Annotated in this window: 81 protein-coding genes and 1 pseudogene; 35 read left to right on the plus strand and 47 right to left on the minus strand. The window is 73.0% G+C overall.

Annotation, left to right across the window (positions count from 1 at the left end; all coding sequences use genetic code 11):
- The first annotated feature begins 430 nt into the window (after positions 1-430).
- Complete coding sequence (locus ACIRQ7_RS34375; RefSeq protein WP_404266463.1) at positions 431-880, plus strand: PTS glucose transporter subunit IIA; 450 nt, start codon at positions 431-433, stop codon at positions 878-880.
- 81 nt (positions 881-961) lie between these two features.
- Positions 962-2,632 carry a phosphoenolpyruvate--protein phosphotransferase gene (gene ptsP, locus ACIRQ7_RS34380; RefSeq protein ID WP_403676146.1) on the plus strand — a complete coding sequence of 557 codons (1,671 nt, stop codon included), beginning with the start codon at positions 962-964 and terminating at the stop codon, positions 2,630-2,632.
- A gap of 108 nt (positions 2,633-2,740) precedes the next feature.
- Here ptsP and ACIRQ7_RS34385 read toward each other — a convergent pair whose 3' ends face one another.
- Together ACIRQ7_RS34385 and ACIRQ7_RS34390 are read right to left on the minus strand one after the other, a co-directional pair.
- Positions 2,741-3,643: a hypothetical protein gene (locus ACIRQ7_RS34385; RefSeq protein WP_404266464.1), complete on the minus strand. Its 903-nt coding sequence runs from the start codon at positions 3,641-3,643 to the stop codon at positions 2,741-2,743.
- Positions 3,644-3,757: 114 nt separating this feature from the next.
- A complete protein-coding gene (locus tag ACIRQ7_RS34390) occupies positions 3,758-5,776 on the minus strand; it encodes an acetoacetate--CoA ligase (RefSeq protein ID WP_404266465.1) in 2,019 nt (672 codons plus the stop codon).
- Positions 5,777-6,077: 301 nt separating this feature from the next.
- Between ACIRQ7_RS34390 and ACIRQ7_RS34395 the strand changes: the two genes are divergently transcribed.
- Both ACIRQ7_RS34395 and ACIRQ7_RS34400 read left to right on the plus strand, forming a co-directional pair.
- A complete protein-coding gene (locus ACIRQ7_RS34395) occupies positions 6,078-8,486 on the plus strand; it encodes a TIM-barrel domain-containing protein (protein ID WP_404266466.1) in 2,409 nt (802 codons plus the stop codon).
- 151 nt (positions 8,487-8,637) lie between these two features.
- Complete coding sequence (locus ACIRQ7_RS34400) at positions 8,638-9,477, plus strand: M15 family metallopeptidase (protein ID WP_404266467.1); 840 nt, start codon at positions 8,638-8,640, stop codon at positions 9,475-9,477.
- On the opposite strand, the gene ACIRQ7_RS34405 is transcribed toward ACIRQ7_RS34400, so the two are convergent.
- The 4 genes from ACIRQ7_RS34405 to ACIRQ7_RS34420 form a co-directional block, all read right to left on the minus strand.
- Positions 9,407-10,741, minus strand: a complete 1,335-nt coding sequence (locus tag ACIRQ7_RS34405; protein WP_404266468.1) for an adenylosuccinate synthetase — start codon at positions 10,739-10,741, stop codon at positions 9,407-9,409. The genes ACIRQ7_RS34400 and ACIRQ7_RS34405 overlap by 71 nt on opposite strands.
- Positions 10,742-10,777: 36 nt before the next feature.
- Positions 10,778-11,776 (minus strand): hypothetical protein, encoded by a 999-nt coding sequence (locus ACIRQ7_RS34410; RefSeq protein WP_404266469.1) that lies wholly within the window; start codon positions 11,774-11,776, stop codon positions 10,778-10,780.
- A 67-nt stretch (positions 11,777-11,843) separates the two neighbouring features.
- The gene (locus ACIRQ7_RS34415; RefSeq protein ID WP_404266470.1) at positions 11,844-12,947 is read right to left on the minus strand and encodes a molecular chaperone DnaJ; all 1,104 of its coding nucleotides are present in this window, start codon (positions 12,945-12,947) and stop codon (positions 11,844-11,846) included.
- Complete coding sequence (locus tag ACIRQ7_RS34420) at positions 12,944-13,885, minus strand: NUDIX hydrolase (protein WP_404266471.1); 942 nt, start codon at positions 13,883-13,885, stop codon at positions 12,944-12,946. The genes ACIRQ7_RS34415 and ACIRQ7_RS34420 overlap by 4 nt, the downstream gene beginning before the upstream one ends.
- 125 nt (positions 13,886-14,010) lie before the next feature.
- Between ACIRQ7_RS34420 and ACIRQ7_RS34425 the strand changes: the two genes are divergently transcribed.
- From ACIRQ7_RS34425 to glpK, 6 genes are all read left to right on the plus strand, one after another.
- Entirely contained in the window at positions 14,011-14,445 is a 435-nt protein-coding gene (locus ACIRQ7_RS34425; protein ID WP_404266472.1) for an Mpo1-like protein, read from the plus strand.
- A 216-nt stretch (positions 14,446-14,661) separates the two neighbouring features.
- A complete protein-coding gene (locus tag ACIRQ7_RS34430) occupies positions 14,662-15,162 on the plus strand; it encodes a Zn-ribbon domain-containing OB-fold protein (RefSeq protein WP_404266473.1) in 501 nt (166 codons plus the stop codon).
- Complete coding sequence (locus ACIRQ7_RS34435; protein WP_404266474.1) at positions 15,159-16,349, plus strand: lipid-transfer protein; 1,191 nt, start codon at positions 15,159-15,161, stop codon at positions 16,347-16,349. Before ACIRQ7_RS34430 ends, ACIRQ7_RS34435 begins: the two co-directional genes overlap by 4 nt.
- A 159-nt stretch (positions 16,350-16,508) precedes the next feature.
- Entirely contained in the window at positions 16,509-18,233 is a 1,725-nt protein-coding gene (locus ACIRQ7_RS34440; RefSeq protein ID WP_404266475.1) for a GGDEF domain-containing protein, read from the plus strand.
- A gap of 321 nt (positions 18,234-18,554) precedes the next feature.
- Positions 18,555-19,322, plus strand: a complete 768-nt coding sequence (locus ACIRQ7_RS34445) for an MIP/aquaporin family protein (RefSeq protein WP_401479193.1) — start codon at positions 18,555-18,557, stop codon at positions 19,320-19,322.
- A gap of 67 nt (positions 19,323-19,389) precedes the next feature.
- Complete coding sequence (gene glpK, locus ACIRQ7_RS34450) at positions 19,390-20,928, plus strand: glycerol kinase GlpK (protein ID WP_404266476.1); 1,539 nt, start codon at positions 19,390-19,392, stop codon at positions 20,926-20,928.
- A gap of 129 nt (positions 20,929-21,057) precedes the next feature.
- Here glpK and ACIRQ7_RS34455 read toward each other — a convergent pair whose 3' ends face one another.
- The 6 genes from ACIRQ7_RS34455 to ACIRQ7_RS34480 all read right to left on the minus strand — a co-directional run bounded on the left by ACIRQ7_RS34455 (position 21,058) and on the right by ACIRQ7_RS34480 (position 27,527).
- Positions 21,058-21,669 (minus strand): GTP-binding protein, encoded by a 612-nt coding sequence (locus tag ACIRQ7_RS34455; RefSeq protein ID WP_404266477.1) that lies wholly within the window; start codon positions 21,667-21,669, stop codon positions 21,058-21,060.
- Between the two features lie 220 nt (positions 21,670-21,889).
- Positions 21,890-22,495, minus strand: coding sequence for a TetR/AcrR family transcriptional regulator (locus ACIRQ7_RS34460; RefSeq protein ID WP_404266478.1), 606 nt, complete (start codon positions 22,493-22,495; stop codon positions 21,890-21,892).
- A gap of 73 nt (positions 22,496-22,568) precedes the next feature.
- Positions 22,569-23,438, minus strand: coding sequence for an alpha/beta fold hydrolase (locus ACIRQ7_RS34465; RefSeq protein WP_401479401.1), 870 nt, complete (start codon positions 23,436-23,438; stop codon positions 22,569-22,571).
- A gap of 222 nt (positions 23,439-23,660) precedes the next feature.
- The gene (locus ACIRQ7_RS34470) at positions 23,661-24,074 is read right to left on the minus strand and encodes a DUF742 domain-containing protein (protein WP_401479205.1); all 414 of its coding nucleotides are present in this window, start codon (positions 24,072-24,074) and stop codon (positions 23,661-23,663) included.
- 19 nt (positions 24,075-24,093) lie between these two features.
- Positions 24,094-24,534, minus strand: coding sequence for a roadblock/LC7 domain-containing protein (locus ACIRQ7_RS34475; protein ID WP_401479208.1), 441 nt, complete (start codon positions 24,532-24,534; stop codon positions 24,094-24,096).
- Positions 24,531-27,527 (minus strand): nitrate- and nitrite sensing domain-containing protein, encoded by a 2,997-nt coding sequence (locus ACIRQ7_RS34480; RefSeq protein ID WP_404266479.1) that lies wholly within the window; start codon positions 27,525-27,527, stop codon positions 24,531-24,533. The genes ACIRQ7_RS34475 and ACIRQ7_RS34480 overlap by 4 nt, the downstream gene beginning before the upstream one ends.
- Positions 27,528-27,807: 280 nt before the next feature.
- Between ACIRQ7_RS34480 and ACIRQ7_RS34485 the strand changes: the two genes are divergently transcribed.
- Positions 27,808-28,281 carry a hypothetical protein gene (locus ACIRQ7_RS34485; protein ID WP_401479214.1) on the plus strand — a complete coding sequence of 158 codons (474 nt, stop codon included), beginning with the start codon at positions 27,808-27,810 and terminating at the stop codon, positions 28,279-28,281.
- Here the strand turns inward: ACIRQ7_RS34485 and ACIRQ7_RS34490 are convergent.
- Together ACIRQ7_RS34490 and ACIRQ7_RS34495 are read right to left on the minus strand one after the other, a co-directional pair.
- Positions 28,187-29,458, minus strand: a complete 1,272-nt coding sequence (locus tag ACIRQ7_RS34490) for an NAD(P)/FAD-dependent oxidoreductase (protein WP_404266480.1) — start codon at positions 29,456-29,458, stop codon at positions 28,187-28,189. The two genes, ACIRQ7_RS34485 and ACIRQ7_RS34490, sit on opposite strands and share 95 nt — an antisense overlap.
- A complete protein-coding gene (locus ACIRQ7_RS34495; protein ID WP_401479219.1) occupies positions 29,455-29,787 on the minus strand; it encodes a bifunctional 3-phenylpropionate/cinnamic acid dioxygenase ferredoxin subunit in 333 nt (110 codons plus the stop codon). The genes ACIRQ7_RS34490 and ACIRQ7_RS34495 overlap by 4 nt, the downstream gene beginning before the upstream one ends.
- Positions 29,788-29,948: 161 nt before the next feature.
- Here ACIRQ7_RS34495 and ACIRQ7_RS34500 point away from each other — a divergent pair, with 161 nt between their 5' ends.
- From ACIRQ7_RS34500 to ACIRQ7_RS34515, 4 genes are all read left to right on the plus strand, one after another.
- Positions 29,949-30,755 (plus strand): IclR family transcriptional regulator, encoded by an 807-nt coding sequence (locus ACIRQ7_RS34500; protein ID WP_404266481.1) that lies wholly within the window; start codon positions 29,949-29,951, stop codon positions 30,753-30,755.
- Positions 30,756-31,014: 259 nt separating this feature from the next.
- Complete coding sequence (locus ACIRQ7_RS34505; RefSeq protein WP_404266482.1) at positions 31,015-32,100, plus strand: S-(hydroxymethyl)mycothiol dehydrogenase; 1,086 nt, start codon at positions 31,015-31,017, stop codon at positions 32,098-32,100.
- On the plus strand, positions 32,097-34,550 hold the full coding sequence (locus tag ACIRQ7_RS34510; protein WP_404266483.1) for an FAD-dependent oxidoreductase: 2,454 nt from the start codon (positions 32,097-32,099) through the stop codon (positions 34,548-34,550). Before ACIRQ7_RS34505 ends, ACIRQ7_RS34510 begins: the two co-directional genes overlap by 4 nt.
- Positions 34,551-34,676: 126 nt before the next feature.
- Positions 34,677-35,882, plus strand: coding sequence for an aromatic ring-hydroxylating dioxygenase subunit alpha (locus ACIRQ7_RS34515; protein ID WP_404266484.1), 1,206 nt, complete (start codon positions 34,677-34,679; stop codon positions 35,880-35,882).
- Here ACIRQ7_RS34515 and ACIRQ7_RS34520 read toward each other — a convergent pair.
- The 7 genes from ACIRQ7_RS34520 to ACIRQ7_RS34550 all read right to left on the minus strand — a co-directional run bounded on the left by ACIRQ7_RS34520 (position 35,776) and on the right by ACIRQ7_RS34550 (position 46,739).
- Complete coding sequence (locus ACIRQ7_RS34520; RefSeq protein WP_404266485.1) at positions 35,776-40,518, minus strand: hypothetical protein; 4,743 nt, start codon at positions 40,516-40,518, stop codon at positions 35,776-35,778. The genes ACIRQ7_RS34515 and ACIRQ7_RS34520 overlap by 107 nt on opposite strands.
- A gap of 79 nt (positions 40,519-40,597) precedes the next feature.
- Complete coding sequence (locus ACIRQ7_RS34525; RefSeq protein WP_404266530.1) at positions 40,598-41,491, minus strand: hypothetical protein; 894 nt, start codon at positions 41,489-41,491, stop codon at positions 40,598-40,600.
- Between the two features lie 184 nt (positions 41,492-41,675).
- A complete protein-coding gene (locus tag ACIRQ7_RS34530; RefSeq protein WP_401479239.1) occupies positions 41,676-43,199 on the minus strand; it encodes a hypothetical protein in 1,524 nt (507 codons plus the stop codon).
- A 194-nt stretch (positions 43,200-43,393) separates the two neighbouring features.
- Positions 43,394-44,038 carry a pyroglutamyl-peptidase I gene (gene pcp, locus ACIRQ7_RS34535; protein WP_404266486.1) on the minus strand — a complete coding sequence of 215 codons (645 nt, stop codon included), beginning with the start codon at positions 44,036-44,038 and terminating at the stop codon, positions 43,394-43,396.
- Positions 44,039-44,175: 137 nt separating this feature from the next.
- Positions 44,176-45,144 (minus strand): DUF979 domain-containing protein, encoded by a 969-nt coding sequence (locus tag ACIRQ7_RS34540; RefSeq protein WP_404266487.1) that lies wholly within the window; start codon positions 45,142-45,144, stop codon positions 44,176-44,178.
- Positions 45,141-45,848: a DUF969 domain-containing protein gene (locus ACIRQ7_RS34545; RefSeq protein ID WP_404266488.1), complete on the minus strand. Its 708-nt coding sequence runs from the start codon at positions 45,846-45,848 to the stop codon at positions 45,141-45,143. The genes ACIRQ7_RS34540 and ACIRQ7_RS34545 overlap by 4 nt, the downstream gene beginning before the upstream one ends.
- A gap of 147 nt (positions 45,849-45,995) precedes the next feature.
- On the minus strand, positions 45,996-46,739 hold the full coding sequence (locus ACIRQ7_RS34550) for a GntR family transcriptional regulator (RefSeq protein WP_404266489.1): 744 nt from the start codon (positions 46,737-46,739) through the stop codon (positions 45,996-45,998).
- Positions 46,740-47,058: 319 nt separating this feature from the next.
- Between ACIRQ7_RS34550 and ACIRQ7_RS34555 the strand changes: the two genes are divergently transcribed.
- Genes ACIRQ7_RS34555 through ACIRQ7_RS34565 form a run of 3 tightly spaced genes read left to right on the plus strand, consistent with a single transcriptional unit; the run spans position 47,059 to position 49,387 of the window.
- Positions 47,059-47,835, plus strand: coding sequence for a LamB/YcsF family protein (locus tag ACIRQ7_RS34555; protein WP_404266490.1), 777 nt, complete (start codon positions 47,059-47,061; stop codon positions 47,833-47,835).
- Positions 47,832-48,515, plus strand: coding sequence for a 5-oxoprolinase subunit PxpB (gene pxpB, locus ACIRQ7_RS34560; protein WP_404266491.1), 684 nt, complete (start codon positions 47,832-47,834; stop codon positions 48,513-48,515). The genes ACIRQ7_RS34555 and pxpB overlap by 4 nt, the downstream gene beginning before the upstream one ends.
- Entirely contained in the window at positions 48,512-49,387 is an 876-nt protein-coding gene (locus tag ACIRQ7_RS34565; protein ID WP_404266492.1) for a biotin-dependent carboxyltransferase family protein, read from the plus strand. Before pxpB ends, ACIRQ7_RS34565 begins: the two co-directional genes overlap by 4 nt.
- A gap of 16 nt (positions 49,388-49,403) precedes the next feature.
- Here ACIRQ7_RS34565 and ACIRQ7_RS34570 read toward each other — a convergent pair whose 3' ends face one another.
- Positions 49,404-53,051, minus strand: a complete 3,648-nt coding sequence (locus ACIRQ7_RS34570) for a hydantoinase B/oxoprolinase family protein (protein ID WP_404266493.1) — start codon at positions 53,049-53,051, stop codon at positions 49,404-49,406.
- 573 nt (positions 53,052-53,624) lie between these two features.
- Positions 53,625-55,049 (minus strand): HEAT repeat domain-containing protein, encoded by a 1,425-nt coding sequence (locus ACIRQ7_RS34575; RefSeq protein WP_404266494.1) that lies wholly within the window; start codon positions 55,047-55,049, stop codon positions 53,625-53,627.
- A 325-nt stretch (positions 55,050-55,374) separates the two neighbouring features.
- Here ACIRQ7_RS34575 and ACIRQ7_RS34580 point away from each other — a divergent pair, with 325 nt between their 5' ends.
- Complete coding sequence (locus ACIRQ7_RS34580; protein ID WP_401479269.1) at positions 55,375-56,850, plus strand: PP2C family protein-serine/threonine phosphatase; 1,476 nt, start codon at positions 55,375-55,377, stop codon at positions 56,848-56,850.
- A gap of 170 nt (positions 56,851-57,020) precedes the next feature.
- On the opposite strand, the gene ACIRQ7_RS34585 is transcribed toward ACIRQ7_RS34580, so the two are convergent.
- Positions 57,021-58,550: a hypothetical protein gene (locus tag ACIRQ7_RS34585; RefSeq protein ID WP_404266495.1), complete on the minus strand. Its 1,530-nt coding sequence runs from the start codon at positions 58,548-58,550 to the stop codon at positions 57,021-57,023.
- A 287-nt stretch (positions 58,551-58,837) separates the two neighbouring features.
- On the opposite strand from ACIRQ7_RS34585, the gene ACIRQ7_RS34590 reads away from it, so the two are divergent.
- Together ACIRQ7_RS34590 and ACIRQ7_RS34595 are read left to right on the plus strand one after the other, a co-directional pair.
- Entirely contained in the window at positions 58,838-59,971 is a 1,134-nt protein-coding gene (locus ACIRQ7_RS34590; RefSeq protein ID WP_404266496.1) for an aminoglycoside phosphotransferase family protein, read from the plus strand.
- Positions 59,972-60,388: 417 nt separating this feature from the next.
- On the plus strand, positions 60,389-62,404 hold the full coding sequence (locus ACIRQ7_RS34595) for an N-acetylmuramoyl-L-alanine amidase (protein ID WP_404266497.1): 2,016 nt from the start codon (positions 60,389-60,391) through the stop codon (positions 62,402-62,404).
- A gap of 89 nt (positions 62,405-62,493) precedes the next feature.
- Here the strand turns inward: ACIRQ7_RS34595 and ACIRQ7_RS34600 are convergent, their stop codons facing one another.
- On the minus strand, positions 62,494-62,994 hold the full coding sequence (locus ACIRQ7_RS34600) for a hypothetical protein (protein WP_404266498.1): 501 nt from the start codon (positions 62,992-62,994) through the stop codon (positions 62,494-62,496).
- A 113-nt stretch (positions 62,995-63,107) separates the two neighbouring features.
- Positions 63,108-63,503 (minus strand): ACT domain-containing protein, encoded by a 396-nt coding sequence (locus ACIRQ7_RS34605; protein ID WP_404266499.1) that lies wholly within the window; start codon positions 63,501-63,503, stop codon positions 63,108-63,110.
- 237 nt (positions 63,504-63,740) lie between these two features.
- On the opposite strand from ACIRQ7_RS34605, the pseudogene ACIRQ7_RS34610 reads away from it, so the two are divergent.
- Positions 63,741-64,160 (plus strand): annotated as a pseudogene (locus ACIRQ7_RS34610) (leucine-rich repeat domain-containing protein); the annotation flags it as partial.
- 322 nt (positions 64,161-64,482) lie between these two features.
- Here the strand turns inward: ACIRQ7_RS34610 and ACIRQ7_RS34615 are convergent.
- The 4 genes from ACIRQ7_RS34615 to ACIRQ7_RS34630 form a co-directional block, all read right to left on the minus strand.
- On the minus strand, positions 64,483-65,664 hold the full coding sequence (locus tag ACIRQ7_RS34615; RefSeq protein WP_404266500.1) for a thiolase domain-containing protein: 1,182 nt from the start codon (positions 65,662-65,664) through the stop codon (positions 64,483-64,485).
- Positions 65,661-66,761, minus strand: coding sequence for a thiolase domain-containing protein (locus ACIRQ7_RS34620; protein ID WP_404266501.1), 1,101 nt, complete (start codon positions 66,759-66,761; stop codon positions 65,661-65,663). The genes ACIRQ7_RS34615 and ACIRQ7_RS34620 overlap by 4 nt, the downstream gene beginning before the upstream one ends.
- The gene (locus ACIRQ7_RS34625; RefSeq protein ID WP_404266502.1) at positions 66,761-67,708 is read right to left on the minus strand and encodes a Zn-ribbon domain-containing OB-fold protein; all 948 of its coding nucleotides are present in this window, start codon (positions 67,706-67,708) and stop codon (positions 66,761-66,763) included. The genes ACIRQ7_RS34620 and ACIRQ7_RS34625 overlap by 1 nt, the downstream gene beginning before the upstream one ends.
- A gap of 134 nt (positions 67,709-67,842) precedes the next feature.
- On the minus strand, positions 67,843-68,766 hold the full coding sequence (locus ACIRQ7_RS34630) for a crotonase/enoyl-CoA hydratase family protein (RefSeq protein ID WP_404266531.1): 924 nt from the start codon (positions 68,764-68,766) through the stop codon (positions 67,843-67,845).
- Between the two features lie 121 nt (positions 68,767-68,887).
- On the opposite strand from ACIRQ7_RS34630, the gene ACIRQ7_RS34635 reads away from it, so the two are divergent.
- Positions 68,888-70,507, plus strand: coding sequence for an acyl-CoA synthetase (locus ACIRQ7_RS34635; protein WP_404266503.1), 1,620 nt, complete (start codon positions 68,888-68,890; stop codon positions 70,505-70,507).
- Between the two features lie 164 nt (positions 70,508-70,671).
- On the opposite strand, the gene ACIRQ7_RS34640 is transcribed toward ACIRQ7_RS34635, so the two are convergent.
- Both ACIRQ7_RS34640 and ACIRQ7_RS34645 read right to left on the minus strand, forming a co-directional pair.
- Positions 70,672-71,310 (minus strand): chorismate mutase, encoded by a 639-nt coding sequence (locus tag ACIRQ7_RS34640; protein ID WP_404266504.1) that lies wholly within the window; start codon positions 71,308-71,310, stop codon positions 70,672-70,674.
- 134 nt (positions 71,311-71,444) lie between these two features.
- Positions 71,445-72,143, minus strand: a complete 699-nt coding sequence (locus tag ACIRQ7_RS34645) for an alpha/beta fold hydrolase (protein WP_404266505.1) — start codon at positions 72,141-72,143, stop codon at positions 71,445-71,447.
- A gap of 122 nt (positions 72,144-72,265) precedes the next feature.
- Between ACIRQ7_RS34645 and paaK the strand changes: the two genes are divergently transcribed.
- Positions 72,266-73,606, plus strand: a complete 1,341-nt coding sequence (gene paaK / locus ACIRQ7_RS34650; protein WP_404266506.1) for a phenylacetate--CoA ligase PaaK — start codon at positions 72,266-72,268, stop codon at positions 73,604-73,606.
- Positions 73,607-73,789: 183 nt separating this feature from the next.
- Here paaK and ACIRQ7_RS34655 read toward each other — a convergent pair whose 3' ends face one another.
- Together ACIRQ7_RS34655 and ACIRQ7_RS34660 are read right to left on the minus strand one after the other, a co-directional pair.
- A complete protein-coding gene (locus ACIRQ7_RS34655) occupies positions 73,790-74,590 on the minus strand; it encodes a VOC family protein (RefSeq protein WP_404266507.1) in 801 nt (266 codons plus the stop codon).
- Positions 74,591-74,829: 239 nt separating this feature from the next.
- Entirely contained in the window at positions 74,830-76,383 is a 1,554-nt protein-coding gene (locus tag ACIRQ7_RS34660) for an acyl-CoA synthetase (RefSeq protein WP_404266508.1), read from the minus strand.
- A 163-nt stretch (positions 76,384-76,546) separates the two neighbouring features.
- Here ACIRQ7_RS34660 and ACIRQ7_RS34665 point away from each other — a divergent pair, with 163 nt between their 5' ends.
- A complete protein-coding gene (locus ACIRQ7_RS34665; protein ID WP_404266509.1) occupies positions 76,547-78,961 on the plus strand; it encodes a penicillin acylase family protein in 2,415 nt (804 codons plus the stop codon).
- Positions 78,962-79,014: 53 nt separating this feature from the next.
- On the opposite strand, the gene ACIRQ7_RS34670 is transcribed toward ACIRQ7_RS34665, so the two are convergent.
- From ACIRQ7_RS34670 to ACIRQ7_RS34680, 3 genes are all read right to left on the minus strand, one after another.
- A complete protein-coding gene (locus tag ACIRQ7_RS34670) occupies positions 79,015-80,574 on the minus strand; it encodes an acyl-CoA synthetase (protein WP_404266510.1) in 1,560 nt (519 codons plus the stop codon).
- Between the two features lie 41 nt (positions 80,575-80,615).
- Positions 80,616-81,719 (minus strand): NAD(P)H-dependent flavin oxidoreductase, encoded by a 1,104-nt coding sequence (locus tag ACIRQ7_RS34675; protein ID WP_404266511.1) that lies wholly within the window; start codon positions 81,717-81,719, stop codon positions 80,616-80,618.
- 125 nt (positions 81,720-81,844) lie between these two features.
- Positions 81,845-83,422 (minus strand): phytoene desaturase family protein, encoded by a 1,578-nt coding sequence (locus ACIRQ7_RS34680; protein WP_404266512.1) that lies wholly within the window; start codon positions 83,420-83,422, stop codon positions 81,845-81,847.
- Between the two features lie 190 nt (positions 83,423-83,612).
- On the opposite strand from ACIRQ7_RS34680, the gene ACIRQ7_RS34685 reads away from it, so the two are divergent.
- Entirely contained in the window at positions 83,613-84,920 is a 1,308-nt protein-coding gene (locus ACIRQ7_RS34685; protein WP_404266513.1) for a glycoside hydrolase family 27 protein, read from the plus strand.
- Positions 84,921-84,924: 4 nt separating this feature from the next.
- Here ACIRQ7_RS34685 and ACIRQ7_RS34690 read toward each other — a convergent pair whose 3' ends face one another.
- The 7 genes from ACIRQ7_RS34690 to ACIRQ7_RS34720 all read right to left on the minus strand — a co-directional run bounded on the left by ACIRQ7_RS34690 (position 84,925) and on the right by ACIRQ7_RS34720 (position 93,074).
- On the minus strand, positions 84,925-87,015 hold the full coding sequence (locus tag ACIRQ7_RS34690; protein WP_404266514.1) for a tetratricopeptide repeat protein: 2,091 nt from the start codon (positions 87,013-87,015) through the stop codon (positions 84,925-84,927).
- Positions 87,016-87,042: 27 nt separating this feature from the next.
- Positions 87,043-87,957 carry an oxygenase MpaB family protein gene (locus tag ACIRQ7_RS34695; RefSeq protein ID WP_404266515.1) on the minus strand — a complete coding sequence of 305 codons (915 nt, stop codon included), beginning with the start codon at positions 87,955-87,957 and terminating at the stop codon, positions 87,043-87,045.
- Positions 87,958-87,977: 20 nt separating this feature from the next.
- On the minus strand, positions 87,978-89,210 hold the full coding sequence (locus tag ACIRQ7_RS34700) for an acyl-CoA dehydrogenase family protein (RefSeq protein ID WP_404266516.1): 1,233 nt from the start codon (positions 89,208-89,210) through the stop codon (positions 87,978-87,980).
- Between the two features lie 165 nt (positions 89,211-89,375).
- The gene (locus ACIRQ7_RS34705) at positions 89,376-90,170 is read right to left on the minus strand and encodes an SDR family NAD(P)-dependent oxidoreductase (RefSeq protein WP_404266517.1); all 795 of its coding nucleotides are present in this window, start codon (positions 90,168-90,170) and stop codon (positions 89,376-89,378) included.
- A 144-nt stretch (positions 90,171-90,314) separates the two neighbouring features.
- Positions 90,315-90,728, minus strand: a complete 414-nt coding sequence (locus tag ACIRQ7_RS34710; RefSeq protein WP_401479341.1) for an SH3 domain-containing protein — start codon at positions 90,726-90,728, stop codon at positions 90,315-90,317.
- A gap of 242 nt (positions 90,729-90,970) precedes the next feature.
- The gene (locus ACIRQ7_RS34715) at positions 90,971-91,732 is read right to left on the minus strand and encodes a VOC family protein (RefSeq protein WP_404266518.1); all 762 of its coding nucleotides are present in this window, start codon (positions 91,730-91,732) and stop codon (positions 90,971-90,973) included.
- 169 nt (positions 91,733-91,901) lie between these two features.
- A complete protein-coding gene (locus tag ACIRQ7_RS34720; protein WP_404266519.1) occupies positions 91,902-93,074 on the minus strand; it encodes an FAD-dependent oxidoreductase in 1,173 nt (390 codons plus the stop codon).
- 235 nt (positions 93,075-93,309) lie between these two features.
- On the opposite strand from ACIRQ7_RS34720, the gene ACIRQ7_RS34725 reads away from it, so the two are divergent.
- Positions 93,310-93,741, plus strand: coding sequence for an aldolase/citrate lyase family protein (locus ACIRQ7_RS34725; protein WP_404266520.1), 432 nt, complete (start codon positions 93,310-93,312; stop codon positions 93,739-93,741).
- Here the strand turns inward: ACIRQ7_RS34725 and ACIRQ7_RS34730 are convergent.
- The gene (locus tag ACIRQ7_RS34730) at positions 93,729-94,274 is read right to left on the minus strand and encodes an HPP family protein (RefSeq protein ID WP_404266521.1); all 546 of its coding nucleotides are present in this window, start codon (positions 94,272-94,274) and stop codon (positions 93,729-93,731) included. The genes ACIRQ7_RS34725 and ACIRQ7_RS34730 overlap by 13 nt on opposite strands.
- A 552-nt stretch (positions 94,275-94,826) precedes the next feature.
- Here ACIRQ7_RS34730 and ACIRQ7_RS34735 point away from each other — a divergent pair.
- The 4 genes from ACIRQ7_RS34735 to ACIRQ7_RS34750 all read left to right on the plus strand — a co-directional run bounded on the left by ACIRQ7_RS34735 (position 94,827) and on the right by ACIRQ7_RS34750 (position 98,837).
- Positions 94,827-94,997: a hypothetical protein gene (locus tag ACIRQ7_RS34735; protein WP_401479361.1), complete on the plus strand. Its 171-nt coding sequence runs from the start codon at positions 94,827-94,829 to the stop codon at positions 94,995-94,997.
- A gap of 86 nt (positions 94,998-95,083) precedes the next feature.
- On the plus strand, positions 95,084-95,338 hold the full coding sequence (locus ACIRQ7_RS34740) for a DUF5133 domain-containing protein (RefSeq protein WP_404266522.1): 255 nt from the start codon (positions 95,084-95,086) through the stop codon (positions 95,336-95,338).
- 90 nt (positions 95,339-95,428) lie between these two features.
- Complete coding sequence (locus ACIRQ7_RS34745; RefSeq protein ID WP_404266523.1) at positions 95,429-96,394, plus strand: LLM class F420-dependent oxidoreductase; 966 nt, start codon at positions 95,429-95,431, stop codon at positions 96,392-96,394.
- 55 nt (positions 96,395-96,449) lie between these two features.
- Positions 96,450-98,837, plus strand: a complete 2,388-nt coding sequence (locus ACIRQ7_RS34750) for a phosphoketolase (RefSeq protein WP_404266524.1) — start codon at positions 96,450-96,452, stop codon at positions 98,835-98,837.
- A gap of 14 nt (positions 98,838-98,851) precedes the next feature.
- On the opposite strand, the gene ACIRQ7_RS34755 is transcribed toward ACIRQ7_RS34750, so the two are convergent.
- Positions 98,852-99,472 carry an endonuclease gene (locus tag ACIRQ7_RS34755; RefSeq protein ID WP_404266532.1) on the minus strand — a complete coding sequence of 207 codons (621 nt, stop codon included), beginning with the start codon at positions 99,470-99,472 and terminating at the stop codon, positions 98,852-98,854.
- 319 nt (positions 99,473-99,791) lie between these two features.
- Here ACIRQ7_RS34755 and ACIRQ7_RS34760 point away from each other — a divergent pair, with 319 nt between their 5' ends.
- Positions 99,792-100,898, plus strand: a complete 1,107-nt coding sequence (locus tag ACIRQ7_RS34760) for a cation diffusion facilitator family transporter (RefSeq protein WP_404266525.1) — start codon at positions 99,792-99,794, stop codon at positions 100,896-100,898.
- A gap of 15 nt (positions 100,899-100,913) precedes the next feature.
- On the opposite strand, the gene ligD is transcribed toward ACIRQ7_RS34760, so the two are convergent.
- The gene (ligD, locus tag ACIRQ7_RS34765) at positions 100,914-101,900 is read right to left on the minus strand and encodes a non-homologous end-joining DNA ligase (RefSeq protein WP_404266526.1); all 987 of its coding nucleotides are present in this window, start codon (positions 101,898-101,900) and stop codon (positions 100,914-100,916) included.
- Between the two features lie 1,381 nt (positions 101,901-103,281).
- On the opposite strand from ligD, the gene ACIRQ7_RS34770 reads away from it, so the two are divergent.
- From ACIRQ7_RS34770 to ACIRQ7_RS34780, 3 genes are all read left to right on the plus strand, one after another.
- A complete protein-coding gene (locus tag ACIRQ7_RS34770; RefSeq protein WP_404266527.1) occupies positions 103,282-104,349 on the plus strand; it encodes a Ku protein in 1,068 nt (355 codons plus the stop codon).
- 201 nt (positions 104,350-104,550) lie between these two features.
- Positions 104,551-104,919 (plus strand): DUF2795 domain-containing protein, encoded by a 369-nt coding sequence (locus ACIRQ7_RS34775; RefSeq protein WP_404266528.1) that lies wholly within the window; start codon positions 104,551-104,553, stop codon positions 104,917-104,919.
- 164 nt (positions 104,920-105,083) lie between these two features.
- Complete coding sequence (locus ACIRQ7_RS34780) at positions 105,084-105,569, plus strand: DUF5709 domain-containing protein (protein WP_404266529.1); 486 nt, start codon at positions 105,084-105,086, stop codon at positions 105,567-105,569.
- Positions 105,570-105,898 lie beyond the last annotated feature (329 nt).

The following is a 105,898-nucleotide window of genomic DNA, read 5'->3' on the forward strand; positions in this document are numbered from 1 at the left end:
ACATTTGGCGTTGACTTTTGGCACGCTGTTGAGTTCTCAAGGAACGGACGCTTCCTTTGTGCCTGTTTCACCAGGCTCTCCGGGCGCTTCCCTTCTGTGTTTCACACTCTATCAGGCCGTTTCGGGCTTTCGAACCACTGCTTTTCTGCAGACATGCAGAAGCGCACAATTCGAGAATTTCGATCAAGACTCTGAGGGAGTGCCGCCCACTCTCCTGGCCGCAGTGATTGCGTCCTGGTCTCCGGGGCAGGTCTCAGACAGTACAGCCCTGCTCTGAGCGAGGCAAATCGATTCGGCGCCGATCAACCGCTTCGCACGGTGTTGCTCATGCGGAACCGTCAGTTCTTATGACTTACGCTTCTGAACGGTGCGCCGTCCAGGACAGGTAGTGACGGCGGCCTGATGAATCTCCACCCCTGGGAGGCTTCCCATGACCACCGTGACGTCCCCGCTTGCAGGACGCGCCATCGGACTCGCGGCTGTGCCCGATCCGGTGTTTTCCGGAGCGATGGTGGGTCCCGGTACCGCCATCGACCCGTCCCGTGAACCGTCCGTGGCGGTATCGCCCGTGGACGGCGTAGTGGTTTCGCTGCATCCGCACGCGTTCGTCGTCGTCGACTCCAGCGGGCACGGCGTGCTCACTCATCTCGGCATCGACACCGTGCAGCTCAATGGCGAGGGCTTCGAGCTGCTCGTCAACAAGGGCGACACCGTGGCGCGCGGCCAGGACATCGTGCGCTGGAACCCGGGTGCGGTCGAGAAGGCCGGCAAGTCGCCGGTGTGCCCGGTCGTCGCCCTGGAGGCTTCGGCCGACTCGCTCGGCGAGGTCCGCGAGGACGGCGACATCGCCTCGGGCGACGCGCTCTTCTCCTGGCAGTAGGCAGCCGGGCGCCGTCCTCGACGGCAGGTACGACATTCACCGCGGTGGCACGGGCCGCCGCATCAACCGGAGACGGGTGAAATGGAGACAACGCTGCGAGGCGTCGGCGTAAGCCACGGTGTCGCCATCGGCGAGGTGCGGCACATGGGTACGGCGGTTCTTGAGCCGCCGGCCAAGCAGATTCCCGCGGACGAGGCGGAGCGCGAGCAGGGGCGCGCCCGGCAGGCCGTGGAAGCTGTCGCCGCCGACTTGATCGCGCGGGGCAATCTGGCGGGCGGCGAGGCACAGCACGTGCTGGAGGCGCAGGCCATGATGGCTCAGGACCCCGAGCTGATGGCCGATGTCGATCGGCGGATCGCCGTCGGCAGCACCGCTGAGCGGGGTGTGTACGACGCGTTCGCCGCCTACCGGGCGCTGCTGGCGGGGGCCGGTGAGTACCTCGCCGGCCGGGTCGCCGACCTGGATGACGTGCGGAACCGTATCGTCGCTCGGCTGCTGGGTGTGCCGATGCCGGGGGTGCCGGACAGCGACGAGCCGTATGTGCTGATCGCCCGGGACCTGGCACCGGCCGACACCGCGCTGCTGGACCCGGCGCTGGTGCTCGGGTTCGTCACCGAGGAGGGCGGGCCGACCAGCCACAGCGCGATCCTGGCGCGGGCGCTGGGAGTGCCGGCCGTGGTGGCCATGCCGGGTGCGGGTGAACTCGTCGAGGGCACCGTGATCGCTGTGGACGGCAGCACCGGTGAGATCTTCGTCGAACCGAGCGCCGAGAAGCGGGCGACGCTGGAGCAGGCCGCGGCGGCGCGGAAGGCGGCGCTCGCTGCGTCGTCGGGTCCGGGTGCCACGTCCGACGGGCACAAGGTGCCGCTGCTGGCGAATGTCGGCGGGCCGGCGGATGTGCCGGCCGCGGTCGAGGCCGGGGCGGAGGGCGTCGGTCTCTTCCGGACGGAGTTCCTCTTCCTGGACGACAGCTCCAAGGCGCCGTCCGAGGAGAAGCAGGTCGAGGCGTACCGCAAGGTGCTGGAGGCCTTCCCCGAGGGCCGGGTCGTGGTGCGGGTGCTGGATGCCGGTGCCGACAAGCCGCTGGACTTCCTGACGCCGGGCGACGAGCCGAACCCGGCGCTGGGTGTGCGCGGGCTGCGGACGCTGCTGGACCACCCCGATGTGCTGCGTACGCAGCTGACGGCGCTGGCCAAGGCGGCCGAGGGGCTGCCGGTCTATCTCGAGGTCATGGCACCGATGGTGGCGGACCGGATCGACGCGAAGGCGTTTGCCGACGCGTGCCGGGAGGCGGGGCTGCAGGCGAAGTTCGGCGCGATGGTGGAGATTCCGTCCGCCGCGCTGCGGGCGCGATCGATCCTGCAGGAGGTGGAGTTCCTGTCGCTGGGGACGAACGACCTGGCGCAGTACACCTTCGCCGCCGACCGTCAGGTGGGTGCGGTGTCGAGGCTGCAGGATCCCTGGCAGCCGGCGCTGCTGGATCTGGTGGCGGCTTCGGCCGAGGCCGCGAAGGCCGAGGGCAAGAGCTGTGGTGTGTGTGGCGAGGCGGCCTCCGACCCGCTGTTGGCGTGTGTGCTGACGGGGCTCGGGGTCACCAGCCTTTCGATGGGTGCGGCGTCGATTCCTTATGTGCGTTCGACGCTGTCGAAGCACACGCTGGCGCAGTGTGAGCGTGCGGCGGCCGCGGCGCGTGCCGCGGACACGGCCGATGACGCGCGGGCCGCCGCGCAGGCGGTGCTCTCCGGGGAGTGATCCCGCGCGACGGTGCGTCGCAGGAGTGTTGATGGCCGTCCCGCCCTTGTGGCGGGGCGGCCATCTGCGGTGGTGGCGGCCGGAGTTGGCGGCCTGGGCGCCGGTGCGTCAGTGGTGGTGGGGCTCGGGCGGGGGTGTGAGGGGGAGCCCGGGGGCGTATTCGACGCCGGGCTCGGGTGGGATGGGCTCGCCGGTCTCGGCGTCGGTGCAGTAGGCGGTGAAGACCTCGGCCGCGGTGAGCGGGCGGGGCCAGGTGTCGCGCAGGGACCAGCCGCGGACGGTGTCGTGGGGGCCGGCGGGTGTGGTGGTGCGAGTGACGATGCCACCAGGGGTGCGCAGGGCGAGGCCCGCGGCGAGGACCGTGCAGAAGGCGAGGGTCTGGGTTTCGTCGAGCCGGAGCCGGCCGCCGTCGCGGGAGTGGGCGTGCAGGACGGCCAGGAGGGGCATCTCGCCTGCCGGGATGCTGCAGACGAGGTGGTGGGTGCCGTCGCCGAGGGTTTCGAGGAGGCGTTTGACGGCGTGGGTGGCGCGGGCGAAGGCGGCCTGTGCGAGGTTCTCGCCGCAGTCTTCGCAGCTGCCGGCGCGGGCGAGGAGGTCCGCGGCGTGGTCCCAGGTGGCCTGGCGGTCGGCTTCTTCGAGGAGTAACGGCAACAGCTGGGTGAGGGGCTGGCCGGCGTAGGGCAAGGTGGCGCCGGTGCAGGCCACTTCGGCGGTGTAACGGGCGCGGCTGTCGGGGTGGTCGGGGTCGAGGCCGGCGTCCGCGCAGTATTCCTCGTAGGCCTCGGGGTCGAAGAGGCTGAGGGTGGTGAGTACGCCTTCGGAGGCGAGGGCGCGCAGCAGGGTCTCGAGCTGCTGGAGGTAGCTGTGGTGGTCGTCGAACGGGAAGGTGCGATAGCGGCGCATGGCCGCGAAGTCCCGCTCGTCGGCCAGGACGGCGGCGGTGCTGGGGACTTCGCGGCGCAGTGTGCGGTGGGCGCCGGTCGGGTCGGTGGGCCGGGATGCGGATGTCATGACTCCCCCTCAGTGAGGTGCGTTGCTCGAACATCACTTGTCACTGAGAGTAATCGCGGGGTCTGACAATGGCGGTCCGGCGCTGGTCAGGGCGCGGCCCGGCAGGCCGCGGGCCTACTGTGCGCGGTCGGCGGCGATGCGCTCGTAGAAGCGGAGGAGTTCGAGGTTGTCGACGGAGCCGGGGTTGACGGCCTTTTCGAGGGGGGTGCCCTGGAGGAGGCGTTTGACGGGGACCTCGATGCGCTTGCCGGTGAGGGTGTGCGGGACTCCGGGGGCCTCGATGATGTCGTCGGGGACGTGGCGGGGGGAGAGCTCGGTGCGGATGGTCCGCTTGATGCGGTCGCGGAGGCCGTCGTCGAGGGTGGCGCCGGGGGCGAGGTGGACGAAGAGCGGCATCCAGTAGCCGCCGTCGGGGAGTTCGAGGCCGATGACGAGGGATTCGCGGATCTCGGGGAGGCGTTCGACGGCTTCGTAGATGTCGGCGGAGCCCATCCGGACGCCCTGGCGGTTGAGGGTGGAGTCGGAGCGGCCGTGGATGATGACGCTGCCGCGATCGGTGACGGTGATCCAGTCGCCGTGCCGCCAGACGCCGGGGTACATGTCGAAGTAGCTGTCGTGGTAGCGGGTGCCGTCGGGGTCGTTCCAGAAGCGGGTGGGCATGGACGGCATGGGGTTGGTGACGACGAGTTCGCCGACCTCGCCGATGACGGGCCTGCCCTGGGGGTCCCAGGCCTGGAGGTCGGTGCCGAGGCAGGGTGCCTGGAGTTCGCCGATGTGGACGGGGAGGGTGGGTACGGCGCCGGCGAAGCAGCTGCAGACGTCGGTGCCGCCGCTGACGGAGGCGGTCCAGAGGTCGGCGCCGCCTTCGGCGAAGCAGTCGTGCAGCCAGCGGAAGCCGTCGGGCGGGAGCGGGGAGCCGGTGGTGGCGACGCAGGTGATGGCGGAGAGGTCGAGGTCGCGTGCGGGGTGGATGCCGGCTTTGCGGCAGGCCATGACGTAGGCGGCGGAGGTGCCGAAGACGGTGGCGCGGGTGGTTTCGGCGACGCGCCACTGGGCGGAGATGTCGGGGTGGCCGGGGCTGCCGTCGTAGAGCACGATCGTGGAGCCGACGAGCAGGCCGCCGACGAGGAAGTTCCACATCATCCAGCCGGTGGAGGTGTACCAGAAGAAGCGGTCGTCGGGGCCGAGGTCGCAGTGCAGGCCGGTCTGCTTGAGGTGTTCGAGCAGGATGCCGCCCTGGGACTGGACGATGGCTTTGGGCAGGCCGGTGGTGCCGGAGGAGTAGAGGACCCACAGCGGGTGGTCGAAGGGGACCTGTTCGAAGACCGGTTCGGTGTCGAGGCTGGTCAGGTCCGACCAGTTCAGGGCGCCTTCGGGGGCGTCGGTGCCGAGCAGGGGGATGTGGACGACGGCCCGGAGGGTGGGGAGCTCGGCGCGGAGTTCGGCGACGGTGTCGCGGCGGTCGTGTTCCTTGCCGCCGTAGCGGTAGCCGTCGACGGTGAACAGGACGACCGGTTCGATCTGCTGGAAGCGGTCCAGCACGCTGCGGGCACCGAAGTCGGGGGCGCAGGAGGTCCACACGCCGCCGACGGCCGCGGTGGCGAGGAGGGCGACGACGGCCTGGGGGATGTTGGGGACGTAGCCGCTGACCCGGTCGCCGGGGCGGACGCCGAGGCGGCGGAGCTCGGCTGCCAGGGAGCCGACCTGGGCGCGCAGGGCCGTCCAGGTGACGGGGGTGGGCTCGTGGGTCTCGTCGACGTGGAGCAGGGCCGGGGTGTCGGCGCGGGCCGGGTCGTCGGCCGTCCGCAGGGCGTGTTCGGCGTAGTTGAGGGTGGCGCCGGGGAACCAGCGGGCGCCGGGCATCGCGCGGTCGGCGAGGACGGTGTCGTAGGGGGTGCCGAAGCGGACGTCGAACCATTCGGCGGTGGCCTGCCAGAAGGTGGCGAGTGCGTCGACGGACCAGCGGTGCAGGGCGGCGTAGTTCGCTGCCGGGTCGCCGGGGGTGGGGGCCGGTGCGCCGTGGTGTGCGGCGGCCCAGGCGTGGAAGCGGGTGACCTGTGCGCCGGCGATCCGGTCCGGTCCTGGCTGCCAGAGGGGTTCCGGCTGGTGGGCGGACTGCGGTGCGGTGGTCATGATGCGGCTCCCGGGCGGTACGCGTCGTGTGCGTCAGGCGCGCACGGCGGGGGTGTGCGCGTGACACGGCTTGCCAGGACGATGCCATGTGATCGACATGTGCACCAGGGTGGGCCGCCCATATTCGGGGGGTTGCGGATGTGGTGCGGGCACGGGGTGGCGGTGGGTGCCCGGATCCCGGGCGGTTTCGGCCATCGGGCGGCGGTCCGCAGGCCAGTGGGTGGCCGGGGGTGACGCTTCGCAGGTGAACGGCAGTTGAACGGCGCCCCGACGCGGGGCCGGCAATGACAGGCTGACCGGCATGAACGGGCGTGATCTGGTGCGGTCGATACGGGTGGTCAGGGCGGTCGGTCCGGTGCAGGGGCTGCGGTCGGTGCGTACGGCGTGGCGGCGCCGGCGGGCGGATGCGTCGGCGTTCCCGCGGCGGGTGGCCGAGCGGGCGCGGGTGCCGGGGGCGGTGCGCGGCGCCGAGCCGCAGCCCGGTGGCGGGGTGATCCATTTCGCGCGGTCGTCGCTGCGGGTGCGGGTGGCGGCGGGGGGCGCGGTGTTCTGCGGCTGGGACGAGGCGGCGCCGGAGCCGTCGTACGCGCTGGAGGGGGCGTGTCCCGAGGTGGATGCGCGGGCGGTGCTGGAGCCTGACCGGGAGGGCGGCTGGCGGGTCGTCTCGGAGCGGGTGTGGGTGGCGGTGTCCCGGCACGGTGCGGTCGAGGTGCGGACGCCGGGGGGTGTGATGCTGCGGCGGGAGCTGCCGCCGCGCTGGTGGGACCGGGTCGGTCAGGGGGAGGACGGCGCGGGCGAGGAGGACGGCGCGCGGCGTGAGGGGGCGGGCGGGTCGCGGTGGGTGCTGCGCTCGGAGGTGGCGGCCGATGCGCGCTTCTTCGGGCTGGGCGGCCGGGCGGGCGGGCCCCGGTTGCGGGGCGGCACGTACCGGCTGTGGAACACCGACCCGGGCGGTGCGTTCGGTCCGGGGGATGACCCGCTGTCGTTGACGATGCCGGTGCAGCTGGTGGTGGCGGACGCCGGTACGCATCTGGTCTTCCACGACAACTCGTGGGACGGGCGGTTGGTGCTGCGGGAGGGCGAGGAGGGCGCGGGTTCCGGGCACGACCGGCCGGGCACGTGTGAGCTGCGGATGGACGGCGGGCCGTTGCGCTATTGGGTGCTGGTCGGCACCCCGGCGCGGGTGCTGCTGGGCTGGACGGCGCTGACCGGGGCGCCGGCGCTGCCGCCCCGTTGGGCGCTGGGTCATCAGCACGCCCGTTGGGGGTTCGGCGGGGAGGGTGAGGTGCGCCGGGTGGTGGCGGGCTACCGGGAGCGCGGGCTGCCGTTGTCGGCGCTCCATCTGGACATCGATCACTACGACGGGCACCGGGTCTTCACCGTCGACCGGGCGCGGTATCCGGATCTGCCGGGTCTGGCGCGGGAGTTGCGCGCGGACGGGGTGCGGCTGGTGTCGATCGTGGATCCGGCGGTGAAGGCGGCTCCGGGGGACGCGGTGTACGAGGGCGGGGCGGCGGCCGATGCCTTCGTGCGGGACGCGCGGGGGCGGGAGGTGCGGGGTGTGGTGTGGCCGGGCGAGTCGGTGTTCCCGGATTTCACGGATGCGCGGGTGCGCAAGTGGTGGGGTGCGCTGTATGCGGAGCGGGTGGCTCAGGGGTTCGCGGGTGTCTGGCACGACATGAACGAGCCGGTGTCGTTCGCGGCGTTCGGTGAGCCGACGCTGCCGCGTTCGGCCCGGCACGCACTGGAGGGGCGGGGTGGCGACCACCGGGAGGCGCACAACGTCTACGGGCTGGCGATGGCGCGGGCGGGTTACGAGGGGCTGTGCGAACTGCGCCCTGACGAGCGTCCCTTCCTGTTCTCCCGGTCGGGCTGGGCGGGTCTCCAGCGGTACGGCGGGACCTGGTCGGGGGATGTGGCGACCGGGTGGCCCGGGTTGCGGGCGTCGTTGTCGCTGGTCATGGGGCTCGGGTTGTGCGGGGTGCCGTACAGCGGTCCGGACGTCGGCGGGTTCTCGGCGGTGCCGTCCCCGGAGCTGTATCTGCGGTGGTTCCAACTGGCGGCCTACCTGCCGCTGTTCCGGACGCATTCGGCGATCTGGGCGGGGCGGCGGGAGCCGTGGGAGTTCGGTCCCCAGGTGCTGGCGCATGCCCGTACGGCTCTGTGCGAGCGGGAGCGGCTGCTGCCGTATTTCGACACGCTGGGGCAGTTGGCGCGGCTGACGGGGGCGCCGTATGTGCGGCCGGTGTGGTGGAACGCGCCGCGGGACCGGGCGCTGCGGGACTGTGAGGACGCGTTTTTGCTGGGTGACGCGCTGTTGGTGGCTCCGGTGCTGGAGGCGGGGGTGACGCGGCGGGCGGTGCGGCTGCCGCGCGGGCGGTGGTACGACACCGTGACCGGGCGGGCGTACGAGGGCCCGGGGCAGGTGGTGGTGGAGGCTCCGCTGTCGCGGATTCCGGTGCTGGCGCGGGCGGGTGCGGTGCTGCCGGTGGCGGGGGCGGACGGCGGGACGGAGCTGGAGGTGTGGGAGCCGGCGGCGGGGCGCAGGGGCGGCGGGCTGGTGGTGGCGGATGCCGGGGACGGCTGGGGGCGGCCGACGGTGGAGCGTTACGTGTCGCGGCGGGAGGACGGCCGGGTGGTCGTGGAGCGGCAGGACGGGAGCGCGGCGGGGTATCCGGTGCGGGTACGGGGGCCGGGTGAGGCTCCGTAGGCGCGGCGTGGGTGCGGCGTTGCCTCATAGGACGTGGTGCGGGCTGCGTGGGTGCGGCGTTGCCTCGTGGGCGCTGCGCTTTCGCCGTACAGGGCGTTGCCGGTCTCGCGGCGGTCTTCCCTTGGGCGGGCGCTGCTGGTAGACGGGGGCCATGCCGAGACTTGCTGCCGCGCTGCGCGGCCTCGCCGTTGCCGCCGCCGCGCTGATGACCGTCACCGCCCTCCCGTCGAGTGCGACGGCGGACGGCGCGACCGGGCCGCCTCGCTCCCGTGTGGCCGACGGCCCGAAGGCGCCGAAGGAGTTCGTGGCGCTGCGGGAGGTGGATCCGACGATCATTCAGGAGATGCGCTACGTCACGCCGCACGACTTCATGGGGGTGCGGGTGACGGGCTATCGCGCGCCGATGTGCGTGGTGACGCGGGCCACCGCGCGGGCGTTGCACCGGGCGCAGCGGGCGTTCCTGCGGCGCGGTTATTCGCTCAAGGTCTACGACTGCTACCGGCCGCAGCGGGCCGTGGATCACTTCGTGGCGTGGGCGAAGGACCTGGACGATCAGCGGATGAAGGGGGAGTTCTATCCGCGGGTCGACAAGTCGGTGCTGTTCCGGGACGGCTATATCGCGGAGAAGTCGGGGCACAGCAGGGGCAGCACGGTGGATCTGACGCTGGTGCGGCTGCCGGCGCGGCCGACGCGGCCGTATGTCCCGGGGGAGCCGCTGTCCTCCTGCTACGGGCCGAAGGCGGACCGCTTCCCGGACAACTCACTCGACATGGGCACCGGTTTCGACTGCTTCGACACGCTGGCGCACACTCTCGACCCGCGGATCAAGGGCGAGCAGCGGGCGAACCGCCTGTTCCTCAAGGACGGCCTGGAGCGGGCCGGGTTCGTGAACTACGACAAGGAGTGGTGGCACTACACCTTCACGCCGGAGACGTTTCCCGACACCTACTTCGACTTCCCCGTCTCCCCGCGGTCGCTGGTCCGGCACTGAGCGGGCCTGCCTTGTCGGCGGCGGTGGGTCCGTAGGACTCCAGGGCGACGGGGGCGGACAGGGCTGCGGAGATCGCGTCGGTCCAGTGGTGCGGATCGCGGCCCGGTGACTGCCAGTCGTCGGGCCGGGCGGCCAACAGCCGTTGCGTCAGCCGTTGTTGGCGGTCCAGGTCGCCGGGGCGGGCGGCCGGGAGGTGGGGCAGCGGCCCGTCGGGGGTGCGGTAGGCGCGGGCGATGCGCAGGGCGCCGTACCGGGCGGGCGCGTCGAGGTGCGTGACGGCGAGGGCGTCCACTCCCCCGCAGGCCGCGAGGGCGTAGCGGTGCGCGACGGCGTCGAAGTGGCCGGCGCGGAAGGCGCCCTGCCAGCGGCCGTGGCTGTTGTGCGCCTCGGGCAGCGCGGCCGCCAGGCGCGGGTCCTCGGTGACGAGGGGGCCGGGTCCGTGCCGGGTGGTGTAGGTGCGGACGACGCCGAGGCGCTGCGCGGCACACGGCAGGCCCGCTTCGCCGAGCAGGGTTTCCGCGCCGTCGAAGGTGGTGGTCGACCAAGTGGTGTGCGGGTGGAAGCCGTGCCACTCGTCCAGGAGGACGCCCTGCGCGCCTTCGAAGACGGCGGGTCCGCGGCGCAGCACACGGGGCAGGTGGGTCTCGTCGACGAGGGTGACGTGGTCGGCGAAGGCGGTGAAGGCGTCCAGGCAGGCGTCGACGGGCGGTGCGTCGAGCGGGCCGTGGGCCGCGGTGAGGCGGTCGTGGAGCAGGGTGAGGGTGCGGCGCAGCGCCGTGCGGGAGGTGCAGTCGCCCGCGGTGGGCGCGTCGGCGGGGTGGGCGAGGGCGTAGGCCGCGGTTTCCCCGATGCCCATGCCGCAGGAGCCGTGCCGGTCCGTGCCGCGGGCCTGTTCGCGGGCCCGGTTGGCGGCGGCGTGGTACGGGGTGGTGAGCGCGGCGCGCCGGTCGACGGTGAGCAGCGACAGCGGGGCGGGGACGCCGAGTGCCGCGAGGTGGCGGGCTTCGGAGGCCAGCGCGAGGGGGTCCACCAGCATCAGGCGGGAAAGGTGGGTGGGGATGCCGCTGAAGGTGCCGGAGCCGAACTGGGCGAAGGTGTGGTGGCGGCCGTCGGTGGTGACGACGTTGTGGGCGGCCTGGGCACCACCGTTGAAGCGGATCACCGCGGTGACCGGCGCGGCGCCCGTTCCCGGGGCGCAGAGCCGGTCGACGACGGTGCCCTTGCCGGCGTCGCCGTGGCCGAGGTCGACGACGATGGTGTGCACGGGCGGGTCCCTTTCAGAGGCGGGTGGGGCTCGGCTTCAGAGGCGGGTGGTGGCGCTCGGCCCGGCGTCGGGGGCGGTGTCGATCAGCGGTGCGGTGGAGTGGGCGAGGCCGCCGCGTGCCCGGTCGAGCGTGGCAAGTGCCTTGCCGACGCTGTCACCTGCGGCGGAGCCGATGTCGGCGAGGTCGTCGAGTCCGGCGGCCAGGTCGATGGCTTCCTCGCCGAGGCCGATGGTGAGCGCGATGGTCTCGCAGACGGCAGCGAGGTCGTCGAGTTCGATGACGTTCTGGCCGAGCAGCTTGCGCCAGGCGCCCAGGACGGCGGAGTTGCCGACGTGTGCGGCGCCGGCCGGGACGATGAAGTAGACGTCGAACTTCTGCCGGACCTCGGCGAGGATCGTGGGGAGGGGGATGTCCTCGGTGGCCTCGTCGCCGAAGACCGCGCGGATCTCGCGGGCCTTGACCTTGCCGTAGGGCATCTCGTCGCCGATGAGGAAGAGGTAGCCGCGGCGGCCGCGCTTCTCGTGGCAGTCGAGGCTGGTGTGGCGGGCCATGGCGTACAGCGCGAGTTCGTAGGACTCGGTCATCTGCCCTCCTCCCCCGCCCTCCAGGAGGATGTTGCCGAGGTCGTCGTCCATGCGGTTGTCGGACTCGAACTGGCCGAGCTGGAGCGGCACCCGGTCGCAGGTGGCGTCGCCGACGGCCCCGAAGAGGATCTGCGGGTCGGTGACGTAGCCCTTGCGCAGCAGCAGGCCGAAGAGTTCGGGGAGTTTGGCCTGGAGGGTGCGGGGCACCGCCCGCATGGATCCGGTGACGTCGAACATGACGGAGACCGCCAGCGAGGCGGGGTGTTCGTCGGAGTCGCGGCTCTCGCGGGTGGACAGGCCGTTGGGGTCGAGTCCGGCGTGTGCCGTCCAGGTGTGGCGCGGGGCCGAGGACGTGACACGGTCGCTGTAGTCGAAGGCGCTGGTGCCGGAGGCGGCGCGGTAACTGGCCGCCGCTCCGTAGACGTGGGTGGACCAGGTTCCGCTGCCCATGGTGAGTCCCCCTGAGTGGTGTGATGAGTGCGTGCGGGTGCGTGGGTGCTGCGGGACGGACGTGCCGCTACGAGGCCCGCGGGGGCCGCGGCAGGGTGAACGGCCGGAAGGTGCGCGGCCCGTAGAGGTGGTCGAGGAGGGTGTCGAGTTCGGCGAGCAGCCGCCAGGCGTCGTGCGGGCGGCGGGCCTCGGCGGGGAGGGTGCAGCCGCGCAGGAACGCCCGCATCGGCCGGGGAGCGCGCTCCCCCATGAGGGCGCCGAGGGTGTGGGAGGCGAGGTGGATGTCGGTGGCCTCGGTCGCCGGGCGCCGGGCCGTGACCTCGGGTGGGTAGGCGTCGCGGTGGTGCTCGACGAGTGCGGGGACGCGGTCGCCGAGGGGGGTGCTGTAGCACCAGTCGACGAGGACGAGACCGTGGTGGGCGGGGTGGATGAGGACGTGACCGGGAAGGACGGCGCCGTGCACCCGCCCCGCGCGGTGCGCCCAGCCGAGGGCGACCAGGAGCCTGCGCCACATCCAGGCGGCGTCGCGCGGGTCGAGTCCGTCCGGGTACGCGGCCCGGACCTCGGTCAGGGTGTGGAAGCCGTCGAGCGGGGCGAGGGCGTTGACGCGGCGTTCGGCGCCGGTGTCCGGTGCGCGGTGGCGGAAGGTTTCCAGCAGGCGGGGGGCGTACGCGCGGTGGCGTGGCTCGCCGTGTCGCGCCAGGCGGGTCAGCGCGGCGGCCTCGCGCTCCATGAGGTCGCTGTCCCCGGCGGCGCGCGGGATCTTCAGCAGGCAGCGCTGCCTGCTGCCCCGCCCGTCCTGACCGCCGGGCGCGTCCCGCCTGTCCCGTCCGTCCGGCTCGTTCTGCTCGTACGTCGCCTCGCGGAGCACCGCGAGGCCGCCGGTGGCCCGGGTCCTGCCCAGTGTGTAGGTGTGCCGGCGGGTGGTGAGGGTCGGCGGACCGGCGGCTTCGCCGTGGCACCGCCAGAGGGCGGTGAGGCGGGTGAACTCCTCCTGGGCGCGCGGGCGTTCGGAGGGTGGGACGGTGTCGGGGTGCAGCAGCCGGGCGAGCCGGCGGAAGGTGTGCGCGGCTTCGGTGCCGCCGGTGGGGAAGAGGTCGGCGGGCCCGCGGGCGGCGGCCAGCGCGGTGCGCGCCGCGGCGCGGTCGCGGAGGGCGTGCGCGGAAGTCATCGGACGTCGTCCTCCCGGTCGGGGCGGAGCAGCGCCGGGTGCAGCAGGCGGGCGTCGCCGGCGCGGTAAAGGCGGGCGCGCGGGCCGCCGCGGGCGCCGCCGCGGGCGGCGGTGGCGCCGGTGGACTTGACGAAGCCGGGGACGGAGAGCACCTTGCGGTGGAAGTTCCCGGCGTGCAGCGGGCTGCCCCAGATGGATTCGTAGACGCCGCGGAGTTCGACGATGGTGAATTCGGCGCCGAGGAAGGCCGTCGCCAGCGGGGTGTACTCGATCTTGGCGCGGGCGCGGTCGAGGCCGTCGGTGACGATCCGGGCGTGGTCGAAGGCCAGCGGGAGCGGTGTGGGCGGCGCTTCGGCCGCTGCGGGCCGGGGCACGGAACCACCCCCGTCGGTCCCGTGCCCCGGGCCCTGCTCTGGGGGACGCATGCGGGCCGCGTCCGGTTCAGTCGCCTGCGGTTGAACCGCGTCCGCTTGGGTGGTACGCCGGGCGCCGACATCGAGTGCGCTCACCGGGACCCAGGCGGCGGCCGAGGCGTCGCCGCCGCCGCGCGCCTCGGGGAGGTCGGGCGCGAAGGCGAGGTAGGCGACGGTGACGACGGGCATCCGCGGGTCACGGCCGGGCTCGCCGTACGAGCCGAGCTGTTCGAGATGGACGCGGTCGAGGTCCGCGGCGTCCAGGCCGGTCTCCTCCGCCAGTTCGCGGGCCGCGGCCGCGTCGAGCGATTCCCGGCCGGCGCGCACGAACCCGCCGGGCAGCGCCCAGGCACCCTGGAAGGGGCGACCGCCGCGCTCCACGAGCAGGAGGTGCAGGACCCCTTCGCGCAGGGTCAGCACGACGATGTCGACGGTCACGGCGATCGCGGGAAAGTCACGCGGGTCGTAGTCCGCGAGGAACTCGCCGTCGTCCGCGTCCTGGCCGGCGCCGCCTCCGCCTCGCATGCGCTCCGCATCCACGACCGCCACCGCCCTCTCACCCAGTCATTCTCACTTCGAGTCTTTCTCGGAACGAGAACAACATAACACCGGGTACTGACAGCGTCCAGGGGCGGCACTACCGTGCGGGCATGACTGACGGACGGGCAGATCACACGACGGGCCGGCACACCCAGGACGGCACACACGAAACGGCGGGCGCACCCGCCGACGCGGCGGCGCGCCGGGACTTCGCCTCGTACGAGGAGTTCTGGCCCTACTACGTCGCCATGCACTCCAAGGCGGCCACCCGCTGGGTGCATCTGACCGGCACCCTGACCGGCCTGGCGGTGACCGCGTACGGCGTCCTGCGGCGGCGGCCCGAGCTGCTGCTCGCACTGCCGGTCATCGGGTACGGCACGGCCTGGCCGGCGCACTTCCTCATCGAACGGAACAACCCGGCGACGTTCGGGCACCCGGCGTGGTCGCTGCGCGGGGACGCGCAGATGATCCGCATGATGCTCGCGGGGCGGGACGCGGAGCTGTCCGACATCGCGGGCAAATGGCTCGCGGAGAACGGGAGTTGACGTCGGCGGCGGAGACGGCGCGGGCGATTGGCCGCCCGCGGGGGCGACCGGCGGCCACCGGGCCGTGAACGGCTCGATCGCGGCGGCGGCCGTACCGGGGCTCCGCCGTGCGGTGCGCCCTGCGCCGCCGAACCGGGGTTCCGCCGTGTGCGGCAGCGTGCCACACTCCTGGGACGTTAACTGACGCCACGTCAGTTCCCGGCTCAGGGAGGGCTCGTGTCACGAACGCGCACACCGGTGGTGCCCGGGTGGTTCGACCAGGACGCCACCGATTTCCGGCTGCTCGGGACGCGCTGCCGGGACTGCGGATCGGTCTTCTTCCCGCGCGAGGACACGTTCTGCCGCAATCCCGGCTGCGGCGGCGGCGACCTGGCCGAGCTGCCGCTGTCCCGGCGCGGCACGGTCTGGTCGTACACCGACGGGCGCTACCGCCCGCCGGCCCCCTACCCCTCCGACCCTGACGCCGAGTGGCAGCCCTACACCCTGGTCGCGGTGGAACTGGCGGCGGAGCGCATGGTGGTCCTCGGGCAGGCGGCGCCGGGCGTCACCGTCGCGGATCTGACGGTCGGCGCCGAGGTCGAGCTGGTGCCGGGGGTCCTCAACGAGGACGCCACGCACACCTGGACGACCTGGCACTGGAAACCGGTCACGTACTCCGGGGCCGAGGGCCGGTCCACGGCCGAAGCCGGCGAGCGCGGCGCGGGGGGCGCGGCATGACCGGCGACGTGGCGGTGCTCGGCGCCGGCATGCACCCGTGGGGCAAATGGGGGCGCAGCTTCGTCGAGTACGGCACGAAAGCGGCCAGGGAGGCGCTCGCCGACGCCGGTCTCGAATGGACCGCGGTGCAGAGCGTGGTGGGCGCCGACACGGTCCGCGGCGGCTACCCCGGCCATGTCGCGGGGGCGACCTTCGCGAAGGCGCTGGGCTGGCAGGGCGCCCGGGTGACCAGCGTCTACGCCGCGTGCGCCTCCGGTGCGCAGGCCGTGAACACCGCGCGGGCGCAGATCCTGGCCGGCATGGCCGACGTCGCCCTCGTGGTCGGCGCGGACGCGGCGCCCAAAGGGTTCTTCGCCCCGGCGGGCGGCGACCGCCCCGACGACCCGGACTGGCTGCGCTTCCGGGTGCTGGGGGCCACCAACCCCGCGTACTTCGGGCTGTACGCACGTCGCAGGATGGCGCTGTACGGCGACACGGTCGACGATTTCGCTCAGGTGAAGGTGAAGAACTCGACGGCGGGCGCGGCCAATCCGTACGCCCGCTACCGCAAACAGGTCAGCGCGCAGGAGGTCGCGGCTTCGGCCGTGGTCGCCGATCCGCTGCGGCTGCTGGACATCTGCGCCACCTCGGACGGCGCCGCCGCGCTGGTCCTGACCAGCATGGACTTCGCCCGTCGGCGCGGCGTGCGGAACCCGGTCAGGATCCGCGCGGTGTCCACGGCCACCCCGCACTACCCGCGCACGGTGCTGGATCTGCCGGACATCGCCACCGACTCGGCGGCGGCCGTCCCCGCGCCGGAGACCGGCTTCCGGGCGTCGATCGCGCGCAGCGCCTACGAGGAGGCCGGCATCGGCCCCGAGGACCTCTCGCTGGCCGAGGTCTACGACCTGTCGACCGCCCTGGAGCTGGAGTGGTACGAGGACCTGGGCCTGTGCGGGCCCGGTGAGGCGGCGAAGCTGCTGCGGGACGGGACGACGGCGCTCGGTGGCCGGCTGCCGGTGAACGCCAGCGGCGGGCTGTCCTCCTTCGGCGAGGCCGTACCGGCCCAGGCCCTCGCCCAGGTCTGCGAACTGACGTGGCAGCTCCGCGGCCAGGCGGCCGAGCGGCAAATCCCCGGCGCACGCGTGGGCATGACGGCCAATCAGGGGCTGTTCGGACACGGGTCGGCGGTGGTGGCGGTGCGGTGATCCCGATATCGACCGGACGGTCGAGGGCCGTACGCGGCACCGGCTGGAATCCGGGCTCATGGGCGGGCCCGCCCCCATGGGCCCGTACGCTCCGGAAGGATGCATGAACAGTGCGTGAACCGGCCGCCGTTCGCGCCCTCGGGGCGGCAGGCTGCTGCCGTGCCTGCATGGACGGACCAGCTCCGATTCGCCTTCCAACCCGTCGTGAACCTCGCGACCGGCTCGGTCGCCGCGCTGGAGATACTCGCCCGTCCCGAGGACGGCGGGATCGATGTGCTCGCGTCCGCGCACCGCGACGCCGGGCTCGACGCCGAGCTGGCCTCGCTCGCCGTGCGCGCCGCCGCGCGTCAGGAGACGCTGCTGCCGCTGCACGTCAATGTGTTCGCCTCGACCGTCGCGGAGCTTCCGGGGCTGACGGCGTTGCGGAAGGCGGTGCACGACGTGGGACGGCGGCCGTGGGAGGTCACCCTCGATCTGGGCGGTCCGTTCACGCATGTGCCGCACCGTTCGCTGCTGGAGGCGGTGGCGGGGCTGCGCGAGGAGGGGTTCCGGATCTGTGCGGACGGTGTCGGGGACGGCGATCTGCCGCTGCGGCTGCTCGGCGACCTCGCGCCGGACCTCGTGAAGCTCGACGCCTCGCTGTGCGCGGGGCCGGCCGGCGACCGAGGGCGGCAGGCGGTGGTGGCCGCGATGCGGCAGCTCTGCGAGCAGGTCGGCGGGCTGCTGGCCATCGAGGGGGTGGAGACCGAGCGGCAGTACGCGGCGGCGCGGGACGCCGGGGTGCAGCTCGCGCAGGGGCATCTGTTCGCTCCGCCCGCGCGGCGGGCGGCCGCCGAGGTGTATCTGCCGGCCGTGCAGGCTCCCGCGGCCGGCGGGCCCGCGCTGTCCGGCCCGCCGTCGGGCCCGCCGGTGGCGCAGTTCCTGCAGCCCGCCGCGCTGCTGCCGATGTCGGCCTCGGCGGGCGCGGTGCGCCGCCATCTCACCGGATTCCCCGAGGTGTCGGGGGTGCTGCTGGTGGATGCCGACGGGGTCCCGGTGCGGGCCATCGACCGCGACCGGTTCCTGCTGTCGCTCTCCGGGCGCTACGGGCACGCCCTGTACGGCGACCGGCCGGCGCTGCGGCTCGCGGACCGGCCGCGGACGGTCGGCGCGGACGCCACGGCCTGGCAGGTGCTGGATGTGATCGCGGACGGCGACCGGGCGCGTACGGGTGACGATGTGGCGGTGGTCGACGAGCAGGGCCGGTGCATGGGGGTGGTGCATCTCGCGGACATCCTGCGGGCGCTGGCCGAGAGCCGGGTGGAGGAGGCGGCCCGGCTCAATCCGCTGACCAGGCTGCCGGGTTCGGACACCGTCAACGCCGAGGTCGACCGGCGGATCGCCGGGGGCCGGGCGTTCGCGCTCAGCTGGCTCGATGTGGACGGTTTCAAGGGGGTCAACGACGGTGCCGGGTTCGCGGCGGGCGACGAGCTGATCCGCGCGGTGGGCCGGATGCTCACCGAGGTCGCCGCGCGGGAGCCGGCGGCCCGGGTGGGCCACATCGGCGGCGATGACTTCCTGGTGCTGACCGAGCCGGCGGGCGTCGAACCGTTCGCCGGGGCGGCGTTGGACTCCGTGTGGTCGGCGGGCGGCATGCCGGTGACGCTGTCCCTGGCGACGGTGGTGTGCCCGCCCGGCGTCGTCACCGGCCACGGTCAGGCCGCGGCGGCGCTCGCCCCCCTGAAGAAGGCCGCGAAGGCGCTGTCGGGGGCGAGTTGGGTGCTGGGCAGGCCGGGTTCGGGCCGTATGGAACGGCGTCGGGGGACGGTGGCCCGGGTGCCGGGCCCGGTCGGCCGGGGCCCCGGCAGCCCGGCCGGTCAGGGCGGCGTACGGGCCGGGGGGTGAGCGGGCCGGGGCGGGCCGACGGGGCCGGGTGGGCGATCGACATCAGGTGCTGTGTGTGACCTTGACGCTCCATCACCACCGGTGAACACTTCCGGGTGTCAGTCGGCGTCGCCGCACTCAGGCACCCCCGGCCGCGTGGCAGCTGCTGTGTGCTGCCCGCCTTCTCCGGCGGTTGTGGCGCACCGGCACGCTCGACGCCCATGCCGGGCGGGCACGGGGCGCGGGCCCGCACTCCCGACGCCGCCGGCGCCGCGGCACGGGTGGCACAGACCCTGCACGGAGGACCGGGGGACGTCCCCGGGCGAGGTCCAAGGAGCCGCCATGTATTCCAATGGGGACATATTCGTCGGTGAAGTGATCGGCACCGCGATACTCGTTCTGTTCGGCGCCGGTGTGTGCGCCGCCGTCACCCTGCACTACTCAAAGGCGAAGTCCGCGGGCTGGGTCGTGATCGCCTTCGGCTGGGGCTTCGGTGTCCTCGCCGGCGCCTACACCGCGACACCGTTGTCGGGCGGCCACCTCAACCCGGCGGTGACCGTCGGGTCGGCGGTGGCCGGCGGCACCGAGTGGTCGAAGGTCCCGCTCTACATCCTGGCGCAGATGGTCGGCGCGCTGATCGGCGCGGTGGTCGCCTGGGCGGCGTACTACGCGCAGTTCGCGGCCAACTCCGAGCAGAGCACGGCGCAGCCCACGCTGGGCGTCTTCGCCACCGCACCCGAGATCCGCAACCCGGTCGCCAACCTCGCCACCGAGGTCATCGCCACCATCGGTCTGGTGCTGCCGCTGCTGTTCTTCGGCGAGAACAAGGGCATCGGGACGGGCCAGATACCCGGTGAGGAGGCCGGGATCTACGGTTCCGGGATCAATGTGCTGCTGGTCTCGCTGCTCGTGGTCGGCATCGGGCTGTCGCTCGGCGGGCCCACCGGCTACGCCATCAACCCCGCCCGTGACCTCGGTCCGCGTATCGTGCACGCCCTGCTGCCGATCCCCAACAAGGGCTCCTCCGACTGGAGTTACTCCTGGATTCCGGTGGCCGGACCGCTGATCGGTGCGGTGCTGTCCGGGCTGGTCTACCAGGCGGCGTTCTGAGGCGGCGCGCCGCACCCGCACCCACCAAGACCACTTCGAGGGACCGGACTTCAGGAGACGTGACGTCATGACGGAGCAGACCGGGAAGACCGAGAAGTATGTGGCCGCCATCGACCAGGGCACCACGTCGAGCCGCTGCATCATCTTCAACCACGCCGGTGCGATCGTCGCCGTGGACCAGCGCGAGCACCGCCAGATCTTCCCCAAGCCGGGCTGGGTGGAGCACGACGCGAGCGAGATCTGGTCGAAGGTGCAGGCGGTGGTGGCGGGCGCGCTCACCAAGGCGGGGCTGCGCGCCGACCAGCTCAGCGCCCTGGGGATCACCAACCAGCGGGAGACGACGGTCCTGTGGGACCGGGCGACCGGCCGGCCGGTGCACCACGCCATCGTCTGGCAGGACACCCGGACCTCGCAGCTCTGCGCCGAACTGGGCGGCGCGGACGGCCAGGACCGTTTCCGGGGCGCCACCGGGCTGCCGCTGGCGAGCTATTTCTCCGGACCGAAGGCGGCCTGGCTGCTGGACGAGGTGCCGGGGCTGCGGGCCCGTGCCGAGCGCGGCGAGATCGCGTTCGGCACCATCGACTCCTGGCTGATCTGGAACCTGACCGGTGGCACCGACGGCGGGGTGCATGTCACGGACGTGACGAACGCCGGGCGCACGATGCTGATGAACCTCGGCACTCTCCAGTGGGACCCGGAGATCCTGGCGGCGATGAACGTGCCGGAGGCGATCCTGCCGGAGATCAGGTCCTCGGCCGAGGTCTACGGCATGGCCGTCGGGCAGCTGCACGGGGTGCCGGTGGCGTCCGCGCTCGGCGACCAGCAGGCGGCGGTCTTCGGGCAGACCTGCTTCGGCGTCGGCGAGGCCAAGAACACCTACGGCACGGGCTCGTTCCTGCTGCTGAACACCGGCAACCGCCCGGTCGCGTCCAAGAGCGGGCTGCTGACGACCATGGGCTACCAGCTCGGCGGTGAGGCGCCGGTCTACTGCCTGGAGGGGTCGATCGCCATCACGGGCGCGCTGGTGCAGTGGTTCCGCGACCAGTTGGGCATCATCGCGTCTGCCGACGAGATCGAGCCGCTGGCGGCGAGTGTCCCGGACAACGGCGGGGCGTACATCGTTCCGGCGTTCTCCGGCCTGTTCGCGCCGTACTGGCGCTCGGACGCGCGCGGGGTCATCACCGGCCTGACGGGCTTCGTCACCAAGGCGCATCTGGCGCGTGCCGTGCTGGAGGCGACGAGCTGGCAGACCCGGGAGGTGGTGGACGCGATGTACCAGGACTCGGGGGTGCGGCTCACCCAGCTCAAGGTCGACGGCGGGATGACGGCCAACCATCTGCTGATGCAGCATCAGGCGGACGTACTGGGCGTGCCGGTGATCCGGCCGGTGATCCGCGAGACCACCTGCCTGGGCGCGGCGTACGCGGCCGGTCTCGCCACCGGCGTCTGGCAGGACCTGGACGAGCTGCGGACCCACTGGAAGCCCGACACCCAGTGGACGCCGCACATGGACGGACAGGCCAGGGAACGGGAGTACGGCAACTGGCGCAAGGCCGTGGAGCGCAGCTTCGGCTGGCTGGCCGAGGACGGCGGCGAGCGGCCTTAGGACACGCCCCGGGGACCGTCCGGGCGGCCGGGGCCGGACAGGACCGGGCCGGCGCCGTCCGCCCCGGCAGCAGGCGTACGGCCCGTACCCCGGACGGCGGGGTACGGGCCGTGCTCGGGTGGTGCACCGTCAGGGAAGTGCGGGCTCGCGCTGTCGGGCGCCGACCCGCATCGCGTGCTCGACGACGGCGATCAGCACATCCCTGACGGAGTCCTTGTGCCGTGCGTCGCACAGCATCACCGGGACGTCGGGGTCCAGGTCCAGGGCCTCCCGGACGTTCTCCGGGGGGTGCCGGTCGGCGCCCTCGAAGCAGTTGACGGCGACGGTGAAGGGCAGGCCGCGGCGCTCGAAGTAGTCGATGGCGGCGAAGCTGTCGGACAGCCGCCGGGTGTCGGCGAGCACGACGGCGCCGAGCGCGCCGAGCGCCAGCTCGTCCCACAGGAACCAGAAACGGTCCTGGCCCGGGGTGCCGAAGAGGTAGAGCACCAGCTCTTCCTTGAGGGTGATACGGCCGAAGTCCATGACGACGGTGGTGGTGGTCTTGCCCTCCACGCCCTCGAGGTCGTCGACCGGCCGTCCCGCTTCGGTCAGCCGTTCCTCGGTACGCAGCGGTCTGATCTCACTGACCGCGCCCACCAGGGTGGTCTTGCCCACGCCGAAGCCGCCCGCGACAAGGATCTTGAGCGTCATCGGGTCGACCGCGGCGGACCGGCTGCGGCGCTCAGAACGCCCGAAGGCCATGGGTCTCTTCTCCTGAATTGCCGTGTACGCAGAGGGAACTCACGCTTGTTCCTTGATGGTCAGCAAACCGTCAGCATCTGCAAAGGAACGGTACAACGTGCTCAGCTGCGCGCTCACTTGAGGTGCGCCCGCGTGCACCCCGGCATCCCCCAGAGGCCACCAAACGCCCCAAAATCACCGCCCCGTACGGACGTTGGGCCGAGCGGACCGCCGGACGGGGCTACCCGAGCCGCGCCGGCCGGTCGAGCGACCCCAGCAGGCTCACGAAGCTGGACTCCACGAACGCGCACAGCTCCTCATGGGCATCGGCCTCCGCCACCGGCCAGTCGATGACGGCTTCCTCGGCGAAGGCCATCCAGGCACGGGAGGCCAGCTCCAGCCGCGGGGCGTCCGGCATGCCCAGGCGGCGCCGCCCGTCGTGCACCCGGCGGGCGAGCTTCTCCCGGGTCTCACCGACGATGTCGGTCACCGCGGGGTGGCTGCCCGCGGCCCCCCGGACCAGCGCGAGATAGACCTGCCGGTGCTCCATGACGTACGCCACGAAGCCGGCGATGAAGGCGCGCATCCAGGGGACCGGCTCCAGCGTCGCGTCCGGTTCCGTGGCGGCGGCGAAGCGATCGCACGCGGCGCGGACCACGGCGCGGTAGAAGTCGCGCTTGGAGTCGAAGTAGTGGAAGAGCAGCCCGCGGGAGATGCCGGCCCGCCGGGCGACCTCGTCGGTGGACAGCTCGTCCAGGGAACGGTCGGCGAGCATCTCCAGGCCGATGCCGACCAGCTGCTCCCTGCGCTGGTCGGGGGTGAGGCGGGTGACTCGCTTGCCGGGCATGCCCGCAGTTTACGGCGGTGCGGGCACGCCGGGAGCCGGAGCGATCACGGCACGCTCCGGCCCGTGCCGGGCGTCAGGCGTGCTTGCCGAGGTGGCCGAGGATCTCGGGTATGACCAGCTCGGGAACCTCTTCGGGCAGCCAGTGGCTGGCTCCGTCGAGCTCCACGAAGCGGTAGGGGCCGTCCACCCACTCCCCCGTCGACTCGGCGGCGCCGCGCCCCAGCGCGACGTCCTCGCTGCCCCACAGGAACAGGGTCGGGACGGCGATCCGCCCGGCGGGCACCGAGATGACCGACTCGGGTGCGCGGTACCAGTTCAGGGTGGCGGTCAGCGCGCCCGGCTCGGCGAGCCGGCGCACATTGCCGTCGACCAGGCCGGTGGGGACCTTGCCGCCGTAGACGGCGCGCAGCCGCTCCCCGCCGTCGGCGAGCAGCGCGGCCTCGGCGGCGCCGTCGTTCCTGCGGAAGCGGCGGACGTAGTCCAGCCGTTGGTGCTGTCCCGCGTCCTCGGCGGCGGCGCGGTTGAGGGCGTCCGGGTGCGGGGTGGCCAGCACGGTCAGGGACTTCAGCCGCTCCGGGTGGGCCCCGGCCACGGCCCAGGCGACCATGCCGCCCCAGTCGTGCGAGACGAGGTGGAAGCGGTCCACGCCCTGGGAGTCGGCGAAGGCCAGGGCGTCGGCGACCAGCTCGGGCACGGCGTAGTCGGCGATCCCCGCCGGGCGGGCGCGCGGGGAGTAACCGCGCTGGTCCACGGCGAGGGCGCGGTAGCCGGCCGCACCCAGGGCGGTGAGCTCGGCGTTCCAGGAGTCGGCGAACTCGGGCCAGCCGTGCAGCAGCAGCACGAACTCGCCGTCGGCCGGCCCGGCGGCCAGCGCGTCGTGGGTGTGCGGGCCGACCTGGATCTCCAGGCGCTCGAAGGGGGCCGGTGTCGCGTCCGTGTCCATGCCCATGGCGGCGCTCTCCTCTTGTTGACAACTGCTTAACAAGCACCGTACAACAACGGCGGGCATTGCTGAGCGTTGCTCAACACTCCCCCTGTCCGTACCGGGACGGGCGCGGCCCTCGGACCTCCTGAGCACCCGGGGCGGGCGGCACCTGACATGACGGTGCCGCCCGCCCCGGAGAACCGGGAGGGCGGCACCGTCCTACGTACGGGCGGGCGCGGATCACAGCGCGCGCAGACCGTCGATCACCTCGCGCAGCACCTTCTCGTCCGGAAGTTCCGCCGGCGGGACGGGCCGGCTGACATGCACCAGCTCCGCGTCCAGCAGATCGCCGATGAGGACCCGGACGACCCCGACCGGCAGGTCGAGTTCGGCGGCCAGCTCGGCGACCGAGAGCGGCGAGCGACGGCTCAGGCGGACGATGTCCACATGCTCCGGCGACAGCGTCTGGTCGGCGACCGTCCCGTCCGCGCGGGACTCGGCGATGACCAGCGCGATCAGATCCAGCCGCTCCTCGGCCGCCGTACGGGTGCGCCCGCGCGTCATCGCGTACGGGCGGACGACCGGGCCCGCGTCGTCGTCGAACCAACGCGCCGCTCCCCGTTCCGGTACGGCCCGGCCGTCCTGGTCGCTCATGGCGTCACCGTCGTCGCGCTCAGGTGGAGTGCCCGGACCTGGGCGCGGTGCCCAGGTGCGTACCCACGCGCTTGACGAGGAGCGTCATCTCGTAGGCGACCAGCCCGACGTCGGAGTCGGCGTCGGCCAGGACCGCCAGGCAGCTGCCGTCGCCGGCCGCGCTGACGAACAGGAACGCCTCGTCCAGCTCGACCATGGTCTGCCGGACCCGGCCCGCGTCGAAGTGCCGGCCGACGCCCTTGGCCAGGCTGTGGAAGCCGGAGGCGACCGCTGCCAGATGCTCGCCGTCCTCACGGGTCAGGTCCTTCGACGCTCCGGTGGCCAGCCCGTCGCTGGAGAGGACGAGTACCTTGCGGATGCTGCCGACCCGGTCGACCAGCTCGTCGAGGAGCCAGTTCAGCTCGCCCGATCCCTTCGCCGAGGCCGGTGCGGTGGAAGCTGCTGCCTTCGGTGCGGTCATGGACCGTCCCCTCCCGATGTGGTTCCTGGTGCGGTGGTGCCGTCGTCGCGCGCGGCTGCGCCGCGGGCGTCGTCGTCAGTGCGGCGGCGCTCGTCGCCCGCCGGGTCAGCCGGGTCCGGCGCCGTGGCGTCCGGTGCGGTCGCCTCGGCTGAGGCCGTCCCGGGCGCCGTCGTCTCCGGTTCCGGGGTTCCGGGGCCCGAGGGCCCGTCGTTGTCACGCCGGCCGCGCTGCCAGCCGCTCTGGAGCGAGGCCATCCGGGCGCGGACCGCGTCGGCGTCCCGGTCCTCCACCGGCTCGGCGGCCCTCCGTGCGGCCTCGGCCTGCCGGGCCGGGTCCGACTTGAGCTGCGGCGCGAGGCTGGCCTGCCGGACCCGGCGGGGCAGCCCTCCGGCGGTCAGGGGCGCGTCGGGTGCGGGCGGTGCGGCGGGCGCGCTCCCGGCGGGCTCCGCCGCCTCGGGGGCGGGCGCCGGACCCGTGGCGGCATCGTCGCGCCCGTCGCGCTCCGGGCCGGAGCTGCCGGCGCCCGCCTGCCCGCGCGCGTTCCCGCCCCGGAGGTCCCCGGCGCGCGTGTCGTCCGCCCGGGTCTCCTCGTCCCGGGGCCCGTTCGCCCCGTCGGCCTTCCCCCGGCCGTCGGCGTCACGGTCGCCCGCGCCGTCGTCGACCGTGCGGCCGTGGTCGGAGACCAGGACCGGCGGGCGGGGGCGGCGCGGCAGTGGTGCGGGGGCGCCGGGCGCCTGGTCGCGGGTCTGCTGGTGCTGTTCCCCGGTCGGTACGGGCGCGATGCTGCGCGGGCCGGGCGGCGACGGGGTCGGGCCGGTCGGTCCCCGGCGGGCGCGGCCGCGGCTCGGCCCGCCGGGGGCCGGCCGACCGCGGAAGAGATTGTCCTCGTCGTCGAGGGAGTCCAGCTCGTCCAGGCCGAGCGGGGCCTCCAGCTCGACCGGCCCGTCGAGGGCGGCCGGCTTGTGGCGCTCGCGTTCCGGGAACGGCACCGGCGCCTGGGAGAGCGCGGCCAGCTTGCCGGCGGCGTGCTCCAGCTCGTTGCCGAACCGGCCGTCCCCCGATTCCAGGGCGGCGGGCCCGGCGTCGTCACGGCCGCCCGCGGTCTCGGTCAGGATCGTGCCGGGGATGAAGACCACGGCGGTGGTGCCGCCGTACGGAGAGGGCTGCAGCGAGACCCGTACGCCCTGGCGCTGGGCGAGCCGGCTGACGACGAACAGGCCGAGCCGGTCGGTGTCGGACAGCTCGAACTCGGGGGTCTCGGCGAGCCGGAGGTTCGCGTCGAGCAGCAGGTCGGGGGCCATGCCCAGGCCGCGGTCGTGGATCTCCAGGGTGAAGCCGTTGGCGACCCGCTCGCCGAGCACCTGGACGGCGGTGTGCGGCGGCGAGAAGACAGTGGCGTTCTCCAGGAGTTCGGCGATCAGGTGGGTGAGGTCGGAGACGGCGGGGCCGTCCACCGCGAGCCGCGGCAGCCGGCGTACCTCGATCCGCTCGTAGTCCTCCACCTCCGCGACCGCCGCGCGCACCACGTCCATCAGCTGGATCGGCTTGCGCCACTGCCGGGAGGGGGCCGCGCCGGAGAGGATCACCAGGCCCTCGGCGTGCCGGCGCATGCGGGTGGTCAGGTGGTCGATGCGGAAGAGGTCGGCGAGTTCGTCGGTGTCCTCGGTGCGCCGCTCCATGGCGTCCAGGAGGGTCAGTTGGCGGTGCAGCAGGACCTGGCTGCGGCGGGCGAGGTTGACGAACACCTCGGAGACTCCGCGGCGCATGTCGGCCTGTTTGACGGCGGCCTCGACGGCGGCCCGCTGAAGGGTGTTGAGCGCCTGCCCGACCTGACCCATCTCGTCCTGGCCGAATTCCAGCCGCGGCGCCTCGGTCTCCACATCGACCTGTTCACCCGCCGCGAGCCGGCGCATGACGCTGGGCAGGCGGACACCGGAGACCTCGTGTGCGCCCTTGCGCAGCCGGGTCAGATCCCTGACGTGCCGGCGGCCGATGCGGAAGGAGACGATGACGGAGACCAGCAGTGCGACGAAGCCCAGCACACCGGCGACGGCGGCCTTGAGGACGACGGCCATCGCGACCGGTTCCACCCGCTTCTGGTAGCGGGCGGCGGCGTCCTGGCCCATCCGCTGGAGGTCGCCGAGCACCTTCTCGGCCGCGGTGTCCCAGCGCTCGGCGTTGACGGTCCGGGGGGCGTCGCGGGCGCCGGCGGCCAGGGCCCGGTCCTCGTAGGAGGTCACCTCGCGCGCCGTCGCGGTACGCCAGTAGTCGTCGTAGACGCCGTGGTCCTTGGCGGGCAGGACGGTGAGGCTGGTGCTGTAGAGGACCCGGCGCTCGGCGATCCGGTCGGAGACCTCGCGCAGATCGCGTGTGCTCATGCTGCCGGAGGAGAGCGCCGCGGACATCAGGGCGTCCTCGCGGGCGAAGGCCTCACGCGCGCGGGCGAGGGTGACCAGGGCGCGAGCCTGCTTGTCCATCTCCACGTCCTGCAGGGCGTGGAGGGCGGTGAGGAAGTCGTATCCCGGGTCGATCAGGTCGCCGTAGGCCTCCATGGCCTCGTCGCGGGTGACGGTGTTGTCCTCGACCTGGGCGCGCAGCGAGGTCAGCCGGTCCAGTCCCTTGACGATGGTGTCCATGCGGGTGCCGACGTCGCCGCTCAGGTCCTCGCGTACGTCCGGCTGCCGGGTGTTGGCGATCAGCTGGTCGACGCTCTCGTCGGTGGCCCGGGTCCGCAGGCGGAGTTCGGTCAGCGCGTTGGCGCCCCGCCGGTCGGCCAGGTACAGCAGGCTCTGGCGGCGTTCGCTCTGGAGGTGCTGGATGACGTCCTCAGCCGGGGACCCCAGTTTCCGTACGACGTTGCCGACCTCAAGCAGCTGGTTGGCGTCGTGACCGGTGATATAGGTCGCGAACGCCCACATGGCGGTCAGGGACACCAGCGGCACGAGCAGCAGCGCCACGATCTTCCGGCGGATCGACTTCCCGCGAAAGCGCATGGCCTCCCCTAGTCAACCCCGGCGCACGGGGGTGGTGTTCCGTCAACAAACGGCGCGAGCCTACTACTGTCGGGTGACATACCCGAAGGCCTGTCCAGGTGTTGCGGAATGGGGGCGCGGCGGGATCGTCACGAGTTGTCCGTTGATTCCCGGACAACCCACCCCTGTTGGCGGCCTCGGACGCCTCATCGGTATCCCGTGTGCACCCGACCGGTTGGCCGGATTTGCTCTACCCCGGGTAACCCATCGGCGGCCGGGTACGTGACGATGGCGGTGGACGGTGCGGCGCCGCGGGCATGTATCCGGTGAAATCCGGGCAGCCACCGAGGAGTCGGACAGGTGGGGAAGACGCGGGGAGAGTGACGGGTTCATGGACACCGGCAGGCGTCCCTTGTGGCGGGAGGAACCGGCGACCCGGCGCCGGATGGCGGATCCGGTGCGGACGGCGGCGGTGCGTGCCGTCATCATCGTGGCGATCACGCTGATCGAGGCCATGGTGGCGTTCCTGAGCACCCTGGCGGGCTCCTGGCTCGCCTTTCCCGCCGTGATCGGCACGGTCGCCAGCACCGTGGTCGCGACCTGGGCGGTGCTGGACGTATGGGTGACCCGGCAGGTGTGGGTGCAGCGCAACGGCGTGCAGTCGCAGCCGAGCAGTACGGCTAGGGAGTTGCGCCGCGAGCGGCGGCGGGAGCATCGGCAGGAGGAGCGGGAGTCCCGGGAGCGCTCTTCGCGAGTTGACGGCGCAGCCGCATGAAGGGCCGGGGCCGGTTGACGGCGAGCGCGGCCGTCATCGCACCGCCGCGTTCGTAGACGGCGAGGTAGGAGCCCTCGCCGGGGTCGCCCTCGACGATGCGTGCGGCGTCCTCGGGGCCGCGCCGGCCGGCCAGTTGGATGCGGCTGCCGTACTGGTCGGACCAGAAGTAGGGCCGGGGCGTGTGCCGGGCGACGGTGGCGCCGGCCAGCAGGTTGCGGACGGCGACCGCGGGTTGTTCGGTGGCGCTGGTCCAGTGCTCGGCGCGGTCGGCGCCGTAGCGCGCGACATCGCCCGCGGCGACGACGTGCGGCAGCGCGGTCGCCCCGCCCTCGTCGCAGAGCACCCCGTCGCGCAGCGCGAGGGGGGAATTTTCCAGCCAGTCGGTGGCGGGGCGCGCCCCGATGCCGACGATCACGGCGTCGGCGTCCAGCAGCCGCCCGTCGGCGAGTTCGACTCCGGTGACCCGGCCGTGACGCCCGCCGCCCTCCGGTGAGCCGCCGTCCGCCCGCAGTGCCTTGACGCCGGTGCCGCACAGCAGGCGTACGCCGTGGTCCGCGTGCAGCCCGGCGCACAACCGGGCCATGTCCGCGCCGAGTTGGGGTATCAGCGGCAGTGGCGCCGCCTCCACGACGGTGACCTGGGCGCCGAGTCCGGCGCAGGTCGAGGCGGTCTCGGCGCCGATGAATCCGCCGCCGATCACCACCACCTGCCGTGCGCCGGCGTGCAGGGCGGCGCGCAGTGCCAGCGCGTCGTCGAGGGTGCGCAGGGTGTGGACGCCGGCGAGCGGCGGGCCCGGCAGGGTGCGCGGCGCCGCGCCGGTGGCGATCACCACGCCGTCGGTGGCGATCCGGCGGCCATCGGCGAGCAGCACGGCGCGGCCGGCCGCGTCGAGCCCGGCGGCGGGGGTGCCGAGCAGCCATTCGGCCGCCAGTTCCGCCTCCTCCTCGTCGTCGGACAGGGCCAGTTGGCCCAGGGGGTCCCCGTCGGCGCTCCCGGGCGGCCCGTCCGCGCCCGGCTTCCGGCCGGCGAGGAATTCCTTGGACAGCGGTGGGCGGTCGTAGGGCCGGTGGTGTTCGGCGCCGATGACGACCAGCCGGCCGTCGAACCCTTGCGAGCGGAGCGCCCTGGCGGCGTACAGTCCGGCCAGGGACGCCCCGACGACCGTGACGGTCCTCATGCGACGGCCTCTTCCCGTACGGCGGGCCGGACGTGGATCATGCCGTCCAGGACATCGACCTCGTGGGTGCGGACGGCCCGGCGGGCCGGCAGGCAGGTCGGTGCTCCGGTGCGCAGGTCGAACAGGGCCGCGTGCAGCGGGCATTCGACGAAGCAGCCCTCGACGAACCCCTCGGAGAGCGAGGCGTCCTGGTGGCTGCAGGTGTCGTCGAGCGCGTAGAAACCGCCGCCCTCGGCGTGGAAGACGGCGATCGCCGGTGTGGTGTCGTCGATCTCGATCCGTACGGACTCACCCTCGGGCAGGTCCTCGATGCGGCAGACGGGAATCATCTGGCCCCCCTCGCGCTGATCGGTATCATGAGTTTCGAATAACGCTTCGCAGAGCGCGATGCGCAACAGAATCCAAGCCGGGAAGCGGGCCGTCAAGAGCTCCCCGGGCAGATGCCCTCAGACGTGCCCCTCAGGGGCCACGGGTGGTGACGCAAAGACCCATGTCGAACACGACCGATACGGCAGATGACCGGTCCGAGGAGCGGCGCGGCGGGGCGGGATCCGTCCAGTCCGTGGACCGCGCGGTGAGCGTTCTGGAGATCCTGGCCCGCCTCGGCGAGGCCGGGGTGACAGAGATTTCCGAGGAGCTGGGAGTCCACAAATCGACCGCGTTCCGGATCCTGGGCGTGCTGGAGAACCGCGGCCTGGTCGAGCAGGAGAAGGACCGCGGGAAGTACTACCTGGGCGCCGGTGTCCTGCGGCTGGCGGGCGCCGCGGCGATCCGGCTGGACATCTCGCAGGAGGGCCAGCCGGTGTGCCGGGCACTGGCCGACGACACCGGCGAGACCGCCAACATCGCGGTGCTGGACGGCGATGCCGCGGTCAACATCATGCAGGCCAGGGGCGCCGCGGCGGTCACCGCCTACAACTGGCTGGGCCGCCGCACCCCGCTGCACGCCACCGCCAGCGGCAAGGTGCTGCTGGCCCACCTGGACCGGGAGCGGCGCGAGACCCTGGCGACGCGCAAGCTGGCGCGCTTCACCGAGAACACCCTGACCACGCCGGCCGCCCTGCGCGAGCAGCTGACGGCGGCCTTCGCGGACGGCTACGCCTGCTCGACCGAGGAGCTGGAGATCGGGCTGAACGCGGTCGCGGCACCGGTCCGGGCGCACGACGGCGCGGTGATCGGGGCGATCGGCGTCTCCGGGCCGGCGTACCGCATGGAGCGGGCGCTGCTGCCTGAGCTGGCCGAACGGTCGGCGAAGGCGGCCGCGGACCTGTCCCGCCGTATGGGGTACGCGGGTTGAGCGCCCCGCCGCGGCTCCGCCGGGTGCGCGGGCCGCGAAAAATCACCTCTTGACGGATCCCGGGCGGACTTCCAGCATGTCTCCTATGGCGCAACGCAGCGCGCCATAGGCAACACCGGGGGTGTGGACGGAAACGCCGTCCACTGCCCTCCCCCGCTCCCAGCGCAGCGCACCACCCAACCCCTCACAGGCATCCGTGCCGACTCCACGCGCGTCGCTCGCCCCTGCCATCACCGCAGGCGCTGTTTAGGAGTGAGACATGCCGCACGAAGCCCGCGCCGTCATCGCTGTCAAAAAGGGCGCGCCCGTAGAGGTGCTGCCGATCCTCGTACCCGATCCCGGTCCGGGCGAAGTGCTCGTGACCGTCCAGGCGTGCGGGGTGTGCCACACCGATCTGCATTACCGCGACGGCGCGATCGGCGACGAGTTCCCGTATCTGCTCGGCCATGAGGCGGCCGGCGTCATCGAGGCCGTCGGCCCCGGTGTCACGGACCTGACCCCCGGCGACTACGTGGTGCTCGCCTGGCGGGCGCCCTGCGGCCAGTGCCGCGCCTGCCGCCGGGGCCGCCCCTGGTACTGCTTCGACTCGCTCAACGCCACCCAGCCGATGACCCTGCTGGACGGCACCCCGCTCAGCGCGGCCCTGGGCATCGGCGCCTTCGCCGAGAAGACCCTGGTCGCCGCCGGACAGGCGGTGAAGGTCGACCCGTCGGCCCGTCCGGAGGCGGCCGGCCTGATCGGCTGCGGCGTGATGGCGGGGTACGGCGCGGCCGTGCACACCGGAGCGGTCGGCAGCGGCGACACGGTCGCCGTCATCGGCTGCGGCGGCGTCGGCAACGCCGCCATCGCCGGCGCCTCACGGGCCGGTGCGCGCCGGGTCATCGCCGTCGACATCGACGACGGCAAGCTGGACGCCGCCGAACGGTTCGGCGCCACCGACACCGTCAACTCCCGTGGTACGGACCCCGTCGAGGCCGTCCGGGCGCTCACCGCCGGGCACGGCGCCGACGTGGTGATCGACGCGGTGGGCCGCCCCGAGACCTGGCGGCAGGGCTTCTACATGCGTGATCTGGCCGGCACGCTGGTCCAGGTCGGGGTGCCTGACCCCGAGATGCGGATCGAGCTGCCGCTGATCGATCTGTTCTCGCGCGGCGGGTCGCTGAAATCGTCGTGGTACGGCGACTGTCTGCCCAGCCGCGACTTCCCCGTGCTGATCGATCTCTATCTGAGCGGCAAACTCCATCTGGAGCGGTTCGTCAGCGAGACCATCGACCTGACCGATCTCGAAGCCGCCTTCGCCAAGATGCAGCGCGGCGAGGTCCTCCGCTCGGTGGTGGTCCTGTGACCGCCCGCGCGGGCGCGGCCCGCGTGGTCATCATCGGCGCCGGCATCGTCGGCTGCTCACTGGCCGATGAACTCACCAGACGGGGCTGGCGCGATGTCACGGTCCTGGAGCAGGGCCCGCTGCACGCCCCCGGCGGCTCCACCTCGCACGCGCCCGGCCTGGTCTTCCGCACCAACGCCTGCCGGACCCTGACCGGCCTCGCCGCGTACACCGTCGAAAAGTTCTCCGGACTGACGGAGGACGGGGAGTCCTGCTTCGACGCACGCGGCGGACTGGAGATCGCCACCAGCGAGGCGCAGTGGGCCGAGCTGCACCGCAAGGCCGGTCTCGCGGCGTCCTGGGGCATCGAGGGCGAGCTGGTCTCCGCCCGCCGGTGTGCCGAACTGTGGCCGTTGCTGGACGAGTCGAAGGTGCTGGGCGGTTTCTTCACCCCCGGGGACGGGCTGGCCCGTGCCCTGCCCGCCTCGCGGGTCCAGGCCGAGCGGGCGGCCTCCCGGGGCGCCCGGATCCTGGACCGGCACACCGTGACCGGCATCGAGCGCGCGGACGGCCACGTCACCGGCGTCGTCACCGACCGGGGCACCTTCCCGGCGGATCTGGTGGTCTCGGCCGCGGGCTTCTGGGGGCCGGTGATCGGCGCGATGGCGGGCGTCAGCGTGCCACTGCTGCCGCTGGCGCACCAGTACGCGACGACGTCGGCGGTCCCCGGGCTCGACGGCCGGCGCCCGATCCTGCGCTTCCAGGACCGCGATCTGTACTTCCGCGAGCACCCCGCCGACGACCCGGCCACCGGCGGCTTCCGGATCGGCATCGGCTCCTACGCGCACCGGCCGCTGCCCGTCGATCCGTACGCCGTCCCCGCGTTCGACGACGCTCCCGTGATGCCGTCCTCGCTGCCCTTCACCCACGACGACTTCGCACCGAGCTGGGAGGACAGCGCCTGGCTGCTGCCCGCCCTGGAGGACAGCAGCGTCGAGGACGGCTTCAACGGCGTCTTCTCCTTCACCCCCGACGGCATGCCGCTGCTCGGCGAATCCCGTGAACTGCGCGGATTCTGGCTGGCCGAGGCGGTCTGGGTGACGCACTCGGCGGGCGCGGCGAAGGCGGTCGCCGAGTGGATGACCGACGGCCGCACCGGCATGGACATCCACGGCTGCGAGCTGTCCCGCTTCGAGGGCGCGCAGCGGTCACCGGCGTATGTCCGCGCGCGCGGCGAGCAGCAGTTCGCCGAGGTCTACGACGTCATCCATCCGCTGCAGCCCGCCGAGCGGGCGCGTCCGCTGCGGGTCAGCCCCTGGTACGCCCGGCAGCAGGAGCTGGGGGCGCACTTCCTGGAGGCCGGCGGCTGGGAGCGGCCGCACTGGTTCGAGGCCAACGCCGCGTCGGCCAAGGGCCTGGACCTTCCGGAGCGGGACGCCTGGTCGGCGCGCCACTGGTCGCCGATCGCGGCGGCCGAGGCGCGGGCGACCAGGGAGCGGGTCGCGCTCTACGACATGACGCCGCTGCGACGGCTGGAGGTGACCGGGCCCGGCGCGCTGGAGTTCCTGCAGCGGATGACCACCAACCAGCTGGCGAAGAAGCCGGGCGCGGTGACGTACACCCTGCTGCTGGACGCGGCGGGCGGGATACGCAGCGATCTGACGGTGGCCCGGCTGGCCGCCGACCGCTTCCAGATCGGCGTCAACGGCCCCGCCGACCTGGACTGGCTCACCGACCACGCCCCCGAAGACGTCCAGGTCCGCGACATCACCTCCGGCACCTGCTGCATCGGGGTCTGGGGCCCGCTCGCCCGCAATCTGGTGCAGCCGCTCACCGGCGCGGACTTCTCACACCGCGGCTTCGGCTACTTCAGGGCGAAGGAGGCCTACATCGGCGAGGTGCCGGTGACCGCGATGCGGCTGAGCTACGTCGGTGAGCTGGGCTGGGAGCTGTACACCAGCGCGGACCTCGGCCTGCGGCTGTGGGACACGCTGTGGGCGGCCGGACAGCCGCTGGGAGTGATCGCGGGCGGCCGCAGCGCCTTCAACAGCCTCCGCCTGGAGAAGGGTTACCGCGCGTGGGGCCAGGACATGTCCACCGAACACACCCCCTACGAGGCCGGGCTCGGCTGGGCCGTGAAGCCGGACAAGGGTGATTTCGTCGGACGGGCGGCGCTGGCCGCGCACCCGCCCGAGGGCGCGCGGCGCCGGCTGGTGCCGCTGACCCTGGACGACCCGGCGGCGATCGTGCTGGGCCATGAACCGGTGTACGTGGACGGCGTCCCGGCCGGCCATGTCACCAGCGCCGCCTACGGCTACTCCGTCGGACGGGCCATCGCCTACGCCTGGCTGCCGCCGGCCGCGGCCGAGCCCGGTACGGCCGTCCACCTGGAGTACTTCGGCGAGAAGGTCCCGGCGACGGTCCGCGCCGAACCGCTCTTCGACCCGGCCATGGAACGCATCCGGCGCTGACGCGCCCACCCCACGCCCGCCCGCGCACCCCTCTCCCCGACCCTGCGCCCACCGGGGAGAGCGGCACCCCACCGAGCCGATCGACCCCGCCCGGCTGCCCGCCGTGCCCGCCAACGGAGGTGTCCGATGACCCTCGCACCCGCGTCCTCCAGCCTGCTCGCCACCCTCGCCGGACGGATGTACACCGACTCCGGTGTCTTCGCCCGGGAACAGGAGCACATCTTCGAATCGCTCTGGTTCTGCGCGGTCCGCGCCGCCGATCTGGAGCGGCCCGGCGCCTTCCGCACCGTCCAGGTGGGCCGGGAGAGCGTCCTGATCACCCGCAACCGCCGCGGCGGCTTCGGGGCCTTCCTCAACGTCTGCCGGCACCGCGGTGCCCAGCTGTGCACCGAGGAGTCCGGCGAGGTGCGGCGCAACCTCCAGTGCCCGTACCACGCCTGGACCTACGACCTGGACGGCCGGCTGGTGGCCGCGCCCAACCTCCAGCGGATGCCGGACGTGGACCGTACCGAACGCGGGCTGGTGCCGGTCCGGCTGCGGGAGTGGCTGGGCTACGTGTGGGTGTGCCTGGCCGACGAACCGCCGTCCTTCGAGGAGACGGTGATCGCGGCGGTCGCCGAGCGGCTGGGCGATCCGGCGGCCGTGGAGCGTTACGCCGTCGACGGCCTCGCGCTCGGCCGGCGGATCCGCTACGACGTGGCGGCCAACTGGAAGCTGATCATCGAGAACTTCATGGAGTGCTACCACTGCGCCACCATCCACCCCGAACTCACCGAAGTACTACCGGAGTTCGCGGACGGCTTCGCCGCCCAGTACTTCGTCGGGCACGGCGCTGCGTTCGCCGACGAGGCCGAGGGCTTCACCGTCGACGGCAGCGGCGGCTTCGCGCCCTTCGCGGGCATCGCCGAGGAGCAGGACCGCCGCTACTACGCCATCACGGTCCGCCCGCAGGTCTTCATCAACCTCGTGCCCGACCATGTGATCGTGCACCGGATGTTCCCGATGGCCGCGGACCGCACCGTCGTCGAATGCGACTGGCTGTACGCACCCGACGTGGTCGACTCCGGCGCCGACCTCTCCCGCTCCGTGGAACTCTTCCACCGGGTCAACGCACAGGACTTCGCCGCCTGCGAACGCACCCAGCCGGCGATGAACTCACGGGCCTACCGGGCCGGCGGGGTGCTCGTCCCCAGCGAGCACCACATCGGCGAATTCCACCGGTGGGTCACCGATCGGCTCCGTCCGGAGACCCAGGAGCCGCATCCGGCGATGACTCCGGCTGAGCCGGCATCTGCTGCTCTTCAGGACGGCGGTACATACGCGTCGCCGTGATCTGGCCGTGCACCACCTCCCCGTCCGGGTCCTGCTGCGGCAGGCCCGGCCGCAGGTGCTCCTCGACGCTGATGTACTTCAGCCCCGCCCGCAGGTCCGCGTCATTGCGCAGCCGGATGACCAGCGGGAACTCCGCGAGCGCGGTGGTGTCGAAGAGGCCCGTGGTGTAGAGGAGTTGGACACCCAGCGCGTCGGCGACGGCCCGCTGGAGCTCCAGCAGATAGGTGGCGTTGGCGCGGCCGATGGGGTTGTCGAGGAACAGGGTGCCGGCGTGCCGCTGCTTGTCCCGGCCCCGGTCGTTGCTGCGCAGCGCGGCCATCGTGCAGTACAGCGCGATCGCCGCGGTGAGCAGCTGCCCACCGGAGAAGACGTCGCCCATCTGCCCGACGGGAACCCGCTCGGCGCGCAGCACCGCGTCCGGCTTGAGGATCTCCACGGCCACCCCGCGCGGCAGCAGCGCGGCGGCGACCCCGCGCAGCAGCAGGGACATGCCGTCCCGCCGCAGGTCGCTGTTCTTCCTGACGGCCGCGAGGGTCGCTTCGTCGATGACCTCGCCCAGCCGCTCGGTGAGGGTGGCCTGGTCCGGGTCCTCGAAACGGATGCGCAGGAACTCCTGGCCCGACCACTCCCCCAGCCCCTCGGGCAGCCGGGACAGCCGCTGCGCGGAGCGGAGCGTCGTCAGTGACGACTCCACCAGGCCGCGCAGCCGGTCGACGATGCTGTCGCGGTTGCGCTCCAGCTGCTCCAACTCGTCGGTGAGCACCCGCAGCCGGGGCGCGAAGGCGTCCGCCCACTTCGCTGCGTGCTCGGGGAGGGCCGCGGCGGGCAGCTCCCGGATCTGCTGCCGGGCCGGGGTGCGGACCTGTTCGTAGCGGGTGGAGTTGGCGTGCCGTACGAGGATGTCGCTCGCCTCGCGCACCGCGGCGTCGGCGGCGGACAGGTCGGCGGCGCAGCCGCGCAGCGACCGACGGGACTCGGCGGCGGCCTGCCGGGCCTCCTCCACCCGGCCGGCGTACGGTTCGGCCTGCTCGCCCGCCGCGTCCTCGCCGTCCTGCTGGTCGCGCAGCAGATCGCGCAGCAGGGCGGCGGTCTCGTCGAAACCGCCGGCCGCGTCCTCGGCGGCGCGATGGCCGCGCAGCAGCTCTTCGTGCCGGGCGCGGGCGGTGTCCAGCGCCTCGGTGGCGGTGGCCAGTTCACCGCCCGCGGTGCGCAGCAGTTCCTTGGCGCGGTCGGCGTCGGCGGGCACCTGGTCCGCGGCGAGTTCGGTGTGCGCCTCGCCGTCCACCGGCGCCAGCCGCTCCGCCTCGCCGCGCAGCCGGCCGAGCTGCTCGCTGGCGGCGGAGGCGCGGGTCTCCAGCATCTGCACCAGCGCTTCCGCGCGGCCGGCGGCGGCCTGCCGGGACGGGCCGTCGGCGGCGTCCGGGCTCTGCAGCAGCGCCTCGGCGCGGGTGCGGACCTTGTTGGTGAGGCGGTTCAACTCGGCGAGAGCCGCGCTCTCGTCGCCCTCGGCGCGGGCCTGTTCGGCACGCAGGTCGGCGCCGACGCCGACCTTCTCGTAGAGCTGGGAGGCGGCGCGGTAGGCCTCGCGGAGCGCGGGAAGGGAGGACTTCGCGTCCTCGGGCGCCTCGCCCAGGTCGTCCGGCACACCGGCGATCTCGGCGCGCTCGGCGCGCAGCGCGCGGGCGGTGCGGCGGGCGTCGTCGGCGGCGCGCTGGGCGGCCCTGCGGTCCTCGTCGGCGGCCCGCGCGCGGTCCACGCACTCCTCGGCCCGGTCCTCGAACTCCGCGGCCTCATCGGCGAGTTCGCGCAGGCGTGACTGCCAGCCGGCGCGCTCACGCAGGCGGTGGGCGAGCCCCGCCAGCAGGTCGGCGGCGCGCCGGGCACGCTGCGCGGTCTCCTGCCGCTCGTCGCGCACCCGGGTGGCCTCCGCCGCGACCTCGTCGGTCTCGGCGCGCACCGCACGGGCCTCGGCCAGCTCGGCCACGGCCTCCTCGGCGGCCGTACGGGTCTGCTCGGCGGTCGCGGCCAGCTCGGCGAGCCGGCCCGGCGGGCAGCCCGTACGCCACGAGCCGAGCCGGGCGGCCAGCGCGCGGTCCCCGGAGAGCCTCGCCGCGAGCACCCGGATCTCGTCGTCCCGCTCTATGGCGCGGGCCCGCAGCGCCTGGCGCTCCTCGTCGGCGGCGGATTCGTCGTGCATCGCCGGGTTCGGCGGGACGAGGAAGACGCCGGTGTCCTGGCTGTCGGGGGCCGGAGTGGGGGCCAGCAGCGCGGCGGCGGTGCCGACGGCGACGGCGGAGCGGGGCAGCAGCGCCGCCTGGGCGAGCACCTCGCGGGCCCGCGCATGGGTTTCCGGGTCGGTGATGATCACGCCGTCGACGAGCTCGGGACGGGCGGCGAGCACCCGGGCGTGGTCGGCGGGGGCGACGGACTGGGCGAGATAGCGCCAGCCGGGCAGTGCCGGGACGCCGTGCTCGCCGAGGTATTCGACGGCGGCCAGCACATCGGGCCCGGGGGGCAGCAGCCCGCCGTCGCCCAGCGCGCCGAGGATCCGCGCATCGTCGGCGGCGGCCGTCCGCAGGTCGAACAGCTGCCGTTCGGCGGCCGTGACGCCCTCCTCCAGCAGCTCGTGCAGGGCGTCGGCGTTACGGTCGAGCTCCTCGGCGGTGAGCGGACCGGTGATCGCCGGGCCCGCATCGCCGCCGGTCGCGGCGGAATCCGCGGCCGGGTGGGGGGCCGAACCGGAGGTGCGGGGGCCGGGCAGCGCGATGCTCTTGGTCTCGGACTGCGGCAGGCCCAGGAGGTCGGCGAGCCGCTGCTCCGCGCCGATCGATTCGGCGGCGCGGCGTTCGGCGTCGTGGCTGCGCCCGGCGGCCTGCGCGGCGTCCTCGGCGCGGGCCGCGGCCAGCTCGGCGGCGGCGTGCCGGGAAGTGGCCTCGCGGGCGCGGTCGGTGGCCTGCTTGGCGGCCTCACGGGCGGTGTCCCAGGCCTCGACCGCGGTCTTCTCCGCGTCCGAGGCGGCGAGCGCGGCACGGGCCGGGTCGGCGTCCGGAGCGGTGTCGTCCAGCCAGCCCGCCTCGACGGCCTCGGTCGTCTCCTGGGCGACCTCGGCGAGCCGCTGCTTGAGGTGATCGGCCTCGCTGCGGGCGCGCTGGGCGTGGGTGGCGGCGGCGGTGGCGTCGCGGTGCGCCGCTTCACCGGTCTCCTGGAGGGCGGCGGACCGCTCCTCCTCCTCGTTGGCGATCCGCTCGCCGACCTCGGCCGCCGTATGGAGCGCTCGGACCAGGTCGGCGGCCGCGGTGGCGCGGGCGGCGAGCGCCGGGGCGGCGTCCCGTTCGGCCTCGCGGATGGCGACCGCGACCCGCGCGGAGCGGTCGGCGGCGGAGCGGTGCCGCAGCGCGATCTCGGCGGCCTGCCAGGCGCTGTGCAGCGTACGGGCGTCGTTCAGCTCACGGCGCTGGGCCGCGGCGCCCTTCTCGGCGGCGGCCAGGGCCAGGGAGGCGTGCCGGTAGGCGATTTCGGCGGAGACCAGGGAGCGGCGCTCGCGGGTGCGTTCGGCGTCGGTGACGTGGTGCGCGGCGGTGGCGACCTGCTCGGCGAGCTCCGCGGCCCGGCCGCGCTCCTCGGTGCCGCGGGCGTGCAGTCGCTGGGCGAGGGCGCGGGTGCGGCGTTCGGCGCCGGCATGCACCTCGCGCGCACGTTCACGCTGCTCGGCGGAGTCGGCGATCCGCGAGAGCAGGTCGAGGGAACCGGCGGTGAAGTCGCGCTCGGCGGTCAGCTCGGCGCGCCGGCCGAGCTTGTGGGCGAAGCCGTGCACGAGGTCGGCGAGGCCGTCGGTGTCGCGGGTGTCGGTGACGGCGCGCAGCAGCAGGTCGGTGAAGTCGGAGTCGTTCTTGACCGCGAACAGCCCGGCGGCTTCGCCCTCGTCGGCGTTCATCTCCCGCTGGTAGCGGAACAGTTCGGGGTCCAGACCGAGGACTCCGAGGTGTTCGTTCCAGCGCTCGTGGATCTCTTCCCAGACGACGTCGAGGTTGGGGTAGTTCTTCCCGGCCTCGGTGAGGACATCACGGAAGCCCTTCATCGTACGGCGCCGTCCCCGGGCCCCGGAGATCCCCTCGCCGCTCTCCTCGCGGGGCCGGACGACGGTGGCCTCGGCGACGGGGAGCGCGTCCAGGCTCATGCCGGGGCCGGGCCGGAAGCTGTACCAGGCCTCGGCGAACTTCCGCGGGTCGTTGGAGACCTGCCGGCCGCGCCACTCGCTCGCCTTGCCGACCACGACGGTCTCGCCGGTGAGGACGTGCTGCCACTCCAGCGCGACATGGCCGCAGTCGTCGGCGAGCAGGAACTTGCGCAGCACACCGGAGCTGGCGCCGCCGAGGGTGTTGCGGTGGCCCGGCAGCATCACCGAGAAGATCAGCTTCAGCAGGACGGACTTGCCGCCGCCGTTCTCCAGGAAGAGGACGCCCGCGGGGGCCGGGCGGCGCGGCGGGCCGACCGGTTCGTCCTCGAAGAAGTCCGCCTGGGCCGGCGCGGGCCGGGGCACCGTCGCGCCGACACCGCGCAGGTCCAGCACGGTGTCGGCGTAACGCGCACCGGCCGGGCCGATGGAGTAGAGGCGGACCCGGGACAGCTCGTACATGGCGGACTCTCGTTGTCGTGTCAGGGGGTGGAGGTGGGGGGGCGGGCCGGTGCGGGGCGCACCGGCGGTCGAGCGCCCCTTACCCGGTGTGGAACGGCAGGCCCGCGTCGGAGACCAGGTCGAGGTCGTCGGACTCCTCGCCGGGGATCAGCGTGGCGCTGCCGTCGGCGACCGGCACCACGCCCAGCTCCAGCAGTTCGGCCATGGCGGCGCTGCCCGCCATGTCGCGTACCTGGAGTTGGTAGCGGGCGGTGGTGCGGTAGGCGCCGCCGGCGTCGTCGCCGGTGCGCTGGAGGAAGCCGGAGTCGACGAGGAAGGTGACGGCCTTGGCGATGATGCCGGTGGTCGAACCGGCCAGCCGCCGGGCGTCCTTGGTGGCGCCGGTGGCGCTGCGCCTGGCGTAGACCCGCCAGGCCGATTCCAGGCCGGGGGCGTCGGTGGTCGGGTCGGTGTTCTCGCCCTCCTGCTCGGCGCGCTCCTCCAGCCTGCGGCAGGCCTGGCGGACGAACGCGTCGACGCCGTTGACGGTGATCCGGCCGATGTAGCCGTCGTCGGCGAGGTCCTCGGGGCGCGGGAACGCCAGCGCGGCGACCGCGAGATGGGCCAGGCCGTGCAGGAAGCGGTCGGCGGAGTCGGCGGTGGCACGGCGGGCGTAATCGCCCATCCGGACCGCGAAGACGGAGTCCTCGTCGGCGGTGACGGCCATCCCGGCCCGGGTGGACACCTCCAGGACGACCAGCCCGAGGCCGGTGGCGACGGCGTCGGCGAGCCGGGCGAAGGAGGGCTCGTCACGGTAGCGGCGCAGCAGCTCGGCGTATTCGACGTCGCGGGCGGGCATCAGCTTGGGCTGCAGCCCGAAGGAGACCAGCCGTGCGGCGTCGGCGGCGTCGGCCGGGGTGACCGGCGCGGGGCCGGCCGCGGCCGCTTCGGGGGCGGCGCCCGGCGTGCCCCGTCCGGTTCCGGTGCCGGACACCGGGTCCGGCTGCGGCGTCGCCTCGTCGGCGGCGGCGTACTCGGTCACGGAACTAGCTCCTTGTGGGGGACGGTCTCGGGGAAGTGGTGCCGCCTCGACGGCGGCCGGGGGCACGGCGCCGCCGGATGGCGCGGGGCCGGGCGCGGCCCGCGGACCGGCGGCCGCGGTGCCGGTGGCGCGGGCATCAGGCCACCTCCGAGCGGTCCGCGGCCATCCCGGCCGAGTCCAGCAGGGCCTTGCCGACGATGAGGTCGGCGCCGCCGAACTCGGGGTCGGCAAGCTCCGTGCCGTCGTCGACGGCGAAGAGCAGCTGCTGCTCGCCCTGGCGGTAGGCCGTGCCGACCGGCGGGCTGGCGGCATGCACCGCCAACAGGGCGACCAGATAAGGGAGTTCGGGGTCCTTGCGGCGGGCCTCGGCGAGGAGTCCGGAGAGCCGGCGGGGCGCGTCGGCGGGCAGGTCGAGCAGTGCCGTTGCGGCGTCCAGCTGCTCCTCGCTGAAACGGCTGTCGTCGGGCGTCGCGACCAGGTCGGGCTCGGGCATCTCGGCGCCGAGGTGCTCGCGCTCCATGGGCGGGGTCAGCAGCACCTCGACGAGATCGCCGACCCGGACCGCCGACGGGGTGCGCAGGCCCGTCCCGTGGGCGAAGAAGGCGTCGGTGACGCGGATGGCGTGCTCGGCGGGCAGCGGCAGCAGCGGGGCCAGCAGCTGGCCGTAGAGGTCGAGTCCGGAGCGGGCGGTGGGCGTGGCGAAGGCCTGCCGGTCCTGTTCGGCGCGGAAGAGCGGGCCGGCCTCCAGCAGGCGGGACTGGAGCTGGGTGTGCCGGCGGATGCAGTCCTTGACGATGTCGACGAGCTCGGCGGCGCGCCGCTTGTGCTCGGCCTCCTCCGTCTCGTCGCGGGCCTTGCGGATGTTGGTGAGGATGGCGTTCTCGTGGCGGTAGCGGTCCGCGACGTGGTCGAGCGCCTCGGTGATCATGTCGGGGACGGTCTGCAGCCAGTCGACGGCGCGGACGTTGCGACGGGTGGCGTCCAGGGTCCGGCGCAGGGTCTCGGCGTACTGCACCGTGCGGTAGCGGGCCTGTTCGGCGGCGAGCTGGGCGTCGGCCAGCCGGCCGCGGTTGATCAGCACCTCCAGCTTGACCTCGGCGGCGATCTGGGCGCTGGTGACGTCGGTGTCGAGCGCGCCGACCAGGACGTTGACCGCTTCGTCGGTGGCCCGGAGGTAGACCGTGCCGCCGGCGCCGGGCACTTCCTCGATGAGCTTGAAGTCGTAATCGCGGCGGACGTACTCGCCCTCGGGGTTGAAGGTGCCGTAGACGGCGCGGAATCCGCGGTCCACGCTGCCGACGTTGATCAGATTCTCCAGCACCCAGCGGGCGACCCGCTCGTGCTCGCCCGAGGGGCGGCGGGGGGCCTGGGCGGCGACCCGCGGCAGCACCCTGGCCACTATTTCCTCGTGGTCGGCTCCGGTGTCGAAGTCCATGTTGAGGGTGACGAGATCGATGACGGCGAGCGCCACCTCCGCCATGGCATAGATGCCGTACTCGCCCGCGAGGTTGGCCTTGCGCACATCGAGGTCGTGCAGCGGCGCGGTGCATGCCAGGGCACGCAGCCGACGGGCCAGGCCTTCGTCGGCGGCCGGGCCCGGCGCGGGCCGGTGTGGCCCGTTGAGCTGGGGCGCAGCGGCCCTCGGGGCAGGAAAAGTCACGTCGCACAGAGTAGGCGCTCGCAGTGACAACGGACGAAACGGCGCGGATCCGCTCAAGGGGGGAACCTGCGGAATCCGGTTGACGGCCGACCGCTCAGCTTACCGGCCCGGTCGCCGGCTTCGCGCCCGCACCCCGGCGGGGTGGGGTGCGGGCGGGCCTTCACGGCCGCCGTTCACCGCGCCGTTCACCGCGCTCAATGTGTTGCGCCGCCCGCGGCGCGGAGGTCGGTGCGGGTGACCGCGGCGGTGGCGGCGATCTCCCGCAGCGCCTGGGCGACCGAGGCGACCGGCAGGGACGGCTGGGCGCGGTCCACGACCTGTTCGGGCGCGTAGGGGACGTGCACGAAACCGCCCCGCATTTCCGGCATTTCGGTGGCGATGAGATGGGCGAGGGCGTAGAAGACGTGGTTGCAGACGAAGGTGCCCGCGGTGTTGGAGACCGACGCGGGCAGGCCGGCGGCGCGCACGGCCGCGACACAGGCCTTGACCGGCAGGGTCGAGAAGTAGCCGGCCGGGCCGCCCGGGACGATCTCCTCGTCGATCGGTTCGGCGCCCGCGCCATCGGGGATGCGGGCGTCGTCGACGTTCACCGCGACGCGTTCGACGGTGATGTCGGGCCGGCCACCCGCCTGTCCGACACACACCACGATCTCGGGCCGGGTCTCCTCGATGGCGCTCCGCAGCGCCGTCCGCGAGGCCCCGTAGACGCAGGGCAGCTCGGCGGTGAACACCTCCAGGCCCGGCGGCGGTTCGGCCGCGGCGGCGCGTACCGCCTGCCAGGACGGATTGGTGGATTCCCCGTCGAAGGGTTCGAATCCGGTCAGCAGTACCCGGGTCATACGGTCATCCTCGGCGGTGGTGGTGGTGGGGGCGGTGGTCGGACCCGCGGTCCGGCGGTGGGGCGCGCGTCCGGGCGGCGGGCCCGGCGAAGTTCGGCAGGTCCGGTGGGTCCGGTGGGTCCGGTGGGTCCGGTGGGTCAGAACGCGAACAGCGCCATGATCACGATGTTGCAGCCGAGCAGCACGCCCGCGGTGGGCAGCTGCGCCTTGATCGGGCCGTATTGGTCCTTCAGTTCCAGCAGGGCCGCCGGAACGATGTTGAAGTTGGCCGCCATCGGGGTCACCAGGGTGCCGCAGAATCCGGCGAGCATGCCGATGGCCAGCACCGCGGCGGGGTTGCCGTCGAAGTGCCCGATGAGGACGGGCCAGCCGACGGCGGCGGTCATCACCGGGAAGGCGGCGAAGGCATTGCCCATGATCACGGTGAACAGGAACATGCCCACGCAGTAGACGACGATCGCGACGTACAGCGAGTCCTCGGGCAGGATGGACCCGGCGAGCTTGCCGACCTGGTCGCCGACGCCGGCGACCTGGAAGATCGCGCCGAGAGTGGCCAGCATCTGCGGCAGCAGCATCGCCCAGCCCATGGCTTCCAGCATGGAGCGGCCGGACTGCACCGGCACCGAGATCCGCTTCTCGCGCAGCATCACCATGCCGACGATCAGGGCGGCGACGGCGCCGATACCCAGGCCGAGGATGGTCTCGCTGCCCTCCTGGAGGAGCGGTTCGCCCCCGAAGGAGAGGTGCTTGACGCCGACGGCGCAGATCATCGCGACGACCGGGATGGTGAGCGCGGGCACGAACAGCCTGTTGCCCAGCTTTGCGGCGCTGGCGACGCGCTGTGCGGGGGTGGTGGTGCGCGGGGTGCCGCGTCCGGTGAAGCCGAAGCCGGCGAGCGAGGCCATGACGAGGACGGCGACGCCGAGGGGCTCGGCCGGCACCTGCTTGGTGACGACCCAGCTGCTGTAGATGAATCCGGCGCCGATCAGGCCCCAGAAGGCGCCGGTGCCGAAGCGCTTGGGGTTGCTGCGGTCGGCGGTCATCTGGGCGGCCATCACCAGGAAGCTCAGCCCGACCAGCCAGTAGAACCACTCTGCCTTGATCACTTCGCGGCCTCCATTGCTCCCGTTTCGACATGGGCGGTGAGCAGTTCGCGTTCCAACTGGCGGTCCAGGCGCAGCAGTCGCCAGCCGTGGACGAGGAAGGCGCACACCGCGGTGGGGATCGCCCAGAGTGCGAGTTGCAGGGGTTCGAGGTGGGTGCCGTAGGTGGTGTTGACGAAGCCGGTGATCAGCAGGATGGAGCCGACGGCGAGAAAGACGTCCTCACCGAAGAAGAGCCCGATGTTGTCCGCGCTGGCGGAGAACGACCTGACCTTCTCCCGTGTCCGTTCCGGTAGTGCGCCGTACTTGCGCTCGGCGGCGCCCTCGGCCATCGGGACGGCGAGCGGGCGGACGGTCTGGGCGTGCCCGAAGACGTTGGTCAGGCCGACCGCCGCGCCGATCTGGCGCATGCCCAGGTAGAGCGCCAGAAAGCGCCCGGTGGTGAGCTTGCCGAACTTGGCGATGAGGTTGCGGGCCTGCTCCTGGAGGCCGTAGCGCTCCAGGAGGCCGATGACCGGGAGGGTGATCGCGAAGATCGTCACGGCCCGGCTGCTCGCGAAGCCCTCGCCGAAGGAGGCGAGCACTTTGCCCGGCGACAGGCCTCCGAGGAGGCCGGTGGCAATACCGGCCACCCCCACGACCAGGAGCGGATTGCGCTTCGTGGCGAAGCCGATCACGACCACGAGCACACCGAGGAGCACGATCATGGATCCGCCTTCCGCGTGCGGGACCCCGCAGGGTTCCCTCGGGTCCCCACGGGGAGCCGGGGGGACGGTGATGAGATTCCTGCGGAGGCTAGGCGATTGTTCAACGATCCGACAAGGGGTCTGCGGCAGCGAACCCGCGGAGGACCGTCAGCCCTCCGCGATCTGCTGGGCATACGCCCCCGAGAGCTGGCTGCGCGAGTCCTCCAGGTAGGACAGCAGCAGCCGTTCGGCCGCCACGGCGTCACCGGCCTGCAGCGCCTCGACGATCTGCCGGTTGCGGGTCAGATACGGCGCGTGGAAACGCCGGGGGTCGTCCATGACGTGGAAGACCAGCCGGAGTTCGGCCAGCACCCCGCGCATCAGCTCGTCGGTGCGGGGGCTGCCGGCCAGCGCCACAATCGCCTGATGAAAGCGGATATTTGCGGTCGAAAGGTCCTGCCAGGACCGGTTCCCGGACGCGGTCTCACCGGCCCGCACCGCCGCCTCGATCGCGTCGACGGCCGCCACCGTCTCCTCGCCGTAGGGCCCCTCCCCCAGGCCGCGCACCGCCGCGCATTCCACCAGCGTGCGCACCCGGTAGATGTCGTCCAGGTCCTCGACGGTCACCATGCGCACGAACACCCCGCGGTTGAGCTGGTGCACCAGCAGCCGCTCGTGGGTGAGCAGCCGGAAGGCCTCCCGCAGCGTGTTGCGCGAGACCCCCAGCGCGCCGCCGATGCTCTCCTCGGAGAGGCGGACGCCGGGCGGGAAGTAGCCCTCCATGATCCGGTCACGCAGGATGTCGGCGACCCGCTCGGCCGTGCTGGAGCGGCCGAGCAGGGCGCGGTCCGTCTCCAGGCCCGAGATCTCGGCGAGCCGCCGCTGATCGTTCTTCGCCACTCCGCCGGCCATTTCGCTCCCCGCTCTCGCCCTGCTCCGGGCGGTGCGTGCACGATGGGCCCGCCCGGGTGTCGTGTGCGGAAGTCAATCCCAGATGGGAGAACGAAACAACACACCTCTTGTCGGATCGTTGAACGATCGCTACGTTGGCCTCAACGCCGGTCGGCCCGAGTGCCCTCGGGGGAGAGTCACTACGGATACGGGCCGGCCGGCCCTGACCCGCACGCTCCGCCCCGCCCGTATCAGGGCCGCCCCGGCATGCCCGCAGCACGCGGTACGCACAGCCGGACACCGGCGGACCGGCCCCCGAGCACTTCTGGAACGGACACACATGAGCGACGCGGTGACCCCTCCCGTCATCGACCTCAACGCCGACCTCGGGGAAGGCTTCGGCCGCTGGCAGCTCACCGACGACGCTGCCCTGTTGTCCGTCGTCACCAGTGCCAACGTCGCCTGCGGCTTCCACGCCGGCGACCCGTCCACCATGCGGCGGGTGTGCGAACTGGCCGCCGAGCGCGGTGTGGTCATCGGCGCCCAGGTCTCCTACCGCGACCTGGCGGGCTTCGGCCGCCGGGCGATGGACGTGCCACCGGACGAGCTGGCCGACGAAATCACCTACCAGATCGGCGCGTTGGAAGTCTTCGCACGCGCCGCCGGGACAGCCGTCGGCTACGTCAAACCGCACGGCGCGCTCTACAACCGCTGTGTGCGGGACGAGGAGCAGGCGGGCGCCGTCATCGACGGCATCCGCGCCGCGGGCGGCGGCCTGCCGGTCCTCGGACTGCCCGGCTCCCGGCTCCACGAGGCGGCACTCGCCGCCCAACTACCCGTCGTCGGCGAGGCGTTCGCCGACCGCGCCTACACCGCCGAGGGCACCCTCGTATCGCGGCGCGAGCCCGGCGCCGTGCTCCACGACCCTGACGAGGTCGTCACACGCGCCCTCGGCATGGCCCGCGACCGCACCGTCACCTCCCTCGACGGCCGGCCCGTCGACATCGCGGCCCGCTCCCTGTGTCTGCACGGCGACACCCCCGGCGCCGCCGCGCTGGCCCGGCGGGTGCGGTCCGAACTGACCGCGGCCGGCGTCCGCGTGCGGAGCTTCGTATGAGGCCGCTGCCCGTGGGGGAACACGGGCTGCTCATCGAACTGGACACGGCGCAGGAGGTCGAGGCGCTGCACGCCGAACTGCTGCGGCGCGCCGCCGACGGCACGCTGCCACCGGTGCGCGAGATCGTGCCGGCCGCGCGCACCGTGCTGCTCGACGGGCTCGCCGATCCGCGCGGGCTCACCGCCGAACTCGCCACCTGGCACATCCCCGAACTGACCACCGTCGACCGCCCCACCGTCGAGATCCCGGTCCGTTACGACGGCCCTGACCTCGCCGATGTCGCCGCGCTGTGGGGCGTCACCCCCGACGAGGTGATCCGCCTGCACTCCGGCTCCGCCTTCCACGTCGCCTTCTGCGGCTTCGCCCCCGGCTTCGGCTATCTCACCGGGCTGCCCGAAGCGCTGCACGTCCCCCGCCGGGACACCCCGCGCACCAAGGTTCCGGTCGGCTCGGTCGCCCTGGCCGGTCCGTACACCGGCGTCTACCCGCGCTCCTCCCCCGGCGGCTGGCAGCTCATCGGCACCACCGACACCGTGCTCTGGGATCCGCAGCGCGAACCGGCGGCGCTGCTCGCACCCGGCACCCGCGTCCGCTTCCTCCCCCAGGACCTCCGGGACTCCGGCGCCGGCTCCCCCGCCGGAACCCCGGCGACCTCCCGCAGCAAGGAGCGGCCCCGATGACCGACCGCGCCTTCTCGGTCGTCCGCGCCGGTGCGCTCACCACCGTCCAGGACCTCGGCAGGCCCGGCCACGCGCACCTCGGGGTGCCGCGCGCCGGTGCCCTCGACGAACCCGCCCACCGGCTCGCCAACCGTCTCGTCGGCAACCCGGAGGGGGCCGCCACCCTGGAGACGACCCTGACCGGCTGCGCGCTGCGGGTCCGTTCGGCGACCACTGTCGCCGTGACCGGCGCCCCCTGCCCCGTGACCGTCGACGGCGCTCCCGCACCCTGGGGCGCCCCGGTGCACGTCCCGGCGGGCGCGGTCCTGGACGCCGGGCCCGCCACCCACGGACTGCGCAGCTATCTCGCCCTCGGCGGCGGCATCGACACCGAACCGGTGCTGGGCAGCCGCGCCGCCGACCTGCTCTCCGGCCTCGGTTCCGATCCGCTGACGGACGGCGCGGTGCTCCCGTTGGGCCCTGTGCACGGCCCGGCCGGCGCCGCCGATGCGGTGCCGCACCCCGGGCCGGTTGCGGAGCTGGTGCTCCCCTTCCTCCCCGGCCCCCGCGACGACTGGTTCAGCGATCACGGCCTGCGCACCCTGGCCACCGGCCGCTTCCGGGTCTCCCCGGCGAGCAACCGGATCGGCCTGCGCACCGAAGGCCCCCCGCTGGAGCGCGCCCTGTCCGGTGAACTCCCCAGTGAGGGAATGCCGTTGGGCGCCCTCCAGGTGCCCCCGAACGGCCTGCCGGTGCTCTTCCTGCACGACCACCCCACGACCGGCGGCTATCCGGTCATCGGTGTCGTCCCCGAGCGCCATCTGGCCCCGGCCGCCCAGGCCGTGCCGGGGACCCCGGTCAGGTTCCTGCCCGCGGGGCGCACCGGACGGTGAGGCCGCGCGCGGGAACCTAGCCGTCGGCCGGGCGCCCGTACCCGCCGCCGCCCGGCGTGCGCAGCACCAGTACATCGTCCACACCGACCTCCGCGGCGTCGCAGCCGCGCAGGGATTCCACCGAACCGTCCGCGCGAGCCACGGAGTTGACGCCCGTCGCGCCGGGCGCGCCGCCCGCCATGCCGTACGGCGCGACCCTGCGGTGGTTGGTCAGCAGGGCGATGGTCATCGGCTCCAGGAAGCGCAGCCGGCGTTCGACGCCGCAGCCGCCGTGCCACCGGCCGGCGCCGCCGCTGCCGGCCCGGATGGCGAAGCTGTCGACGCGGACGGGGTAGCGCCATTCCAGCACTTCGGGGTCGGTGAGCCGGGAGTTGGTCATATGGGTCTGCACGGCGTCCGCGCCGTCGAAGCCGTCGCCCGCGCCCGAGCCGCTGGCGACCGTCTCGTAGTACTGCACCCGGTCGTTGCCGAAGGTGAGGTTGTTCATGGTGCCCGAGCCCTCGGCCTGGATTCCCAGCGCGGCGTACAGCGCGCCGGTGACGGCCTGCGAGGTCTCCACATTGCCCGCGACGGTGGCCGCCGGGAAGGCGGGCGCCAGCATCGAGCCCTCCGGGATGCGGACCTCGACGGGCTTGAGGCAGCCGCTGTTGAGCGGGATGTCCTCGGCGACCAGGGTGCGGAAGACATAGAGGACCGCGGCCATCACCACCGAGCTGGGCGCGTTGGCGTTGCCGGGCTGCTGGGGCGAGGTGCCGGCGAAGTCCAGCACCGCGCTGCGGGCCGTGCGGTCGACGGTGAGGGCGACCCGGATCTCCGCGCCGCTGTCGGTCTCGTAGCGGCAGGAGCCGTCCGCCAGCCCGGCGATGATCCGGCGTACGGACTCCTCGGCGTTGTCCTGGACGTGCCCCATGTAGGCGCGGACGACATCGAGCCCGAACTGGTCCGTCATCCGCCGGAGTTCGTGGATGCCCTTCTCGTTGGCGGCGATCTGGGCGCGCAGATCGGCGATGTTGGCATCGGGGGCGCGGGAGGGATACGGGCCGGACGCGAGGAGTTCGCGGGTCTCCTGCTCGCGGAGTTCGCCGTCGCGCACCAGCAGCCAGTTGTCGAAGAGGATGCCCTCCTCCTGGATCGTGGTGCTGAAGGCGGGCATCGAGCCCGGGGTGATGCCGCCGATCTCGGCGTGGTGCCCGCGCGAGGCCACCAGGAACAGCAATTCGGGGGCCGGGTCCGCGGAGCCCGTCCCGCCGTCCCCCGGCTGCTGCGCGAAGACGGGGGTGACGACGGTGACGTCCGGCAGATGCGTACCACCGTGGTACGGGTCGTTGACGGCGTACACATCGCCCGGCCGCATCGCGCCACGGCGCCGCCCCAGCACCTCCTTGATCGACTCGCCCATCGAGCCCAGGTGCACGGGAATGTGCGGGGCGTTGGCGATCAGGTTGCCGTCGGCGTCGAAGAGCGCGCAGGAGAAGTCGAGGCGTTCCTTGATGTTGACCGAGTGCGCGGTGTTCTCCAGGCGGACGCCCATCTGCTCGGCGATCGCCATGAAGAGGCTGTTGAACACCTCCAGCATCACCGGGTCGGCCTCGGTACCGACCGCCACCCCGCCGTTACGTGACTCCACCCGGGTCAGCAGCAGCGACCCGCCCTCGCCGACGGCCGCCTGCCAGCCCGGATCGAGGACCGTCGTCGCGTCGTCCTCGGCGATGATCGCCGGACCGTTGAGGGTGTCACCGGGATTCAGGTCCGTCCGCCGGTAGAGCCCGGTGTCACGGCGGCCGCCCCGCGTGTACATCCGCACCGTCGACACCGGCCGCAGCTCCCCTTCCCGGCGCCGGGAGCCGACCTCGTGGCCGGCGGCGCCGCCCGCCGCGCCGAGCGCCTCGACCGACACCGCCTCCGCCACCAGCGGCTTGTCCATGGTGAAGGCGTAGCGGGTGTGGTGGGCCCGGACGAATTCCGCCGCCATCGCGTCCCCGTCGGCCAGTGGCACGCCGATGGTGGAGTCCGTCCCCGCGTAGCGGACCAGCACCCGTGCGTGGGTGCTGATGCTCTCCTGCGGCACCCCGTCGTCGAGGAGTTCGCGCCGGGCCCGGTCGGCCAGCGTGTCGCACACCTCCCGCAGCCGCTCCATCGCCCCGGCATCGGCGAACTCCGCCTCGACGGCCTGCTCGCGCATCGCGGTGGCGTCGGCGACCCCGATGCCGTACGCGGAGAGCACCCCGGCCAGCGGCGGGACGAGCACCGTGCCGATGCCCAGTGCGTCGGCGACCGCGCAGGCGTGCTGGCCGCCCGCGCCGCCGAAGCTGGTGAGGGCGTAGCGGGTGATGTCATGGCCGCGCTGCACGGAGATCTTCTTGACCGCGTTGGCCATGTTGAGCACCGCGATGTCCAGGAATCCGGCGGCGACCTCCTCGGGGCCGCGGTCGTCACCCGCCTCGGCCGCCGCGCGCCGGGCCAGCTCCGCGAAGCGGGTGCGTACGACGTCGGCGTCCAGCGGCTGGTCGCCGTCCGGGCCGAAGACCGCGGGGAAGTGGCCGGGCTGGATCCGCCCCAGCATCACGTTCGCGTCGGTGACGGTCAGCGGTCCGCCCCCGCGGTAGCAGGCGGGGCCGGGGACGGCGCCCGCCGAGTCGGGACCGACGGTGTAGCGGCGGCCGTCGAAGTGCAGCACCGAGCCGCCGCCCGCGGCGACGGTGTGGATGTTCATCATCGGGGCGCGCATCCGCACCCCGGCGACCTCGCTGCCGAAGACCCGCTCGAACTCGCCCGCGTAGTGCGACACATCGGTGGACGTACCGCCCATGTCGAAGCCGATCACCCGGTCGTGGCCGGCACCGGCCTCGGCGGCCGCGCGGACCATGCCGACGACCCCGCCCGCGGGCCCCGACAGCACCGCGTCCTTCCCCCGGAAGTGCGCCGCCTGCCGCAGTCCGCCGTTGGACTGCATGAACATCAGCCGGATGCCGGGGAGTTGGGCCGCGATGTCGTCGACGTACCGGCCGAGGATCGGCGAGAGATAGGCGTCGACGACGGTGGTGTCACCGCGCGGCACCAGCTTCATCAGCGGGCTGACCTCGTGCGAGCAGCTCACCTGGGTGAAACCGGCCGCTTCGGCCAGCGCGGCGACCGCCTTTTCGTGGCCGTCGTGGCGGTAGCCGTGCATCAGCACGACGGCGGCGCTGCGCAGCCCGTCGGCGCGGGCCCGGACCAGTGCCGCGCGGACCGCGTCACGATCCAGCGGCCGGACCGTCGTGCCGTCCGCGCCGATCCGCTCCGGAACCTCGATCACCCGGTCGTACAGCGCCTCGGGCAGCACGATCCGCCGGTCGAAGATCCGCGGCCGGTTCTGGTAGGCGATGCGCAGCGCGTCCCGGAAGCCCTCGGTGATGAGCAGCACGATCGGCTCGCCCTCGCGTTCCAGCAGGGCGTTGGTGGCGACCGTCGTCCCCATCCGCACGACGGACACCCGCTCGGCGGGCACCGCCTCGCCGGGGCCGAGCTCCAGCATCATGCGGATACCGGCCACCGCCGCGTCCCGGTAGCGCCCGGGGTCGTGCGACAGCAGCTTGGCGGTGGCCAGCCGCCCGTCCGGCCGTCGGCCGATGACATCCGTGAACGTGCCGCCACGGTCGATCCAGAACTCCCAGCGTCCCGTCATCCGGCCATTGTCGCAGCGCCCTTCCGGTCTGCCGGGGCGTCGAACACGCCCCGCGCGCCGCTCCCGGCGGCCGGCCGAACCGCCCGACCTCGTACGCCCATCGCCCGGCGGACGACGGGGCTCGGCCTGTCGTCACCATCCCGTCGTGCGCCCGAAGGACAGGCCTTGCGGCGTCCGGTGCATGTGAGCGCAACGCGGAGGGCCGCCCGGCACCGGGCACCCCACCAAGCCCTCTGACCTGCGCCTATAGGAAGATCGACCGGAATGACGGGGCTCCCGGCCTGCGCAAGGACCGCTTGCCACGGCCCCTGATCGGCGTTCCGCCGACGCCCCTGGAGCCGGCCCCCGGCCCTCCGATCGAAGGAGGAGAAGGGCAGGTCGCCGCCCCAGGCCGGGCGCCACGGCGGGGCCGCAAGAGGGGGGAGGGAGTGCGCGGGCGCCTGCGTCCCGCCCTCTCGGCCGTATGGCGGCGGGGATCAACCTCCGTATACGCCCGGCGAGTTCGGGGCGAGGACGGCGCGGCACCAGGGGCCTGCCGGAAATCGGGCCGACGGGCTGCCCTGCCCGGCCGTCTCACACCGCCGAGGCGTCCGGTCCGAATCTGCTGCGGACGGCCGTCTGGACCTCGGCCTCCTCGGCCGGGTCCGCGGCGAGGCGGCGGAGTTGTTCGACGACCCGGGCGTCGCCGGTGGCGGCATGCCGGGCGGCCAGCTCGCGAGTGGTCTCCTCGCAGTCCCAGAGGCATTCGACGGCGAACCCGGCGGCGAACCCGGGATCGGTGGCGGCGAGCGCGCCGGCGGCCCGGCCGCGAAGGTGCGAGGAGGACGTCTCGCGGTAGATGTGGCGGAGTACGGGAGCGGCACAGGCGACGCCGAGCCGTCCGGCGCCGTCGACCAGCTCCCAGAGGCCACCCGCGTCCGGCCCGTCCTCGCGCACGGTCCTGCGCAGCGCGGCCAGCACCAGCTCGCTGTCCCGCTGCGTGCCGCGCCGGGCGAGCATCGCGGCGGCGGAGGCGCCCAGGCGGTCGTCGCGCCGGGCCCAGACCCGGGCACGGGCGACGGCGCTGACGCTGCGCATCCGCTCGAAGGAGGCCAGCGCGGCGGCGACCAGCGGCTCCGATGCCAAGGGGTCGACCGCTACGGCCTCGATCAGGCCGAGGACATCCGGGTCGCCGCGTTCGGCGAGGTGGTGCAGGGCGGCGGCACGTGCGGCGTCCGGGCCGCCGTGGGCGGCCGCGAGCAGCTCAGGGCGGTCTTCGGGGGCGGCGACCGCTGCCAGGCAGCGGGCGGCGGCGATGTGCCGGTGCTCCTCGGGGTGCAGGTCCAGGCCCTGCTGTGCCCATGCCAGGACCTCGGTCACGCTCCAGCCGGGGCGCGGCCCACGGGGCCGCAGCTGACGTTGCCAGCGGTCGAAGGAGCCCTGTTCGCCGGCGGCGGCCACCCGCGCTCCGTAGCGGGGATCCTCCGCCCACAGGCGCCAGGGCCGGGGCTCGAAGGCGTCCCGGACGGCCGCGGCCAGCTCGGCCTCGCCCTCCTCGGTCTCGGGGAAGCGGGCGAGGACGGCGGGGGCGAGGGTCAGCAGCCCGGCGTCGTCGTCCCGCAGCGCCAGCTCGTCGAGGGCCCAGCGCCAGTTGCTGCCCGCCGCCGCATAGCTGCGCAGCAGCAGGCGCGCGGCGTCCCGCCCGTAGGAGGCGAGGTGGCCGAGTACGGCGAGGGCCAGGCCGGTGCGCTCCTCACAGGTGTCGATGCGGTCGTCGGGGTGGAAGAGGTGGCATTCGATCTCTTCGAGGCCGCCGTCGAGCTGCATGTAGAGGCGCGCGTAGTAGAGGGAGCGGTTCTCCACCTGCCAGTCGCGCCGGGCATCCCGCAGCACACTGCTGTTCAGTGCCGCGAGCGCCTCGGCCCGCGGCGCCGCGAGGGCATGCAGGGTCCCGTCGCCGCGGCCTCGCTGAAGGAGGCCGAGGAGGGTGCCACTGGGCGCTATGTCTGGATCGAACATGAGGTCAGCATCCGGTGCGGGGGGCAGGCTGGCAACGGGATTTCCGCTGACCGGCATTCTTGCCGGTGACCGCGGGCCGTATGCGTCGTTCCCACCATGGATCGGCAGGACATGACAGCTGCACGGCGGGCGCAGCCTAGCCTGGAAGCTGTCATTCCGCCGACTCACCCCGGGGTTGCCCCAGGAAGGCCTGCGGCATATGCCAGATGCACCACCGTATCGGGTAATGCCAAATCCCTTACGGACGGTCGCAGCCTGTGCAACAGTCGTCACCGGCCCTTCTGTCAGACCTGGCCCTTGGCGCCGCCTGATCACGGAGTACGTCATGCCGTCCCCTCTCTTCGCGGACCACCCAGCCGACCGGCCACCCGAGCGCGACTCGGTCGAGGCACTCATCACGCAGGCCCGCCGCCTGCGCGGTGGCCTCGACGCGGTGCGCCGGGAGTCGTCGGTGGACACCGATGTCGTCACCGACCCGCAGCTGCGCTGGCAGCGGGCCCTGTGCGACCTCGCCGTCCACCACCTCGACGACCTCGACGGCCACCTCGACCAGCTGAGAGAAGGCCTGCCCGACGACGTCCGGACCGACGCGGCCGACGACGCCGCGGAAGCCGACCTGCCGGTGGCACCCCCGGAGCCCGCGCCGCACGAACGCGGTGCACTGCTGCGCCGGGTGGGCAGCGCCGAGTGGAATCTGCTGACCGACGAGGCGAGTTGGTCCGACGAGCTGTTCGCGATGTTCGGCCGGGACCCGTCCGACGGCCCGCTGACCCTCGACGAACTCCCGTCCCTGGTCTTCGACGAGGACCAGGAGGGTCTGGCCGTCATGGTCACCGACTGCCTGGTGGACGGCCGGCCGATCGACGGCGAATTCCGCATCGTGCGTCCCGACGGCAGCATCCGTACCGTGCACATGGTGGGCGAGCCGGTGCTCGACACCGACGGCAGCACCGCCTGCATGTGGGCCGTGCTACGGGACGTGAGCGAGCTGCGCCGCAGCCAGCAGGCGGTGCGCGACACCCGTGACTCCCTGCAACGCCAACGGCAGATCGCGCAGACCGAGCACCGTGTGGCGGTCGAATTGCAGGAGGCCGTGCTGCCTCCGTGGCGCGCTTCCCTGCAGTTCCCGCAGGGCGGCCCCGCGGCCCTCGATCTCGCCGGGCGCTACCTCCCCGCCGGCACCAGCGCCCTGATCGGCGGCGACTGGTATGACGCCCTGCAACTCCCCTGCGGCAAGACGCTGTTGAGCGCCGGCGATCTCACCGGCCATGGTGTCGCGGCCACGTCGGGCATGGCCATGCTGCTCGGCGCGCTGCGCGGGATGGCGGTCGCGGGACAGCCCCCGGGCCCGCTGATGGGCTTCCTCAACCAGCTTCTGGACACCAGCGCGCAGCCGGCCCTGGGCAGCGCGGTGTGCTGCCGCTTCGACCCCGCCACCCGCACGCTGGAGTGGGCCCAGGCCGGTCACCCCGCACCGCTGCTCTTCCGCGGCGGCACGGGGCGCGCGCTCGATCCACCCGAGGGCGTCCTGCTCGGAGCGACCACGGGCGCGGCATACACCCAGCGCACCGAGCAGCTGGAGCCCGGCGATCTGCTCGTCCTGCACACCGACGGACTCGCACCGCGCCGCACCCACGCCCCGGACTCCGGCCACGAGGGCGCCGAGCGCCTCCTCGCCCTGGCACCGCGGTTCGCCGCGGCCCGTAGCGCACAGGACAGCGTCCGTGTGGTCGTCGAGGAGTTCGGCAGTGCCGAGCGGGAGGCCGACGCATGTGTGCTGATCGCCAGGATCGGCGACTGACACCGACAGGACGGGCCGACTGAGTCAGCGGCCAAGAGCCGTTTTCCGATGGTGCGTTGGCGCCCCGGCGTGCCGCGCCGCGGCGCCCTCTGGCTCCGGCGGAGACCCTGACCTCTGTCGGTCCGCCCTCGGTCGGTCCGCCGGGGTTCTGGACGCTCCCGGGGCTCCGGTCACAGCGTGAAATTGTCTCCCAGCGCCGATCGCAGGCCCGGGTCAATCCCTGGCGCCTTGCTCTTGGTCTTCGCTTTCGGCAGGACATGCTGGATCTCCTCACGCAGGTCCTGGATCTTGGCGTGGGTTGCGTACTGACCGGTGAGCCGGAACATCTCGCGCAGCCGGTCCCAGGTGCGGTGGGAGGAGTTCTCGGAGATGGACACCAGCGCCAACCGGGCATAGCGGTCGGCCTGTTCGGGGTCGTCCCCGATGAAGCAGGCCGACGCCATCGAGATGTAGTCGAAGATCTGCGACCGCTGCCGGCCGTTCTCCCGCAGCCGGAGCGCCCGCTTGGCGTGCTGCTGGGCGATCCTGGCCGCCGACGGGTCGTGGTCGGCGAGCGTACGGAACGCCAGGGCCTGCATACCGTGCAGATCGGCCTCGTCGAACATCTGCATCCAACTGGGCGGGGGCACATCGCCCTTGTCGGAGACGAAGAGTTCCTCCGCCTCGCCCAGGGTGCGGCGCATCGCCTGGCCCTGGCCCTTGGAGGCCTGCGCCCAGGCCTCGATGGTGTGCAGCATGGCCCGGGTGCGGGGCAGGGTCTGCTCCCCGGAACCGGACTTGGCCAGCTTCATCAGGTCGAGCGCGTCGTCCGGGCGGCCCAGGTGGACCATCTGGCGGGCGGCGCGGGAGAGCGCCTCCCCGGCGCGCGGCCGGTCGCCGCCCTCGCGCGCCGCGTGGGCGGCGATGATGAAGTACTTCTGCGCGGTGGGCTCCAGGCCCACGTCGTGGGACATCCAGCCGGCCAGCACCGCGAGGTTGGCCGCCACCCCCCACAACCTGCGCTGCAGATGGTCGGGGTGGCGGTAGGCCAGCATGCCGCCGACCTCGTTGAGCTGGCCGACCACGGCCTTGCGCTGCAGTCCGCCGCCGCGGGCGGCGTCCCAGGCGCGGAACACCTCGACCGAGTGCTCCAGCGCATCGATCTCCTGCGACCCGACGGGGGCCGCTTCGTAGCGGTCGAGGCCGATCTGGTCGAGTTCGTCGAGGGAGTCGGCGGCGAACGCGTCGCCGTGCAGGGATTCAGCTGTGGGGGCCGGGTCGGTGTGGAGCCAGTCGTACATGGCGCCGGTGAGTGCGGAGCCCGCGGCGAGCGCCGCGCCCGCGCCCACCAAGCCGCGTCGGTTGAGCATGAGGTCCATTCCCGTGAATTCCGTGAGGACCGCTGCGGTCCGCTCGGGTGCCCACGGCAGACCGTCCATGGCCTGCCGTTTCCCCGAGCGACCGGTTCTTGCGAACCCGAGGTCCTCGATGGTTACGACACGGCCGAGTCGCTCGGTGAACAGGGATGCCAGGACCTTGGGCACCGGATCTCTCGGGGTCTCCCCCATGTCGATCCAGCGCCGCACCCGCGAGGTGTCGGTCGCCAGCTGCGGATGGCCCATGGCCGCCGCCTGCCGATTGACCAGCCTCGCCAGCTCGCCCTTGGACCAGCCCGCCAGACCGAAAAGGTCCGCGAGTCGGGTGTTCGGCTCCCTGTCCACGTCAAGCCCCCAGGTTCCTCGACTGATTGCGACATTAACGGCCCGTGACGTGCGCTGCGACCATTCGCCAGGGTTCGCCAGGGTGCGCCAGATGGTCTGCCACCCGCGCCCGCATGTTCTGTAGGTGTGCAGCCCCCGGCCCGGTGGCTGGGACCGCATTCCCCAGGGTGCGCGCCCTTCACAGGGACCCTGGATCGGCCTCCTGCACGGGGCAGTTCAAGGGTTCTCCACCACCGGGCCGGGGAGCGCACGCAACTCGTCGGCGCACGAAGGGATCTGTCTCACCCATGTATGCAGCATCGTCCGCCGTGACCACACCCACCCGGCCGTACCGCCCGCACCCCTCCGGCAGCGGGCCGTATCTCGATCCCTCACCCGCCGCGGGGGCGATCTCCGGGCTCCCCGGCGGTCGCACCCGGCGGGCGCAGGGGATGGGCAGCCAACCGCTCAGCGGGAGACTCGACTTGTCCGGCCCTCAGGGCGCTCAGCTGCGCGCCGCGGTCGCCTCGGTGCACCGCATCTGTCCGGAGTTCAACCCGGTCCAGGTGCTGCGCCGCAGTGGCAAGTCCGTGATCCTCGTGGGCACGACAGGGCGTACGACCGCAGTGGCCAAGTGTTTACTGGATACTTCGCCCGCGTGGTCGGAGCGGTTCCGGCAGGAAATAGTGGCTTACCGCGCGTTCGTCCGACACCGTCCACCGGTGCGGGTGCCGCGGCTGGTCGCCGCCGATCCCGACAACTGCACGCTGGTCGTGGAGCGCATGCCGGGCCGGGTCGCGGCCGTGGCGCGGCATCCGTCCGAGGCGCCTCCCCGCGCGGACGTACGGGCCGCGCTCGGCGCGATCTGCCGGATCAACCTCTGGCGCCCGCCGGCCGGGCTGTTCGACGCCCCGCTGGACTACCCCACGCGGATCGGCCGCTACCACGACCTGGGGCTGCTCACCGACCGGGACCTGGGCGACCTGCAGAAGCTGATGCACGGCCTGTCGCACACCCAGGGCCAGTTCTGTCATGGCGACGCCCTGCTCAACAACGTCCTGCTCTCGCCGGCAGGACCGGTTCTGCTGGACTGGGACAGCGCGGGCTGGTACCTGCCGGGCTACGACCTGGCGACGCTGTGGTCGGTGCTCGGCGACGCCCCGGTGGCCCGCCGTCAGATCAGCCAGCTCGCCCAGTCGGCGGGACCGGCTTCGCGGGACGCCTTCCTGGTGAACCTGATGCTGGTGCTCACCCGCGAGATCCGGCGTTACGAAACCGCGGTCCAGCGGACCATGCGCGAACCCACGCCGACGGGCACACCGGGTCCGGGACAACCCGGCATGCCCACGGCGGGCGAGGAGCAGCGGCTGCTCCTGCGCCGGCTGCACGACGACTGCCAGATGGCACGCCGTGCGGTGCGGGCGGCGGTCGGCACGCGCTGACCGCCGAGTTCAAGGGGGGATTGTGAGCGGCGCGCCCGTCCAGGGCACGCCGCTCACCCATGTGCCGGGACCGCGCCCGCCTCTTCGCGCGGCGCCCGCATCGGCGTAGGCCTTCGGGTGCGCGCCACCCCGCCATTGCGCCATTCCCCGGCCCGGTCATTGGTCCATTCCGCTGACGCCCCGCAGGCCCGGCGCCCGGCCGGGAAGGCTCCTTGGAAACTCCCCTGACATGCGAAATCCCGGTCTGCCGGGGTGATTGACGGAACGTCGGCGAACGGGTACGCCTAAGTCCGACCCCCATCGCCCGGACAGGACCCAAGCCGGACAGGGGCTCCAGAGTCCGGTTCCGACCCGCATGGCCGTTTGCGCACCCACCGTCATACCGTCCCGGCTCGGGCCGGCTTCGAGGAGGCTGTTTTGCGAGGATCCGCCCCGGAAGACGTCAAGAGAACCCCCCGCTCCGCCCTGCGCAGGTCCGCCACCGCCGTCGCCGCCGCCGCGCTGCTGCTGCCGCTGGTTTCGGCCGCGCCGTCAGCGGGCGCCGGGCAGCCCGGCCCCGACGCGCTGCAGCGCGCCTTCACCGACGCCGCGGCGCGCTTCCACGTACCGCGCAGCGTGCTGCTCGGTGTCTCCTATCTGGAGTCCCGCTGGGACGGTCACAGCGGCGCACCGAGCGTCTCCGGCGGCTACGGCCCGATGCATCTCACCGACGCCCGCACGGCCCTGTCCTCGGTGGTTCAGGAGTTCAGCGGGGCGGGCGAGGACCCCCGCGGGGACAGCTCCCGTGCCCGCAGGACGGTGCACGCCGACCGGGCGAAGCCGACCGTCCCGGCCGAACTCCCCGCGCGGCTGCGGACGTTGCCCTTGGCTGCGAAGCTGACCGGACTGCCGGCCGCGAAGCTGCGCACGGATCCCGCGGCGAATGTGCTCGGTGGTGCGGCGCTGCTGGCCGCCGAGCAGCGCAAGCTGGGTCTCGGCACGAGCGCCGACCCGGCGAAGTGGTACGCGGCGGTGGCGCACTACGCGGGCGAGGACGACACGAAGGGCGGCGCCGTCTTCGCCGACGAGGTGTACGACGTGATGCGCAGCGGTCAGGCGCGGACGACCGATGCCGGGCAGCGGGTGACGCTCGCCGCGGCGCCGGGGCTGACCGCCGACAGCGCGCAGGCGAAACGTATCGGCAAGGGCGCCACCGCGGGCCGGGCGGCCACGGCGGGGCAGGCGACCCGGCCGGAGTGCCCTTCGAGCGTCGCCTGCGAGTCGGTCCCGGCGCCGTACGAGGAGTTCGGTGACGGCGATTACGGCAACCACGACAAGGCGGACCGCCCCAGGGACCAGCGGGTCGACGCGATCGTCATCCACGACACCGAGGGGTCCTGGGAGACGTCGCTGAGGCTGGTCCAGGACCCCACGTATGTGTCGTGGCATTACACGATCCGGTCCTCCGACGGTCTGATCGCCCAGCATGTGCCGACCAAGGACGTCGCCTGGCACGCGGGAAACTGGTACATCAACTCGCACTCCGTCGGCATCGAGCACGAGGGCTTCCTGGCCGCTCCCGACGCCTGGTACACCGAGGCGATGTACCGCACGTCGGCCCGGCTGGTGAGGTATCTGAGCCACAAGTACGACGTGCCGCTGGACCGGCAGCACATCCTGGGCCACGACAATGTGCCGGGCACCACGACCGCCACCATCGGGGGCATGCATACCGACCCCGGCCCCTACTGGGACTGGGACCACTACTTCAAGCTGCTGGGTGAGCCCTTCGTCCGCGACGCGGGGCCCTGGGGCGGCCTGGTCACCATCCGTCCCGACTACGACGCGAACAAGCCGGTCTACACCGACTGCGAGAAGGCCGGCACGACCTGCGCACCGCACGGTTCGGCCGCGGTCCGGCTGCACACCGCGCCGCGCGAGGACGCGCCCCTGGTGTCCGACATCGGGCAGAGCCCGGACGGTCACGCCGCCACGACCGGCGTGAACGACACCGGGGCCCGCGCCACGACGGGCCAGCAGTACGCGGTGGCCGGCCGCTCCGGCGACTGGACGGCCATCTGGTATCTCGGGCAGAAGGCCTGGTTCCACAACCCGGACGACGAGCCGACGGCCGTGGACACCGAGGGGCTGATCGCCACCCCGAAGCGCGGCAGGGCCGATATCCCGGTCTACGGCCGTGCGTACCCGGAGAAGGCCGCCTACCCGGCGGGCGTGCCGGTCCAGGACGTCTCGCCGCTGCCGTACAAGCTGGCCGCGGGCCAGAAGTACGCCATCGGCGAGCGGATGCGGGGCGAGTACTTCTACGCCCCGACCTTCGACGTCAGCAAGCACACGGTCGTCCGCGGCAAGGACGTCTACTACGAGATCCAGCTCGGGCACCGGGTCGGATATGTGCGGGCGGCCGATGTGAACGTCCGGAGCTCGGACTCCTAGGGCAGCTCCTCGGGCAGGTAGCGGCATGCGTCGCGCCCGGTGAACGGTTCGTGCCGTTCACCGGGCGCGACGCATGTCCGCTCCGCTGCTCAGGCCTGCTGGAACAGCTCCGCCGGGAGGGGCTTGAGCAGGGCGTAGAGGTCGTCCGTGATCGGCCGGTCCCAGCTGGCGATGGTGACCAGGACGCCGTCGCTGCGGTCGAACTGCGCGCAGGAGATGCGGCTCTCGGAGCACTTGATCCGCTTGACGATCAGCAGGTTGTCCTCGTGCATCACCGGGGTGTCCTCGCTCTCGACGACCACCACCGGTTCGTCGTTGCCGAGCGCCGCGAGCAGCTGCGCGACCTCGAAGGGCACCTCGTCCTCTTCGAGCTCGCGGGCCGGTGAGCCCTCCGGCAGATTGCCGATGATCATCGCGGGGCCGCGGCCGCCGAACAGGTCGTAGCGGAGGAAGACGCCCTGGCAGGTGCCGTCGGGAGCGGGCAGCAGCCCGGCTCCGAGGTTGCCCGGCCAGTCCCCGGGGTCCATGGCGAGGACGTCGAAGTCAGGCCCGGCGGGCGTGGCTGCGCTGCGGCGGCGGAGGAAGGACATGCCGCCATCGTACGTGGCCCCGCCGCGCGCGCCGCGCCGACGTCTTCGCCGGTGGCGGGCGATGCGCGGCGGCGGGGCGGGCACCGCGCGACACGGGCTCCGGTGCCGGGTGCTCAGCCGCGGCCGGCGAGCGCGGTGAGGTGCCGGAGCGCCTCCTCGGCTGCTTCGTGCGGCACGAAGAGATGGTCGTGGTGGTAGCCGGCGACGACGTTGCAGCTGAGTCCGGCGGCGGCCAGCTCGCCGGAGACGGCGGCGGTCAGTCCGACGGCGTCCAGCGCCGAGTGCACCCGCAGCGTGATCCAGCCGGCGACGTAGTCGTAGGCCAGGCCCGCCCGGTCGGCCTCCTCCTGGCGCACGACGAGGGTGACGCCCTCCTGCTCGGCGACGGTGACCACGGGCGTGAGGCCCTCGGGGAGGGGCCCCGGCACGGTCGTGAACACATAGCGGCCCTCATGGAGCTCGGGACGCATACCGGTCAGCAGCTTTCGCAGATCGTTCTCTCCCGCCATGCTCCCACTTTACGGCGGCCCGCAGCCCGCGCACGGTGGCGGCCGGCGCCCCGGCATGCCCCGTCTTGTCCCGTCCCGCCCCGTTCCGGAAGAAGAGAACCCAGGTTGTCGCAGATCCCGCCGCGCTCTCCGGCCGTCCTCAACCTCTGGAAGGCGGGCCTGCGTTCGGTGCCCGAAGGCGCCCGGCGGCGGGCCGGCCTGGAAGTTCTGATCCTCGCCGGCAACCGGCTCACCGAGATGCCGCCCGCGCTCGGCCGGCTCCCCCGCCTGCACACCCTCGACCTCGGGCACAACGCGCTGACCGGGGTGCCCGGCACACTCGGCGAGCTGCCTGCTCTGACGCGCTACCTCTCTCTCCACGACAACCGGATCACCGCGCTGCCGGACGCGCGGGGCGGACTGGACCGGCTCGGCTGTCTCAACATCGGCGAGAACCCGCTCGGCCGGCTCCCGGTGACGCTCGGCGCGATGGCCGGACTGGTTGAACTGCGTGCCCAGAGTGCTCAGTGGGAAGTCCTGCCCGATTCTCTGGGGCGCCTCGTCCGGCTGCGGGAGCTGTGGCTGGGCGGCAACGCGCTGACGGAGCTGCCGGCGACCGTGTGCGCGCTGCGCGAACTGCGGGTCCTGGAGCTGCGGAACAACGCACTGCCGGGCGTTCCCGAGGCGCTGCGGGAGCTGCCGCTGCTGCGCAGGGCCGACCTGCGGGGCAACGGGATCGGTGAACTGCCGTGGTGGGTCGCGAGGCTGCCGTCCCTGGTGAAGCTGGATCTGCGGTGGAACGCGGTGCCCGACACGGCGCCGGCCGTCCGGGAGCTGCGGCGGGAGGGGCTGCGTGGTGCTGACGTGAGGAGGTGCCACAGACCCTGGGGGCTGGGCCTCGGTGGCGGAGTACGCCCGGACGCCGCCCCGGCCCGGTGCGGACGCCCCCGCCGGATGAGGCCGCCGCGGCCCCGCGCGGACGCACGGGGCCGCCGTCCGGTCAGCCGGCCGGGGGTTCGGTACCGACCAGCCACATGGAGAAGAACTGCGCGCCGCCGCCGTAGGCGTGCCCCAGGGCCTTGCGTGCGCCGTCGACCTGGTGGGCGCCGGCCTGTCCGCGTACCTGGAGGGCGGCCTCGGCGAAGCGGAGCATGCCGGAGGCGCCGATGGGGTTGGTGGACAGGACGCCGCCGGAGGGGTTGACGGGGAGGTCGCCGTCGAGTTCGGTGACGCCGGATTCGGTGAGCTTCCAGCCCTCGCCCTCTTCGGCGAAGCCCAGGTTCTCCAGCCACATCGGCTCGTACCAGCTGAAGGGGACGTACATCTCGACCGCGTCGATCTCCCGGCGCGGGTCGGTGATGCCGGCCTGGTGGTAGACGTCGGCCGCGCAGTCCTTGCCGGCCTGCGGGGAGACGAAGTCCTTGCCGGCGAAGAGGGTCGGCTCGCTGCGCATCGCCCCGCCGTGCACCCAGGCGGGCGGATGCGGTGCGCGCGCGGCGCCGGCGCGGTCGGTGAGGATCATCGCGCAGGCGCCGTCGGAGGACGGGCAGGTCTCGGAGTAGCGGATCGGGTCCCAGAGCATCGGGGAGGCCTGCACCTTTTCCAGGGTGAGGTCCTTTTCGTGGAGGTGGGCGTAGGGGTTCTTCAGGGCGTTGCGGCGGTCCTTGTAGGCGACGAGGGAGCCGACGGTGTCGGGGGCGCCGGTGCGCCGCATGTACGCGCGGACGTGCGGCGCGAAGAAGCCGCCCGCGCCGGCCAGCAGCGGCTGCTGGAAGGGGATCGGCAGGGACAGGCCCCACATGGCGTTGGATTCGGACTGCTTCTCGAAGGCGAGGGTGAGAACGGTGCCGTGGACCCGGGCGGCGACGAGATGGGCGGCGACCAGGGCGGTGGAGCCGCCGACCGATCCCGCGGTGTGCACCCGCAGCATCGGCTTGCCGACGGCACCCAGCGCGTCGGCGAGATACAGCTCCGGCATCATCACCCCCTCGAAGAAGTCGGGGGCCTTCCCGATCACCACGGCGTCGATGTCCGGCCAGTCCAACTGCGCGTCGTCCAGGGCGCGTCGGGCGGCCTCGCGGACGAGTCCGGCGAGCGAGACATCGCGGCGGGCCGCGACGTGTGCGGTCTGGCCGATGCCGACCACGGCCACCGGCTCGCGTGCGCTCGCTGCCTTGCTCATGACTCACCCTCCAGTACGGCGACCAGGTTCTGCTGCAGGCACGGGCCCGAGGTGGCGTGCGCGAGGGCACGGTCGGATTCGCCGCGCTGGATGCGTGCGGCGGCCTCTCCGAGCCGGATCAGCCCGGTGGCCATGACGGGATTGGCGGCCAGCGCGCCGCCCGACGGGTTGATCCGTACGGCGGAGTCGCCGGAGCCGAGGTCCAGGGCGCGGCGCAGCACCACCTCCTGCGAGGTGAAGGGGGCGTGCAGCTCCGCGGTGTCGACGGGGGCGTCGAAGAGTCCGGCGCGTTCGGCGGCGAGCCGGGTGGAGGGCGAGGCGGTGAGGTCGCGGACGCCGAGGCTGTGCGCCTCGATGCGGTGATCCAGGCCGCGGATCCAGGCGGGGCGGTCGGTGAGGCGGCGGGCGGTGTCCCCGGCGGCGAGGATGACGGCGGCCGCGCCGTCGCTGACGGGCGGGCAGTCGCCGGTGCGCAGGGGGGCCACGACGGTGCCGTCGGCCGGGGCGGTGCCGCGCAGGGGGGCGTGCGGGTTGGTCCGGGCGTCGGCGCGGCTGCGGGCCGCGATCCGTGCCAGTGCGGCTTCGTCGGTGTGTCCCGCGTCGATCAGCGCCTGGGCCTGGAGGGCGGCGAGCGCGACGGAGTCGGGCCACAGCGGGGCGACGTAGTAGGGGTCGAGCTGCCGGGTGAGGACCTCGCGGACGTCGCCGGGCGAGGACTTGCCGTACGCGTAGACCAGCGCGGTGTCGGCCTCGCCGGTGAGGATCTTCACCCAGGCCTCGTACAGTGCCCAGGCGCCGTCCATCTCGACATGGGATTCGGAGATCGGGGGCCAGGCGCCGACGCCGTCCAGCGCCATGGTGAAGGAGAAGGCGCGCCCGGCGAGGTAGTCGGAGGAGCCGGAGCAGGTGAAGTCGATGTCGCTGGTCTTGAGGCCGGTCTGCGCCAGGACGTCGTGCAGGACCGGCATCAGCATCTCGACCTCGGAGGTTTCCGCGCTGTCGCGGACGTGGTCGCTCTGGCCGAAGGCGACGATGGCCACCTCGCGCAGCGGAGCGGGCGCCGGACCGCCGCTCGGACCATGCGTCAGATCGCGCATCAGATCAGCTCCTTGTAGCGGTCGTAGTCGGCGTCGGGTTCGCCGGTGGGCCGGTAGTGGTCGGGGAAGCGGCCGTCCTCGCTCCAGACGGGTTCCACCCGCAGGCCCATCCGCACCTGGTCGTAGGGGATGCCGGCGATGCGTGCGTGCAGGGCCAGATCGGCTCCGTCCAGGGCGATATGGGCGTAGACGTAGGGGACCTCGATGTCGAGATTCCGGGCCTTGATGTTGACGATGCAGTAGGTGGTGACGGTGCCGCGGGGGCCGACCTCGACCTGGGTGTCGGTGGCGACGCCGCAGGTGGGGCAGGCGCCGCGGGGCGGCACGTACACCTTGCGGCAGGCGGGGCAGCGCTCCCCGATGATCCGGTGTTCCGCGAGCGAGGCGAGATAGCGGGACTGGGCGCGGCCGGGCGCGTAGGTGTAGTCGAGGCGGGCGGGTGCGGTGATGCCGGTGACGGCGTCCGCGAACTCGCCGCTGTGCGAGGGGGTTTCGCCGCCGAAGGACGCTCCGTCGTGGGGCTCGAAGCAGGCGATGTCGGTGATCGCGCCGGTGCGTTCGGCGGCCCAGCGGATGCGGACCCGCATGCCGGTGTGCACGGCGTCCGGGCCGGGTGCGTCCAGCGCGTGCAGCAGGGCGGTGTCGGCACCGTCGAGCCGGACCAGCACCCAGGCGAAGGGGGTGCCGAGCGGCTGGCCGCGGCGCGGCCGCGGGTTCCACGCCCAGGTGGTGACGGTGCCGGTCGCGGCGACCTCGACCAGGTCCCGGATCTCCTCGGCGGTGACCGGGTCGTATTCGGCGGGCGGTACGACGACCCGGCCGTCGCTCGCCCTGACCCCGAGCACGGTCCGCTCGCGCAGTCCGGTGAGGAAGGCGCTCTGGACGGGGCCCAGGGATCGGGTGAAGGGAAATTCCACGACGAGGGGTGCGGTGAGGACCTCTGGCATACGGGACTCCGTTGGGTGTGGGGCCCTGGCCCCGTCCGGGCGGTCAGGGCCGGACAGGGCCGGGGTCTGTCGGTCGGCTCCGGCCCCGCGAGCCGCGAGCCCGGCCTGATCGACAGGGGCTGTGCGGACAGGTCCTAGGCGCGCCGGTATACGGGTGGGCGCTTCTCCGCGAAGGCCCGGGAGCCTTCCTTGGCGTCGGCGGTGCCGAAGACGGGCCAGCCGCGGGCCAGTTCGGCCGCCAGGCCGTCGGCCTCGGTCATCTGGGCGGTCTCGTACACGGATGCCTTGACGGCCTCGACCGCGAGCGGTCCGCAGGCGTTGATCCGTTCGGCGATCTCCAGCGCCGTGTCGAGTGCGGTGCCGTCGGGGACGACATGGCCGATCAGGCCGATCCGTTCGGCTTCGGGTGCCGGGTAGGGGCGGCCGGTGAGCAGCATCTCCAGGGCGTGCGTGTGCGGGATCTGGCGGGCGAGGCGCACGGTGGAGCCGCCGATGGGGAAGAGTCCGCGCCTGACCTCGAAGAGCCCGAAGGTGGCGCTCTCGCCTGCGACGCGGATGTCGGTGCCCTGCAGGATCTCGGTGCCGCCGGCGACGCAGTGCCCCTCGACGGCGGCGATCACCGGTTTGCGGGGCCGGTGATGCCGCAGCATCGCCTTCCAGTGCAGGTCGGGGTCCGCGCGCAGCCGGTCGCGGTACTGCTCACCCGCCATTCCGTCGCCGGCCAGGGCCTTGAGGTCCATGCCGGCGCAGAAGGTGCCGCCGGCGCCGGTCAGCACGACCGAGCGGATGTCGTCGTCCTCGTCGGCGGCGAGCCAGCCGTCGTACAGGCCCACCAGCATCGGCAGCGAGAGCGCGTTCTTCGCCTCCGGCCGGTTGAGTGTGAGCACCAGTGTCGCGCCGGCGCGCTCCACGGTGAGGTGTTCGGTGCCGGTGGTGCCCGTGCCGGTGCCGGCCTCACGGTGCCCTGCACCGTGCCCTTCGGGTTGTGCGGTCCCACCCATTCCGTCCTCCCGTCTCCAGACGTAGAACAGGTTGCAGTAGCCGCACACCGACTTCAAGACTCTTTCTGACACTCAGTCAGATTTCTTCGCCGTGGCCCTTCCCTGCTCCCCGCCGCGGCGCTCTAATGACCGCCAGCGCCAAGCCGATGCGCCGATGCCCGCCCGGTCTGGAGGAGACGTGGAGTACAACCTTGCCGACCTCTTCGAGTCGATCGTCGACACGGTCCCCGATCGGGAGGCTCTGGTGTACGTCGACCATCCGGGCACCGGCGAGGAGCGCCGCCTGACGTACGCCGAACTGGACCGCGCCGCCAACCGCCTCGCCCATCACCTCAGCGACCGCGGCGTCGGGCCCGGCCACCACGTCGGCCTGCACCTCTACAACGGCGTCGAGTACCTCCAGGCCGTCTACGCCTGTCTGAAGATCCGTGCGGTACCGGTCAACGTCAACTACCGCTACGTGGAAGAGGAATTGGTCTACCTCTACCGGGACGCCGACCTGGTGGCGCTGGTCTTCGACGCGGAGTTCACCGAGCGGGTCGCCGCCGCCCTCCCGCACGCCGACCGGCTGCGGCACCTCGTACGGGTCGGCACACCGCCCGCGGACGCGCCCGAGCCGCATATCGCCCCCGTGGCGCTCGCCGACGCGGAAGCCGCCGGATCGCCCGGACGCGGCTTCGGCGCGCGCTCCGCCGACGACCAGATCGTCATCTACACCGGCGGCACCACGGGCATGCCCAAGGGCGTGATGTGGCGCCACGAGGACATCTTCTTCTCCGGCATGGGCGGCGGCGCGCCCACCGGTGAACCGGTGAAGCGGCCGCAGGAGCTGGCCGAGCGGGTCGCGGCCGGCGGCGACGGCATCGTCTTCTTCCCGACGCCGCCGCTGATGCACGGCACCTCCACCCTCACCGCGTTCATCGCCTTCCACTTCGGCCAGAAGGTCGTCGTGCACCGCAAGTACGTGCCCGAGGAGGTGCTGCGGACCGTCGAGCGGGAGAAGGTCACCAGCATCTCGCTGGTCGGCGACGCGATGCTGCGTCCGCTGGTCGACGCGCTGGGCGGGCCGCTCAAGGGCATCGACTGCTCGGCTCTCTTCAGCGTCAGCAGCTCCGGCGCGATCCTCTCGGAGACCGTACGCGCCCAGTTCAGCGCGCTGGTCCCGGGCGCCCTGCTGCTGAACAACTTCGGCTCCTCCGAATCCGGCTTCAACGGCACCGCCACCGCCGACTCGGGCCCCGAGACGGGGTTCCGGGTCCGCGTCAACTCCCGTACGGCGGTGGTGGATCCGGCGACCCGCCGGCCGGTCCTGGCCGGCGAGGTGGGCCGCATCGCACAGCGCGGCCATGTGCCGCTCGGGTACTACAACGACCCGAAGAAGACCGCCGAGACCTTCTTCGAGGCGGACGGCGACCGCTGGGTACTGCTGGGCGATATGGCGACCGTCGACGACGAGGGCGTCGTCACCGTCCTCGGACGGGGCTCGCAGTGCATCAACTCCGGCGGCGAGAAGGTCTATCCGGAGGAGGTCGAGCAGGCGCTCAAGGCCCACCCCGACATCTACGACGCGCTGGTGGCGGGCGTGCCCGACGAGCGGTGGGGCAACCGCGTCGCCGCGGTCATCCAACTGCGCCCCGAAAGCGCCTCGTTGGACCTGGCAGACGTCCAGGCCCACTGCCGCACCCGGCTGGCCGGCTACAAGATCCCCCGCGCGGTCGTCTTCACCGACCGGATCCAGCGCTCCCCCAGCGGCAAGGCGGACTACCGCTGGGCGAAGGCGGTGGCGGCGGGCGGGTAGGGCGGGTCCGCGCCGCCCCCAGCCGGGAGCGGCTCCGCGGACACGCCCCGGGGTGCTCGGGCGGTGCTACCGGGCGCATGCACCGCCGGCCGCCTGCCACCAGCCACCAGCCACCAGCCACCAGCCACTTGACGCGCCCGGCGTTCGGCCGGTCGCGCTCCGGGTCAGGCGGCTCCGCAGACCGACCGCAGTGCGCGGGCCAGCGCCACGCTGTGCAGTCCGTCCAGGTGCCGGGTGTGCCGTACCTGCACGGCCGCCCCGCTCACCAGCACGCCGCAGTACGGGGCGGAGCGGGCGCCCTCGGAGTCGACGACGGCGCGTACCAGCTCGCCATTGATGCGGTTGATCTCCTGGCGGACCTTGTCGAGATCCGGGCGCTCGGCAGGCGCCTGCGACGGATCCGCGTCCCACGTGCGGTGCAGTCCGCGCTGGACGACCTTGTTGGCCTCGATCTGGTCCCGGAAGATCCGTACCGTCGCCGCCGGGTCGGCCCCCAACTGCCGCGCCTGCTCCGCCACCGTGTCCAGCACGACCTGCTCACGGGCCGGGTCGTCAACGGGGCTGCCGGTCCCCCACTTCGCGGCCGCCACCAGGTCGGCGGTGGCCAGCCGCTCGGCGGACAGCACGGCCAGCGGCCGGAGTTCGCCGTACGGGGAGTGCGCGGCGGCGTGCTGAGCGGTCGTCGCCGTGGTCACGGTCGGCGTGGCCGACGGGGCCGCGGCCGCCGTGCCGGCGCCGGTGAAGAGGAGGGTCGCGGCGGCACCGGCGGTCAGCGCACGCCGCATCGAGGTGGTCAGCTGCACGATCGGCCTTTCTCGAAGCGACAGGAGCCTGTTGAACCTACGGCAACGGCAGCGCCGTTCGCTCGCCGAGGCGCCAGGCAGCCAGGACGTGCCTCGTCGGGCCGGACGGGGGCGGGAGGGCGTCGCCGGCGCGCCTAAGTGCGCGGCGCCAGGAAGGTGTTCACCGCGGCCAGGAACTCCCCTGGGCGCTCCTCATGGACGAGATGGCCCGCGCCGTCGACGGTCACCAGCCGTGCGTCGGGGATCCGGTCCGCCATCTCGGCCAGCCGGCCCTGCGGGATATGGCTGGTCGGACCGCCGCCGATCACGAGGGTGGGCGCGGTGATGCGCGCCAGACCGTCCCACCACAGGGGGTCGGGTGCGTTGCGCTCCGCCACCACGGCGGTCTTGGCCCGCCAGTCGAAGGACTGCAGGCCCGGCGGCATCTCGGGCACCACCTGCGGCGGGTCCGCAGGCAGCGGCGGCACCGCCTCCTCCAGGATCAGCCGCTCCACCAGCTCCGGCTCCGCCGAGGCCAGCAGCGCGGCGGCGACCGCGCCGAGCGAATGCCCGATGAGGGTGACCCGCTCCAGGCCCAGCGCCCGCAGGAAGCCGATGGCGTCGTCCCGCCACTGCGCGAAGCCGTATCCGCCGGGCCAGTCGCTGTGGCCGTGGCCCCGCTGGTCCAGGGCGTAGACGCGGTGGGTGGCGGTCAGCCGGCCGACCACCCCGCGCCAGTCCTCGCCGTCCTCGCCGAGCGCGTGCAGCAGCACCGCCGGGGGCGCGTCCGCCTCCCCCCACACCCGGTATGCCAGCTGGACCTCACCGACCTGCACTTTCTGGACGTCACTCATGGGCGGGACGCTACCCGCGGGCCGTCTGCGTCACGCCCCTTGACGTGTTCGCCAAGCGCTGATTGTTTAGAGCGGGATTCAGCTACCGAATGATCGGTAGGGAGACGAGGCGGTGACACTGCATGCCGGAAGCGGCTATGGGCGGGGAGACGTTCGACGAGGTCGAGCGACTGTCCAGGGATGCGTTGCAGGAGCTGCAACTGACACGTCTGCGCGCCTCCTTGCAGCACGCGTACGACCACGTGCCGTTCTACCGCGCCTCGTTCGACAAGGCCGGGGTACGGCCGCAGGACTGCGCCTCGCTCGCCGACCTCGCCCGCTTCCCGTTCACCGTCAAGGATGACCTGCGGGCCAACTACCCCTTCGGGATGTTCGCCGTCCCCAAGGACGAGGTCCGCCGCCTCCACGCCTCCAGCGGCACCACCGGCCTCCCGACAGTCGTCGGCTACACCGAACGGGACCTGGCGCACTGGGCGGACGTCGTCGCCCGTTCGATCCACGCGGCGGGCGGCCGCCCCGGCCACACCATCCATATCGCCTACGGATACGGGCTGTTCACCGGCGGTCTGGGCGCGCATTACGGCGCGGAGCGGCTCGGCTGCACGGTCGTGCCGGCCTCCGGCGGGATGACCAGCCGCCAGGTGCGGATCATCCAGGACTTCCGCCCCGAGATCATCATGGTGACGCCGTCGTACATGCTCACCCTGCTCGACGAGTTCGAGCGGCAGGGTGTGGATCCGCGTTCGACCTCGCTCAAGGTGGGGATCTTCGGCGCCGAGCCGTGGACGCAGGAGATGCGCCGCGAGATCGAGGAGCGGTTCGCGATCGACGCTGTCGACATCTACGGCCTGTCGGAGGTCATGGGCCCCGGCGTCGCCCAGGAGTGTGTGGAGACCAAGGACGGGCTGCACATCTGGGAGGACCACTTCTATCCGGAGGTGGTCGATCCGTTCACCGGCGAGGTGCTGCCGGACGGTGCGCACGGCGAGCTGGTGTTCACCTCGCTCACCAAGGAGGCGATGCCGGTCATCCGCTATCGCACCCGCGATCTGACCCGGCTGCTGCCCGGCACGGCCCGCGCCGCCTTCCGCCGGATGGAGAAGATCACCGGACGCAGCGACGACCTGATCATCCTGCGCGGGGTCAATCTCTTCCCCGCGCAGGTCGAGGAGATCGTGCTGCGCACACCGGGCGTCGCCCCGCACTTCCAGCTGCGACTGACCCGTGAGGGGCGGATGGACAAGCTGACCGTGCGCGCCGAGGCCCGGCCGGACGCCACCGCCGAGGAGCGCACGGCAGCGGCCGGCCGGATCGGGCGCGGCGTCAAGGACGGCATCGGGGTCTCCGTCGAGGTGGAGATCGTCGACCCCGAGACGCTGGAGCGCTCGGTCGGCAAGATCAAGCGCATCGTCGACGCCCGGCCGCGCGACGAGGGCCCGCCGCGCTTCGACTCGGCCCCATAGGGCGGGCCCCAATGCCCCTGCGTCCGTCCGGAGGGCGGGCTCGCGGCGTCCGGTGCGTGCCGGATGCCGCGAGGCGGACGCCGCGAGCCGGCAGGGACCGCGCGGACACGCCCCGGGGGCCGTCCGGGCGGCCCACCACCCGAGGGAGGCTGCGGCCGGCCGGGTCTGCCGGGTCAGGCCTGGTCAGGTCGTCGTCGGGTCGCCCTTGATGAGGGCGAACGGGGCGCCCGCCGGGTCCCGGAGCATGGCCAGCCGGCCGACACCGGGGGCGTTCGTCGGAGGGATCAGGACCGTGGCGCCCTTGTCGGTGGCGGCGGTGAAGGTGGCGTCGCAGTCCGTCACACCGAAGTACGGGTGCCATTCCGACGTCGCGCCGGCCTCCAGATTCTCCTTCGGGAGCTGCATGATGCCGCCGTGGCCGGTGTCCTCGCCCTCGCCGCCGCCGGGGGCGGAGACGACGGAGTAGATCAGGCCGCCGCCCATCGGCATGTCCTGGGCGGTCCAGGAGAACACCGAGGCGTAGAAGTCCTTCGCGGCCGCCGAATCGGTGGTGTAGAGCTCGGTCCAACACAGGGAGTTGGGCTCCATGACCGTCTCCAGGCCCTTGGTGTCCAGCGGCTGCCACACGGCGAAGTCGGCGCCCTTGGAGTCGGTGAACGCGGCCAACCGCCCGGCCGTGAAGACGTCGCCCGGCGCCATCCGGACCGAGCCGCCCGCCTGCTGCACGGCCTTGGCGGTGGCGTCCGCGTCGGCGGTGTGGAAGTACACCGTCCAGGAGGATCTCGCGCCCGCTTCCGTCAGCGGGCCGACGGCGCCGACGGTCTTGCCGTCGAGCTGGAAGAAGCCGTAGCCGCCGGCATCGGGGCCGGCCGACTGGAAGGTCCAGCCGAAGACCGCGGTGTAGAAGGCGACGGTGGCGTCGATGTCGGGGGCGCCGATGTCCAGCCAGTTGGGTGTCCCGGGGACGGAATCGGTCGTCAGCATGGGTGATCCTCCGATGTGCTCGTCGTGACGCCACCCGGTCGGCGATCGGGCGTGCGCGGTGGTCCGGTACGGCGGTTTCCCCTTGCCGCAGCCGGGCCGGCCACAGCCCGAAGCACGGTCTTCCTCCGCCGCTTCTCAGCATGGCAGGGGGCACTGACAGTCGCCCTCCGTGCGCGACCGCGCCGGGCCACGACGCGCCGGGCGGCGCCGGGCGACCGGCCGTACGGCATCGCGCTGGGTCAGGACGCCCCGGGCCCGTCCGCCCCGAACCGGTCCCGCAGTTCACGCTTGAGGACCTTGCCGCTGGCGTTGCGCGGCAACGCGTCGACGAACATCACCCGTTTGGGCGCCTTGAAGGCGGCGAGGCGGGCGCGGGCGGTGTCGATCAGCTCCTGCTCCCCCACTTCGCCGTCGCCCCCGTCGGCCGTGCCAGAGCCGTCCGTGCGCCGTACGACGACGGCGGTCACCGCCTCGATCCAGCGGTCGTCCGGCAGTCCGATGACCGCGACCTCGGCCACCTGCGGATGCTCGTAGAGGACGTCCTCGACCTGGCGGGAGGCGACGAGCACGCCGCCGGAGTTGATGACGTCCTTGACCCGGTCGACCACCGTGAAATAGCCCTCGGTGTCGCGGACGGCCAGGTCCCCGGAGTGGAACCAGCCCTCCCGGAAGGCCTCGGCGGTCTCCTCCGGCTTGTCCCAGTAGCCCTCGCACAGCTGCGGCGAGCGGTAGACGACCTCGCCCCGGGTGCCGTCCGGCACCTCCCGGCCCGTCTCGTCCACCACCCGTGCCTCCACGAACAGCACGGGGCGCCCGCAGGAGTCCATCCGGCCCGCGTGTTCGTCCGGCCCGAGGACGGTGGCCAGCGGGCCGATCTCGCTCTGTCCGAAGCAGTTGTAGAAGGCGAGGGCGGGCAGCCGGGCGCGCAGCCGTTCCAGGACCGGCACCGGCATGATCGAGGCTCCGTAGTACGCCTTGCGCAGGCCGCTGAGCTCCCGGACGGCGAAGTCCGGGTGGTTCGCCAACGCGATCCAGACCGTGGGCGGTGCGAACAGGCTGTCGGCCCGGCCCGCTTCCACCAGCGCGAAGATCCGGTCCGGGTCGGGCCCGTCCAGGATGGTGTTCTCCGCGCCCACCGCCAGGTAGGGCAGCAGGAAGACATGCAGCTGCGCCGAGTGGTAGAGCGGCAGCGAGTGCACCGGCCGGTCCGTCGCGGCGAGGTCCAGCGCGACGATGGCGCTGGTGTATTCGTGAACCAGTGCGCGGTGCGTCATCATCGCGCCCTTGGGCCGGGCGGTGGTCCCCGAGGTGTAGAGCAGTTGGACGAGCGCGTCGTCGGGCACGTCCGCCACCGGATTTGGCCCTTCGGGTGCCGTGGCGAGCCGCGCCAGCAACGCATCGGGCGCGTCGCACAGCGGCAGGGTGCGGACCGATTCCGGGAGCCGGTGCGCGAGTGCGGGGTCGGTGAGCACCAGGGCGCTGCCCGACTGCTCCACGATGTAGCGCAGATCCTCGCCGGTGAGGCTGTGGTTGACGGGCACGTGCACCAGCCCGGCGCGGGCGCAGGCCAGGAAGCCGATCAGGTAGGCGTCGGAGTTGTGTCCGTAGGAGGCGACCCGGTCTCCGGGCCGCAGGCCGAGCGCCAGGAGCACCCGGGCCGCCGCGGTCACCGCGTCGTCCAGCTCGCGGTAGGTCCAGGACCGTTCCGCGTACCGGATCGCCGTCCGCTCGGGCACCCGGCGCGCGCTGCGCCGCAGGATTCCATCGACCGTGTTGCTCCGCGCTTGCGTCATGGCGCGATCCTCGGGGCCGGTCCCACCCGGGTCAAGGCACCCGGCCGTGCCGGGGCGGGCGCAGCGGAGGGGCCCGGTGGGCGGCGTCGCAAAGAGGCACCGCGGATGACCGACCGCTTGGTACGCTCAACCGCCTTTGCTCTCAAGCCTGTTGGGAGGAATCATGCGCAACCGTCTGAGAACGCTCGCGCTCGCGGGAACAGCCCTGCTGGCCGCGGCGGCACCGCCGGCGCCGGGCGCACAGCACACCGCGGCGCGTCATCCGTCGGGCGGCGGGCTCTCCGCCACCATCCGCTACACCGAATACGGCATCCCGCACATCGTCGCCAAGGACTACCCGAACCTCGGCTTCGGCGAGGGATGGGCGCAGGCCGCCGACCAGGTGTGCACCCTCGCCGACGGATTCGTGACCGTACGCGGTGAACGCGCGGAGCACTTCGGTGCGGACGCCGCCCCCGACCAGTCGATGTCCTCGGCGGCCACCAACCTCTCCAGCGATCTCTACTTCGCCGGCGTCCGGAAGGCCGGCACGGTCGAAAAACTGCTGCGGCAGCCCGCGCCCGCCGGACCCAGCCGTGAGGTCAAGGACCTGATGCGCGGCTGGGCCGCCGGATACAACGCCTGGCTGAGCCGGCACCACGTCAAGGACCCCGCCTGTGCGGACAAGCCGTGGGTGCGCAAGGTCAGCAGCCTCGATGTGGCCCGGCGCGCCTTCGCGCTCGCCGTACTGGGCGGCCAGGGGCGCGTCGTGGACGGCATCACGGCCGCCGCGCCGCCCGGCGCCGCCATCGAAGGCCCCCGTCGGGACGACAAGGGCGGCCGGGGCGACGCGGACGCCGTCGGCGCGGTCCGTGCGCTGTTCTCCCAGGACGACTCCGACATGGGCTCCAACGCGGTCGCCTTCCGCGGCTCCACGACGGCGGGCGGCCGCGGCCTGCTGCTCGGCAACCCGCATTACCCCTGGTCGGGCGGCCGCCGCTTCTGGGAGTCGCAGCTCACGATCCCCGGCGAGCTCAACGCGTCCGGGGGCTCCCTGCTCGGTTCGGTCACCCTCTCCATCGGGCACAACGCCAAGGTCGCCTGGAGCCATACGGTCGCCACCGGCATGACGATGAATCTGCACCAGCTCACCCTGGACCCGCACGATCCGACGGCCTATCTGGTGGACGGCACCCCGGAGAAGATGGTCCGGCGGACGGTGACCGTGCCCGTCAAGGGCGGGCCGGACGTCTCCCGTACGCAGTGGTGGACGCGCTACGGCCCGGTGCTCACCTCACTCGGCGATCTCGCACTGCCGTGGAACGGCTCGACGGCGTACGCGGTCAACGACCCCAACGCGGCCAATCTGCGCGCCTCCGACACCGCTCTCGGCTTCAGCAAGGCGTCCGGGGTGGACGGCATCGAGCGGTCGCTGCGCCGCACCCAGGGGCTGCCCTGGGTGAACACCCTCGCCGCGGACGCCGCCGGGCACAGCTTCTTCTCACAGTCGCAGGTGCTCCCCCGCGTCACGGACGACCTGGTGCAGCGCTGCTCGACCCCGCTCGGGCACACGACCTATCCCGCCACCGGCCTTGCGGTGCTGGATGGTTCGCGGTCCGGCTGCGCCTTCGGGCGGGATGCCGACGCGCGGCAGCCGGGGATCTTCGGACCCGCCGCGATGCCGACGCTCAAGGACGCGCCGTACGCCGAGAATTCCAACAACAGCGCCTGGCTGACCCATGCGGAGCGGCCGATCACCGGATATCCGCGGGTCTTCGGACCGGAGGCCACCCCCCGTTCGCTGCGCACCCGGGGCGCCCTGGAGGACGTCTCGGCCATGGCGGCCAAGGGCGGGCTGACCGTGAAGGATCTGCAGCGCCAGCAGTTCGCCAACCGCGCCCCGGCCGGTGATCTCGCGGCCGCCGACACCGCGCGGGCCTGCGCCGCACTGCCGGGCGGCACGGCACCAAGCAGCCGGGGGCAAGCGGTTGACGTCTCCTCCGCGTGCCGGGTGATCGGCGACTGGGACCGGACCGTGCGGACCGGCAGCAAGGGCGCGCTGCTCTTCGACCGCTTCTGGCGGGCGGTCACCGCGAAGGTTGCGGCCGGCGACCTGTGGCGGACCCCCTTCGATCCGGCCGATCCGGTGCACACCCCGCGCACCCTCAACACCGCCGCCCCCGGATTCGCCACCGCGCTCGCCGACGCCGTCACCGATCTGCGGGCGGCCGGGATCCCGTTGGACGCGCCGCTGGGGAAGCACCAGTTCGTGGTGCGCAACGGCAAGAAGATCCCGATCGCGGGTGGTACCGAAGGGCTCGGCATCTGGAACAAGACCGAGGGGGTCTGGGACCCGTCAGCCGGCGGGTACCGGGAGGTGACCACGGGCTCCAGCTATATCCAGGCCGTCGGCTTCACCGGGGGCCGCTGCCCGGACGCCCGCATCCTGCTGACGTACGCGCAGTCCTCCGCCCCCGGCTCGCCGCACTACAGCGACCAGACGGAGCTGTACTCCGCCGGGCGGATGGTGCGGGCGCGCTTCTGTGAGAAGGACATTCGCGCCTCGCCCGAGCTGCGGGTGGTGCACGCCCGCCAGTGACCCGACGAGCGCGCGGCGGCGGCCGGTCCCTGGAGGGGGCCGGCCGCCGTCGTTCACATGGCGCGGTCGTGGCCTTCCCAGTAGGGGGCGCGCAGCCGGCGCTTGTAGAGCTTGCCGTTGGGGTCGCGGGGCATCGTCTCGATGAAGTCGAGGGTTTTGGGACGCTTGTAGGCGGCGAGGTGGCGGTCGCAGTACGCGAGGATCTCTGCGGCCAGTGCGGGGCCCGCCACCTGCCCGTCGGCGGGTTCGACGACGGCCTTGACCTGCTCGCCCCAGTCGTCGTGCGGGATGCCGAAGGCGGCGGCGTCGGCGACGGCGGGGTGGCCCAGGAGGGCGGACTCGATCTCGGCGGGGTAGATGTTGACCCCGCCCGAGATGATCATGTCGATCTTGCGGTCGCGGAGGAAGAGGTAGCCGTCCTCGTCGAGGTAGCCGAGGTCGCCGACGGTGAAGAAGTCGCCGATGCGGTTCTTCCGTGTCTTGCCCTCGTCCTTGTGGTAGCTGAAGCCGCCGGTGGACATCTTCATGTAGACGGTGCCGAGTTCGCCCGCGGGCAGCCGGTTGCCGTCGTCGTCGAAGACGGCGAGTTCGCTGATCGGCCAGGGTTTGCCGACCGTGCCGGGCTTCTTCAGCCAGTCCTCGGCGGTGGCGAAGGCGCCGCCGCCCTCGCTCGCCGCGTAGTACTCCTCGACGCAGCCGCCCCACCAGTCGATCATGGCGCGCTTGACGTGATCGGGGCAGGGCGCGGCCCCATGGATGGCGTGCCGCATCGACGTCACGTCGTAGGCGGCGCGGGTGTGTTCGGGGAGCGCGAGCAGGCGGTGGAACTGCGTGGGGACCATATGGGTGTGGGTGCAGCGGTGTGCGTCGATCAGGCGCAGCATCGCCTCCGGCGTCCACTTGTCCATCAGGACGAGGCGGTGGCCGATGTGCAGTGACGCGCCCGCGAACTGGAGCACGGCCGTGTGGTAGAGCGGTGAGCAGACCAGATGGACGTTGTCGTCGAAGGGCTGGATGCCGAAGATGGCGAGGAAGCCGCCGAGGTAGGTCTCCTCGGGGGGCTTGCCGGGCAGCGGGCGGCGGATGCCGCGCGGGCGCCCGGTGGTGCCCGAGGTGTAGTTCATGACCCAGCCGAGGGTGCGGTCGTCCGGGGCGGACTCCCGCTGCCCTTCGAGGAGTTGGGCATAGGGACGGAAGCCGTCGACGTCCCCCACGGCAAAGCGGTGGGTGGCGGGCAGTTTCGCCTCGTCGGCGGCGTGCCGCGCGGCGTCGGCGAACCGCTCGTGGGCGATCAGCACCTTCGCGCCGGAGTCGGCGACGATCCAGGCGATCTCCGGCCCCACCAGGTGGTGGTTGACGGGGACGAGATAGAAACCGGCCTGGGAGGCGGCGAGGTAGGCGGTGAAGAACTCGACGCCGTTGGGGAGGACGGCGGCGAAGGCGTCGCCGCGCGCGAGACCCGCCGCGCGGAGCCCGTGGACGAGTTGGTTGCTCGCGGCGTGCAGCCGGCCCGCGGTCCACTCCTCGCCGTCCGGGGCGATCAGTACCGTGCGGTCCGGGTCTGCGGCGGCCTGCGCCCAGAAGCCGTTGGGCGGTGCGGAGTCGTGGGTCATGGTGCGGGCCTCCTCGGCGGTCGGGCTCACGCGGCTGGCGGTCAGCCGCGTCCGGCGATGCGGTTGATGCGGTCGATGGCCCGCTCGAAGCCGCGGGTGAGGTCGTCGAAGACGGCCTGCACGCTGCGTTCGGAGTTCATCCGGCCGACGATCTGGCCGACGGGGGTGCCCAGCAGCGGCTCGACCTCGTGCTTTTGGATACGGGAGTTGGCCTCGGCGACCAGCAGTCCCTGGAGCGGCATCGGAAGGGCGCCGGGGCCGCTCGCGTCGTCCCAGGCGTCGGTCCATTCGGTGCGCAGCTGGCGGGCGGGTTTGCCGGTCAGGGCGCGGGAGCGGACGGTGTCGCCGGGTCCGGCGGCGAGCAGTTTCGCGGTCAGCCGCCGGGAGTGCAGCTCGGCCTCCTCGGTGGTCAGCCAGAGCGAGCCGAGCCAGACGCCCTGGGCGCCGAGGGCGAGCCCGGCGGCGATCTGCTCGCCGGTGCCGATGCCGCCGGCGGCGAGCACCGGCAACGGGTCGACGGCCGCGACCACTTCGGGAGTGAGGACCATGGTGGCGATCTCGCCGGTGTGTCCGCCGGCCTCGTAGCCCTGCGCGACGACGATGTCGATCCCGGCGGCCTTGTGGTGCAGGGCGTGCCGGGGGCTGCCGGCGAGCGCGGCGACCAGCACACCGTGGTCGTGGGCGCGCTGGATGACGTCGGGGGGCGGTGAGCCGAGGGCGTTGGCGAGGAGTTTGATCGGGTAGTCGAAGGCCACGTCAAGTTGGTTGCGGGCGACCTGTTCCATCCAGCCGGTGATCCGCCAGCCGGACGCCTCGCCCTCGGCCAGGGGCGGCACCCGGTGGGTGTCCAGCAGGTCCTGGACGAACCGGCGGTGCCCTTCGGGGATCATCGCTTCGACGTCGGCCTCGCTGACGCCCTCCACCTTCTTGGCGGGCATCACCACGTCGAGCCCGTAGGGCAGCCCGTCGGTGTGTTTCTGCATCCAGTCGAGGTCGCGGGCCAGCTCGTCGGGCGCGGTGTAGCGGACCGCGCCGAGCACCCCGAAGCCGCCGGCCCGGGTGATCGCCGCGGCGACCGCGGGGAACGGGGTGAACCCGAAGACGGCGTGCTCGACTCCCAGCGTGTTGCTCAGCTCCGTCTGCATGGGCGAAGGATGCCGCAGGGGGCCGCACGAGGGAAGAGGTTTTCTGATGCTGCGTCAGATAGTGGAATGACGGGGGCGATGCGGGGGCCCGGATGGTTCCGGCGCCCCCGCCGTCAGGCACCGCCTCAGCCCTCCTCCAGCACCGCCATCGCCGCGTTGTGCCCGGGAATGCCGCTCACTCCCCCGCCGCGTACGGCTCCCGCCCCGCACAGCAGGACGTTGGGGTGCCCGGTCGCCACGCCCCAGCGGCCCGGCCCGGTGGCTTCGGGGTCCTCGCCGTCCGCCGCGGCGTCCGGATCCGCGTACGGGAAGGCCAGGTCCCGGTGGAAGATATTGCCGCCCGGGAGGCCCAGGTCGTGGTCCAGGTCCACCGGGCTCCGTGCCTCGATGCACGGGCGGCCCTCGGCGTCGTGGGCCAGGCAGCCCGCGAGCGGCTCGGCGAGGTGCTCGTCGAGCTGGGCGAGGGTCGCGGCGAGCAGCCGGTCGCGGGTGGCGTCGTTGTCCTCGGCGAACAGCCGGGCGGGGGCGTGCAGTCCGAAGAGAGTGAGCGTCTGATAGCCCTGACGGACGAGATCGGCGCCGAGGATGGAGGGGTCGGTCAGGGAGTGGCAGTAGATCTCCGAGGGCGGCGCCGCGGGCAGCTGCCCGGACGCGGCCTGCCGGTAGGCGGTCTCCAACTGGCCGTACCCCTCGGCGACATGGAAGGTTCCGGAGAACGCCTCGCGGGGGTCGACTCCGCTGTCGCGCAGCCGCGGCAGCCGGGTGAGCAGCATGTTGACCTTGAGCTGGGCGCCCTCGGCGGGCGGTGGCGGCTCCTCGCCCAGCAGATGGGCCAGCTCCCGCGGCGCGGCGCCCACCAGCACCCGGCGGGCGCCGATCGTGCCCTGCGCGCAGGTCACCTCGGCCGAGCGGCCGTCGGTGGCGATCGCGGTCGCCTCGCAGCCGGTGACGATCTCCGCGCCGGCCCGGCGGGCGGCGTCGGCCAGCGCGTCGGTGAGTGCGCCCATACCGCCGATCGGCACGTCCCAGTCGCCGGTGCCGCCGCCGATGACGTGGTAGAGGAAGCAGCGGTTCTGCCGCAGGCCGGGGTCGTGGGCGGCGGCGAAGGTGCCGATCAGGGCATCGGTGAGCACCACGCCGCGCACCAGGTCGTCGGTGAACGTCTGCTCGACCGTCTCGCCGAGGGGTCGTTCGAAGAGTGCGTGCCAGGTGGCGTCGTCATCGATCCTGGCGCGGAGCGCTGCGCGGGTGGGCAGCGGTTCGGTGAGGGTCGGGAAGACCCGCTCGGCGAGCCTCCCGGTGCCGGCGTAGAAGCGCTCCCAGGCGTCGAACTCCCGGTCCGATCCGGTGAGTTCGGCAAAGGCCTTACGGGTGCGGTGCGGGCCGCCGCCCACCAGGAGTCCGGTGGCCCTGCCGTCGCGCACGGTGGGCGTGTAGGAGGAGATGGTGCGTTTGCGCACCGCGAAACTCAGGCCCAGGTCCCGCACGATCTTCGGCGGGAGCAGGCTGACGAGGTAGGAGTAGCGGGACAGCCGGGCATCGACCCCGGCGAAGGCCCGGGTCGACACGGCGGCACCACCGGTGTGGTCCAGCCGCTCCAGCACGAGCACGCTGCGCCCGGCGCGTGCGAGATAAGCGGCGGCGACCAGTCCGTTGTGTCCGCCACCGACGATGACCGCGTCATACGAAGTCCGTTCCGGCATGCCCCTTGGTAGCACGCGATGATCGCGGTCGCCAGGCGCAGGCGGCTGAAACCTTCGTGCCGGTCGGTGGGGCTTCTTGACCGGGCGGGGGCCGGATCTTAGCGTCCGGCCGTGCGCCGCCCTCCGGAACCTCCGCCCCGCTGGACCTCACGCCCCCTCAGGCCGTCCCGCCCACTCATGAGGTGACCACGTGTCCCACCCTTCGGTACCCCGCATCGGCCGCGCCTTCGCCGGACTGACCGTCGTCGCCGCCTGCTCGGCCGGGCTCCTCCCGGCCACGCCCGCCGCCGCCGCCCCCGACCCGACCCACCCGTCCGGCGGCACCCCGCGCACCGCCACGTCGTATCCGAACCTGGCCAGGACACCCCCGATGGGCTGGAACAACTGGTCGTACTACATGTGCGACATCAACGAGGAGGTGGTCCTGGACAACGCGCGGGCGCTGGTGCGTACGGGGCTGGCGAAAAAGGGCTACGACACCGTCACCGTCGACGACTGCTGGATGGCGAAGCAGCGCGGGCCCGAGGGCGAACTGGTGGCGGACCCGGAGAAGTTCCCGCACGGCATGGCGTACCTGGGGCGGCAACTGCACCGCATGGGGCTGAAGTTCGGCATCTACGAGGACGTCGGCACCGCCACCTGCGGGAAATATCCGGGCAGTCTCGGCCATTTCCAGCAGGACGCCGATCTCTTCGCGCACTGGAAGGTCGACTACCTCAAGGCCGACGGGTGCAATGTGCCCGTCCCGCCCGGCAGCACCAAGGAACAGGCCTACCGCGACGTGTACGGCCAGCAGAGCCGCGCCCTGGAGGCCACCGGCCGCCGCATCACCTTCTCGGTGTCCGCGCCCGCCTACTTCCAGTACAGCGGTGACCGGCTCTGGCACCAGGTCATCGGCTGGTCGGCGGAGCTGGGCAACCTCTGGCGGGGCGGCGCCGACATCGCGCTGGAGAAGGACACCGCCGCCAAGAAGTGGTCCTCGATCGCCTTCAACTTCGCGTACAACTCGGACCTGGCCGGTCTCCAGCGCCCCGGCCGCTGGAACGACCCCGACTTCCTGCTCGCCGGCGACTCCGGGCTGACACAGGACGAGATCCAGAGCCAGATGTCGCTGTGGGCGGTGATGGCCGCGCCGCTGATCTCCAGTACGGACCTGAGCGCGCTCTCCCCCGGGGCACGCCGGGTGCTCGGGAACGAGGAGATCATCGCCGTCGACCAGGATCCGCTCGGCGTCCAGGGGCGGGTCGTGCAGCGGGAGGACGGCGTCACGGTGCTGTCCAGGCCGCTGCGGAACGGCGACCGGGCGGTCGCCCTGTTCAACTCCGGCGACACGGCCCGCACCCTGTCCACCACCGCGTCCACCGCAGGACTGCCGGACGCCGACTCCTACCGGCTGCGCGATCTGGTCACCGGCCGCACCACCCACAGCGGCCAGGACATCGTCGCGGAGGATGTCCCGCCGCACTCCACGGTGCTCTACCGGGTCGGGGCGCGCTGACCGGCTAGCGCGGGCGTTCGGCCCGCTCCTGCCGCAGTGCCGCGACCCGGCTGTGGAGGGCCGCGGCCTCGGCGGAGCGGCCGAGCTGTGCCAGGCACTGGGCCTCTTCGGTGCGGCTGGCGAGCACGTCCAGATGGGCCGCGCCGAGGATACGTTCGCGGGCCGCGGCCACCTGGTGGTAGCTGCTCAGCGCCTCCGCCCAGCGGCCGAGCCAGCCCAGGGCCACGGCGACCTCCCGGCGGCTGACCAGGGTGTCCGGGTGGTCGGCGCCGAGCACCCGGGCCCGCGCCGTCGCCACCGAGCGGGCCTCGATGAGGGCGTCCTCCCAGCGGCCGAGCCGGCCGAGGCTGACGCCCAGGCTCTGCCGGGCGCGCAGCGTCTCCGGGTCGTCGCCGCCCTGGGTGTGGGTACGGGCCGTCACCAGGTCGCGGTAGAGCTCCAGGGCCTCGGCGTTGCGGCCGAGCCGGCTGAGGCCGATGCCGACGTCGTAGCGGGTGGCGAGGGTGTCGGGGTGGCCCGGCCCGAGCACCTCGGCACGCGCCGCCGCCACCTCCTGGCATACCTCCAACGCCTGGTCCCACTTTCCCAACTGGCCCAGCACGCAGGCGATTTCGAAGCGGGTGGCGAGGGTTTCGGCGTGCCGGGCGCCGAGCACCCGGGCGCGTGCCTCGGCCACCGCGCAGGCCATGGCACGGCTGTCCTCCAGCCGCCCCAGCCGCCGCAGGCCGCAGGCGAGGAGGTGGCGGCAGCTCAGGGTGTCGCGGTGGTCGGGGCCCAGGGTGCGCTCCCGGTCGGCGAGCACCGCGGCACAGATCTGGTGGGCCTCGAAGTGCCGGCCGAGTTCGCCGAGGGCGGTTGCGGTCTCCAGGTGGGCGGCGAGGGCGTCGGGATGGTCGCGGCCGAGGAGTTGCTCGCGTTCCTCGGCGACCGCCCGAAACACCTCGGCGGCCTCCTCCCAGCGGCCGAGACCGGCCAGGCGCTGCCCGTCGGCGAACCGGCCCGCGGCGGCCCGGTCACCGGACGCCGCCGTCCGGGCGTCGTGCGCGGCCGCCTCGTGGTGCCGCGCCACCTCCCGGACGCCGGTCCAGGCGTGGGTGAGGAGGGCGGCGCGCGCCGGCCGGCTGTGTCGTGGCACCCGGGTGCTCGCCGCCGAGCCGATGGTGATCCCCCGCGTCCAGGACGGCAGCCGTTCGGTGGCCAGGGTCAACGACCCGGATTCCGCCATGCCGTGCGGGGCGGCGTGGCGGCGGGCCTCGGCGAGCCGCGCGCCGAGTTCCCCGGCGTCGGCCGGCCGGTCGTCGGGCTTCTTGGCGAGCAGGTCGAGCACGATCCGCTCGTATGCCTCGGGCAGCTCGGGGCGCAGCGCGCGCGGGGGGTCGGGGGCGGTGCTGCGGTGGGCGACGAGCACCGGCCAGGTGTCGTCCATCTCGAAGAGCCGGCGGCCGGTGATCAGCTCGTAGAGCACGCATCCCAGGGAGTAGAGGTCGGTGCGGTGGTCGATGGTGTCGTCACCGATCTGCTCGGGCGACATGTAGTGCAGGCTGCCCATGGGGTTGCCGGCGTGGGTCAGCCGGGAGGTGAAACCGAGGTCGGCGCCGAGTCGGGCAATGCCGAAGTCCAGGATCTTGACCGTGCCGTCGGCGCTCCGCATGATGTTCGCCGGCTTGAGGTCGCGGTGCACGACGTCGTGTCCGTGGGTGTAGGCGAGTGCGGCGGTGAGCTGTTCGGCGATCTCGATGACGTCCGGGAGGGGCAGCGGTTCCCGGCCGCTGTCGGCCAGCAGCCGGCGCAGATCACGGCCGGTGAGCAGCTCCATGACGAGGAAGAGGGTGCCGTCCTCCTCACCGAAGTCATGGACGACGGTGATGCCGCGGTGCTGGAGGCCGGCCGCCACCCGGGCCTCGCGGCGGAAACGTTCACGCATCCCGCGCAGGGCCGCGGTGTTGTGGGCGTGCGCACCCATGGGCTTGAAGCATTTGACGGCGACCTGCCGGCCCAGCGAGTCGTCGTCGGCCCGCCACACCTCGCCCATACCGCCTCGCCCGATCACGGCGAGCAGTCGGTACCGCCCCTGGATCACTCTGTTTTCCGCCATCGCGTAGCGCCGCCCCCGTCCCCGCGTTCAGTCGCGCAGCTCCCCCTGCCAGTCCTGCCCGTCCAGTATGGCCGCGGTGCGGCGCAGCTTGTAGGGCGCTGGGCGGGCTCCGGGGCCGAGCCGCTCCACCGCGCGCAGGATATGCCGGGGCGGGAGCCGCCGGCGGAGTGCGGGGGGTACGGCCCGCAGGACGCAGCCGGTGGCGCGCAGCCGGCGGGTGACCGTGCCGGGCGGTGGCGCGGGGCGCCCGTACAGCGCGTGGGCGCAGGGCGGCAGTGCACCGTAGGCGAGGTGGGCGACCCGCTGCCACAGCAGGGCGCGGGCCGGCACCAGCGCGAGCGGGGTGGGCGGTCTGCGCAGGAAGTCGTCCACCTCCCGGGCCTCGGGGGTGAGGGCGAGGTCGGGCCGTACGCGGGCGAAGCAGGCGGCGAGCGCCGCCCGGTCGCCGGGGACGGCGGCGGGGTCCAGGCCGACGAGCCGGGCGCTCGCACGCTGTTCGCGGAGGGAGGTGTCGGCCTGGGCGTCGCTGACGGGGCAGCCGGAGCGGCGCAGGACGTGGAGGCAGGAGTCGACCTCGGCGCAGTGCACCCACAGCAGCAGCGCCGGGTCGTCGATGCCGTAGCGCTCACCGGTGGCCGGGTCCGTCGCGGACAGGGTGCGGTGGATGCGGCGGACCCTGGCTCCGGCGCGCTCGGCGGCTTCGGTGGTGCCGTAGGTGAGGGTCCCGACGAAGTGGGCGGTGCGCATCAGCCGCCCCCAGGCATCACGCCGGCCTCTGCTGTTCCTTTGACAGGCCGCGGAGTTCTGGAGGACGCCGCGTACGGCGCGCGGGTGCAGGGCCTGGAGATGGAGCGCGCGGAGGCCGGCGATCCACATCATCGGGTCGCCGTGCATCTGCCAGGTCACCGAACAGGGCCCGAAGAGCCCAGGATCGCCCGGCATCGCCGCACCTCCCGCTGTGGTCACCGTCGTACGCGGGGCATTCCCAGGCCGATCCAGGAGATGATCTCGCGCTGGATCTCGTTGTTGCCGCCGCCGAAGGTGAAGATGACCGCCGAGCGGTAGCCGCGCTCCAGTTCCCCGTGCAGCACCGCGCCGGCCGAGCCCTCCTTCAGCGGGCCGGCGGATCCGACGATCTCCATCAGCCAGGCGTAGGCGTCCCGCCGGGCCTCGGAGCCGTAGACCTTGACCGCCGAGGCGTCCTGCGGGGTGAGGGTGCCCTGGTCGAGAGCCTCGACCATCTGCCAGTTCAGCAGCTTCATGGCGTCCAGCCTGGTGTGCGTACGGGCCAGCCGTCCACGGACCCAGCCCAGGTCGATGACCCGGCGGCCGTCGCTGAGCTTGGTGTCGGCGGCCCAGCGCTGGACGTCGTGCAGCGCGCGGATGGCCATGGTGCCGTGGGCGGCGAGGGTGACCCGTTCGTGGTTGAGCTGGTTGGTGATGATCCGCCAGCCCTTGTTCTCCTCACCGACGCGGCGGGCGGCGGGGACGGTGATGTTCTCGTAGTAGCTGGCGGTGGTGTCGTGCGAGGCGAGGGTGTTGATCAGGGTGCACGAGTAGCCGGGGTCGGTGGTGGGGACCAGCAGCATGGTGATGCCCTTGTGCGGCGGGGTGCCCTCTTCCACGGGGGTGGTGCGCACCGCGAGCCAGACCCAGTCGGCGGTGTCGCCGTTGGTCGTCCAGATCTTCTGTCCGTTGACGACGTAGTGGCCGCTCTCCTCGTCGCCCTCGCGTACGGCGCGGGTCTTGAGGGCGGCGAGGTCGGTCCCGGCGTCGGGTTCGCTGTAGCCGATGGCGAAGTCGATCTCGCCGGACAGGATCCTGGGCAGGAAGTACGCCTTCTGTTCGGCGGTGCCGAACTGCATGATCGTCGGGCCGACGGTGTTCAGGGCCATCAGCGGCAGCGGCACTCCGGCCTGGGCCGCCTCGTCGAAGAAGATGAACTGTTCCATCGGGGACATCCCGCGCCCGCCGAATTCCGTGGGCCAGCCGACGCCGAGCCAGCCGTCGCTGCCGAGCCGGCGCACGGTCCGCCGGTAGAAGGCCTTGCGCTCGGCGGCTCCGTGCGCGGGTGCCGCGGCGGCGTCCTGGGGGCCGTGGTCCCGGGCGTAGGCGTTGTCCGGCACCAGTTCGGCGAAGTATGTGCGCAGCTCGGCGCGCAACTGCTGCTGCTCGGGGGTGTATTCGAGGTGCACGGCCCCTCCAGTTCGTCCGGTCCGGTCGTCCGGGGCGACGGGCTCCCGCCGTGGTTGCGGCTGCCTGACAGCCCGTCACACCGGATCGAGGGGCACAGTAGAACTTGTTCCAGAAATAGGGAAGGGTGCGGGGTGGCCCGGCCGGGGCCCGAGCGGAGGGCCGGCTCAGGGGACGATGGAGTCGATGTATCCGCCGTCGACCCGGACCGCCGCGCCGGTGGTGGCCGAGGCGAACGGCGAGCTGAGATAGACCACCATGTGGGCGATCTCCTCCGGCTCGATCAGCCGCTGGAGCAGCGACTGCGGACGGTATTGCCGCATGAAGGCCCGCTGCGCCTCACCCCACGGCAGATCCCGGTCCACGAGTTCGTACACGAAGTCCCGCACGCCGCCGGTGTGGGTGGGGCCGGCGATGACGGAGTTCACGCACACCCCGGTGCCCGCCGCCGCCTTCGCGAAGCCCCGGGACACCGCGAGCAGCGCCGTCTTGGACGTGCCGTACTGGATCATCTCCGCGGGGATGGCCACGGCGGAGTCGCTGGCGATGTTGAGGATGCGCCCCCATCCGCGGTCGGTCATCGCAGGCAGGCAGGAGCGGATCATCCGGACCGCGGTCAGCACGTTGAGCTCGAAGTAGCGGCGCCACTCCGCGTCATCGATCTCCAGCGCCGGCCGGGAGCCGAAGATGCCCAGATTGTTGATGAGGATGTCGGCCTGCCCCACGGCGTCGAGGACCTGCTGCGCCCCGCCGTCCGTACTGATGTCGCCGGGCGCCGGCACGAAGTCGGCGCCGGGCTGTTGTGCGAGCATCCGCTCCAGCGCCGCGTCCACGGACTCGCGGCTGCGGCCGTTCACCGCGACCCGGGCCCCGGCGCGGGCGAGCTCCGTCGCGATGGCCGCTCCGATGCCCTGGGTCGAGCCGGTCACCAGGGCGGTCCTGCCCTCGAGGTCGATCTGCACGGTCTGCGTCCTTCCTGCGTCGATGCCGTGTCGGTGCTGCTTCTGCGCTGCTTCTGTGCTGCGTCTGTGGGCCGTGCCCCGCAAACCGCAAGGCCCGGTCCGGCACCCAGGGGTACCGGACCGGGCCTTGTGTGCGAGCGGGGATCAGCCCATCGCGTTCTTCGCGGTGGAGTTGGGCTGGACCCGGCCGCGCTGCACGTCCTTGCAGTACTTGACGTAGCCGGTGTTGGCGACGTACTTCGCCGAGACCCAGGTCGCGCTGCGGTCACGGACCAGGTACCAGATGCTGTTCCCGGCGATGTTCTGGGCGTGGACCTTGCACACCAGGCCGATCTGCTCGTGGTAGCGGAGGGTGCCCTTCACGGCGGAGTCGGTGCTGGGGTACTGACGCTCGTTCAGGGCCGTGACGGTGACCGTGCCGTACGGCTTCGCGGGCGCGGCGGCCTGAGCCGGAGTCGCGGCGAGCAGCGTCGCCCCGAGGACAGCCGCCGTGGTCAGCGCACCCGCACCGGCTGCGAACTGCTTGCCTCGGGCCACGAGGATGTCTGTCGTGGACATAGGGGTCTCCTGTTCTTGACGCGCAATGCCACCCATTGGCGCGAGGGGGACATTACGCGCAAATCACCCAGGAAATGTGGTGAAACGACGGGCAGGGAGCCGATCGTGTGACGGATCAAGTGCGCCCGCACAAGGGGAAATCGCCGCATCACTCCCGGTACGCGGCACACCACGGGCGCGGGGCGCGAACGGCCGGACTCGCGGGGCGCGCGCTCGGCGCTCCGGCGCGTCGGGCGCGGCGGTCAGTCCCCCGGGGCGCCGTGGATCCCGAAGACACCGCCCTGGGGGTCGCGGATCATGGCGACCCTGGGCCCCTCGGGCACATCCGTCGGCGGCACCAGCAGCGTGCCGCCGGATTCGGTGGCGCGCGCGGACGTCGCGTCGACGTCCTCGACCATGAAGTAGGGCAGCCAGTGCGCGGGGACCTCGTCCGGGTAGCGCTCGTCGAGCAGGCTCATCCCGCCGAACACGGCCGTGCCGATACCCCACTGCGTGTACTGCGCATGAGTGGTGACGGACCAACCGAAGACCCGCTGGTAGAAGGCCTGGGCTCCGTCGGCGTCCCGGGTGGCGAGTTCGACCCAGCCGAGTGAGCCCGGTGCGTTGAAGAGGGCCGCACCCGCGAACGCGCGGGCCTGCCAGAGCGAGAGGACGGCGCCCGCGGGGTCCGCCACGACGGCGAAGCGCCCCAGGTCGAAGACGTCCATCGGGCGCATCAGCTGCTTTCCGCCGGCCTCGGTGACGGCCGCGGCAAGCGCGTCGGCGTCCCCCGTCGCGAACGACACGGTCCAGGCGGTCGGCTGCCCCGGTGCGTACAGCGGCGCCAGCCCGGCGACCGGGGCGGCGCCCAGCGACATCGTGGTGTAGCCGCCCGCCTCCGGGCGCGGATCGGTCTCGGCACGCCAGCCGAACACCTCACGGTAGTAGCCCTTGGCGGCCTCCGGATCCGAGGTGGCCAGCTCCACCCAGCACGGCGCTCCGGGCGTGGGCTCAGTGATGTCCACCGTCTGCTCCGTCCCTCCGCGCGCGCCGAACGCGTCCGCACCGGTGCGTGCACGTCCCCGCACGTCCGTACGCTGCCGATGCTGCGGCAGCGGACTGCGGCCCGCAACCGGGCCCGCCCCGGGGACCGCCGAGCGGCCCGCGAGCCCGGCCCGAAACGGGCGACGGGGCTCAGCGGCCCGACTCGGTGCGGGGCTGGTGGCGGTGACGGCGGCGCAGATGGCGCAGCGAGTGGTGCGGGGCCTCGGGGGAGATGGCGTGGTCCAGACCGGCGGCGGCGTCCGCTGCCGCGCGGGCGGAACGGGGCAGCATGACCGCCTCATAGGCGCGCACCGCGTCGTCCGGATCGGTGTGCCGGGAGAGCGCCTGGGCGAGTTCGCAGCCGTCGAGCATGGCGAGGTCGGCGCCCCTGCCGGCGAACGGCGTCATGAGGTGGGCGGCGTCGCCGAGCAGGGTCAGCCCCGGGGTGTGGGCCCAGGTGTGCGGTACCGGCAGCGCGAACAGCGGCCGGTTGACGAATCCGCCGTCGGCCTCCCGCAGCAGCGCCAGCACGGTGTCGCCCCATCCGGCGAAACGGTCGAGCAGGGCGGTGCGCATCGCCTCCGGGTCGCCGGTGTTGACGCCCGCCTCCACGGCCCAGTCCTGGGAGGCGCGGAAGGCGGCGTACACGCGGAGGTGGCCGCGGATGTCGCGCCGGGCGATCAGCCCCTTGTTGCCGGACAGCGCCATCATGCTGCCGTCGCCGACGAGGTCCGCGACGGCCGGATGGCGGGCGTCGGCGTCGTCGAAGCCGGTCTCGACGTAGGTGACGCCGGAGTAGTGGGGCAGTTCGTCGGAGAGCATCGGCCGCACCCGCGACCAGGCACCGTCGGCGCCGATGACCAGATCGAAGGTCTCGGTGTGCCCGTCGTCGAACACGGCCTTGTGGGTGCCGTCGCCCAGCGGGTGCAGGGTGCGCAGATAGCTGCCCCAGCGGACGGTGTCCGGGGTGAGGGAGCCCAGCAGCAGCCGGCGGAGTTCGGCCCGGTCGATCTCGGGGGCGGCGTCCTCGCCGGGGTCGGGTGCGTGCCGGAAGAGCAGGGCGCCGGTGTGGTCCAGCAGTCGCTTCTCCTGGCCCTCGGGGCGGGCGAGGGCGTCGAACTCCTCGTACCGTCCCGTCGCGCGCAGGGCGAGCTGCCCGGACGCCTCCGGCACGGCGAGGGTGCCGCCCTGCGGGTGGGCGTCGGCGGCGGCATCCCGGTCGTGGACCGTGACGGCGATGCCGTGCCGCTGGAGGACACGGGCACAGACCAGCCCGCCGGGGCCGCCGCCGATGATCGCGATGCGGAGGGGGGTGGGGGTCATGTCGCTCCTCACGTGTGCGAGTCGGTGGGGCCGCAGGCAGGCACCCCGCAGGCAGGCACCCGCACCGAGAAGGTGCACTCCGTTCACCTTCTCGGCGACCGAACCGGGCCGGGTCGCCACGCCTCGCCTTGCTTCGAGCATCGGGGACGGCGGCGGCACCGGCGACTCGTCGCCCTCCTCCGCACCCCGAGCCGGACGGATGCCGGCGGGACGCCGCACGGAAGCGCCGGAGGGCATGCGCTCCCTCAACGGCGGGCGCGGGCCGGGCTTCGGCCGCATCCCGCTGCCCGCATGCATCCGCCGGGCCAACGCCGAGATCATGCTCATCCCGCTGATCGAGGACGCCGAGGGGGTGCGCGCCATCGACGAGATCCTCGCCCCCGGCGGCGTCGACCTCGTCCTCCCCGGCCCCGGCGGCCTCTCCCGGTCCTACGGCGTGCCCTGGGAGGTCCGTCACCCCCGCGTACAGCAGGCGGTGCGTGATCTGCGGTCCGCCTGCGCCCGGCACGGTGTCCCGTTCTGCGCGATGGCCACCACCCCGGAGCGCCGCGCCGAATGGCGTGCCGACGGTGTCACCGCCTTCGTCCTGGGCGAGGACCGCGACCTGGCGGCACCGGAACTGCGCGCCCACCGGGAAGCCGGGTCACCGACGGGTCACCACCAGTAGGCGGGGTAGGCCGGGGCCTCGCGGCGGGCGCGGGAGGCGGCGTATCCGGCCGCCACCAGCAGCAGGCCCGCGCCCGCCAGCGTGGCGAGGAAGGACACCGGCGCGGGGCGCTGCAGGACGACGATGACGGCGGTGGCGCACGCGGGCGAATGCGGCGTGCGGGCGAGCAGGGTGACGGCCAGCGCGATGCTGCCCGCGACGGCCGCCGCCCACGGCGAGGAACCGGACACGGCGAGCACCCCGAAGCCGACCCCGGCGCACAGCAGATGGCCGCCGATCACGCTGCGCGGCTGGGAGAGCGGCAGCGTCGGGGCGCTGTGGATCAGGGCGGCGCTCGCGGCCAGCGGAGGTATCAGCAGCGCCTCGTGTATCAGCGCCCCGATGGCGACCAGCGCCAGCAGGACGGCGGTCGCCGCACTGACGATGTGCAGCGCGGCCGCCGGTGAGGGGCGCGCGGGCGCCCGCGCGGTGAGCGGGCCCGGGGCAGGCACAGGGGACGGGACCGTCTTCGGTGGGACTTGATCGATGCTCATGGAACACTTCTGGGCGGCGCCGGCTCGGAACCGGCGAGGGCGGGCAACGGGTGGAGAGGTCCAGCTCTGCGGACGTCATCCACAAGCACGCCCTCGTGGTCGACGAGGGTCCGACCGTACGCATACGCCCAGGTTCAGGCCGCGCAGTCCGTTCCGGATCGTATCGCCCGCCGCCCGGCCCGCCTCCGGCGGCACCGGTGCGGTCACCCCGCACGGCCTGCGTACCCCCTGGAACCCGGTGGGCCGGGGTGGGCGCGGGTTGCACGGCCGGGTGCCCGCCGAGCGCGGTGGCCGGAGCGGCCCATCGCTGCACCGAACGAGCCGTCGGCGAAGGGGAGTTGTCCGCCCACGACGCCGCGGCCCCCGTAGCCGGCGCTGCCGTCCCGGCGTCCCGGCGCCCCGTCCCCCTCCGTCCATGGCGTGGACGTGACAGCGCACGGTCGTCATCCGACGTCTTCGAAATCGATGGGCCACAAGATCCATAGGGGAGCAGACTGAGGGCAGGGGACTCAGGGAACGCGATCAGCAACCCGAACGGAAAGGACGTACGCCATGGCCACCGAGCCGACTCCCGACGGGCCGGGCCCCGTACCGGCCGACCCGCATCCGATGCCGCGCGAACCGCGGCCACCCGAGCCGGAGCCGGACGAGCCCGGTCCCGACCCGGAGGAGCCGCCCGGCGCGGTCCCGGGCGACCACCCCGCCCCGGAACCACCCGACTGACCCGTACCCGCGCCAGGGTCCACCCGGGGCCGCCCGCGGCAGGCCGTCCGGTTGCACGCCCCGCACGTCCGGCGCAAGGTGGCCGCATGCTGCTGCCGGACAAGGCTGTGCTCGTTTCGCTGCTGCGGCGGTACCGGGTGTGGGAACACCTGGCCCTCGCCGCGCCCCATGACCCGGCCCGGCGCCGCCGACTGGAGGACGCCGGGTACACGCTGTGTGTACTGATGGGCCACCGCACCGCCCGCGAGGCGGTGATCGCCGCGGAGACCTATCTCGACACGACGGCTCGGGCCACGGCGCGCGCACCCGAAACAGCCGGCGAAAGCCTCAGCCGCCAGTGATGCCGAGCGGGTACGGGTTCCGCCGCACGGTTCGGGTACACGGTGTCGGCAGGCGGTTCCGGCAGGCGCGAGCAACGGCTGGGGATACTGATGGTGCGCATCGGCTACACGATGATGACCGAACAGGCGGGCCCCCGGGAACTCGTCGGCCACGCGGTGGGCGCCGAACGCGCCGGCTTCGACTTCTCGGTCACCTCCGACCACTACTCGCCCTGGCTCGCCTCCCAGGGCCACTCCCCCTACGCATGGAGCGTGCTGGGCGCCGCGGCGCAGGCGACCTCGCGCCTTCCGCTGATGACGTACGTGACCTGCCCGACGACCCGCTACCACCCCGCCGTGGTCGCACAGAAGGCCGCGACCCTCCAGCTGCTCTCGGGCGGGCGGTTCCGGCTCGGCCTCGGCTCGGGCGAGAACCTCAACGAGCACGTGGTGGGCCGGGGCTGGCCCACCGCACCGGTCCGGCTGGAGAAACTGGCGGAGGCCATCGAGATCATCCGCGCGCTCCTCGGCGGCGAGGAGCTGACCTTCCACGGCAGCCATTTCGACGTGGACCAGGCCAAGCTGTGGGACCTGCCGGACACCCCGGTGCCGATCGGCGTCGCCGTATCGGGCGAACGCTCCTGTGCCGTTGCCGGCCGGCTCGCCGATCTCGTCATCGCCACCGAACCCCGCGGCGAGCTGCTGGCCTCGTTCGACCGGCACGGCGGCGCGGGCAAACCGCGGGTCGGGCAGCTGCCGGTCTGCTACGACCGGGACCGGGCGAAGGCCGTGGAGCGGGCACACGACCAGTTCCGGTGGGCGGTCGGCGGCTGGCCGGTCAACTCCGAACTGCCGGGCCCCTCGGGATTCGCCGGGGCCACCCGGTTCGTCCGGCCCGAGGATGTCGCCGAGGCCATTCCGTGCGGCTCGGATGTGGGGCGTTTCGTCGACGCGGTACGCCCCTACGTGGACGCGGGGTTCACCGAGGTCGCGCTCGTCCAGGTCGGCGGCGACCACCAGGAGCCGTTCCTGGACTGGGCCGAGGCCGAGCTGCTGCCGGCGCTGCACGCCCTGTGAACGCCGCCCCGCGCCGCCCACCTGCCCTGCCTGCCACCCCTGTGAGGAGATGAGCATGCACGACGCAGAGACGTCCGCGGCACCCGGGCCACTGGCCCCCGCGGAGCTCAGGACGCTGGACGCCCACTGGCGTGCCGCCAACTATCTGGCCGTCGGACAGATCTACCTGATGGCCAACCCACTGCTGCGCGAGCCGCTGCGGCCCGCGCACATCAAACCGCGGCTGCTGGGCCACTGGGGCACCTCACCGGGCCTGAACCTGGTGCACACCCACCTCAACCGCGTCATCTCGGCCCGCGATCTGGACACGCTGTGTATCTGGGGGCCGGGCCACGGCGGGCCCGCCGTACTGGCCAACTCCTGGCTCGACGGCACGTACTCCGAGACGTATCCCGACGTGAGCCGGGACGCGGAGGGCATGGCGAAGCTGTTCCGGCAGTTCTCCTTCCCCGGCGGCGTGCCCAGCCATGTCGCCCCGGAGACCCCCGGGTCCATCCACGAAGGCGGCGAACTCGGCTACTCCCTCACCCACGCCTACGGCGCCGCCTTCGACAACCCGGACCTGCTCGTCGCCTGCGTGATCGGGGACGGCGAGGCGGAGACGGGCCCGCTCGCCGCGTCCTGGCACTCCACCAAGTTCATCGATCCGGTGCACGACGGCGCCGTCCTGCCGATCCTGCACCTCAACGGGTACAAGATCGCCAACCCGACGGTGCTCGCCCGCATCCCCCAGGAGGAGCTGGACGAGCTGCTGCGCGGCTACGGCCACGACCCGCTGCATGTCGGCGGCGACGATCCCGCAGCCGTCCACCAGGAGCTGGCCGCCGCGATGGACACGGCACTGGACCGGATCGCCGCGATCCAGCGCCGGGCCCGCTCCGGGGAATCCACCGAACGGCCGCACTGGCCCATGATCGTGCTGCGTACGCCCAAGGGCTGGACCGGACCGCGCGAGGTCGACGGGCAGCCCGTCGAGAACACCTGGCGCTCCCACCAGGTCCCGCTCTCCGGAGTCCGCGACAACCCGGCCCATCTGCGGCAGTTGGAGGACTGGCTGCGCTCGTACCGGCCCGATGAGCTGTTCGACACCTCCGGCAGCCCCCGGCCCGACGTGATCGCCTGCGTCCCCGAAGGGACCCGGCGGCTGGGCGCCAACCCGCACGCCAACGGCGGTCTGCTGCTGCGCGACCTGCCGGTCCCGCCACTGGAGCAGCACGCCGTGGACGTCGAGCGGCCCGGCACCGAACTGCACGAGCCGACCCGAGTCCTCGGCGGCCTGCTGGCGGCGGTCATGGCGGACACCGCCCGGCACCGTAATTTCCGGGTCATGGGCGCCGACGAGACCGCCTCGAACCGCCTGGGGGCCCTCTACGACGCCACCGCAAAGGCCTGGCAGGCCGAGACCCTCGGCACCGACGAGCATCTCGCGCACGACGGCCGGGTCATGGAGGTCCTCTCCGAGCACCTGTGCCAGGGCTGGCTGGAGGGCTACCTCCTCACCGGGCGCCACGGGCTGTTCTCCAGCTACGAGGCGTTCGCGCACATCGTCGACTCCATGGTCAACCAGCACATCAAATGGCTCCGGACCTCCCGCCGGCTGCCCTGGCGGCGCCCCATCGCGTCGCTGAACTATCTGCTGACCTCACACGTCTGGCGGCAGGACCACAACGGTTTCTCCCACCAGGACCCCGGCTTCGTCGACCACATCCTCAACAAGAGCCCCGAGGTCGTCCGCGTCTACCTGCCGCCGGACGCCAACACCCTGCTCTCGGTGGCCGATCATGCGCTGCGCAGCCGTGACTACGTCAATGTGATCGTGGCCGGCAAGCAGCCGGGCTTCGACTGGCTCACCCTCGACGAGGCCCGCGCCCACTGCGCACGCGGCGCCGGGGTCTGGGGCTGGGCCGGCACCGAGGTCAGCAGCCGGGACCCCGATGTGGTGCTGGCCTGCGCCGGTGACGTGCCCACCCAGGAGACCCTGGCCGCGGCCGATCTGCTGCGCCGCCATCTGCCGGAACTGGCGGTACGGGTGATCAATGTCGTCGACATGGCCCGGCTGCTGCCCTGGGACGAGCACCCGCACGGCATGCCGGACGCCGAGTACGACGCGCTGTTCACGCGCGACAAGCCGGTCATTTTCGCCTACCACGGCTATCCCTGGCTGATCCACCGGCTCACCTACCGGCGCGCGGGACACGACAACCTCCACGTACGCGGCTACAAGGAGGAGGGCACCACCACCACACCCTTCGACATGGTGGTCCGCAACGACCTCGACCGCTACCGGCTGGTGATGGACGTAGTGGACCGGGTGCCCGGCCTCGGCGTGCACGCGGTCACCCTGCGCCAGGCGATGGCGGATGTCCGCACCCGCCACCACGCCTGGATCCGCGAACACGGCACGGACCTGCCCGAAGTCGCCGACTGGACATGGTCGGGGTGACGGTTCGGCGGCCGTCACCCGGCCGCGGCCTCCCGTACGTCATCGGCCACGGACCGGTCGAGCGCGGCGCGTACCAGCGCCGAGGCGAAGGCCGCGTACGCGTCCTGCGGGACCAGCCGCGCCAGCTTCGCGCCGTCACCGGGCAGGCCCAGCCGTTCCGCCCCCTGGACGGCCTTGGCATCCAGGCAGGGGGCGAACTCGGTCCAGACGCCCTGCACCTCGCGGAGGAAGATGGCGGATCCCGCGGGACCGACACCCGGCACCTCCTGGAGCGCGGCGCGCAGCGTGCCGGCGTCGCCGTCGGCCGCGTCCCGCATCCGCCGCAGGTCGCCGCCGTACGCATCCAGCAGCAGCCGGGCGCCGTCGCCGAGCTGGGTGGCGGTGCGCTCGTCGAAGCGGCGGTAGCCGCCCGCACCGAGTGCGTCGACACGCTGCTGCCAGGTCGCCTCGGCCATCCTGCGCGGCGTACGCATCCCCGCGGCGAACAGCTCACCCGCCGACGCGACCGCCACCGACGCACGGATCCGCGCGCTGAGCAGCCCGGCCAGGACAAGCACCTGATAGAGCGGCTGCGGTGTGTTCCGCACCCGGATTCCGCTCTGCGCGGCATAGGTCTCGCCGTGCCGGTCCAACAGCGCCCGTACGGTGGCCTGCCGGCTCGGCGCGCCGGCCTGGCCGCCCTTGCTGGTCTTGTTGCCCTCCGTGCTCTTGCCGCCGTCCCTGCCCGTCACGAGCTGCCCTCCGTCGATCCGTCCTGCCACTGTCCGCCGGCCACTGCCCGCCGGCCGCTGTCCGATGGCCTCCGTGCCGCGCTTCGCCTTCGCACCATCCCCGGTTCCGGCCTGCGGAAACAGCCACTGCTCCGGGCGTGAACCGACCCACGGGGACGTGCGCCGGCCCCTCCGGGCGGTACGCTGCCCGGCCGGCACCCGGCCGGCGAAGGGGAGGAAACCCGTGTCCCGTGAGTCCGAGACCGCACTTCACCCCGATGGCCGAACGGACGCCGCCACCGGTCCGGACGCGGCAACCGCCGAGGACGCCAGAACCCGCGTCACGATCGTCGTCGCCCTCGGCGCCAATCTGGTCATCGCGCTCGCCAAGGCACTCGGCGGCCTCTTCGCCGGTTCCCCGGCCCTGCTCTCCGAAGCCGCCCACTCGGTCGCCGACAGTCTCAACGAGCTGTTCCTGCTCGCCTCCCTCAAGCGCAGCACACGCGCCGCGGACGCCCGCCATCCCTTCGGCTACGGGAAGGAGCGCTACTTCTGGTCGTTGCTCGCGGCCGTCGGCATTTTCGTCATGGGCGGCTGCTTCTCCTTCTTCCAGGGCATCGAGGCCATGCGCTCGGACAGCTCGGAGACCCACACCGGCTACCTCGTCGGCCTCGCCGTCCTGGCCGTCGCGCTGATCGCCGAAGGGTCGTCGCTCGTCCGCGCGTTGCTCCAGGTCCGCGGCCAGGCGCGGGCGGCGGGACGCAGCATGCGCGGAGCGATCCGGGCAGGCGACGATCCCGCGCTGCGCACGGTGCTGGCCGAGGACTCCACCGCCTGTTTCGGTGTGCTGGTCGCCATGGCAGGCATGGGACTCCACATGATCACCGGCAAGGTGGCGTACGAGGCATGGGCCTCGCTGGTCATCGGCGCGCTGCTCGTCTTCGTGGCCTATCAGCTCGCCAAGGAATCACGCGGACAGCTCATCGGGGAGGCCGCCGATCCCGCACTGCGCCAGGCGATACAGGAATTCCTGGACGAGCAGCCGGAGGTGGACACCGTGACCGGGCTGCTGTCGATGCGGATGGGAACGCAGTCGACGCTGGTCGCTGCCCGTATCGACCTCGTCGGCGGGCTGGACAGCGAGGAGGTCGAGGACGTCCTGGTGCGGGTGAAGGCGGACCTCACCAAGCAGTGGCCGATCGCCGACCAGATCTTCCTCGATGTCACCGACGCCTCGGCCAAGGACCGCGCACAGGCCCGGCGGGACCGGCAGCTCCTCGACGAAACGGTGGCCGCCGAGAGCGACCGCAACGCCGCCGGAGGCGGCGGGGGCGCACAGGACAGCGGCTGACCGGCGGCAGTCGGCTCACCGGAGCGCGTCGAGCCGCCGGGCGGCCGCACGCAGCGAGCGGCCACGACGCGTCGCCGCCGGCCACGGCCGTGCCCGCGCCTGCTCCAGGACGCCCGCGACATCCCGCAACGACCAGCTCTGTGCCGTGAGTTCGGGCTCGTCGAGCTGCTCCCAGGTCAGCGGTACGGCGACCGGCGCACCCGCCTTCGGCCGCACCGACCAGGGAGCGACGGCCGTCTGCGCGTAGGCGTTGCGCTGAACGTCGAGGTAGAGCCGGTCCCCACGCGCCTGCTTGCGTACGGCGGTGGTGAGACGGTCCGGATACCGCTCGGCGAGCACCTCGGCCAGTTGCCGGGCGAAGTGCCGGGACGCGTCGAAGTCACCGGTGCCGTCGAGCGGCACGATGACATGCAGCCCCTTCGATCCCGTGGTCATCAGGGCCGCCGGCAGGCCGAGTTCGTCGAGCAGCTCCCCCACCCGCCGTGCCGCGCACCGTACGGCCTCGAAGTCCGGACCCGGCGGGTCCAGGTCGAACACCAGCCGGTCGGGACGGTCGGGCCGGTCGGCGCGGGACAGCCAGCGGTGCACCGTCACGCACGCCTGGTCGGCGAGGAAGAGCAGACTCGCCTTGTCGTCGCAGACCGGGTGGGTGACGCTGCCGCCCTCCTTGGTGACCGTCGCGCGCCGGATCCAGTCGGGGTAGTGGCCGGGGGTGTCCTTCTGCATGAACTGCGGTCCGCCCAGCCCGTCCGGAAGCCGCTCCAGCATCAGCGGCCGGCCCCGTAGCTGCGGCACCATGACCGCGGCCACCTGCCGGTAGTAGTCGACGAGATCGGCCTTGGTCAGCCCGTCATCGGGGAACAGCACTTTGTCCGGGCGATGGATCTCCACCGACCGGCGCCCGGCCCGCACCTCGCCCGCGCCGGCGCCGGAGGCCCGGCCCCGGCCGCCGTTCCCGTTCCTGCGTCTGCTGCCGCTCCGACCCCTGCCGTCCTCGTTCATGCGGGCGGGGTACCCGCTCGGGGCGTCCGTACTCTCCGGCGTCCGAGTGGCACGCGCGGGACCGCGCCGGCCGGCCCACCGACCCGCTGCCCCGTCGACCAGGCGTGACTCCCGTGTCGCCGAGTGGTCGCGGCCGTCGCACAGTGAGTACGCACGCCGGGAGTCCGAGGTCCAGACCCTCGGCCGGTGGTGTGACACGACCTTGAAGGAACGCATGGGCCCGTACAGGACGGGAAGTCGAAGGTCAGGAAGCGACGCCACCGGCGATCGGAGAACCACATGACGGTGCCACAGCCGCCGGGACCGCCCGGCCCGACCCACCCGGACCCCGTTCCGCCCACTCCCGGTCCGGGCCCCGGCCCGCCGGGGCCGACTCCCGGCCCCGGACCCGGCCCGGTGCCGGCGCCCGGCCCGGACCCGGTACCTCCTCCGGCTCCGCATCCCGAACCGGACCCGATCCCGCCGAACCCCGCACCACCGACCCCGGGCCCCGCCCCCGGCCCGGCACCCGACCCGCTGCCGGCACCGCACACCATGCGGGCGGCGCGGCGGACGCCGCGACCAGCGCGGGGCCTTCCCTGCGGTCGCCCCCCGCGGCGTTGAGCAGGATGCGGGCCGCGCCCTGCTCCCACAGTTCCACCGGCTTGCGGGAGTGCCGGCCGTACGGGCGAACCCGAGGGCGGTCAGTGTCGCGCACACCGGTTCGGTGTCGACGGCGGCCAGTTCGGCGAACGCGAAACCGGTCGGCACGACGGGTGCGGGGGGTGTGGTCAGCTCAGCGGGCGACCCCGAGGATCTCGGCCCGGCTGTCCCTTCCGGCGGCTCAGGTGGCGGACGGCTGAACGGTCCCCGGCCACGACACGGTGTTGTTCATCGGCTCCTGCTGGGCCCAGGACCTCCGCACCGCCACCGGCGGCCGGGGCGCCGACCCGGCCCTGGACCCGGTCGGCGGGGACACCTTCCGGCGCAGCTCGGCGTCCCTGAGACACACCGCCTGAGTGGCAGCCGGGCGCCGGCACCGGCAAGCTGCTGCTCCGCGTCACGCCGTAGCAGCGGGGTGCGCGGGCGCTCTTCCCGCGGCGTCGGCAGCCTGCTGCATACGGTGCCGTCCGGTGGCGGGCCGCAGGCAGCTCCGCCGCGGACAACGGTTCGCCAAGGCCCGGGAAAGGGCACGACGGCGCCGCTCGGGTGCTGGTCGGCGCGTGCGGCTCTCCCGGGCGTGACCAGCAATAAGTCCGGGATGTGCGGGCCAACCATCCCGCTTAGCATGGCTTCCACCAGCCCGGCTACGCCACAGCAGAAGCCGAACAGCGCGACCAGAGCGACGCCGGAAAGCACGAGCCCCGCACCCCGTCGGAATGCACCGAAGAAGGCGGCTGCCATGCGCCCCACGGCGAAGTTCTCCATCAGCTTCGGCCTGGTCACGATCCCGGTCGCCGCGTATACCGCGACGGACAGCTCCGCCTCGGTGAGCTTCGTCCGGATCCACACGGCGGACGGCGGGCGGGTGCGCAATCAGCCCGTCTGCTCGATCGAGGACATCGAGGTCTCGCAGGACGAGATCGGCCGCGGCTACAAGGCCGGCGACGACACCGTCGTACCGCTCAGCGACGCCGATATGGACGCGTTGCCGCTGCCGACCGCGAAGACACTGACCATCCTGGCCTTCGTCGCCGGCGGTGACATCGACCCGCTGCAGATGGGCAAGGGCTACTACCTCGGCGTCGACAGCCCCGCCGCGGCCAAGCCGTACGTCCTGCTGCGTGACGCGATGGAACGGCACCAGCGGGTCGGGCTCGGCAAGGTCGCGCTGCACGGGCGGGAGACGCTGGCGATGATCCGCCCGGTCGAGGGGGCACTCGTCATGCAGGTACTGCTCTGGCCGCACCAGATCCGCCCGATGGACGGGGTGCTGCCCGAGCGGGAGGTGGAGGTCGCCGCCGACGAGGTGGCGGCGGCCGAGGACCTGATGGACTCGTTCGGAGAGCTGTCGGAGGACGACGTTCACGATCATTACCGTGAGGCGCTCGAAGAGATCGTGGCGGCGAAGCTGGCGGATCGCGAACCGGACTTCAAGACCGACGAGGAACAGCCCGCCGCCGAGGTGATGGACCTGATGGCGGCCCTGCAGAACAGCGTCCAGGCCGCCAAACGGTCACGCGGCGAAGACGACGCCGACGGGGAGACGGCAGCGGACGAGGGCGGCGGGCGCGGCGGGGTCACCGTCCTGTCCGGCCGTACGACGAAGAAGAGCGCGGCGCGGCGATCGGACGCGAAGAAATCCACCGGCAGCGCCACGAAGAAGACGGCGACCCGTGCGTCAGGGACGAGCGCGGGCAAGAAGTCCAGCGGCACCGCGAAGAAGACCACCAGCGGCAGCGGCTCAAGCTCCGGCAAGAAGGCCGCCTCGGCGAAGAAGACGGCGGGCAAGGGACGCCGGGCGAGCTGACCCTCGCCCGGGGTCACGTTCCGTAGCGGAGGGGCGCATCGTCCGGATCAGAGGCCGGTGGGGAGGGGGCGTGTGTCGTGGGTTGCCACGCAGCTGCCGGATTGTCAGGGCGGAGGGGTAGGCACGACAACGCGCTCCGGAGCTGGAGGCAGCCATGGCCTGGAACACGGCGCGGACAAGACCGGACCGGCCCGCGACGACATGATGAAGAAGCAGCTGCGGGGACAGCTGACGGCCGCTCGCGGGCTGCGCACACAGGAGGAACAGGAACTCCCACCGGCAGGCGAGGACCAGCCGGTGGCGGCCAGGGCACCGGACGCCTCCTTCCGGGGCGGCACACCGCGCGGCATGACCGAGGAGGATGTCGGCGTTCGCTCGGAGCTGGCCCAGCATCTCGGCCGGAGCCTGTATCCGGCCTACCGTGGCGCCGTCGTGGCGACGCTGCGCCGCAACCACGCCCCTGACCGGCTGGTCGCGCTCGCCGAGAAGCTGCCCGAGGACGAGCGGTACGGCAACGTGCAGAGCATCGCCGAGTCCCCGGGGATCGGGACGGAGGACCACCGCGCCTGAACCGTCCGGCGGGCCGCCCGCCCGGCAGGTGCGGGCGGCCCGCGGTACCACCCGTGGCCCAGGGCTCCGCCTCCTCCGCTGCCGCGCGGCCGGAGGAGGCGGACAATGAGACCAGGTACACCACGGCCCGAGTCCGCAATCGCAGCCGGCAAAGGAGGGCGGCCATGTCCGACGACATGATGGGCGACGAGGTCTACCAGCCATCCCGATCCGATCCGCAGGACAACCCCAACGACCTGGACATGGAGGATGCGCTGGACGAGCCCGGCCTCGACGAAGCGCTCGACGAGGGCTACTCCCCGCCCGAGAAGCCGTACGCGGTCAATCAGCAGGGGACGACCGCGCGGGAGCAGCACGACGGCGACTCGCTCGAGCACCGGCTGGCGGCAGAGCTGCCGGATGTCTGCGCGCCCGACGGCGACGGAATCGGCGACCTGACGGGCGGCGCGGGGGAACCGGTGGACGGCCAGGTGGGTGAGCGTCGCGCCGGGCGGATCGTGGGCACGGACGAGGGGTTCCAGCGCGGCCGCAGCGACGACGTGGTGGGCCAGGACGTCGGTATCGACGGCGGCGCCGCCTCGGCGGAGGAAGCCGCGGTACACATCACCGGCGACACCGAGGGTGACGAGGACGCGCAAGCATGGGCCTGAGACCGCGCCGGAGCTGAGCCCGACGGTACCGCCGGACCGGCCGAGGAGGCGTGCCGTACGGTGCGACGCCCCCGTCCGGCGATCCCTGCGGGGGTGAGCACGCCCCTGCGGTCGGCGCCCGCGTCCAACTCGGCGTGGCCGCGCGGGGCTTCCTCAAGGGGGCCGGGGCGGGTTGACCGGCGGTCAGGCGCCCGCACTCCTCAGGAGCTGCCCCTTCAGCTGCCCGGTGGCGTTCTGGCCGGGGATGCCGGTGAGGCGGGTTTCCATCCGGGTGCGGCGTTCGTCGGCTTTGGCGCACAGGTCGAGTGCGGCCTGGTTGAAGCGGACGG

This window comes from Streptomyces sp. NPDC101393 (assembly GCF_044767385.1).
GTDB lineage: Bacteria > Actinomycetota > Actinomycetes > Streptomycetales > Streptomycetaceae > Streptomyces.

What these genes read in the sequence shown, in the direction of transcription:
- ACIRQ7_RS34375 (WP_404266463.1), top strand. Translation starts at nt 431, where the DNA reads ATGACCACCGTGACGTCCCCGCTTGCAGGACGCGCCATCGGACTCGCG.
- ptsP (WP_403676146.1), top strand. Translation starts at nt 962, where the DNA reads ATGGAGACAACGCTGCGAGGCGTCGGCGTAAGCCACGGTGTCGCCATC.
- ACIRQ7_RS34385 (WP_404266464.1), bottom strand. Translation starts at nt 3,643, where the DNA reads ATGACATCCGCATCCCGGCCCACCGACCCGACCGGCGCCCACCGCACA.
- ACIRQ7_RS34390 (WP_404266465.1), bottom strand. Translation starts at nt 5,776, where the DNA reads ATGACCACCGCACCGCAGTCCGCCCACCAGCCGGAACCCCTCTGGCAG.
- ACIRQ7_RS34395 (WP_404266466.1), top strand. Translation starts at nt 6,078, where the DNA reads ATGAACGGGCGTGATCTGGTGCGGTCGATACGGGTGGTCAGGGCGGTC.
- ACIRQ7_RS34400 (WP_404266467.1), top strand. Translation starts at nt 8,638, where the DNA reads ATGCCGAGACTTGCTGCCGCGCTGCGCGGCCTCGCCGTTGCCGCCGCC.
- ACIRQ7_RS34410 (WP_404266469.1), bottom strand. Translation starts at nt 11,776, where the DNA reads ATGGGCAGCGGAACCTGGTCCACCCACGTCTACGGAGCGGCGGCCAGT.
- ACIRQ7_RS34415 (WP_404266470.1), bottom strand. Translation starts at nt 12,947, where the DNA reads ATGACTTCCGCGCACGCCCTCCGCGACCGCGCCGCGGCGCGCACCGCG.
- ACIRQ7_RS34420 (WP_404266471.1), bottom strand. Translation starts at nt 13,885, where the DNA reads ATGCGAGGCGGAGGCGGCGCCGGCCAGGACGCGGACGACGGCGAGTTC.
- ACIRQ7_RS34425 (WP_404266472.1), top strand. Translation starts at nt 14,011, where the DNA reads ATGACTGACGGACGGGCAGATCACACGACGGGCCGGCACACCCAGGAC.
- ACIRQ7_RS34435 (WP_404266474.1), top strand. Translation starts at nt 15,159, where the DNA reads ATGACCGGCGACGTGGCGGTGCTCGGCGCCGGCATGCACCCGTGGGGC.
- ACIRQ7_RS34445 (WP_401479193.1), top strand. Translation starts at nt 18,555, where the DNA reads ATGTATTCCAATGGGGACATATTCGTCGGTGAAGTGATCGGCACCGCG.
- glpK (WP_404266476.1), top strand. Translation starts at nt 19,390, where the DNA reads ATGACGGAGCAGACCGGGAAGACCGAGAAGTATGTGGCCGCCATCGAC.
- ACIRQ7_RS34455 (WP_404266477.1), bottom strand. Translation starts at nt 21,669, where the DNA reads ATGGCCTTCGGGCGTTCTGAGCGCCGCAGCCGGTCCGCCGCGGTCGAC.
- ACIRQ7_RS34460 (WP_404266478.1), bottom strand. Translation starts at nt 22,495, where the DNA reads ATGCCCGGCAAGCGAGTCACCCGCCTCACCCCCGACCAGCGCAGGGAG.
- ACIRQ7_RS34465 (WP_401479401.1), bottom strand. Translation starts at nt 23,438, where the DNA reads ATGGACACGGACGCGACACCGGCCCCCTTCGAGCGCCTGGAGATCCAG.
- ACIRQ7_RS34470 (WP_401479205.1), bottom strand. Translation starts at nt 24,074, where the DNA reads ATGAGCGACCAGGACGGCCGGGCCGTACCGGAACGGGGAGCGGCGCGT.
- ACIRQ7_RS34475 (WP_401479208.1), bottom strand. Translation starts at nt 24,534, where the DNA reads ATGACCGCACCGAAGGCAGCAGCTTCCACCGCACCGGCCTCGGCGAAG.
- ACIRQ7_RS34480 (WP_404266479.1), bottom strand. Translation starts at nt 27,527, where the DNA reads ATGCGCTTTCGCGGGAAGTCGATCCGCCGGAAGATCGTGGCGCTGCTG.
- ACIRQ7_RS34490 (WP_404266480.1), bottom strand. Translation starts at nt 29,458, where the DNA reads ATGAGGACCGTCACGGTCGTCGGGGCGTCCCTGGCCGGACTGTACGCC.
- ACIRQ7_RS34495 (WP_401479219.1), bottom strand. Translation starts at nt 29,787, where the DNA reads ATGATTCCCGTCTGCCGCATCGAGGACCTGCCCGAGGGTGAGTCCGTA.
- ACIRQ7_RS34500 (WP_404266481.1), top strand. Translation starts at nt 29,949, where the DNA reads ATGTCGAACACGACCGATACGGCAGATGACCGGTCCGAGGAGCGGCGC.
- ACIRQ7_RS34505 (WP_404266482.1), top strand. Translation starts at nt 31,015, where the DNA reads ATGCCGCACGAAGCCCGCGCCGTCATCGCTGTCAAAAAGGGCGCGCCC.
- ACIRQ7_RS34515 (WP_404266484.1), top strand. Translation starts at nt 34,677, where the DNA reads ATGACCCTCGCACCCGCGTCCTCCAGCCTGCTCGCCACCCTCGCCGGA.
- ACIRQ7_RS34520 (WP_404266485.1), bottom strand. Translation starts at nt 40,518, where the DNA reads ATGTACGAGCTGTCCCGGGTCCGCCTCTACTCCATCGGCCCGGCCGGT.
- pcp (WP_404266486.1), bottom strand. Translation starts at nt 44,038, where the DNA reads ATGACCCGGGTACTGCTGACCGGATTCGAACCCTTCGACGGGGAATCC.
- ACIRQ7_RS34545 (WP_404266488.1), bottom strand. Translation starts at nt 45,848, where the DNA reads ATGATCGTGCTCCTCGGTGTGCTCGTGGTCGTGATCGGCTTCGCCACG.
- ACIRQ7_RS34550 (WP_404266489.1), bottom strand. Translation starts at nt 46,739, where the DNA reads ATGGCCGGCGGAGTGGCGAAGAACGATCAGCGGCGGCTCGCCGAGATC.
- ACIRQ7_RS34555 (WP_404266490.1), top strand. Translation starts at nt 47,059, where the DNA reads ATGAGCGACGCGGTGACCCCTCCCGTCATCGACCTCAACGCCGACCTC.
- pxpB (WP_404266491.1), top strand. Translation starts at nt 47,832, where the DNA reads ATGAGGCCGCTGCCCGTGGGGGAACACGGGCTGCTCATCGAACTGGAC.
- ACIRQ7_RS34565 (WP_404266492.1), top strand. Translation starts at nt 48,512, where the DNA reads ATGACCGACCGCGCCTTCTCGGTCGTCCGCGCCGGTGCGCTCACCACC.
- ACIRQ7_RS34570 (WP_404266493.1), bottom strand. Translation starts at nt 53,051, where the DNA reads ATGACGGGACGCTGGGAGTTCTGGATCGACCGTGGCGGCACGTTCACG.
- ACIRQ7_RS34575 (WP_404266494.1), bottom strand. Translation starts at nt 55,049, where the DNA reads ATGTTCGATCCAGACATAGCGCCCAGTGGCACCCTCCTCGGCCTCCTT.
- ACIRQ7_RS34580 (WP_401479269.1), top strand. Translation starts at nt 55,375, where the DNA reads ATGCCGTCCCCTCTCTTCGCGGACCACCCAGCCGACCGGCCACCCGAG.
- ACIRQ7_RS34590 (WP_404266496.1), top strand. Translation starts at nt 58,838, where the DNA reads ATGTATGCAGCATCGTCCGCCGTGACCACACCCACCCGGCCGTACCGC.
- ACIRQ7_RS34600 (WP_404266498.1), bottom strand. Translation starts at nt 62,994, where the DNA reads ATGTCCTTCCTCCGCCGCCGCAGCGCAGCCACGCCCGCCGGGCCTGAC.
- ACIRQ7_RS34605 (WP_404266499.1), bottom strand. Translation starts at nt 63,503, where the DNA reads ATGGCGGGAGAGAACGATCTGCGAAAGCTGCTGACCGGTATGCGTCCC.
- ACIRQ7_RS34615 (WP_404266500.1), bottom strand. Translation starts at nt 65,664, where the DNA reads ATGAGCAAGGCAGCGAGCGCACGCGAGCCGGTGGCCGTGGTCGGCATC.
- ACIRQ7_RS34620 (WP_404266501.1), bottom strand. Translation starts at nt 66,761, where the DNA reads ATGCGCGATCTGACGCATGGTCCGAGCGGCGGTCCGGCGCCCGCTCCG.
- ACIRQ7_RS34625 (WP_404266502.1), bottom strand. Translation starts at nt 67,708, where the DNA reads ATGCCAGAGGTCCTCACCGCACCCCTCGTCGTGGAATTTCCCTTCACC.
- ACIRQ7_RS34645 (WP_404266505.1), bottom strand. Translation starts at nt 72,143, where the DNA reads ATGAGTGACGTCCAGAAAGTGCAGGTCGGTGAGGTCCAGCTGGCATAC.
- paaK (WP_404266506.1), top strand. Translation starts at nt 72,266, where the DNA reads ATGCCGGAAGCGGCTATGGGCGGGGAGACGTTCGACGAGGTCGAGCGA.
- ACIRQ7_RS34655 (WP_404266507.1), bottom strand. Translation starts at nt 74,590, where the DNA reads ATGCTGACGACCGATTCCGTCCCCGGGACACCCAACTGGCTGGACATC.
- ACIRQ7_RS34660 (WP_404266508.1), bottom strand. Translation starts at nt 76,383, where the DNA reads ATGACGCAAGCGCGGAGCAACACGGTCGATGGAATCCTGCGGCGCAGC.
- ACIRQ7_RS34665 (WP_404266509.1), top strand. Translation starts at nt 76,547, where the DNA reads ATGCGCAACCGTCTGAGAACGCTCGCGCTCGCGGGAACAGCCCTGCTG.
- ACIRQ7_RS34670 (WP_404266510.1), bottom strand. Translation starts at nt 80,574, where the DNA reads ATGACCCACGACTCCGCACCGCCCAACGGCTTCTGGGCGCAGGCCGCC.
- ACIRQ7_RS34675 (WP_404266511.1), bottom strand. Translation starts at nt 81,719, where the DNA reads ATGCAGACGGAGCTGAGCAACACGCTGGGAGTCGAGCACGCCGTCTTC.
- ACIRQ7_RS34680 (WP_404266512.1), bottom strand. Translation starts at nt 83,422, where the DNA reads ATGCCGGAACGGACTTCGTATGACGCGGTCATCGTCGGTGGCGGACAC.
- ACIRQ7_RS34690 (WP_404266514.1), bottom strand. Translation starts at nt 87,015, where the DNA reads ATGGCGGAAAACAGAGTGATCCAGGGGCGGTACCGACTGCTCGCCGTG.
- ACIRQ7_RS34695 (WP_404266515.1), bottom strand. Translation starts at nt 87,957, where the DNA reads ATGCCGGGCGATCCTGGGCTCTTCGGGCCCTGTTCGGTGACCTGGCAG.
- ACIRQ7_RS34710 (WP_401479341.1), bottom strand. Translation starts at nt 90,728, where the DNA reads ATGTCCACGACAGACATCCTCGTGGCCCGAGGCAAGCAGTTCGCAGCC.
- ACIRQ7_RS34720 (WP_404266519.1), bottom strand. Translation starts at nt 93,074, where the DNA reads ATGACCCCCACCCCCCTCCGCATCGCGATCATCGGCGGCGGCCCCGGC.
- ACIRQ7_RS34725 (WP_404266520.1), top strand. Translation starts at nt 93,310, where the DNA reads ATGCGCTCCCTCAACGGCGGGCGCGGGCCGGGCTTCGGCCGCATCCCG.
- ACIRQ7_RS34730 (WP_404266521.1), bottom strand. Translation starts at nt 94,274, where the DNA reads ATGAGCATCGATCAAGTCCCACCGAAGACGGTCCCGTCCCCTGTGCCT.
- ACIRQ7_RS34735 (WP_401479361.1), top strand. Translation starts at nt 94,827, where the DNA reads ATGGCCACCGAGCCGACTCCCGACGGGCCGGGCCCCGTACCGGCCGAC.
- ACIRQ7_RS34740 (WP_404266522.1), top strand. Translation starts at nt 95,084, where the DNA reads ATGCTGCTGCCGGACAAGGCTGTGCTCGTTTCGCTGCTGCGGCGGTAC.
- ACIRQ7_RS34745 (WP_404266523.1), top strand. Translation starts at nt 95,429, where the DNA reads ATGGTGCGCATCGGCTACACGATGATGACCGAACAGGCGGGCCCCCGG.
- ACIRQ7_RS34750 (WP_404266524.1), top strand. Translation starts at nt 96,450, where the DNA reads ATGCACGACGCAGAGACGTCCGCGGCACCCGGGCCACTGGCCCCCGCG.
- ligD (WP_404266526.1), bottom strand. Translation starts at nt 101,900, where the DNA reads ATGAACGAGGACGGCAGGGGTCGGAGCGGCAGCAGACGCAGGAACGGG.
- ACIRQ7_RS34770 (WP_404266527.1), top strand. Translation starts at nt 103,282, where the DNA reads ATGCGCCCCACGGCGAAGTTCTCCATCAGCTTCGGCCTGGTCACGATC.
- ACIRQ7_RS34775 (WP_404266528.1), top strand. Translation starts at nt 104,551, where the DNA reads ATGATGAAGAAGCAGCTGCGGGGACAGCTGACGGCCGCTCGCGGGCTG.
- ACIRQ7_RS34780 (WP_404266529.1), top strand. Translation starts at nt 105,084, where the DNA reads ATGTCCGACGACATGATGGGCGACGAGGTCTACCAGCCATCCCGATCC.